Below are 109,984 nucleotides of genomic sequence, written 5' to 3'. Positions count from 1 at the left end.
GCGTATAGCGCGGCAGGCCGGTCACTTCCTTGCCTTCGAAGACGTTGTAGTCGATCGACGATTGCTGGGTCTTGGCAGAGATGGTCTTGGAGCGCTTGGGATCCCAGACCACGAGGTCTGCATCGGCGCCGACGAGCAGGGCGCCCTTCTTCGGGTAGATGTTGAGGATCTTGGCGATGTTGGTCGAGGTGACCGCGACGAATTCGTTCATCGTCAGGCGGCCGGTTGCAACCCCATAGGTCCAGAGCATGGGCATACGGTCTTCAAGGCCGCCGGTGCCGTTCGGGATCTTGGCGAAGTTGCCGACGCCGAAGCGTTTTTGTTCTGAGGTGAAGGCGCAGTGGTCGGTGGCGACGACCGAGAGCGAACCCGACTGCAGGCCGGCCCAGAGTGAGTCCTGGTGCTGCTTGTTGCGGAAGGGGGGCGACATGACGCGGCGGGCGGCGTGGTCCCAGTCCTTGTTGAAATATTCGCTCTCGTCGAGCGTCAGGTGCTGGATCAGCGGCTCGCCATAGACGCGCATGCCTTTCTGGCGGGCGCGGCGGATGGCTTCATGGGCCTGTTCGCAGGAGGTGTGCACGACATAGAGCGGAACGCCGGCCATATCGGCCAGCATGATCGCGCGGTTGGTCGCCTCGCCCTCGACCTCCGGCGGACGGGAATAGGCATGGGCCTCCGGACCGTTATTGCCTTCAGCAAGAAGTTTTGCGGTCATCGAGGCAACAACATCGCCGTTTTCGGCATGCACCATCGGCAGCGCGCCCAGTTCGGCGCAGCGCTGGAAGGAGGCGAACATCTCGTCGTCGTTCACCATCAGCGCGCCCTTGTAGGCCATGAAGTGCTTGAAGGTGTTGATGCCGCGATCCTGGACGACCGTTTTCATCTCGTCGAAGACGCGTTCGTTCCAGCCGGTGATCGCCATGTGGAAGGAATAGTCCGCCGTGGCGCGCGAGGTCTTGTTGTCCCACATCTGCAAGGCTTCGAGCAGGGACTGGTCGGGACCGGGCAGACAGAAATCGACCACCATGGTCGTGCCGCCGGAGAGGCCAGCGCGGGTGCCGCTTTCGAAGTCGTCGGCCGAGTAGGTGCCCATGAAGGGCATTTCGAGATGCACATGGGGGTCGATGCCACCCGGCATGACATAACAGCCCGCCGCATCCAGCACGATGTCGCCGGACAGGTTCGGTCCGATCTCGACGATCACGCCCCCCTCGATCTTGACGTCGGCCTTGTAGGTCAGATCGGCGGTGACGATCGTGCCGCCCTTGATGACTGTGGTGGTCATGTGGTCTCTCCCCGTGGTTCCATTTTTAGTGTGTGCTCATCCTGCGAAGCCAAGTGCCAGAGCCATGGAGCGCTCGACCCGGCGCATCGTCACGTCATCAAAAGTCCCAATGACTTCCCCGACCCTCTGCCGGCTGGCTGGACTAATTTTGTCGACCATGACTTCAGACTGCAGTTTGAGCCCATTTGTGGGAGTAGGCTCCACTGGCACCCGAAAGATGCTCGGACCGGAGCTGAAGCTGGTTATCGGGCAGACGAGCACGGTTTTGAGCTGCGACTCCGTCATCGAGTCCGTCTGAACGATGACGGCTGGGCGAGGCTTGCCCAGAGCGCTTGGCAGCACCACGGTGACGACATCGCCACGCTTCATTGGCCGCCTTCTCCGTCCTCATGATCCCACATGTCCTTCTGAAGACTATCAATCCACTCCATCACGTTGTCTTCTTCATCAGCAAAGGCCATTCGATTTGCTTCTGCTACAGCCTGCTCCCGGATGGACGGGTCGCGCAGGTCAGGTAGCCATAATTCAAAACGCTGGAACCCCTTCGCTCGCAGTTCGGCCCTTTCTTCTGCAGACAGTTCTCTTGGCAAAGTCATTGGCAGGCCTCCGCATAGGACAGATCTTGAGTTTAGCCCACAATCTCCGCCGTCTCCAGAACCGCCCTGAGCAGCACGTCGCAGCCCGCAGACGCCCATTCCTTGGAAATCTCTTCCGCCTCGTTGTGGCTCAAGCCGCCGACGCAGGGGCACATGATCATGGTCGAGGGCGCCACCTTGGCTGTCCAGCAGGCATCGTGGCCGGCGCCTGAGATGATGTTCATGTGGCTGTAGCCGAGATCTTCCGCCGCCTTGCGGACGGAGGCGACGAGCGTCGGGTCGAAGGTGACCGGATCGAAATGGCCGACGGCCTCGATGGAACAGCCGACACCGAGAGCCGCACAGATTTCGGCGGCTTCCTTTTCGATGCGGGCGCGCATGCCGTCGAGCTTGGCCTGTTCCGGCGAGCGGATGTCGACGGTGAAGATGACCGTGCCAGGCAGGACGTTGCGGGAATTGGGCGAGAACTTCACCTGGCCGACGCCGCCGACGCAGCCCGGCTGGTTGTCCATGGCGACCGTCTGGACCATCTCCATGATGCGGGCCATGGCAAGGCCGGCATTGACGCGGTGGTTCATCGGGGTGGAGCCGGTGTGGGCTTCCTTGCCGGTCAGCGTGAATTCCAGCCACCAGAGACCCTGACAGTGGGTAACTACACCGATCTGCTTCTCTTCGGCCTCGAGGATCGGGCCCTGTTCGATGTGATATTCGAAATAGGCGTGCATCTTGCGGGCGCCGACCTGTTCGTCGCCGACCCAGCCGATGCGCTTCAGTTCGTCGCCGAAGGTCTTGCCCTCCATGTCCTTGCGGGCATAGGCGTAATCCTGGGACAGCACACCGGCAAAGACGCCCGATGCCAGCATGGCGGGCGCAAAGCGGGCGCCTTCCTCATTGGTCCAGTTGGTGACGACGATGGGGTGTCTGGTCTTGATGTTGAGGTCGTTCATCGAGCGCACGACTTCAAGACCCGCGAGCACGCCGAGCACGCCGTCATATTTGCCGCCGGTCGGCTGCGTGTCGAGGTGGCTGCCGATATAGACGGGCAAGGCATCCGGATCAGTGCCGGGGCGGGTCATGAACATGTTGCCCATGGTGTCGACGCCCATGGTCAGTCCTGCATCCTCGCACCAGCGCTGGAAGAGGCGGCGGCCCTCGGCATCTTCATCCGTCAGGGTCTGGCGATTGTTGCCGCCGGCAATGCCGGGGCCAATCTTCGCCATCTCCATGAGCATGTCCCACAGCCGATCGCCGTTCACGCGAAGGTTCGTGCCGGGTTGCGCCGTCATTGCAGATCCTCACCTGTTTTATCGGGGCGCGGATCTTGCGCCCAACTCCCGAGTTCCCGAGGTCAACAGCAGCGGTTTATATTTGTCTTTTCCGCTGTCGTATCGGCAGTTGCCTTTATTTGACATCTGTCCAATAATTTGACCGACTGGTAAAACATTACAACTTCCAACGATGCACTCAAGCTGAATTTGGCAAAAATCTACGACAAAAATCTCGGCAATTGCACAGAATTTATGCGCCGATTATCAGTAACGAGTTCAAGACGTTAGCGGGGAATACGTTCGACATGGCCATACCGAGAGCGGCGCAAACCCAGAGGCGAACGCGGATTCAGGAGGAAAAGGAAGAGCTGATCCTGGAAGCTGCGCTGGAGGTATTCTCGCAGAGGGGATTTCATGGCTCGACGATTGACCAGATTGCCGAGGTCGCGGGCATGTCGAAGCCGAACCTTCTCTACTATTTCCGGACGAAGGAAGCCATGCATCGGGCGCTGATCGACCGGGTGCTGGAGAACTGGCTGGAGCCGCTGGCGGCTTTCGATGCCGAGGGCGATCCGGAGGAAGAGATCCGGTCCTATATCCGACGCAAGCTGGAAATGGCCCGAGAATTTCCGCGCGAAAGCCGGCTCTTTGCCAACGAAATCCTGCAGGGCGCGCCGCATATCATGGGTGTTCTGGAAGGCCCGTTGAAGGATCTTGTGGACGAGAAGGCCGAGGTTATCCGCGCCTGGATTGCGGCCGGCAAAGTGCGGGACTGCGATCCGCACCACATGATCTTCTCGATCTGGTCGACGACCCAGCATTATGCGGATTTCGACGTGCAGGTTAAGGCGGTGCTGGGCGAGGGACGCGATGGGGCCGAGCGCTTCGAAGAGGCCGCTCACTTCCTTGAGGGACTGTTCGTCAGCGGCCTGATCCTGAAGTCAGGCGTTAGTCCCTGAGCAGCCCCATCACCAGCAGGCCGGCGGCGGTCACGAGCGCGCCGAGAAAAACGGCCGGGCTCGCCCAGCCGTGGCCGAGCAGGCCCTCCAGCAGGATGATGAAGGTTGGGGTCAGGTAGCCATATCCGAGCACCTTGGGCGCTGGCAGGCGCATGGATGCGTATTGCAACAGCATGAACGTGATCGCCGTCGTGACGATGGACAGATAGGCGATGGTCGCCCAGACGGTGCCCGGAAGTGCTGCGAAATCCGTCTCGGCCAGCGGCACGGCGCCCGTGGGCAGAAGCCAGGGGATGGTGAAGACCACCACCCAGAAACCGAAGGCGACCGGGTTTTCGCCTTGGCCGAACTTGCGGATCAGCGGCACATAGGCGCCGTGGCAGACGACGCCGACGAAGTAGATCAGCTCGCCGCGCCCGACATCGAAGGACAGGATCGCGCCGATATCGGCCCGGAAGATCACCCAGATTGCGCCAAGCGCGGCGATGACAAGGGCGATCAACACGTCGGGTCTGGTCTTCTGGCCGATGAAGACCAGCGCAAAGCCCGCGCTGATCAGTGGCATCAGGGTGAAGACGGCACCGGTCTGCACGGGGCTGGTGAACTCGAGGGCTGCAAACATCGTCAGCATGTAAATGGCGATCAGGCCGCCAAGCAGGGCATAGCGCCAGACGCGGCGCGGCTTGGTGAACGGCACGCGGAGAATGCCAAAGGTCAGGACGCCCATCACGACCATGGTCATCAGGTAACGCCACAGCGTCAGCGGTCCGGCTTCCAGATGCTGCGCGGCCATACCACCGAAGGAGAAGGAGCCCGCGATCAAGGCCGCAAAGAGCAGCATGGCGGCATGGGCAAGAACTTTTTCGCGGCCCTTGGCATGAACGGTGTGGCGATTGGCGGGAGCGGCGGGCACGTCGACGTTTTCGGTCATGCTTCATCTCGCAGCCACAGGAATCAGTCATCCTCGTCGGTGTGACTTGACCGGGGCGGCATTGTCATTCATCTGCGGCTTGAGGCGCAGCCGCATTGCTTCGCCCATGACAGATCTGTTCCGGACTTAATTGAAAGCGGCTCTGATGACAACGACGATCGGCTTCCACGATACGGACCGAAGCACCAGCGCGGTGCTAGAAGAGGTGATCGCCTCGATGGACGGCGAACACGTCACGCTCCGGGAAATCCTGCAGACCATAGGCGAAAGCGGGCTGTTGCTGTTGTGCGGACTGTTGTCTCTGCCGTTCCTGGTGCCGGTGTCCATTCCCGGTGTCTCGACCGTCTTCGGTGCGGGCATCGTGCTGATCGGGATCGCGGTCACGTTCAACCGCTTTCCGTGGTTGCCGGCGAAAGTGGCGGATCGCAAGCTCGATACCGGCAAGCTCGTGCCGGTGCTGCAGCGCGGGCTGACCATCCTGCGGAAGGTCGACCGTTTCGTGCGGCCGCGGCTGCTTGCTCTGACGACCGGTGCCGTGACCAACCGCATCAACGGGCTGGTGCTGACGGCGGCAGGCGTGCTTTTGATGATGCCGCTTTCCTTCATCCCCTTTTCGAACACACTGCCTGGCGTGGCGATCCTGCTGCTCTCCACCGGTATTTCGCAGCGGGACGGCGTGGTGGTTGCAGCCGGACATCTGATGGTTTTGCTCACGCTCGGCTATTTCGGCGCGTTGGCGTACGCGGCCATGGCGGCCGGTCAGAGCCTCAACCTGTTCGGCGGTTGATTACGGTTCTGCAGACCGCGCCACGTCGTCAGGCGGTGCGGGGCAGGGCAAAACCGTTGTCTGCCGCATACCGGAGAGCGAAATCCACGAAGCCGTCGGCGCTCATGGGTCGGGCGAGGGCATAACCCTGCAGCGTCTGGCAGCCGAGATCGCGCAGGATGGCGGCATGCTCCATCGTCTCGACGCCTTCCGCGACGATGCCCACTCCGAAAGAACGGCCGATATCGACAATGGAGCTGATCAACCGGCGCTGCGTGGCATTCTCTACGACCGGGGCGACGAGCTGGCGATCGATCTTCAGTCGGCTGGGGGAGAGCTTGATCAGCGATAGGATCGACGCATAGCCGGTGCCGAAATCATCAATCTCGATCGCGATCCCATGGGTTCTTATCCGGTCGAGACTTTCGGCGACAGCGTCCGCCTTGTCGTCGAACGAAATCGATTCCAGCAATTCGAAGGAGAGGCTTCCCGGCTTCAATGCCAGCTTCTCAATGCGGTCGATCAGCTTGTCCTCGAAGAGGCGCTGTGCGGATATGTTGACCGAGACGTGTTCAATGCCGAGGTCAAGGGATCTCCAGCGTGTCAGCTGGGCCAGGGCCTGCTCCAAAATGCTAGCGTCGATCTGGGAAACGACATTCAGGCTTTCGGCAATCTCGAGAAACTTGTCGGGCGTCAGTATGCCTTTCTTGGGGTGGTTCCACCGGGCGAGTGCTTCGGCACCGTTGATTTGAAGCGTAGTGGCGTCAAACTGAGGCTGGTACCACGCGACGAAGTCGTCATCCGCGAGCGAGCGCAGGATGGCATCTGCCGTCTGTTTGACGTTGATGGTGCGGGCCCGCAGGCTGTCGTTGAAGTGTTCGACGCGATTGCGCCCACGCCGCTTGGCTTCATAGAGTGCGATATCGGCATTGACGAGCAACTGTTCTGCCGAAATCGAGCCCTGCTGCCGCATGGCGATGCCAATGGAGGCGCCTACGCGGCATTCATGGCCGTTGTAAATGATGGGCTGGTTGATCGCCCTTATCAGGCGCTCTCCGAGGGCCGTCGCCCCCTCAGGATCGAGCGGTTTCAGACATATGACGACGAACTCGTCACCGCCGATCCGGGCGACGAAGTCACCCTGGTCAACCGCTTGCTGCAATTCGGTCGCCACATGACGCAGGATCGCGTCACCGGCTCCGTGGCCGAGAGTGTCGTTGATCTCCTTGAAGCGGTCCAGGTCGAGATGAAGGATCGTCAATTGCCCGGAGGTATCGTCAAGCGCGGTCGCCAGCGTCTGATCGAGGAAACGACGGTTTGGGAGGCCCGTCAGAGCGTCGTGGAGCGAATTGTGCTCCATCCGTTTCCGGGCCGCGTCGAGCGCTGCATTCTGCTGTTCGGTCTGCCGTTGCGCTTCGCGCAGTTCTTCCTGCAACCGCACGTCAGCGCTGACATCCCAGTTGACTCCCAGCACGCTGATCCGGCCCTGCTGGTTTTGATAGGCCGTGCCGACAGCGCGGATATGGCGCACTTCGCCGAAACGGTCGATGCGAAACTGCGTTTCGTAGGTTTTTCCGTCCCTGATCGCTTCTGCGAGACGTTTGTCCGACACTACGAGATCATCCGGGTCAACACAGGATTTCCAGACGTCGTAACAAGGCGTTATGCTGCGATCGATACCATAGAGCTGGTACATCCGCTCGTCCCACTGAATATCACCGGAGGTGGTGTCGAGCTCCCAGATCCCGATACTGGAGGTCTCGAGTGCCAGGTTGAGACGGCTGGACAAGGCGGTCAACTGCTCCTCACGCTGGTGGAGGGCGGCGTAGTTCTTCTGCCTCTCCATCATCAAGAGCGCGACCCAGATCACGATGGCGGAGATCGTGGACGCCACGAGGAATATGCCCAGCCGCACGACGCCGGAGAGGGTGGTGCCGGTGCCCCAACCTTCGTGTGGGATCGCGGCAATCGTCCACTGGTCGTTTCCGAGATCGATCAGCATACGGATCGGATCCTGGTCGAAGACGTTGTGATCGCCGAAAATGATGGATGAACCGGTATGGTCCATTGTCTTCTTGGCCACGACCAGTCGCAAGGGAAGATCATTTGCCAACAGTCCGCTGTCGTCATAGACGCGAGGTAGATCGACTATACCGATCACGCTACCCCAGAAGGCCGGTTGGCCTCGGTCGTTCACCATGCGGACGGGCAGTGCGATAATCAGGCCCTGGGTGCCATTGTTAAGCGGATTGGGGCCAATGATGACCGTCTGGCCGTCTTTCAGGGCGCGCAGCAGTCGAGCATCCTCAGGTGCGCTGAGGATTTGCCTTCCAATGAAGGTGCGGTTTCGTTCATAGGGATAGACGAAGGCCGTCGTCATGTCCGGGGCTGCCGCGACGTTGCGGAGCTGGGAGGGGATGGCAAGGAGGTTCTCAGCCAGCGCCGCGAACCTCTGCTGCGAGACATAGGGTTCCGTGCTGATGACGGCGACAAGCCCCTGGAGCAGGCGAATGTTGGCGTTGATATTGCCTTCGAGCTTGGTTCTGATGGTGCCCAGTTGCTCTTGAACGGCGTCGCGGCTGAATTGTCGGTCGATCTGTCGTTGCTGGCGGTCGGCGTAAGAGGCTGAAACGATAATCGCAAAGAGGACCAGAAGACTGGGCACGACTATCTGCAGGCGCGCAGTCCAGTACTGCCTGGGATCCCGTTTTGTCGTGGTCGCCGCCATATTTACAATGCCCGCAAAGGAAACCCCAGAAGAATTGAGGGGTTAAGTGACCCTTACAGATATTGTCGCCGCCAAGGGCTAAAGATTCCCTGAATCTGCAGTGAAAACGCCGAAATGGAAAACGGTCTGCCCGGTCTCAGATGGCCGGGCAGACCATCTGTTTTACTCTGCCGCCTGGACTGCCATCGGATTGTTCGGATGGGTCGTCCAGTTGGCGTAGTTCGGGTCAACCGGCTTGCCGGTGCGCTGGTCAAGCGTGCCGGGTTCAAGGCCGACCATGGTGATGCAGTTCTCGACCGGACAGACGTTGACGCAGAGATTGCAGCCGACGCACTCGTCTTCCATCACCTCGAACTTCCTGACGCCATCGACGATGCTGGTGATCGCCTGGTGCGAGGTGTCCTCGCAGGCGATGTGGCAGCGGCCGCACTTGATGCAGGCATCCTGATCGATATGGGCCTTGGCCACGTAGTTGAGGTTCAGGTATTTCCAGTCGGTGACATTCGGGACAGCGCGGCCACAGATGTCATCAAGGCTCTGATGGCCCTTGGCATCCATCCAGTTGTTGAGGCCGGTGATCATTTCCTGGACGATCTTGAAGCCATAGGTCATGGCCGCCGTGCAGACCTGCACGTTGCCGGCACCGAGCGCCAGGAATTCGGCCGCATCGCGCCAGGTCGTCACACCGCCGATGCCGGAGATCGGCAGACCATAGGTTTCCGGGTCGCGGGCGATTTCGGAGACCATGTTGAGCGCGATCGGCTTGACTGCCGGGCCGCAATAGCCGCCATGGCTGCCTTTGCCGCCGATGCTGGGGTTCGGCGAGAAGTTGTCGAGATCGACCGAAACGATCGAGTTGATCGTGTTGATCAGCGACACGGCATCGGTGCCGCCGCGCTTGGCGGCGCGGGCCGGGTTGCGGATGTCGGTGATGTTGGGCGTCAGCTTGGTGATGACCGGCATGCGGGTGTATTGCTTGCACCAGCGCACGACCATCTCGATGTATTCCGGCACCTGGCCGACGGCAGACCCCATGCCGCGTTCGGACATGCCGTGCGGACAGCCGAAGTTGAGCTCGATGCCATCAGCGCCGGTTTCTTCCACCAGCGGCAGGATCGCCTTCCACTCTTCCTCGACGCAGGGAACCATGATCGAGGCGACAAGCGCCCGATCCGGCCAGTTCATCTTGACCATCTTCATCTCCTGCAGGTTCACCTGCAGGGGACGATCGGTGATCAGTTCGATGTTATTCAGGCCAAGGAGCCTGCGGTCTGCGCCCCAGATTGCGCCGTAGCGCGGGCCGTTGACGTTGACGACCGGTGGGCCTTCCGAGCCCAAAGTCTTCCAGACGACGCCGCCCCAGCCCGCCTTGAAGGCGCGCTCGACGTTGTAGGCCTTGTCGGTCGGCGGAGCAGAGGCGAGCCAGAAGGGGTTTGGCGACTTGATGCCGACGAAGTTGTTCCTGATATCAGCCATTGTTCAAATCCTCTCGAAGCGGGTGCGTCATGCGACTGCGGTCACGCCCGCCGTGGCAACGGCGAGAGAGCGGTTGATGCTTTCGGCCGCGTCACGGCCCATGGCGACGGCAGAGACCGTCAGGTCCTGGCCTCCGAAGGCGCAGTCGCCGCCGGCCCAGACACCCGGGATCGAGGTGCGACCCTCGGCGTCGATGGCGATCTTGCCGCCTTCGACCTTGAGACCGTCCAGACCCTGACCGTCGAGCTTCTGGCCGATCGCGACCAGGATCTGGTCCGCCTTGATCTCGGTCGTGTGGCCGGTACCCTTCATAAGGCCGTTTTCGAGGTGGGTGTATTCGAAGGTGATCGCCGAACAGTGCCCGCCATGATGGGCGACCTCCTTCGGCTGCAGCCAGTGGCGGATGTGAACACCCTTCGAGGTCGCGAGATCCTGCTCGAACTCGGAGGCGTTCATGTGCTCCTTGCCACGGCGGTAGCAGATGGTGACGTTTTCCGCGCCGAGAAGCTTGGCCTGGACTGCCGCATCGATCGCGGTCATGCCGCCGCCGATGACGACAACGTCACGGCCGACAGGCACATCGGCCTTGCTGTCCGCCTGGCGCAGATGCGCGATGAATTCGACCGCATCGAGCACACCGTTGATCTTGGCGCCGGGGATGTTTAGCCCGTTCACATTGCCGAGGCCGGTGCCGATGAATACGGCGTCGTGCTTGGCCTGGAGATCGGCGAGGGTGAAATCGCGGCCCATCATCTGGCCGTCGAGCACATCGATGTTGCCGAGAGACAGGATGTAGTCGACTTCCTTCTGCGCGAAATCGTTCGGCGTCTTGTAGGCGGCGATGCCGTATTCGTTGAGGCCGCCCGCCTTTTCGCGGGCTTCGTAGATGGTGACCTGGTGGCCGTGCATGGCCAGCCGATGGGCGGCAGCAAGCCCTGCAGGGCCGGCACCAACGATCCCCACCGTGCGACCGGTCGAGGCGGCCGGACGGTAGAACTGGCGGCCTTCGTCGATCGCGATGTCGGTGGCGTAACGTTGCAGGCGGCCGATCTCCACGGGGCGCTCTTCCGCCGTGTTGCGAACGCAGGCCTCTTCGCAGAGGGTTTCGGTCGGACAGACGCGGGCGCACATGCCGCCGAGGATGTTCTGATCGAAGATGGTCTTGGCGGCGCCGAGCGGATTGCCAGTCGATATCTGCCGGATGAACATCGGGATATCGATGGCGGTGGGACAGGCCGTCATGCAGGGCGCGTCGTGACAGAAGTAACATCTGTCGGAGGCGACGAGCGCCTCGTGCTCGCCGAGGCGGGGATGAAGGTCTGAGAAATTCTTTGCATAATCGGCAGCGTCAAGCCGCCCGGCCTTGAGGCCCGGTTCCAGTCTTCGCATCGCAGTTCCCTCTTTTATATTCGAAGCGATGCAGGGAAGCGTAGCGCAGCTTCAAACTTTTATCAAACGGTAAAAATTTGCATTTATCGGTGTGGAAAGCCCGCAAATGCTGGGTTTTTGACGGTCGTCAAACCCCTCGCTCAATGCCTGGATAGCGTTGCCGCAATCGGCTTCAATCGTGCACAAACATGACAAGTTTGCTCAACTTAATACTTTACTCCTTTTATCATGTTTTGTATGGCTGACGGATCGACGGAAGTGACCGAGTCCAGTCCCGGGCCGTTCAGGGAGAAACCATCATGGCGAAGAAGAAAAAGCGCGTGGAGCCGAAGACCTCCGAAGCAGTTACCGGCGCTGAACAGGGCGCGCGGCAGCAGCCCGATGTCCGGAGTTTCCTCTATGTCGGCGGACGTGATTGCCAGGTTGCGCATCTTCGTCAGATCGCCAGCAATTTTGGTGCGGAACTAATTCACCATGATGGGGGTTTACGTGAAGCGGTATCGCGTATCGACACAGTGCTTCCTTCTGTCGACTGCGTCTTCTGCCCGATCGACTGTATCAGTCACGATGCGTGTCTGCGCGTGAAGAGCGGTTGCAAGAAGTTCGGCAAGACTTTCATTCCGCTGCGGAACGGCTCGAAGTCCAGTCTCGAGCGCGCCTTGCAGACACTGAATGAAAGGAACTCGAACGGATGAGCAGGGACGGTGTCGACAAAGGGGGCTTTGGCTCTTTCCACGAGCTTGCACGTCAGCGCGGCGAGGGGCTTCTGCCCGAACTTGCCGAGGCAATGTTGCAACGCTCGCAGGAAAGTGAAGTGATGAATTGCGAAATCATCACTTTGCCTGGCTTGCATCAACGAAAATGCGATACCATGTACGCAGAACCCAACCGGGCCCCCGCCCTTGTTATCGACTTTCCTGCGCCGAGATGGCAGCGGAACGCCAACGCGAGATCGTAGTCGTTTCGTTTTCACTCTCATGCGGGAAGCAGAGGAACTATCCGCATGAACGCTCAGCACCCTGTTGCGAAGACGATCCTCAACGCCGTGCCCATTCTTCCGTCTCTCGACTTCTCGGAAACCCGCAGTTTTTACGTGGGTACCCTGGGCTTCGAGGATGTCGGCATGGATGGGCTGGATTATCTCGTTGTGCGCAGAGGCGGCATGGAACTGCATTTCTGGCTGAGCGACGATCCAGTTCAATGCCAGAACAGCTCCGTCTTTTTCCGCGCAGATGCTCCCGGAGAAATCTACCAGGACTTCCGCGACAGAGGGATCGACGCGATCCGTCCGTCCGATACCTGCGGCGGCGAGATGCGGTTCCATATCCGCGATCCGCATGGCAATCTGTTGATGTTCGGCGGTTCGGCACTGGCCGCCGTCACCCACTAATTATTTTCGAGATCTGGTCGACCCGGATGCCGCGCACCTGCAGGCTTAGCGGTGTCGCATCACGGTGCTTGCGACGAGAAGCAGCCAGGATGCGATGAGCGTCAGGCCGCCGCTTGGTGCTGCCATCGGAAACAGGCCCTGGCCGAAAAACTGCCGTGCGGCGAGGTCTCCGGCAAACAGAAGCGTGCCGATCGTCATGCCGAGTGCCGCAATGCCGGCCCACCTGATCTTGTCGCCCGCCAGCGCAAGGGTGAGCAGGGCCGGCGCATGGGCCAGGCAGATCGTCGATGCCGGCCGCAACAGGTGTTCGCCGCCAGCATGGCTCGCTGCCGCAGCCAGGGCCACGCCGGCAGCGCCGATCAAACCGGCTGCCGCTGTTGCCCAACGCGTGTCTCGCCAGATCGGCATCGGGCTCATTCCTTGTTCTGCATGTGAAAGGCGAGTTTTTCGACCGGCGGCCAGATGATGTCGCGCAGCTTCGGGTTCTCGATCGTTTCATCCATGGCTCGACGGAAGCAGAGAAGCCACTCGTCGCGCTCCACAGGGCCGATCTCGGCGACGAAATGGCGCCGCCTCAGCATGGGGTGCCCCCGCTTTTCCATGTAGATCGGGGGGCCGCCGAGATAGCCGGTCAGATATTCGTAAAACTTCTCGGCGCTGCCGGCGAGATCCGGCGGGTGCACGGCCCGGCAATGGGCAGCTTCTGGAAGCGTATCCATCAATTCGTAGAAACGGTCGGTCAGCGCCTTGACGGTCGCATCGCCGCCGATGGCTTCGTAGAGGGTGATGGTCTCGGTGGCTGTCTGTTCTGCTGTGTCGGTCATGAAGCGTTCATAACGGAAAGCCATGGCGAGGAAAATGGTCGGCGCCGCGGCAAAATGCGCGGCGCCTGGGAATGCCGGCCGGTGTGGCTGACAGGCCGGGTGGAGTGGCGATGGTCAGTCCAGGCACAAAGCGTCGCGGACGTGGTTCTTGAGCGTCACCGTGTCCTCTGTGAAAAGTGGACCGTTCAACTGGTTTGGCCGGGTCTTGAGACGATGTGAGTTTAAGCTTACGACTTGGTTTTTGTGTTCACCACCGCCGGCCTCGAACGCCGTGAACCATGCTCCTCCGCTGCTTCCTTTGGTGAGCGAATTGTCGCTCATAGTGACGATCCCACCAACGTTCCTCGTCCACGAACCGTCGATCTTGTACATGAAAAGGCCACCATCCAGGTCTCGCGGGTAACCGATTGCAGTTAGCGGCGCGGATGCCGGGGTGCCCGTCGCCATTTCCAGCGGACGCTGCTTGTCATCGGCGCTCGCGAGGATGAAGGCATAGTCATAGGCGTAGTTGACGCCGTCGCTGTGGTAAGCGTCGTAGATCGAGACGCAGCGCCAGCCGACAATCTGCGGCGATTTATTGCCGGCGAGCGCGCGCTGGAAACTGAAATCGGTGTACCAACGACCGGTCTTGTGGCTCAGGACACAATGCGCGGCCGTCAGAATCACATTGAGATTTTCGATGTACTGCGCCGTGCATCGTCCGAGTTTCCCTTCGTCCGTGCGGAAAACCAGGCGACCGGCGCTCCAGTAGGGAGGAGCGAGACGCGGCTCGGCAATTTTTTCCAGTTCGCCGGGCGCGGTGAGGGAGGGGGATGTGGCCTCCGATGGGGTCTGGTCGGGAATGTCCGGGTTCAATTCCCGGAAGCGCCGTTGCATGTCCCTCAACTCTTCCTCGGTAATGACAGGCAGTGGCAGGGGCTCGGCTTCGTTCATCTGATCTTCGGTAAGAACGTCAGACCCCGTGTTATCCAGGTTCTGGATTGCCAGCTGTGCGGCTGAGCCCGTTGTTGTCGTCGTGAGGAGGCAGGCCAGTATGATGCAGATAAGTCTGAGATGGGTGCGCATGAATGTTCTCCTTGTCTGACTGGCAAGCCAGGCCGACGTCGACCTCTGCCGGCGAGACATGTGTTGCTGTTGTTTCACGGAGCAGGGATGCGGCGGGGGCTGCCGCATCCCCGACGGAGATCACACGATCAGCGGCGTGCGCAGTTCGATGAGACCCATCTTCAGGAGATCGTGGGACTTCTGGTCCGGGACGAAGACGCCGCGGGTCGGGTCGTATTTCAGCGTGATGTCGCTGACGCCGCCGCCGAACTTGGCGATCGCCGTGTTGCCGGTGATCTTGGTGATGATCGTCTCGCTGGCGAACTGGCTCTGCAGCCAGACATAGACGGTGGTGAAGGGCGTCATCTGGATGCGGTTCTGCGAGGGGACCAGCTGCGCCGAGATCGGCTTGCGTTCCGCCGGCTTCTTGTTGACCATGGCCGACTGCGACAGACCGAAGGTCAGAGCGGGATACTGGTTGTAGGGCATGTTGTTGACGGCGGCGAACGTGCCGGAATTGACGCTCGGATCGTTCTGGAACACACCGAAGGTGGCTGCCGGCGTGAAGGGGTAATACCCCGCATCGAGCGCCGGCCCGGGCGTCACTTCCGACAGCTTGTTGATCGCCGCCCCCTGCGACACTTCCGTGGTCGAGGCGTAGATCCAGTAATCCTCCTTCCACTCGACAGAGGTCGACTGGAAGGGATCGATCGAGAGCCAGACGACATTGGGATCGCCGGAGCCGACCGGCTTGGCCAGAGTGATGCGCTGGCCGGCGGCCTTGATCACGTTCAGATCGGTCGGGTCGATGGTCAGAGTGAGCGAATAGTTGGGCATGCTGAAAGTCCTCCTGTTCGGTTGATCCTGTTTCGGCCGGACGCCCCCGCGGCGTCTCGAAACCGTTCCCATTTGCACAACCCAATTCCTCGCTCTGGTCGCGCTTAAATTGGTCCGTGGTTGTGATGCGGTTGGTCTGCGCATGCTGGTCGGAAGTATGGCATGCCCGGTTTAAAGAGGGCAATGAGAATTGCATCTAATGCGTGTATTTCTCGTTGACCAAGTCAACCTGCTGTGCTTAAAAGGGAACCATTGTGATACTGTGCCGCTGTCGTTCCGGTGCGCCGGAGATCCGGTCAAATCATTGGCGGGAAAGGATTTCGGAGAGCTTATGCGGATCGGATACGCGCGGGTGTCGACGCTTGATCAAAATGTCGACATGCAACTCCAGGCTTTGGGGGCTGCCGGGTGCGAGAAGATCTTCTCCGATCTGGGACATTCCGGCGCGCAACGGCAGCGTCCTGGACTGGCTGAAGCCATGGCCGTGCTGCGGTCCGGCGATACGCTGGTCATCTGGCGTCTCGATCGCCTCGGCCGGTCGCTGTCGCATCTGATCGAACTGGTCAACGACTTCGGCCGCCGGGGCATTGCGCTCTATTCCGTCACGGAAGCGATCGACACGGGCTCGGCCGGGGGGCTCCTCATCTTTCATATCATGGGGGCCCTGGCCGAATTCGAGCGCGGACTGATCTCAGAACGCACCCGGGCGGGCATGGCTGCCGCGCGCCTGCGCGGACGAAACATCGGCCGGCCCAGCAAACTCCGGCCCGACGATCTGAATGCCGCCGTCGACCGCATGGCTCGGGGCGGGCTCTCGCTTGCCGATGCCGCCCGGCAACAGGGTATCAGCCGTGCCACGCTCTGCCGCGCGCTCCGGCGCCGCCGCGAGCTCGCTGCGGGCGATGTCGCGCTGCCAAGTGCCGTCAGCGGGCTGGCGCCCGGGCGATAGGCGACCGTCCCGCAGCGCAAAAAAATCAGGGACAGACGTGTGGCTGCATGCCATAAGGGCGCCGAATTCCAGCAGGCGCCGCGACCATGATCCGTATCGAAAACATCTCCAAGCAGCTCAGCCACCGCATCCTCTTCATCGAGGCTTCGGCCGCCCTCAACCGTGGCGAAAAGATCGGCCTCGTCGGCCCGAACGGTGCGGGCAAGACCTCGCTCTTCCGGATGATCATCGGCCACGAGCAGCCGGACGAGGGGCAGGTCTCCGTCGATAAGGGTGTGACGATCGGCTATTTCAGCCAGGATGTCGGCGAAATGTCCGGCCGCTCGGCCGTCGCAGAGGTGATGGACGGGGCAGGGCCGGTGAGCGAGGTCGCCGCCGAGCTGCGCGAGCTGGAGGCCGCCATGGTCGATCCAGATCGCATGGACGAGATGGACGCGATCATCGAGCGCTATGGCGAGGTGCAGGCGCGCTACGAAGAGCTCGACGGCTACGGCCTGGAGGGCAGGGCGCGCGAAGTTCTGGCCGGTCTCTCCTTCTCGGATGCCATGATGGATGGCGATGTCGGCGCTCTCTCGGGTGGCTGGAAGATGCGCGTGGCGCTCGCCCGCATCCTGCTGATGCGCCCTGATGTGATGCTGCTCGACGAACCCTCGAACCACCTCGACCTTGAAAGCCTGATCTGGCTTGAGCAGTTCTTGAAAGGTTATGACGGCGCGCTGCTGATGACCTCGCATGACCGCGAGTTCATGAACCGCATCGTCAACAAAATCATCGAGATCGATGCCGGCCAGCTGAACAGCTATTCCGGCGACTACGAGTTCTACGAGGGCCAGCGGGCGCAAAACGAGAAGCAGCAGCAGGCGCAGTTCGAGCGCCAGCAGGCGATGCTCGCCAAGGAAATCAAGTTCATCGAGCGCTTCAAGGCGCGGGCATCCCACGCCTCGCAGGTGCAGAGCCGGGTGAAGAAGCTCGAAAAGATCGACCGCGTCGAGCCGCCGAAGCGCCGACAGGTCGTGGCCTTCGAATTCCAGCCGGCGCCGCGCTCCGGTGAAGATGTGGTCAGCGTCAAGGGTGTCTCCAAGCGCTATGGCGACAAGGTGATCTATGACGGCTTCGACTTCATGGTCCGCCGCAAGGAACGCTGGTGCATCATGGGCATCAATGGTGCCGGCAAGTCGACGCTCCTGAAGCTGGTCGCTGGCGATTCGAAGCCGGACGAAGGCACGGTGTCGATCGGTGCGAGCGTCAAGATGGGATACTTCGCCCAGCATGCCATGGACGTGCTCGATGGCGAGATGACGATCTTCGAAATGCTGGAAACGACTTTTCCGCGCGCCGGTCAGGCGCCGCTCAGGGCGCTTGCCGGCTGCTTCGGCTTTTCCGGCGATGATATCGACAAACGCATCCGGGTGCTCTCCGGTGGCGAGAAGGCGCGCCTCGTGATGGCGATCATGCTGTTCGATCCGCCGAACCTGCTCGTGCTCGACGAGCCGACCAACCACCTCGACCTCGACACCAAGGAAATGCTGATCCAGGCGCTGTCACAGTTCGAAGGCACCATGCTCTTCGTCAGCCACGACCGCCATTTCCTCGCGGCATTGTCCAACCGGGTGCTGGAACTGACGCCCGAAGGCGTGTTCCAGTATGGGGGCGGCTATACGGAATATGTTGAGCGCACCGGGCATGAGGCGCCGGGCTTGCGAGGGTAAGGGTAGCAAAGGCGGAGGTCGCCAGGCGTGGTGCGCTTACTTCGTAACGTTGTTCACAATCGTTATCGTGTTGGACGCGCCAAATGCCATTTGTCCACCGATGCCATAGCCCTTGCCGATCAGCCAGTTCTGGTGCCACCCATTGTAGACGAGCATCATGATGAGGTGCCCAAGCAATGTCGGCAAAACGATAATCCACACAATAGCCCCGAGGATGTGGCCGCGAAAGAGCGGGACGAAAGGGCCGAAGAAGAGGCCGGTCCAACTGATGCCGCGATAGGCATTGCGGACCTCGCCTGTCGCATTGCGCGTCATGGGTATGCGGGTTGCCATGGTCACCTCTCCTTGCTTCTGACTACCGCCTGATCGAAGGTTGTATCAACGCCTTTATACCAGTCAAGATCGTTGAGGGGCCTGCTGCCGGATGTAAGTCGTGTGCCGTGGCGAGACATGAAGTCCTTCTACTGTCGCCGGTTAGATGCGGGCGTATCCTTGGCGGGAGCTGCCGAGATTTGTCAGGACCGCCTGCAGGTTTCACCTACAGACGGTGCCAATCCAGAACGATCCAGTCACAGCGTCTAAGTCCGTGCCAATCCCATCTCTCGCACGACAGGAAAGGGCTTGTATTGTTTGGATTTCAACAAGAGGTGGGAGAAATCAGCATAAACAATGGAAAATGGCGCACCCGACAGGATTCGAACCTGTGACCTTTGGAATCGGAATCCAACACTCTATCCAGCTGAGCTACGGGTGCTTCCGACGGCAGAGTTTGACTCGACCGTTCCGACTGCGGTCATAGCGCAGTCGGCGGTTGCCTTCAATCGCAAAAAGCGCGCATCTGCGCTTTCTCCACGGCGAGGGACGTCAAAGAGAAATGGCTGTTCATCGCTCAGTTTCCGAGAGATGGACCCGTAATTTTTCAGGGTCTTGCGGATAAAATGGTCGAATTATGATCAAAAACGCCGATTTCCGGCGTGTCACTTGGTGTTCCTGTCTTGTGGTGTTGCTTTTTGCCGCTAAGATCGCTGCCATAAGGGTAGCTGCCGGGGAGCGGCGGTACCAGGGGCAACGAACAATGGCGAACAAATGCCGGATTTGATGAATGGCGAACTCACGGGAAACCATAGCAAGCTCGACTTCTCCGCGATGGAGGACGCTGTCGGCTATCGGTTGAGGCGGGCTCAACTGGCGGTTTTTCAACATTTTAACGAAGCTTTTTCTTCCAAGGGATTGCGACCTACCGATTTTGCAGTTCTTTTGCTGCTCACCCGTAACGAAGGGGCGAAGCAGAGCGAAGTCGCAGAGGCGCTGGGCATCCAGCGGGCGAATTTTGTCGCAATCGTCGACGGGCTGGAGAACAAGGGCTTCATCGAACGGCGCAAGTCAGAGACGGACCGCCGCGTGCAGTCACTGTTCATGACAGCGGCGGGCGTTGATTATCTGCAGGAGTTGATGCCGATCTGGAACGATCACGAGCAATGGGTGCTCGAGCAACTCGGTGGGGTTGCCGAACGCGACAGCGTCAACCGTTTGCTCCGTCGCTTCTACGACTGAGCCCCGCCAGCCGGTTTACCGCCGACAGCGCGAGAGCGCCTCGTCGATCAGGAGATTGGCGATCTTCATGCGGGTTGTCGCTTGATTGCGAAAATCCGGGTGAATGCGGTCGGGATGGTTGAGCCGCGCGAATGCGCGGCGCTTTTCCTGCAGGCTGTCGCGATCGTCTTCGGCGGCAATCGCAAGATCGGTGGCGATGTCCTCGATTGAGAGCCGGTCCAGCCAGGCCGGCTTTTCGGGCTCCGGCGGCTCGGGGGCGGCCTGCGGGTCGTGCTCCTCACCCATCAGGAACAGATAGGCCTCGCGACGCCGGTCGACGTCTTCCGGCGTCGATGACACTCGTTCCGGCGCATAGCTCGCAGTAAGTCCATCGATGCGAAAACGCGGCTCGGGTAACGGTTCCTCCTGCGCCTGCTCTTCGGCGAGGCGGTCCACGACCGATTGAAACAGCGATTTGCCAAACAGCATCGGCGGCCTTTTCACACCCCTTCTGTGCGGAGGGGCCATCTGGATTGGCCGTCGACCAGACCATGCCGCCATGGCGCGAACCTTGCGGGGGCGTTGAGATGTCCTCGGCATCCGTGGCTGGTTGCCGTTTCGGTTCAGCCCTGCGACTGGCTCTGGCTCTGGCCGCTTTCCTCAACGACCACCTTCACGCCCAGCTGTTCGCTGGCACGGCCCAGTCGCAGCCCGGAGACCGGAGCGGCATCGGCATAGCAGAGGCCGGTCGCGATACGGACATAACGAGTGTCTGGGCAATGGTTGTTGGCAGCGTCGAAGCCGACCCAGCCGAGACCCGGCAGATGCACGTCCGCCCAGGCATGCGTGGCCGTCTGCTCGGCCCTGTCGTCCAACAGCAGATAGCCGGAGACATAACGGGCCGGCAGGTTCATCAGCCGGGCAACGGCGATGAAGACATGGGCGTGATCCTGACAGACGCCGCGGCCGGCCTCGAGCGCCTGTTCGGCCGTCGTCTCGGTGTCCGTCGTGCCGGTCTCATAGGCCACGGCTGCGTGCAGTTTGCCCATCAGGTCGTGCATTTTTGCGAGCTCGTTGTCCCCGGTCAGGCCGCGCATCAACTCGCGCGTCAACTTGCCGGGCTTTGTGCGCGGCGTGTCACGCAGATAGAGCCAGAGGGGCACGTAGCCGAGGTGAGGGCCGAAGACCCCGGCGCGGTCTTCCGTGTCGACTTCGCCACTTGCGACAATATGGATGCTGTGGCTCGGTCCGTCGGTCGAGACGAGATGGGTATGGTTGCCAAACTGGTCGTTGAAGCCGGCTTCGACCTTGGCGCCGTCGACGGCGATGTTCCAGGAATGCACGGTCTGGCCGGGCAGGCTGCAAGGGGTCAGCCGCAGGCGCTGCAACGAATACGGCACCGGGTCGTCGTAACGATACTCGGTGGTGTGGGTGATGCGCAAACGCATGGGATCATTCCTGCTCAGCTGTAGAACCGGTAGCCTTCGGTGATTTCGTTGCCCAGCTGATTGTTGCTGGCGATGAAGCCATCGAGGAATTCGTGCAGACCCTGGTCCATGATTGCGCCGATCGTGGTCGACTTCAGCGTCTTGACGACGCTGTCCGCCGTCTCGTGTGCCGGCAGCCGGTGATCATAGTCCTTGGCGAGATAGCCGAGGTTGGAGGTGATCTTCTCGTAGCAATAGGCGAGCGAGCGGGGCATCTGGCCGTTGAGGATCAGGAAGTCGGCGATGTTGGCGGCCTTGTATTCGCCGTCATAGACCCAGCGATAGGAGCGGTGGGCCGAGACCGAGCGCAGGATCGATTCCCACTGCATGTTGTCGAGCGAGGATCCGACATGGGTGATCGCCGGCAGGAGCACGTAGTATTTCACATCAAGGATGCGGCTCGTGTTATCGGCACGTTCGATGAAGGTGCCGATGCGGGCGAAGTTGTAGATCTCGTTGCGCAGCATCGACCCGTGGAAGGCGCCGCGGATCAGGCCGGCGCGGCGCTTCACCGTATCGATGACCTCGGGCAGGTCAGCCGATTTCAGCTTGCGGGCGAGCATCTGCTTCAATTCGATCCAGCACTCATTGGTGGCTTCCCAGGTTTCGCGGGTGAGGGCCGTGCGGACCATGCGGGCATTGTTGCGACCGGCGTCGATGCAGGACATGACACTCGATGGATTGGTCGTGTCGCGCAGAAGGAAGTCGATGGCATCCGAGGCGGTCACCTTGCCGTGGCGCTCGGCAAACAGCGGGCGCACGTCGGCGCTCTTCAACACCGCATCCCAGTCCTCGTCCGAGGCGCCGGTGCGGGTGAGCGACATTCTCAGGCCCGCATCGACGAGGCGGGCTATGTTTTCGGCTCTCTCGATGTAGCGGAACATCCAAAAGAGGCCGTTGGCAGTTCTTCCGAGCATGACCATGTCAGTCCTCCAGTACCCAGGTGTCCTTGGTGCCGCCGCCCTGGCTGGAATTGACCACGAGCGAACCCTGCTTGAGGGCCACGCGGGTCAGACCGCCGGGGATGATCTGCACCTTGTCGGAGACGAGGACATAAGGACGAAGGTCGACGTGACGGGGCGCAATGCCCTTGTTGACGAGGATCGGAACCGTCGACAGCGACAGCGTCGGCTGGGCGATGTAGTTGCTGGGCCGCGCCTTCAGCTTGTCGGCGAAATCGGCGCGCTCCTTCTTCGAAGCGGTCGGGCCGACCAGCATGCCGTAGCCGCCGGAGCCATGGACTTCCTTGACCACGAGCTCTTCCAGATGTTCGAGCACGTATTTCAAGCTGTCTGCCTCCGAACAGCGCCAGGTCGGCACGTTCTCGAGCAGCGCCTTGCGGCCGGTGTAGAATTCGACGATTTCCGGCATGTAGCTGTAGATCGCCTTGTCATCCGAGATGCCGGTGCCGGGCGCGTTGGCGATGGTGATGTTGCCGGCGCGGTAGACATCCATGATGCCGGGCACGCCGAGGCAGCTGTCCGGGCGGAAGGTCAAGGGATCGAGGAAGTCGTCGTCGACGCGGCGGTAGAGCACATCGATGGCCTCATAGCCGCGCGTCGTGCGCATCTTCACCTTGCCATCGATGACGCGCAGGTCCGAACCTTCGACCAGTTCCACGCCCATCATGTCGGCGAGGAAGGAGTGCTCATAGTAAGCGGAGTTATAGATGCCGGGGGTCAAGACCGCCACGCGCGGCTTGCCCTTGCAGCCGGGAGGCGCGAGCGAGGCGAGCGACTGGCGCAAGAGATAGGGATAATCCTCGACGCGCTGCACCTTGTTGAGCTGGAAGAGCTCCGGGAACATCTGCATCATGGTTTCCCGGTTCTCCAGCATGTAGGAGACGCCGGAGGGCGTGCGGGCATTGTCTTCCAGCACGTAGAACTGGTCTTCGCCGGTTCGCACGATGTCGGTGCCGACGATGTGGGTGTAGACACCGCCCGGCGGACGGAAGCCGATCATCTCGGGCAGGAAAGCGACGTTCTTTTCGATCAGCTCGCGGGGAATGCGGCCGGCCTTGATGATTTCCTGCTTGTGGTAGATGTCATCGAGGAAAGCATTCAGCGCCAGCACCCGCTGTTCGATGCCCTGGGCAAGCTTGCGCCATTCCCGTCCGGAGATGATGCGCGGGATGATGTCGAAGGGGATGAGTTTTTCCGAAGAGTCCTCGTGACCGTAGACGGCGAAGGTGATGCCTGTTTTGCGGAAGATGTTTTCCGCGTCCCTGGACTTCGCCAAAAGCCTTGCCGGATCCTGGCTGGAGTACCAGTCGTGGTAGTTCTGGTAAGGTCCGCGCGGAGCATTGTCCGCAGTCATCATTTCATCAAATGCCAATGGCGCCGTCCCCTTTTTTTGTCATTTGAATACAACCATTTTTGCAATGCAAGCGGCCTCGCAGACATCCGATGAATATTCTGAGGCGGAAGTTTCCGCCTTCGTTTTCAGCAAAAGCATAAGATTTGAGCGATTTTGAAGTTCGCAATCTTGCGAAGCAAAGGCGATCCGCGGTGGAACTGACAAACTGTGCGTTCTGATCTGGCGCCCCTCATCTTTGTTGCTCAAAATTTAATCGACACTTGTCGGATATTTTTTTGCCCTCGACGGGGCTCAAGGAAATTGATCGTCGTCTGCAGCAGAACTGCTTTGACCTCGCCCCCTTGCAGCATTAACGAGCGGGCTGGGCAAACGGTCCGTTTGCCGATCCTGATTTCGCGGTGACCGCCGATGACCCTGACCCGCCTCGCTCCCGTTCTCTTCGTTCTGTTGTGGTCAACAGGCTGGATCTCCGCGAAGTTCGGTGCGCATGTTGCCGATCCCCTGACGTTCCTCGTCGTGCGCTACGGGGTGGCGGCGGTGCTGTTCTTCATCGTCTGTCGGATCAGCGGTGTCGCCTGGCCGAAACACCGCAGCGGCTGGCTGCACGCGATCGTCTCTGGCGTTTTCCTGCACGGCCTTTATCTCGGCATGGTGTGGTGGGCGATCGGGCAGGGGGTGCCGGCTGCCCTTTCGGGCATCATCGCCGGGCTGCAGCCGCTCATGACCGGGTTCGCCGCTGCCGTTCTGATCGGCGAGGATCTGAGCGTGACCCAGCGCGTCGGGCTCGTGGTCGGTTTCGTCGGGATCGGTATCGCGGTGCTGCCGAATATCGTCGTGATCGACGCGGAAACGGTCCCTGTCTACGCCGTCGCGATCAACGTGCTCGCTATGGCCTGCGTGACCGCAGGCACGATCTATCAGAAGCGCTATCTCAAGGAAGGCGATCTGCGTGCGGTCGCGACGCTGCAATATGTCGGTGCGCTTCTCGTCACTGTGCCTGCCGCCTTCCTGCTCGAAGACATGCGTGTCGACTGGAGCCTGGGCTTCTTCGCCACGCTCGCCTGGTCGGTGCTGGGTATTTCCATGGGGGCGATTGCGCTGCTGCTCTACCTGATCCGCAAGGGAGACGTGTCGAAGGCGGCGTCGCTGATCTACCTCATCCCGCCACTGGCCGCGGTGGAGGCGGCGATTGCCTTTGGCGAACATCTGACGCTGCCGATGATCATCGGGACCTGCGTGGTGGTGCTCGGGGTCTATCTCACCAACCGCAAGCCGGCGGTCCCGCCGGTCTGAGCGGCGTGTTGTCTTTCTCCGGGCGATAAACAAAAATGGCGCGACCGAAGCCGCGCCATCTTCAATGCGTTAAGCGAAAAACCTCAGGCTTCGCGACGGCGTCCGCCGGCCGTGCCGGAGCGGGCCGGGCGGGCCTGGCCGTTGCCGCCACGGTTCTGGCCGTTGCCGTTGGCCGAGCGGTTACCGCCATTGCCGTTGCCACCGCCATTGCCACCCTTGCGGTGACCGGACTTGGCCGGACGGCCGTCAGCCTTGGCGCCGCCTTCGGACTTGCCGCGGCCCTGGCCCTGATGGTTGCGGTTGTTGCCACCGCCACCACCGCCGCCACGACGCTGTGGACGGGCCGGGCGAGCAAGGTTTGCCGGCGGTTCGCCGGAGGCAACCGGGATCTCGATGCCCATCAGCTTTTCCACGTCGCGCAGCAGACGGCCTTCGTCGGGACCGCAGAACGCGATCGCGATGCCGTCACGACCGGCACGGGCGGTGCGGCCGATGCGGTGGACGTAAGCGTCCGGCACTTCCGGCAGGTCGTAGTTGAAGACGTGGGAGACGGCCGGGATGTCGATGCCGCGGGCGGCAACATCGGTGGCGATCAGCGTCTTGATCTCGCCGTCACGGAAACCCTTCAGAGCGCGTTCGCGCTGGCCCTGGCTCTTGTTGCCGTGGATCGAGGCGACCGAGTAGCCGGTGGCATCGAGGTGCTTCATCAGCTTTTCCGCGCCATGCTTGGTGCGCAGGAAGACGATGGAGCGGCCATCCGGATTGTCGTTGAGGATCTTCTTGAGCATTTCCGTCTTGGCGTTCTGACCGGCGACGAAATGTACATATTGCTCGACCTTGTCGGCAGCCTTGCCCGGAGGCGAGACGGCGACCTTGAGCGGGTCTGTCAGGAAGCTTGCAGCGAGATCGGCGATGGACGGCGGCATGGTGGCCGAGAACAGAAGCGTCTGGCGCTTCGGCGGGACCATCTTCGAAATCTTGCGCAGGTCATGAATGAAGCCGAGGTCCAGCATCTGGTCGGCTTCGTCGAGGACGAGGTAGCGGACGGCGCGCAGCGAGATCGCGTTGCGGGCGATCAGGTCGAGCAGGCGGCCAGGCGTTGCGACGAGGATGTCGGTGCCCTTTTCGAGCTGCAGCTGCTGCTTGCCGATCGAGGCGCCACCGACGACCTGGTTGATCTTCAGTGGCAAGCGGCGCAGGTAGCTGCGCAGGTTGTCGCCAATCTGGTTGACCAGTTCGCGGGTCGGGGCGAGGATGAGGGCACGGGTGGTGCGGTTGTCGGGGCGCTTCTCGTCCTTGAGAAGCATCTCGATCATCGGCAGGCCGAAAGCGGCCGTCTTGCCGGTGCCGGTCTGGGCGAGACCGATCAGGTCGCGGCCGGAAAGAACGACGGGGATGCCCTTCTCCTGGATCGGAGTGGGGGTCGTGAAGCCGAGCGTCGTCAGCGTCGCGACGATATTCTTGGAGAGGCCAAGATCATCGAAAGTTGTCAAAGTCATACCTTTCGGGGCGCCAAATACACGACCCCGGAACGCGGTCGTCGCGATCCGGTTGGCATTGGCGTCAAGAACCCCGCGTGATTTGGGAACTTGTAAGTTGGAAAAAGCTTCCAGCGCAGCGGCGGAATGTCCGCCTTTCATGTCATGCGCTTGTCCTTCGTCGCGTCTCAGATGTCGCTGGGCTCGCTCACGCGGCGGCCGGAAGGGGAAAGCTGGCTTGCAAATGGGCCTGTTTGCCGCAGAAGTCAAGCTTTCTTTTGCAGTGCGAAAGAACCCAGTTCGTGTGAAAGGCGGGCGCAGGCAGTAAAAATGCGTCTTTTACGCCTATCCCGGCTGGGCGTCAGGAGCGGTCACAAACCTGAGCGTGACAAGCAGGCCGCCAGTCTCGCCATTGGCGATATCGACGGCGATGCCATAGACTTCGGCAATGTCGCTGACGATGGATAGCCCGATTCCGGTGCCGGCGATCTTGGTGTCGAGGCGGACGCCGCGCTCTGTCATCCGCTTGAGATCGGTCTGGCCGACACCCGGGCCGTCATCGGTGACGGTGAGCGTTGTGCCGCCGGCATCGGCCGTCGCCGCAATCTCGACTGTCGATCGCGCCCATTTTACCGCGTTTTCAACGAGATTGCCGATCAATTCCTGCAGGTCGCTCGGATCGACGCCGAGTGTGAGACCCTCGGGAACCGTTACCCGCCACGTGAGGCGCTCCCCGTCCGGCGTCCGCTTCAGCGTGCGGACGATCATGGCGACCGATTGTTCGAGGTCGGCATCGGCGCTGCGCAGGCTGGCGGTCGCCGCGATGCGGGCGCGAGCGAGCTCCCTGTCGACGTGGTTGCGCATGACGCCGGCAAGATGAGCGAGTTCGTCGCCTATCTCGACCTCGCCGCGTTCCTTGAGCGTATCGGCGTCGTTGGCCAGTACGGTGAGCGGTGTCTTCAGGCCATGGGCGAGATCCGCCGCACGGGCGCGGGCACGGGCAATCAGGGCGTCCTGATCGTCAAGCAGCCGGTTCATCGCTTCCACCACCGGGTGAAGTTCGGCAGGCATGGGGCCAGTGAGGCGCGTGGCCTGCCGGGCGCGGATGCGTTCGAGCCCTTCCCCGATTGCAGACAGCGGTTTGAGGCCGAAGGTCAGTTGCGCCAGCGAAGCGGCGACCAGAAAGATCGCGAGGGCGAGCAGATAAGGGATGATGTCGACGAAAAAAGCCTGCCGCGCTTCGCTCGCTGCTGCGCTGTCGATCGCCACCGCAAGGCGCAATGGCCGTTCGCCATCGGGCGCTTTCGGGATGATCTTGCGCTCCTGCACCAGGAGAGCCTGACCATCGGGACCGGGTAGGCGATAGCGGTGAACGGTGCCAGTCTCCTGCGGATCGTCGGGGAGGGCAAGCGTGTAGTCCCAGAGCGAGGCGGAGCGCAGTTGGGTGCCGCGTCGGTCGTCCGTCATCTGCCAGTAAAGACCGCCATAGGGGGTGGAAAAGCGAATGTCGGTCGGGCGGTCGGGGATGCGGACGGTGCCGTCCGCGGCAAAGTCGATCTGGCCGGCGATGTTGTTGAGATGGTCGGTCAGTTCCTGGTCGAGCCGGTGTTCGATGCTGCGGGTGAAAAGTTCGACCAGGACGAAGGCCGCCAGCGACAGGGCGGCGGCAACGCTCAAGAGCGAGACAATGACGAAGCGGAGGCGGATCGAGCGGCTCACGTTTCCGGCCCGCCCATCCGGTAGCCGAAGCCGCGTCGCGTTGTGATGGAATCACGTCCCAGCTTGCGGCGCAGGCGGCCGATCAGCACCTCGACGGAATTGCTGTCGCGCTCGAAATCCTGGGCATAGAGTTGTTCGGTGAGTTCCGCCTGCGACACGTGACGGTCAGCGTGGAGCGCGAGATGGGTGAGGCAGCGGTATTCGAGCGGGGTCAAATCAACCGGCAGGCCGGCGAGGCTGACCGTCTTGTTTCGGGTGTCGATTGCGATGTCGCCGAATTCGAGCACGGGGCTTGCCTGGCCGGCCGTGCGGCGGATGATGGCGCGCAACCGTGCGAGGAGTTCCGCCATCTGGAAGGGTTTTGGCAAATAGTCGTCGGCACCGGCGTCAATGCCCTCGACGCGTTCCTGCCAGTTGCCGCGGGCTGTCAGCACAAGGACGGGCATGCGCCTGTTAGCATTGCGCCAGCGCTTGAGCACGGCAAGACCGTCCATGCCGGGCAGGCCGAGATCGAGCACCACGGCGGCAAAGTCCTCCTCGTCGCCGGTGAACCAGCCGGCTTCACCGTCGCCTTCGTGGACGACGACATAGCCCTCCCGCTCCAGATGGGTGGTCACATCGCGCGCGATGCGCGGGTCGTCCTCGATCAGAAGAATCCGCATCAGTCGTTCTCGATCTCCCGGATCTCGCCCGTGCGCGCGTCGACTTCGACCTCGACGAGACGTCCGTCGTTCCTCAGCACCCGGAATTCGTAAAGTTCCAGGCCGTGTTCCTGCTCGATGCGGGCCGAGACGATATCGCCGTCGACGCGCGCCAGAACCGTGCGCCGCAGGTCGGCCAGGGACTTGATCCGGCCGCTCGCCACGCCGTCGCGCAACTGGTCATGGGCGCTTTCATGGTGCTCGTCATCGGCTTGTGCGGGGACGGCGGCCGGGAGTGCGGCCAGCAGACCCACAAGGAGCAAGGCCGGAACAGAGGGCGCAAGACGCAAGACGGAGAGGCGCGAGTTGACGATCATCTCTTACTCTTACCATCGACAAGCTGAAATTTCGCTGACATTTGACGTCAGGTAACGCTCAGCCCCCATGCACTAGGTTCTGTTCAACGACGCAAGGCAATCCCGCCCCGTCGTCTTTACGAGGACCTTTCTCATGAACAAGCTCATCGCAATCTCGCTCATCACGTTCGCTTCTTTCGCCGGCTTTGCCCAGGCCGAAGACGAAGGCACCAAGTGCGACGCGCCGAAGGACAAGTGGATGACCGAAGACGCCATGAAGGCCAAGGCGACCGAAATGGGCTATGACGTGCGCCAGGTGAAGGTCGAAGACGGCTGCTACGAAGTCTACGGCATCAAGGATGGCAAGAAGGTCGAAGCCATCTTCAACCCGGCCACCGGCGAACAGGTCGGAGCCGAGTGATGGCCGCCGCCGAGCACAGCGTGCCCGGCACCCTCCAGGCCGGCCGCACCCCGCGGCCGGCACTGGTCAAGGTCTGGGACCCCTTCGTGCGCCTGTTTCACTGGGCGCTGGTCGGCTTCTTCGCCTTCTCCTTCCTGACCGGCGACGAGTGGAAGGACGCGCATATCGTGTCCGGCTACGTGATCGGAGCGCTGATCACCTTCCGGGTGCTCTGGGGCTTGATCGGCACCGAACATGCGCGCTTTTCCAGCTTCATCTACAGCCCGGTCACGGTGCTGCGCTTTCTCGCTGATACAGCAGCGATGCGGGCCAAACGTTATCTCGGCCACAATCCGGCCGGCGGCGCCATGGTGATCGCGCTGTTGATTATGATCTCTGGCATCGTGACGACCGGCTACATGATGACCACGGATGCCTATTGGGGCATCGAGTGGGTCGAGGACACGCACAAGGTGCTGGTCTATGCGACGCTCGGCCTGATCGGCCTGCATATCGCGGGTGTCGTGCTGGCCAGTCTGGAGCACAAGGAAAACCTTGTCAGGGCCATGGTGACTGGCAGGAAGCGGGCGGAGTGAGGCCGAAAACCGGCAGCACGCTGCCGCTTACGGATCGACAAGGAGGGTGACCGAGATGCGGTCACCCTCCTTGATGTTTTCGCTTCGGCGCAGGGCGGCTTTCAAGGGCAGGAGATACGTGTCTCGTGCCTTGTCGGGGAACAGGGAGGTCCTTGCCTGCGTCCTTCCGATCCGGCCACGCACCGCGATTGCCCCGAGGGGATTGGCGTGACCGAAGAAGCGGGCCTCAGCGGCCGCCCCCTCCGGCAGATAGACCCCATGCCAGCCGCCGGGACCATCGAAGCGGATCACATCTGCCGCGAAGGCGATCTCGTGCGAGCCCTCGCTCATCCGGCGTCTCCGTCGGGCATCTCCAGTTCAAAGTCGCGTCTTGCCGCAGATTGCCCATTCAGCAGGATCTCCAGCCGGTGGAGGCCCCGGTGGTAAACCCGCGTTGTGATCGGGCGGAAGGCATGACGTCTCTGGATGGTCACGCGCTCGCCGGGCGCCAGCTGCAGGCTCTTGCCCTTGAACACCTTGGGCGAGAGCGAGCCATCCTTCTTCTGGTGGTGGATCGCGTAGTCCAGAAGCACCGTTCGGGCGGCTGTTCCCGAATTTTCGAGGCGGATGCGGAAGTCGAGTTCGCCGGGAAAGGCGATCCGGTCGCTCGACAGTTCCAGCGTGGCGCTCACATCCGTCAAGCGTTCATAGCCGAAGTTCGCCAGTGCCTTGCCGTGACCCTTCTTCACGAGTGTGCGCGAGGCGTGCTTGAGGAGCCAGAGCCGCTCCTTCGACGCACCCTTGGCATGTCGCTCGACGAAATCGGCGACCAGATCCGGATGGTCTTTCGCGATGTCGTTCAGGCTGTTGGCAACGGAGCGGCGAACGTAGTCTTCTTCGTCATCCAGCAGCGCTTCGAGAAGCGGCAGGATCGGGGAGGGATCGCGCACAAGAGCAGGCAGGCGCATGGCCCAGGGCAGCCGGGGGCGCGTGCCTTCGCTGGCCAGTCGACGCACATGATGGTCTGGGTCGGTGACCCAGCCTGCAATGATTGCCAATGCCTTGTCCTGTTCATCGGCCAGGAAGGGGCGGATGCCAAATTCTGCCGTGAAATGCGGGCTGAGCGCTTTCAGGAAATTAAGTGCGGTTTCGAGATGGCCTCGCCCCTGGGCCGCAACGTACTGGTTGAAGGACAGAAGCGCCCAGCCGCTCAGTCCCTGCCGCCCCGCTGCCGGAAGGCAGGCGTTCAGGATCACCGCGGCCTGTTCGAAGTCATCCGGCAGGTGGCGGCAAAGGGCGGCGGCGATGCATTGACCGCGCTGCATCAGTTCCAGCCCGTCCAGGAGAGGCAGGATGTCTGCGAGGAAGGCGGCGTGATCGAACGGGTTCCAGGCACGCCTGATGGCGTCGGCCGTGTCGTGGGCGGTTTGCGGCCCGATCAGGTGTTTCAGCGGCTCGGCCATCGGGATCAGATCGTGTCCTGCGTTTTGAAGTGCTGCATCAAGGTAACACCCGCGATCGACGCCATGTAGGGGGCAAAGGCGGGGTCGGTCCTCACTTTCACGGCCGCCGCATCGGCGCTTTGCCTGTCTTTCCATTCGACAAGATCGGCGATCATGTCGCCCTGTTCGAGGGACGCCAGCGCCCGCCAGCTGACGAAGCCGGGATAGGTTGCAATCGCAGCCATTGCGGCCCGGCGGGCCTCTTCGGCAGCCGCTTTGTCGGAGACGGTGCAGACGGCGAGTTCGAGGACTGTGTTCATGGTCGTTCAGGTCTCCCGTGATGGATGATGCTTGACCTAACACAGTGCAACTGACAACCTTCTGGCCATAATCATCGATGGAGACATGCATGCGTCCCGCCGACCGTCTGTTCCGGATCATCCAGCTGATGCGCTCCACCGGGCGGGCCATGACGGCAGCCGAGATCGCCGAGAAGATGGAGGTTGCACCACGCACCATCTATCGCGACATGGATCACCTGATTGCCTCGGGTGCGCCGATCGAGGGGGAGCGCGGTGTCGGTTACATGCTGCGCGAGGCCTTCGATGCGCCGCCGCTCACCTTTACCTTCGAACAACTGGAGGCGCTGGCCTTCGGTCTCAGGGCTGTCGAGATGCTGGGGGATCCGCGGCTGGGTCAGGCGGCGCGGGAGGCGAAGGACAAGATGCTCGGCATGTTGCCGAAAGACCATGCCGAGCGACTGGTCTCGGCGCCCATTCATGCGTTCCGGTCTTCGGCACAACCCGAGGTGCCGTCCTGTCTGGGAGATGTCCGTGGGGCGCTGTCGTCAAGACGCAAGGTGTGGATCGCTTACCACTCTCTGCCCGGCGAACGCAGCCAGCGGATCGTGTGGCCGCTGGGGCTCTCCGTCTTCGGGGCGATTTGGGTGATGACCGCCTGGTGCGAGATGCGCAACGGCTTTCGCGACTTCCGTCTCGACCGGGTCGAGGATTGGAAGGTCTTGGGTGATCGTTTCGAACCTGAGCCGCATCAGACCTATCAGGCGTATCTCAGGCAACTCTCTTAACGCGCATTTCCTGGTCACTGCAATTTCTTACATTCGAATTTTCTTAAAAATTAACCGATCGAGCGGAGGGTTGGGCTTATCCACTATTTTCTGAAGGCCCATCATGAAGAATCTCCGTGTATCGAAAAAGCTGTCACTTGCCTTTGGTGCCGTCCTGCTCGTGGTCGCGGCATTCTGTTCTGTCGTCTATGGTTCGATGCAGCGTATTCACCAAGCGACGGTGGATAACGACCAGACACAGCTGGTCCTCAAGCTCTCCGGCCAGATCCTGTCTACGCTCGTCGAGCATCAAAATGCCATGCGCGGCTTTGTTGCCAGCCTGAACCCTGAATTCCAGGATCGGATGGCCAAGTATCGAGATGCGATACCGCCGCTGATGGCACAGCTGGAGCAAAATCTCGACACATCGCAGGTGGAGACCTATCTGCCGTCACTCAAGCAGGCGATCGGCGAGTTCTATGGCCAGCTCGACACGACGGTGGGCAGTGCCCAAGACCCCACCAAACTGGAGGACACGCGCGTCAATATCGCATCGACCGCCCGTCTGAGTGACATCCGCAAAGTCCTCGGCGGACTGGACAAAGCCATTTCCGAACTTGCCGCAGAGCGGTCAGCATCCCTGCAGGCAGCCTTCCAGATGGGCGTCAACACCATGATGGTGGGCGGTGCGCTGGCTTGTCTCGTGGCGGTTGTGATGGGCGTCTTGCTGACGCGAGGTCTCGCTGTACCGATCCGGGGGCTCACCGCGGCCATGCGCCGTCTTGCGGACGGGGATACGGCGATCGACGTCCCGGCGAAAGAGAGAGGCGACGAACTCGGCTCCATGGCCGCCGCCGTCGAAGTGTTCCGGACGAATGCTCTTGCTGCACGGGCCATGGAAGCCGAGGCGAAACAACAGCGGTCGATCGCCGAGACCGAACGCGCCGAGCGGGCGCGGCTGGATCAGGAACGGGCGCAGGCCATGGCGCAGGCGACGCAGACGCTGGCCGGTGGCCTGTCCGAACTCGCGAAGGGGAACCTCACGGTGCGCCTGAATTCCGCCTTTGCCTCTGAATTCGAACAACTGCGGGCGGACTTCAACGACGCCCTCAGCCAGCTTGCCGAGACCCTATCGGCCGTGGCGCAGGCCACCAACTCCATCGATGACGGCAGCCGGGAGATCAGTCTCAGCACCAATGATCTGTCGGTGCGGACCGAACGACAGGCCGCTTCCCTGGAGGAGACTGCGGCGGCGCTCGATGAGATTACCGTCAATGTCCGCAATGCCTCGAACAGGGTGGAAGAAGCACGCGCTGCTGCGGTCGATGCCGCAAAGAGCGCGGAGGCCTCCGGAACAGTCGTTGCCAAGGCGGTCGAGGCGATGGGCCGCATCGAGCAGTCTTCACAGTCCATTTCCAACATCATTGGCGTGATCGACGAAATTGCCTTCCAGACGAACCTGCTCGCCCTTAACGCGGGTGTCGAGGCCGCCCGTGCCGGCGAAGCCGGCAAGGGCTTCGCCGTCGTCGCACAGGAAGTGCGCGAACTTGCACAACGTTCGGCAGTGGCGGCGCGGGAAATAAAGGATCTGATCCGGGTGTCGACCGAGGAAGTCGCAACCGGCGTACAGTTGGTGAGCGACACCGGTTCTGCGCTGAAAACGATCGAAGGCTTTATCACGACCGTGAATCAGCAGATGAATGCGATCGCGACGGCAGCGAAAGAGCAGTCCAGCGGGCTTGCCGAGGTGAACTCGGCGGTCAACCAGATGGATCAACTGACGCAACAGAATGCCGCGATGGTGGAAGAGACCAGTGCCGCCAGCGCCGGTCTCGCCGACCAGAGCGTCAATCTTCGTCAACTCGTGCAGCGTTTCGAGGTTGGGGGCGTTCGGGGAGCTTACCGGGTCGAAAGCAACGGAGCAGGGGAGCTTAGACGTTCGGCCTGACGCGCGATCAGCGCGTGCCGATTTCGCACAGCTTCACGCCCCGGCTCGTTCCGGGGCGTTTTTTCGAAATGCGGGTTGGAACCGACTTCTATCGTCCACCGGCTCAAAAATCCGTCGCGACGCCACCTTCGGCCTTGCGTTTCGCGACGAAGGCGTCGAGCTCGTCCTCGACAGCCGGATCGATCGGCGGGCGCTCGTAGGAGCTAAGCTTCTCCTTGAAGATCCGATTGGCGTGATCGTAGGTGGTCGGGCGGCCGGCTTCCGTCCAGGTCTCGAAATTGCGCCAGTCGGAGAGGATCGGCGAGTAGAAGGCACTCTCGTAGCGGGCCAGCGTGTGCGCCGTACCGAAGAAATGGCCGCCGGGGCCGACTTCGCGCACCGCGTCGAGGGCGAGCGCATCCTGACTAACGTCGAGGGGGGTGAGGAATTCCGCCACCATCTGCAACAGGTCGACGTCGAGGATGAATTTTTCGAAGGACGCCGTCAGGCCGCCTTCGGTCCAGCCCGCCGAATGCATGATGAAGTTGCCGCCGCCCTGTGTCAGGGCCCAGAGCGAGAAGACGCTCTCATAGGCCGCCTGGGCGTCGAGCGTGTTCGCGGCATTGGTGTTCGACGTGCGGTAGGGAATGCCGTAGCGACGGGCGAGCTGGCCACCGACGATCACCGCCTTCATGTATTCCGGCGTGCCGAAGGCCGGCGCGCCACTCTTCATGTCGACATTGGAGGTGAAGCCGCCATAGACGACCGGTGCGCCGCGCTTCACCATCTGGGTGAAGGCGATGCCGCAGAGGGCTTCGGCATTCTGCTGGACGACGGCACCGGCGATGGTGACGGGCGCCATGGCGCCGGCCAGCGTGAAGGGCGTCATCACGACGACCTGGCCGCGCGAGGACATTTCGATGATGCCCTGCAGCATCGGGCCATCGAGGCGGAGCGGCGAGGAGGAATTGATGATGGTGAAGAGCGAGGGCTCGCTCTCCATCTGCTCCATGGAGATGCCGCGGCCGATGCGCGCAATCTCGATGGCATCGAGATTGCGCTGTTTGCCGAGCGAGTAGCAGTGAAAGACCTTGTCGGTCAGCTTCACCATGTCGGAAAGGCAGTCGAGGTGGCGCACCGAGGCGTGGATGTCGATCGGCTCGACCGGATAGCCGCCGGTCGTGTGGATCACGTCGTAGCACTGGGCGAGCTTCACGAGCTTGCGGAAGTCTTCCTGGTTGCCGGCGCGGCGGCCGCCTTCGCGGTCGGCGACAAAGGGGGCAGAGGCGATCTGGGCGAAGACGAGGTTGTTGCCGCCCATCTTCACATTGCGCTCGGGATTGCGGGCAAACATCTGAAATTCGCGCGGAGCCGACGCGATCATGTCCATGATTAGGTTCCGGTCAAAGCGGACGCGATCCGAGCCTTCCGTCACCTCGGCGCCATGCGCCTTCATGATCGCGCGCGCCTCGGGCAGCATGATGTCCATGCCGATTTCCTCGAGGATGGTCAGCGAGGCCTCGTGCATCTCATCGAGAGCGGCAGGGTCGAGCAACTCGGTCTTGGTGAGCCGGTTGACGAGATTGCGGTATTTCCCGGTGGCACCTGTGCGGCTGCGCTCTGCACCCCGGCCGCCCGTGCGCCTGCGGCGCTCGCCGCCACCGGATTGCGGTTCAGTCTCGGACAAGGCGGAGGAGGTAATGTCGCTCATGGTCGATCCATTGTGTCAATCTCGACATCAAGTCTGGCAGGTTCACGGACCAAAAGGCATTGCCGTTTGCGACGGAAAACCGGCTCATCTGGAACATCGCCCGTCTTGACAGCGACATGGACCGGCAGATCCAATATTTGTTGTGTCTTTTAAAGCGAGATGTGATCCGGGGTTACCCGCTGTTTACCATTCCCAGTCATTTATTTGGGGGATAAATTATAGTGGTTCGGGGAAGCGCCTTGCTCAACTTGGTCTGCGAGAAAATCGCCGCGCTGGAGCTGCCTTCCTACGTCAAGGACAGCCAACTCCGCTATGTTGCCGTCAACGCCGCTTTCGCGCGCCTTGTCGGCCTACCGCAAGCGAGTTTTGCGGGGCGGAGCGACCTGGATCTGTTCGGCGGCGGTGCCGACGCCTTCCGTGACGACCACGAGCGGCGCGTTCTGGTGTTCGGCGACGAAGCCTGCCTGCCGTTCAGTCCCGGTGCCGGACCCCATCACCTGTTGAGGATCGAGCGATTTTTCGACGATGACGAGCGGCTCTATCTGTTCGGATTCGTTGAGCCAGAGGTGGTGTCGTCGCCATCCCCATCGACCGCCAGGCCCGATCCGGCCGCGGTCTCCTCAACGACGGACCCGTCGCAACTCGACATATTCAAAGCCGTTCTGGAGCAGTATCCTCTTGCGAGCTACGTGCGTGACAGCCAGCACCGACTTGTTTTCGCCAATCCCGCCTATGTGGCGATGGTGGGGCGGCCTTTGGAGGATCTGCTCGGCCAGGACGAATACGACAATTTCCCGAAGATGGGTGAAAGCTACCGGCAGGGCAACAGCCGCGTTCTGGCCACGGGCGTGACCGAGGAGGTGCATGACCTCTTCGTCTCGGCTGATGGCCGCGAAATCCCGATCCTGTCGCGCACTGGTATCGTCGAGGGACCGGATGGCGCGCGCTACATCGTCGGTTCGATTACCGATCTCTCACAGTTGCGTACAGGCGAGGAAAAACTGATCACGGCCACCCGCGAGGCGGAGGAGCTGAAGAACAAGTTCGAGTCCTTGATGACCTCGCTGCCGGTCGGCATCATGGTCCTCGACCCCTCTCTGAACGTCGAATATTTTAATGCCGCAATGGCCGAAATGTTTGAATTCGGCGACGGGGTTTCTCTGATGGGCGCCCAGTATGCGGATCTGTTGCGGCTGATCCATGCTCGTGCCAAATCGGGAGCAACGACGGAGGACATCGAGGAGCGTATCGCCTTCCGCCTCGAACAATTGCAATGTCTCGACAACGGTCCCTTGATCGACGTGAAGACGCCCTCAGGGAGGGCGCTGGCAGGCGGAAGCCGCAGGCTCGCCAATGGTCGGGTTCTGATCACCTTCTCCGATGTCAGCGATCTTGCACAGCGCGAGGAGGAGACGCTTCTCTACCGCACAGCGCTCGAACAGATGCCGGTGCCGGTCTTCATTCGCGACACGGATCGCAGGCTCATCTATATCAACGCGGCCTATGAACGACTGCACGAATGCAAGCGCGAAGATGTCTACGGCATGACGGTCGAAGAGATGTTCCCCTGGCACGAGACGCGGCTGGATGAACATCGGCGTGTGCTTGAGAAGGGTGAGGTGTTCGAGAACACCAATGATGTCGTGCGTCTGCCCGGGCGGGAGATCCCGGTCATGACCCGGCTGAGCCGCATCACGACCTCGACCAACACACATCATCTGGTTGGTTCCGTCACCGATATCTCGGTCATTCGCGAGGGGCAGGCGGCGTTGATGGCGGCCCAGGAACAGGCGGAGGCCCTTTACCAGGATCTTCTGGCGATGCTCCACATCATGCCGGTGGGCGTGGTGATCCTGGGACCCGACTACATGGTCGAGTTCGCAAACCGCAAATGCCGGGACATCTGGAACTGGCCGGACGACGTGCCCCTTGAGGGCAGAAGCTTCCGTTTCTATTGCGAGATCAATCACCGCGATGGTCGCGCCTGGCCAGGCGTCGACTTCGAAGAGGGCTATCGCCGCCGGATCGAGCAGTTCGATGCGCTGGAAGGATCCCAGACGATCGAGCTCGCCTACGATGACGGCAAACACGTCATGGCGACAGTCACCCGGCTTCGCGACCGCAAGATCCTGTTGACCTATTCGGATCTGACGGAGATCCGCCAGCGGGAACGGGAAATCAGCCAAGCCCAGCAACAGCTCGAACGGCTGGGCGGCTTCGTCCAAGAATCCATGCGGATGATGTCCCAGGGCCTGCTCATGATCGAGCATGGCCGCATTGCCGAGGTAAACCCATCCTTCGGTCGGATCCTCGATCTCCCAGAAGGGCTGCTGCGTCCCGGCGAAAGCTGGCGACCGGTTTTCCAGTATTGCGCCGAGCGCGGTGACTTCGGGGATGATGCCTTCGCCGTTCTGGCACAGTGGCAGGGCGCGCTCCATCAGTCGGTTCCGATATCGACGAGCTTCTTCGTCGGTGGAAAAACCTGGGTCAAGCTGGAGGCGACCTTCGGAGGCGACCGCAGCTGCGTCGTTGTTCTGACCGATTTCACCGAGCTCAAGTCGCGCGAGGCCGAGCTTGAGGTTCTCTTGGCCCGTGCCGAGGCGGCTGATAGGGCGAAGTCGGACTTCCTCGCCAATATGAGTCATGAAATCCGCACTCCGATGAACGGCGTGCTCGGCATGGCCGAGCTGTTGTCGAAATCCGAACTCGACAGCCGACAGAAGACGTTCGTCGACATCGTGGTCAAATCGGGCAATGCGCTGCTCACCATCATCAACGACATTCTCGATTTTTCGAAAATCGACGCCGGGCAGATGAAGCTGCGCAAGTCGCCATTCGATCCCGTCGAGGCGGTCGAGGACGTGGCGACCCTGCTGTCGGCGGCTGCCGCGGAAAAGGACATCGAACTCGTCGTTTCCGGCGAGCAGACCGTGCGTCACACCTTCATGGGCGACCCGGGACGCTTCCGCCAGATCGTTACCAATCTGCTGGGGAATGCCATCAAGTTCACCGAGCGCGGCCATGTGCATGTCGAGGTTTCCAGCAAACCTCTCTCCGACGGCATGGCGACGCTCAGTCTGCGGATCGAGGATACCGGGATTGGCATTCCGGAGGAGATGCAGGCGAAGATCTTCGAAAAATTCTCCCAGGCCGACACCTCTTCGACACGCCGTCACGAGGGGACGGGTCTCGGTCTTGCCATTACCGGCGGCCTGGTAAAGCTGTTCGGCGGGCAGATGCGGGTGGAATCGGAGGTCGGGCGCGGCTCCAGCTTCATTGTCGATCTGCCGTTGGCTGTGGTCGCCGAGCGCAGTCGCCAGAAGGAACTGCCCGCAAACGTCAAGGACGCCCGCGTTCTGGTCATCGACGACAATGCCGTCAACCGTCGGATCATCAGCGAGCAGCTTGCCATGTGGGGCTTTGACGGTCTCGCCGTCGCCGATGGTCCGGCCGGGCTCGCCATTCTGGATGAGGCTCATCGGGAAGGTCTGTCGATCGATCTCGTCGTGATCGACTACCAGATGCCTGAAATGAACGGCATGGATGTCGCCCGCGCGATCCGCAACGATCCGCGTTTCGACGAGACAGCCCTGATCTTCCTGACCTCGATGGACATGGCCGGCGACGACAGGCTGTTCGAGAGCCTGCGCATCCAGGCCCATCTGATGAAGCCGGCGCGCGCCAACGTGCTGCGTGGCGCAATCATCGACGTGATCCGCAGCGCCCGGGTGACCGGTGCGGTGGCCGCAAGATCGCGGGCTGCGACCCAGATGCCGGCACCGATTGACCGCCTAGCGTCAGCCGATGTTGCTGCTCCAGCCTCTCGCCAGAGCAACGTGCTCAAGGTGCTGATCGCCGAAGACAATCCGGTCAACCAGATCGTCTTCCGTCAGATCCTTGCTGACAGCGATATCGCCTACCGCATCGTCGACAATGGCGAAGAAGCTCTTGCCGCCTGGCAGAGCGAGCGCCCCGACCTGATCCTGATGGATGTCTCGATGCCGGTAATGAACGGTCACCGTGCGACCGAGATCATTCGCAGCGAGGAGAAGGCCGCAGGGGCGGGCGAACATGTGCCGATCATCGGGGTGACGGCACATGCGTTGGCGAGCGACCGGGAGGCCTGTCTCGCCTGCGGCATGGACGACTACCTGTCGAAGCCGATTTCGCCGGAACTCCTGATGCGCAAGATCGAGCAGTGGGCGCATCCGGGGGGCTTGGCGATCCGCGCGGACGCCTATTAGGCCGCGCGTTTCACGCCGCAGAGCATTTCCCGCTTTCCAGCAAATCCCGGGCGACGTTCCACCGTGTAGCCCGCCGCAATCAGATTGCGGCGAACAAAACCGGCCGCCGCATAGGTGGCGAAGCTTCCGCCGGGCTGCGTCCGCTCGAACACCAGTTGCATGAGTTCGGCCGACCACATGGCGCTGTTGCGCGCGGGGGCAAAGCCATCGAGGAACCAGGCGTCGAACGTGAAATCGCTTGCCTCAAGGCTTTCGCGGGCATCGCCACACACCACGGTCAGACGCGTCTGGTCGTCGAGGTCGATCGTAACATGACCCTTCGGTTCGTTCGGCCAGAGTGCCACCAGAGCCTTGCGCTCGGCATCGATTTCCGGCCAGCGGGACAGTGCGCGGTCGATGTCTGAGGCCTGCATCGGATGCAGTTCGAAAGAGACGAAGTGAAGATGACTGCCGGGTCGGCGATGTATTTTCCACTGCCGCCAGGTTTCTGCCGCATTGAGCCCCGTACCGAAACCGAGTTCGCCGATGCGAAATTCGGTTGCGTTCTGCCAGCGCTCCGGCAGGCCATTTCCGGCGAGGAAGACATGGCCGCATTCGAGGCGGCCATCCGTCTGGCAATAAAAATGATCGCCAAAGGCGGTCGAATAAGGCATATCGCCGTCGTGCCAGGTCAGGGGGGCTGTCGTTTCGCCCGATTGAGTCTGGTGCGACGACGTCTCGTTCGTTTGGGTCATGTCATGTCCGATAAATCGCCTGCCGCGGCGGGTCAATCGTCCACGGACGTCCTGATCGCTGGCGGCGGCATCATGGGGCTGTGGGCGGCCCTGGAAGCGGATCGCGCCGGCCTTTCCACGCTTCTCATCGATGCAGGAGCGCTCGCGAGCGGGGCAAGCGGCGGGTTGCTCGGCGCCTTGATGCCGCATATGCCCGACAGGTGGAACGACAAGAAACAGCTGCAGTTCGATGCGCTTCTGTCGCTCGAAGGCGAGATCGCCGCGCTGGAAGCCGAGACGGAACTTTCTGCCGGCTATCGCCGGGCCGGGCGCCTGATCCCGCTGCCGAAGCCGCATCTGCGCAAGATTGCCGAACGTCACCAGGCAGAGGCAGCCAGCAACTGGAACCAGCAGGGCGTCCGCTTTTCCTGGAATGTCCTTGATGCCTCGCCCCATCCGGACTGGCCCAATTCCGACATGGCGGAGGCTGGGCTCGTGTCGGACACGTTTGCCGCCCGCGTCTCCCCCCGCGGGCTGACGGCTCTGTTGATCGCAAGATTACGCCGGTCGCCGCGCGTGACTTTTCGCGAAGGCGTTGCGCTGGCCGCAATTCACACCGAGAGGGGCCGTGTCACCCTGTCCGACGGAAGTCATGTTGGTTTCGGCCATCTGATCCTCGCTGCAGGACACGCGTCGTTTCCGCTTCTGTCGTCGCTCGGGCCGACCCTTGCCCGACCGCTCGGACAGGCGGTGAAGGGCCAGGCGGCATTGCTTGCGGCGCCGTCCGTGTCCTCCGAACTGCCGCTGCTTTATCTGGACGGTCTTTATATCGTGCCGCATGAGGGCGGACTGGTCGCCATCGGCAGCACCAGCGAAGACCGGTTCGATGCGCCCCATTCGACCGACGGGCAGCTGGAGAGCCTGATAAGTCGGGCGATGGAGCTTGCTCCGAGGCTTGCCGGCGCTGCGGTCGTCGAGCGTTGGGCAGGCCTGAGGCCGAAGGCGATCGACCGTGATCCGATGGTCGGGCCACATCCTTCAGCAGAGCGTGTGATTGCGCTGACCGGCGGCTTCAAGGTGAGCTTCGGGCTGGCGCATGTGCTGGCCCGGGCTGCCGTTGGAACGATCGTGGGGCGCGAGGCCGGATTGCCCGAGAGCTTTTCGACCGCCCATCATCTCGCCGTTGCCGCGAAGCTCGGCTGATCGGGTAAGGCGCCCGCAACTGCTGTGAGGGCACACGCGGTCGTGACAGCCGGCGGGCTCATCGGTCAGATTTCACCCCTCTCGTTTCGTCATACTGTCATGCAAATCACCTAACCACTGGGTTGCAACGGCACTTGCTAAAGTGCCCGAACCGAGCCAGCACGAGGTGCTCGACATGCGTTACGCCATCTGCTTCACGCCGTCGCCCGGCGATCCGCTGACGCTTGCCGCTGCCGGCTGGCTTGGGCGGAATGTTTATTCCGGCCATGCCGTCGACCATCCCGGGCTGAAGGGGATCGGCGTGCACGAGATCGCCTTTCATACGGCGCTTCCGCGTCGTTTCGGCTTTCACGCCACCTTCAAGGCACCGTTCCGGCTGAGCGAAGGGGCTAACGAAGCGACGCTCCTGCGCGAGCTGATGCATTTTGCCGGTAGCCTGGAACCGGTCACGCTTTCCGGGCTCTCCGTCGGGCGAATCGGTGAAGTCTACGGCCTTATTCTCGACCGCCCCTGTGCCGCCGTCGATCATCTTGCCGCTTCCGTCGTTCAGGCCTTCGACGGTTATCGGGCACCCCTCAGCGAAGCGGAAATTGAAAGGCGCAATCCCGAACGCCTGTCGGCACCGCAGTTCTCCAATCTGCACCGCTGGGGGCATCCTTACGTGATGGACGAGTTCCGCTTTCACATGACGCTGACCGGTCCGCTTTTGGCGCGCGATTTCGCCCGCATTGAGCAGGCACTGAAGGCGCATTTCGACCCTGTTCTGGCCGAGCCCGTGACGGTCAGCAATCTCGCGCTTTTCGTCGAGACGGAGCAGGGCGCGCCGTTTACGGTGCATTCGCTGCATCCCCTGGGCCGTGTCTCCAGCCGCAAGATCGCGTGAAGCTGTTGCGGCGCAGCATCCCGCGTCATTTTCATCTCGACAGCTGACGCCGTCGCCAATAGCCTCGCGTCAAAACACGAGAGGTGAACCGATGACGACTGCTCCTTATCCCCGCGACCTGATCGGCTATGGCCGTGACATTCCCGATCCGAAATGGCCGGGGGATGCGCGGATCGCGGTGCAGTTCGTGGTGAATTACGAGGAGGGCGGGGAAAGCTGCATTCTCGATGGCGACCCGGCGTCCGAATGCCTGTTGTCGGAAATCGTCGGAGCCCAGCCCTGGGCGGGCCAGCGTAACCTCAATATGGAATCCATCTACGAATACGGCTCGCGCGCCGGCTTTTGGCGGCTGTGGCGCATGTTCACCGAGCGCAAGGTCCCGGTGACGGTCTATGGCGTGACGCTCGCCATGGCGCGCAACCCGGAGGCCGTTGCTGCGATGAAGGAAGCCGACTGGGAGATCGCCAGCCACGGCTATCGCTGGCTCGAATACAAGGATTTTCCCGAAGAGGTCGAGCGTCAGCACATTCAGGAGGCGGTTCGCCTGCACAAGGAACTGACCGGTTCTCATCCGCTCGGCATGTATCAGGGCAAACCGTCCATGAACACGCTGCGCCTCGTCATGGAGGAGGGCGGTTTCCTCTATTCCTCCGACAATTATTCCGACGATCTGCCGTTCTGGGTGCCGGATCTTGAGGGCAAACCCTTCCTGATCATTCCCTATACGCTTGAGACCAACGACATGCGGTTTGCAACGCCGCAGGGCTTCAATTCCGGCGACCAGTTCTTCACCTATCTCAAGGACGCCTTCGATGTGCTCTACGAGGAGGGAAAGAACGGTAGCCCGAAGATGATGTCCGTCGGCCTCCACTGCCGCCTCGTTGGACGTCCCGGACGGGCGGCGGCGCTGGCGCGTTTCATCGATTATGTGACCAGCCACGAAAAGGTCTGGGTGCCGAAGCGCATCGAGATCGCCGAGCACTGGCACAAGCATCACAAACCGGCGTGGTGAGGGCGAGATGAAGGCACTCGGCGACCTCAAGTCCAAGCTCATGAAATCCCCGGCATTCCGTGCCGAGTATGAAAGAGCCTGCGTCGAGTATCAGGCGCTGGAAGCGGAGCTCGTGGCCTCTTCCAGCAACCAAACCCGCAAGATCGCTGCAGGCTCGGACAGGTTCGTGCCTGACAACAGCCAATAGGCCTTGTTCTCGTCGGCGGCTTCCTCGAACAGCACGGTCAGCGTGCCCGCTGCCAGATGGTCTGATATCAGGGCTGTCGGGCAGAGGCCGATTCCGAGGCCCGAGAGGACAGAGCTGACCAGCAGGTTGAAATCGGCGTATAGCGGTCCTGCTGCGGGTGTCCCGCCTTCGATCCCGCGTGCCGCCAGCCAGGATTGCCAGGCAGCCTCGGTCGCGTCGTGCAGCAGGTCCTGTTTCAGGAGGTCGACGGGCGTTTTGATCGGCCCGTGCTGCTCCAGATAGGCGGGCGCACAGGTGGGCCGGGTGGCGGCATCCAGGATGCGGTCGGCCCGCCCCGGCGGGCGGGTCCCATGACAGATCAAGAGGTCCGCGCTGGCCTCATCCGGCGTCACGGCGCCGAACGGATAGACGATCGACACCTGGATCTCGGGATGGGCTGCACGGAAACGGGGCAGGCGGGGGCCGAGCCAGTGGGTAACGACGGAAGGCATGCAGGCCAGACTCGCCCGGACGACCGTCTTTCTTGTAGAAAGTCGCTCGACGGCGCGGGCGATATGGCCGAGGCCTTCCGAGCAGGCGGCGCCGAGTTCGCGCCCATCGATGGTGAGGCGCACGCCACGCGGGCGGCGTTCGAAGAGAGCAAGACCCAGCCAGTCTTCCAACGTCTTCACATGCTGGCTGACGGCCGCTGCCGTCATGCCGAGCTCGGTCGCGGCCTGCAGGAAGCTTTCGCAGCGGGCGGCGGCCTCAAAGGCGCGGAGTGTCGGGAGCGGTGGCAATTTCATCCCTTCATGACTAAGCCAGACTTGCTCATGGGGCAAGAAGGGAGGCTGTTGTCATAAGACTGGCCGTGGGGCAACTTGTGGCCTTCATCCTGATGCCGTTCTGGAGCCTCCCATGTCCCCCTTCAACGCCAACATCCCCGTTCCCCCCGATGCGGCTGCCCGCCGGGCTGTAAAACCCGTCGTCTGCTATCCGGTCGAGTCGTTGAAGGTGCCCGACATGCGCATTCTTGAGCGGGCGCGGGCGACGATGGAGACGGTCGGCGAGGTGATCGTGCCGCCGCGCGAGGGCAACACGTTCGAGGTGCCGAAGGGCCATTTCTTCCGCATCGTCAGCGTGGAGGGGCCGCAGGTCGGCGACCTCAACCTGTGGAATGCTCATGATCTCTCCGAGCGCTTCTTTTCCGGCAAGACGCGGGCGCTGCATGCCACCCATGTGACCACAGGCAACCGCCTCTGGAGCAATCTGCCGTCGCTGCGCCCGATGGCGACGATCAGCCATGATACGCTTGGCTGGTACGGCTTCGACGAGTTCGGCGGCGGGGTGCATGACGTGATCGGCACGCGTTGCGATCCCTATACTAACCGGCTGCTCTCCGGCGGCGACTATCATCATTGCTGCCATTCGAACCTCTGCCGGGCGCTGTCACAGCACCAGGGCATCGACATCAAGGCCGCCGAGCCGCATGTGCATGACGTCTTGAACGTCTTCATGTGCACCGGCTTCACCCGCGATACGCAGCAGTATTTCATGAAGGCGAGCCCGGTGCGTCCCGGCGATTTTCTGGAGATGTTCGCGGAGATCGATCTCTTGGGCGCACTCTCGGCCTGCCCGGGCGGCGATTGCAGCACCAGCCATTCGAGCGATGTGGCCCAGTGTTATCCGCTGAAGGTGGAGATTTACAGGCCCGATATGGCGCTGCTCGCGGACTGGCCGTTTCCGGAGCGGAATGGGTATCAACTGCAGGTTTGAGGCTCAACGAGCCTCTCGTTGCTGCTTCGGGTCGTTGTCGCCCCGTCGAGGCCTGACGAGATCGGCGACCAGAGCGATGAGGGGCAGGGCCGTGGCCGTGAGGAACGTGGCCGTAAAGGCGTGTGCGATAAACGTCGGTTCCGCTGCGGCGCGTTCCGCTGGGCCGAGGTTGTAGGCAAACAGCGCCGACATCGCCGATGCGCCGGTGACGAAACCCAAATTGCGCGACAGGCCGAGCAGTCCAGAGAGGACGCCACGCTCATCCTCGGCCACGGTTTGCATGGTGACGGTATTATTGGCGGCGAGGAAGATCTGGAAACCCGGCGTGAGCAAAACCAGAGCGAGGCCGTAACCCCAGAGCCCGAGCAGGCGTGGCAAAATGGCGAGCGCAGCGAGGCCAAGGATGATCTGCAGAAGGCCAAGCGGCAGCATGCGTGCCGCGCCGTAGCGGTCGGTCAGACGGCCGGACGGAACCCCAGACACTGCGGAGGTCAGCGGTCCGACGGCCATCACTAGTCCGATCGAGGCCTCACCGAGCCCGAGACCGAACGACAGCATGTAGGGCCCGACGACCAGCGTCGACATCATCACGGTGGTGACGAGGAGATTCATGCCCAGGGAGAGCACAATGCGCCGGTTGACGACAAGGGCGACAGGCACGAGCGGGCTTGCCGCGGCCTTCTGGCGCCAGGCAAAAAGGGCAAACAGCACCGCCGTGATCGGAAGAAGTTCCCTGACGCCCAGAGGGCCATTCCCCGACGTCATCGACAGCGCATAAGTCGACAGGGCGAGCGCCAGCAATATGCTCCCCAGCCAATCGATCGATCCGGGAGTCCTCTTCTCGGTGCTGGAGCGCCCGGCGAAGGTGGCGATGGCCATCGTGAGAAGCATGCATGCTAAAAGACCAACTGCCAGGAAGCCGGCACTCCAGCCGTATCGTTCGATTGTCAGACCTCCGAGTGACGGACCCAGCGCCGTGCCCACGGCCGACATCGTGCCGAGCAGGCCCATGGCCGAGCCCGTCTTTTCCTTTGCGACGACCGTGCGGATCATCGAGACCGGCAGAGCCATCAGTACCGCGCCGCCGATGCCCTGGAAAACGCGGGCCATAACCAGGCTTGAGAGCGACGGGGCAAGCGCGCAGGCCAATGATGACATCGCAAAGAGCGCCAGACCGAGGATCAGGACCCGGGTCTGACCGATGATGTCGGCCAGTCTGCCAAGCGCGACAATGCTGGCGGTGACGGCGACGAGGTAGGCAATGATGACCCACTGCACCGACGGGATGGGGGCCGAAAATGCCCTTGCCAAAGCAGGCAGCGCGACCGTCGCCAGGCTGATGCCGAGCGATCCGACCAGCATGCTGCCAGAAAGAACGACCAGTTCAGGATTTCTGAAGGCCAAAGAAGGGAGTTTCATGACGTTTCTCGTTGTCTGAGGGACGGGAGAAGAATAGCCTGCCACTTCAAGTCAACTTGAGGTCAAGGATGAAATTGCTCGATATCGGCGAACTGGCGCGCCGAGCAGGGGTCTCGGCTGCAACGCTGCGATACTACGAGGAGGTGGGCCTGATCCGATCGGTCGCCCGGCACGGGCTTCGCCGCCAGTTCGAGCCGCGTGCACTCATGCAGCTTTCGCTGATTGCACTCGGCAAGACGGCGGGCTTTTCGCTGGAGGAGATGCGGGGCATGTTCGGTCCCGACGGTCTGCCGGAACTCTCGCGTCTGACCTTGCATGGCAAGGCCGATCAATTGGACGCGCAGATCCGCAAGCTGACGACGCTGCGAAACGCATTGCGGCATGTAGCCGATTGCAAGGCTGAGCAGCACATGGATTGCCCGAAGTTTCAGCGCCTGCTGCGTGTGTCCTCAAGCGCCCGTCGGAACACGTCGAAAACGGTTGCGGTGCCGGAAGGAGCCGGCACCGCCATGGTCTGCCATCCCGTCACGTCCCTTTCAGGAGGCCGGAGCTGAAGGCGCTCAAGCCTTGTCGAGGCTCGCGATATCGATGACGAAGCGGTAGCGGACGTCGCTCTTGATGACGCGCTCATAGGCCTCGTTCACCTGCTGGATGTCGATGATCTCGATCTCCGGCGTGATGTTGTGCTTGCCGCAGAAGTCGAGCATCTCCTGGGTCTCCTTGATCGAGCCGATCGAGGAGCCGGCGAGCGAGCGGCGGCCCATGACCAGCGAGAAGGCATGGACAGGAACCGGGTTTTCCGGCAGGCCGACCAGAACCAGCGCGCCGTCGATCTTCAGGAGGTTCAGATAGGCGTTCCAGTCGAGTTCGGTGCCGACAGTGCAGATGATCAGGTCGAAGGTGCCGGCAAGCTTCTTGAAGGTCTCCTTGTCGGCGGTGGCGTAGTAATCCTTGGCGCCGAAGGCGATGCCGTCGTCCTTCTTCGACAGGCTCTGGCTGAGCACGGTGATGTCGGCGCCGAGGGCCGCGCCGATCTTCACGCCCATATGGCCGAGGCCGCCCATGCCGACGATCGCGACTTTCTTGCCGGGGCCGGCCTTCCAGTGCACGAGCGGCGAATAGAGCGTGATGCCGGCGCAGAGCAGAGGGGCTGCCTTGTCGAGCGGCAGGTTGTCCGGAATGGAGAGCACATAGCCTTCCTTCACGGTGATGGTGTTCGAATAGCCGCCATAGGTCGGCGTCACGCCATCGGCCTCGAAGCCGTTATAGGTCGGCACGACGCCCGGCATATACTGTTCGAGATCGACATTGCGGCTTTCGCAATGGACGCAGCTGTCGACGAAGCAGCCGACGCCGACGCGGTCGCCGACCTTGAACTGCGTGACCTTCGCGCCGACTGCGGTGACCACGCCGGCAATCTCGTGGCCCGGCACCATGGGATAGGTGGAGTTGCCCCATTCGTTGCGCGCCTGGTGGATATCGGAATGGCAGATGCCGGAGAACTTGATGTCGATCACCACGTCGTCGTCATTCGGCTCGCGACGTTCAAAGGTGAACGGAACCAATGGCTTGGAGGCGTCCGTTGCGGCATAGCCCTTGGCTATCGGCATGAAATATCCTTTCGAGATATGATGAGAAGCGCTTTCTAGATAGGTCTAAACGCCGCTTGGACAAGCGGGCCCCTCCCATCGTCCGCGTTGAAAGTGCCTCTCTGTTCGAGCAACTCGACAAGGTTGGGAGGCTCGGCTAATCGTAGTCGCCAACTGCTTCGCCGAATGGGCGGCAGACCCTCCCTGCTGCGGCTTACTCTGCTGCGGCCTTACATGAAACTGGATCGACGGCATGGACAGAGCGGACTTCGTTCAACGTTTCGGCGGGGTGTTCGAGCATTCGCCCTTTATCGCGGAACGCGCTTTCGATGCCGGGATGATTGCGGAGCCGCTGACGGCGCTCGACGTGCATGATGCGATGGCGATGATGTTTCGAACCTCCAGCCAGGAGGAGCGCCTCGGGGTGTTGCGGGCACATCCGGATCTCGCCGGCAAGCTCGCCATCGCCGGCGAACTCACGGAAGACAGCAAGCGCGAACAGGCTGGCGCCGGTCTCGATCGCCTGAGCGCTGACGAGCATGCCCGCTTCACCGAGCTCAACACCGATTATGTCGAGACATTCGGCTTTCCCTTCATCATCGCGGTCAAGGGCTTGAGCAAGGACGACATTCTCGCCGCATTTGAGACGCGGATCTCCAACAGCCGCGAACAAGAATTCGATACCGCCTGCCAGCAGGTGGAAAAAATCGCCAGGCTTCGCCTCGAAAGCCTGCTTCCGGAGACCCACTGACATGCTTGAGACCTCGACCGTCGTTCTGCCGGATTTCGCTGCCGGCGCCGTCAACCTTGCCTCGGCGCGCCTCGGAGCCGTCGGCGTCTTCTCGACTGACGAGTTCTTCGCGCCTCTGTCGCGCATGCTGAACGACGATCCGGCGAGCTTCGATCCGGACCTCTACGACGACAACGGCAAATACATGGATGGCTGGGAAAGCCGTCGCAAGCGCGTGCCGGGCCATGACCATGCGATCATTCGACTGGCCATGCCGGGCCGCATCTTCGGCTTCGATGTCGATACGCGCTTCTTCACCGGCAATTATCCCCCGCATTGCGCGATCGAAGCCGCTTTCGTCGAAAGCGGCGACCCGACCGATGCGACGGTCTGGACGGAGCTCTTGGTCAAATCGCCCCTCGGCCCGTCCGCGCAGCACTTCTTCGCCAACGCCGATACATCAAAGGTTTGGACCCATCTGCGTCTGCACATCTATCCCGACGGCGGGATCGCGCGTCTGCGTGTCTATGGCGCGGCGCATTTCGACTGGTCGAAGGTTGGCGCTTCGGAAGAGATCGACCTCGCCTATATCTTCCATGGCGCCAAGGCGCTGGCCTGGTCGGACGCCCATTACGGCCATCCCGACAAGATCCTGTCGCCGGGCCGTGGGACGAATATGGGCGACGGCTGGGAAACCAAGCGTCGTCGGGGGCCGGGCCATGACTGGGCGATCATCCGCCTTGGTCATGCCGGCGTGATCAATCGGATCCTGATCGACACGCATTTCTACAAGGGCAATTATCCCGATACCTGCGAGTTGCTCGGCGCCTATCTGCCTGACGCTGGTGACACGTTCAGCGACGCGGAGATCGCCGCCTCGGAACAGTGGCAGCCGATCCTGACGCGGCAGAAGATGCAGATGGATGCTGAGCATTTCTACGAGGGGGATCAGGTGCAGAAGATCGGGCCTGTGACGCATGTGCGGATCGGTGTGCATCCTGATGGCGGCGTCATGCGGTTGCGCCTCTTCGGTACCAAAGCCTAGCCAGCGGATACGAAAAGAGCGGGCTTTGGCCCGCTCGTCGCATGCTTGAAGCCGTCCGCATTGCGGGCGGTTTTTTGTTGCCTTGACGGCACTTACTGCTTTGGCGCCCGCTCGGCTTCGCGGATGGCTTCCTCGTGATACCAGCTCGCCGCACCGCTCTCATAGATCACGGGCTTGGGGGCCTGGCGTTCACGCAAAGCCTTAATCCGGGCTGCGTCGCGCACCGGGAATTCGTAGATCTTCGCCGATTCCCGAACCATGTTCGTTGTCATGCTACTACCTCTCGTTTCACCGAGTGTTGTCTCGATGCTCCATCCCTAACACAGTTCAAAATGAAATGCACACGAAAAGTGCAATATGCCTAAAATATGGGCACTTATTGTGCAATCAGTGTGATGAATTTAAAATCATCACTGCGCTTTCTTGTGCCGTTCTGCCCGGTTAACACGGTGAGACGGTCTGTTGTTCCCTGATCCTGAACGTCGGTATTTAAGAAATCCCTGCTGTTCCGCGGGTTTGTGCGGCGCATACGCAAATTTTTCGCGCGTTGGGTCGGGTCGGCGGTAAACTGGCACGCTTCCTGCATTTTCATCTGCGACTCCCGGGAACGCCGGAGAATCACCCCTCTGTTGCGCCGATGAGTGGCGCGAGACTGAAGAGAGAGCACTATGACCAAGTTTAAGCTCGAGTATATCTGGCTCGATGGCTACAAGCCGGTAGCGAACCTGCGTGGCAAGACGCAGATCAAGGAATTCGACAGCTTCCCGACCCTGGAACAGCTGCCGCTCTGGGGCTTTGACGGCTCCTCGACGATGCAGGCCGAAGGCCATTCGTCTGATTGCGTGCTGAAGCCGGTCGCCATCTATCCCGACCCGGCTCGCACCAACGGCGCTCTCGTCATGTGCGAAGTCATGATGCCGGATGGCGTCACCCCGCATCCGTCGAACAGCCGCGCCACGATCCTCGACGACGAAGGCGCATGGTTCGGCTTCGAACAGGAATACTTCTTCTACGAGAACGGTCGTCCGCTCGGCTTCCCGGAGCAGGGCTACCCGGCTCCGCAGGGCCCGTATTACACCGGCGTTGGCTACAAGAACGTCGGCTCGATCGCCCGCGAGATCGTCGAAGAGCATCTCGACCTCTGCCTCGAGGCTGGCATCAACCACGAAGGCATCAATGCCGAAGTGGCCAAGGGCCAGTGGGAATTCCAGGTGTTCGGCAAGGGCTCCAAGAGCGCTGCCGACCAGATCTGGGTTGCCCGCTACCTGCTGCTGCGCCTTTGCGAAAAGTACGGCATCGACGTCGAATTCCACTGCAAGCCGCTCGGCGACACCGACTGGAACGGTTCGGGCATGCATTGCAACTTCTCCACCAAGTTCATGCGTGAAGTTGGCGGCAAGGAGTACTTCGAAGCGCTCATGGCAGCGTTTGCGAAGAACTGGAAAGAGCACATCGACGTTTACGGTCCGGACAACCACCTGCGCCTGACCGGCAAGCACGAAACGGCTCCGTGGAACAAGTTCTCCTACGGCGTTGCCGACCGTGGCGCCTCGATCCGCGTTCCGCACTCCTTCGTCAACAACGGCTACAAGGGTTACCTGGAAGATCGCCGCCCGAACTCCCAGGGCTGCCCCTACCAGATCGCCTCGATCGTTCTGAAGACGATCGCCGAAGTCCCGACGGCCGACTACGCCAAGTCTGCCGCCTGATTTCAGGCAAGGGCCCAAAGATTGCAGCGCCGGCGGAAACGCCGGCGCTGTTTTCGTTTTTGGGGTCTTGCTGCGGAGCTTTCTCGCGCTTCGCGTTTGTTCTATGATCGCGGATAGGGAGATCGGCCATGCGACCGTCCGAAGTGCTGGAGAAGAACAGGCAAGCGATCCGCGATGTGACAGCACGTCACAAGGCGACAAACCCCCGTGTCTTCGGTTCTGTAGCCCGGGGTGAGGATGGACCGGACAGCGACCTGGACATCCTGGTGGATGGACTTCCAGGCATGACGCTCTTCGATCTCGGCGGGCTGCAAGCGGAGATGGAAGATCTGTTGCCCTGTCGGGTGGATATCGTCCCCTCGGGCGGCTTGAAAGAGCGGATGCGAGAGCGGATTCTTGCCGAGGCGCGGGCTATATGACCCCCGAAGAGCGGCTGCTTGATAATCTCCTAGACATTGAGGAGGCTGCAACCGAAGCTATAGGCTTTCTCGATGGGGTGAGTTTCGAGGCGTTCGAGGTCGATCTGCTGCGCCAGCGCGCGGTGGCCATGACCTTCGTCTTGATTGCGGCGGCGGCCGCCCGTATTCAGGCAAGGTTTCCCGATATTGCGTCTGAGCAACCGGAGATCGCGTGGGCACAAATGCGCGAGCTAAGTAATCTTGTGGTGCATGAATACGACCGGGTGGATTGGCGTCAGGTCTGGGATACGGTGGAGCGTGACCTTCCGAAGCTGGTTCGTCAGATCGACCAGCTCCGCCACCCGCATATCCAGGGAGAATGACCCCATTGCCCATTGACCTTCCCATCCGTCCCCTGACGGCCCAAGCCTTTGCGCCGTTCGGCGAGGTGATCGAGGCCGATCCCTCGACCGTGCGGCTGATCAACGGCGGCACGACCGAGCGGTTTCACGCGCTGTTTTCGCCTGAGGTCACGGGCGAGGGTGCTCGGGTCATCGTCAACATTTTTCGCGGCCAGCCGCGCGCCTTTCCTTATGAGATCGGCATGATGGAGCGGCATCCCTTCGGCAGCCAGAGCTTTTCGCCGCTGTCAGGCCGCCCATTCCTCGTTGCCGTCTCCCCGGATGAAGGTGGCAAGCCCGGCGAGCCACAGGTGTTTCTCGCTGCCCCGCATCAAGGGGTGAACTATCGGCGCAACACCTGGCACCATCCGCTGATGGCGATCGGGGAGGTCAGCGATTTCCTGGTTGTCGATCGCGACGGACCCGGCAACAATCTCGAAGAGTTCTTTTTCGAGACCCCCTTCACGATTCGGGAGCCCCAGATATGACCGGCCTCACCACCCATGTGCTTGACACCGCTCTCGGAAAGCCCGCCCAGGGTTTGCGCATCCAGTTGATGCGGATGAATGGCGAGGAGGCGGAACTGATCAAGACCGTCTTCACCAATGACGACGGCCGCGTCGATGGCGGGCCGATGCTTGCAGGTGACACGTTTCAGGTCGGGCAATACCAGTTGTTGTTCCATGCCGGCGATTATCTCAAGGATACGGGGGCGCCTCTGACCGAGCCCGCCTTTCTCGACGTGATTCCGATCCGTTTCGGCATTTCCGACACCACGGCGCATTACCACGTGCCTCTGCTGCTCTCGCCTTACGGCTATTCGACCTATCGGGGCAGCTGAGCATGCGTTTTGCCGCCATTGCCGATATTCACGGCAACGCGCTCGCGCTGGAAGCCGTGCTCGCCGACATCGCAGAGCAGGGGATCGCGACCGCTGACGTTGTCAATCTCGGCGATTGCCTGTCGGGGCCACTCGAAGCCGGGCGAACCGCCGATATCCTCGTGCCGCTTCAGCTGGTCACCGTGCGCGGCAATCACGATCGTTATCTGGTCGAGCATGCCGCCGGGGACATGCATGAATGGGAGGCGGACGCCTATGCGGAGCTTTCGCCCGCGCATCTCGACTGGCTGAAGTCGCTGCCCTTCGATGCGGTGTTTCGTGATGTCGCCTATCTCTGCCATGCGACGCCGCAGGAGGACAACACCTACTGGCTGGAGCAGGTTTCGGTGGAGGGTCATGTGCATCTGCGCGATCCGGCGACGATCGAGGCCTGGGCGGACGGGATATCCCAGCCCCTGATCCTCTGCGGCCACACCCATATCCCGCGAGCCGTGCAGCTTTCCGATGGACGGTTGATCGTCAATCCGGGGAGCGTCGGCGGTCCGGGCTATACGGACGACGCGCCCCATCCGCACAAGGTCGAGGCGGGGCTGCCGCATGCGAGCTATGCCATCCTGGACGACGCGTCGGGCGCATGGGCTGTCACCTTCCGGCTGGTGCCCTATGACCACATGGCGATGAGTAAGCTTGCTGCGGAACGGGACCGGCCGAGTTGGGCGAGTGCGCTCGCGACGGGTTTTGTCGAGGCGTAGGATCGGATCGGTCAGGCGCCTTGCAGACTGCGGGGCGCTCTCGACGCCCCGCATCGTCATTTTGCTCAGAACGGGCTCTCTGCAATAATGCCGCGATCCACGTCCGCCAGCTGGCGTTTGCCGCAGAGCGCCATCGTCACGTCCATCTCCTTGGCGATGATCTCCAGCGCCTTGGTCACGCCTGCCTGGCCCATGGCGCCAAGGCCATAGAGGAAGGGGCGGCCGATATAGGTGCCTTTGGCGCCCAGCGCGATCGCCTTCAGCACGTCCTGGCCGGAGCGGATGCCGCCGTCGAGATGCACTTCGATCTTGTCGCCGACGGCGTCGACGATTTTCGGCAGCATGGCAATCGAGGAATGGGCGCCGTCGAGCTGGCGGCCACCGTGATTGGACACGATGATGGCGTCAGCGCCGGTTTCTGCGGCCATGCGGGCGTCCTCGACGTCGAGAATGCCCTTGATGATCAGCTTGCCGCCCCACTGCTTCTTGATCCATTCGACATCGGTCCAGGAGAGCTTGGGGTCAAACTGCTCGGCCGTCCAGGAATGCAGCGAGGAGAGGTCGGTGACGTTCTTCGCGTGGCCATGGATATTGCGGAAGGTGCGGCGGTTGGTCTTGAGCATATTCCAGCACCAGCGCGGCCGGATCGCCATCTGGTAGAGGTGCTTCGGCGTCAGCTTCGGCGGGGCTGCGAGGCTGTTGCGGATATCCTTGTGGCGCTGGCCAAGCAGCTGCAGGTCGGCGGTCAGCACCAGCGCCGAGCATCCGGCAGCGCGGGCGCGCTCGATCAGGTTGATGACGAAATCGCGGTCGCGCATCACATAGAGCTGAAACCAGAAGGGACGGGTGGTGACAGAAGCCACGTCCTCGATCGAGCAGATGCTCATGGTCGAAAGCGTGAAGGGCACGCCGAACTCTTCCGCCGCCTTCGCCGCCAGCATCTCGCCATCGGCATGCTGCATGCCGGTGAGGCCGGTCGGCGAGAGCGCCACCGGCATCTTCACCTTTTCGCCGATCATCGTCGTTTCCAGCGTGCGACCGCTCATATCGACGAGCACGCGCTGGCGCAGCTTGATCTTCGAAAAATCGCTCTCGTTGGCGCGGTAGGTGCTCTCGGTATAGGAGCCGCTGTCGGCGTAGTCGAAGAACAGCTTGGGCACCCGCTTGCGGGCAAGGTTTTTCAGGTCTGAAATTTCGAGGATCGGTGCCATGGTGTGGTTCTCCGGAAAAGTCCTGCTTCCTGCCATATCACGGCGCCGCCGCGACTGTGAACAGAGCAAGGGCACAAGAGGTAAAATAATTTTACCTCTTGTGCCGCTCAGAAATGCTCACCCGATCTGAAGGGGCCGACGCGCATGCCGGCGGCGATGAGATAGGCCGTGGACCAGCCGATCAGCAGGAAGCCGTTGACGCCCTCGAGCGCCGCGAGCATCCGCCATTCCGGGTGGGGAACGACATCGCCATAACCGACGGTCGAGAAGGTAATGGTGGAGAAATAGAGGGCTGTTTCGAAGTCGTCGACCACGCCAATCAGCGTGAACCCTGCGGCCCAAAGCCAGACTTCCGCAGTCAGCACGGCAAAAACTCCGATCACGACGGTGTTCATGGCCAGCATCCGACTGCGATGGCCGTGCAAGCGAATCCGGTCGGTGACCCAGCTCATGGCATGGGTGACGCCAATCAGGCCAAACGTGTGGATCGCCACCGTCAGCGAGATCATCAAGGTGCCCAGCGCAAGGTTGGTGATCAGCACGACGCATCCTCCTCCGGATGACTGTGGTTCAGCGAAGGTCCTTGCGGATCATGAATTTCAGTCCCGACCAGATCTCGGTGACGGCGCAGACTTTGACATCCACGAGGCCGGTCGGCAGGAAGATGGTGCGCAGCACGTCCTCGGTGATGGTGGTCGGGACTTTCGACGCCTTCTTGGGCCAGGAGATCCACAGCATGCCCGCCGGTTTCAACATGGCTTTCAGGCGAAGCGCATTGTCTTCGAGGCGGGCGCGCTCCGTTTCGAAGACATGGAGGTAGTCGAGGTCTACGCCCTGTGCGACGTCGATGCTCGGCGCCTGCAATGCCGTGGGCAGATCGGCGGTCAGATGAGAAAGTTCTGACGGGAGCGCGACGAAGAGAGCGGCAAATTCCGGCTTCAATCCGAGCTTTTTCAGAAGAGGGGTGCCGGAATAGCCGCTTTCGCTCATGACCGTCTCATGCCTTCGCGCCTGGCTTCGATGCCTTGCCCGCCACATAGGTTTCGACCACCGACCGATCGTCGCCGAGCGTCTGCAGCAGGAAGAGTTCCTCCGAGAGCGATGTCACCGTTTCCATGCGAAGCCGCATGGCCGGGGTCGCGGCCGCATCGAGCACGACGATGTCGGCATCGGTACCTTCGTCCAGCGTGCCGATTCTGTCGGCGAGGTCGAGTGCGACCGCATTGCCGAGCGTCATGTGGTAGAAGCTTTCGAGCGGGTTCAGACGTTCGCCGAGCAGCTGCTGGATCTTGTAGGCCTCGTCCATGGTCTTGAACATGGAATAGCTGGAGCCACCGCCGATATCGGTGGCGACCGCGACGGTCACCGGCTTCTCGCGCCGCTGGATCGCCTTCAGCGGGAAGAGGCCGGAACCGAGGAAGAGGTTCGAAGTGGGGCAGTGGACGGCGACCGCGCCGCTTTCCGCCATGGCATCCGCCTCGCGGTCCGAGAGATGGATCGCATGGCCGAACAGCGCCTTCTTCCGGAGCAGGCCGTAGCGGGCATAGATGTCGGTATAGTCGGTGGCGTCCGGATAAAGTTCGCAGGTGTAGCGGATCTCGTCGTGATTTTCCGAGAGATGCGTCTGGATGTGCAGGTCGGGGAATTCTTCCGCCAGCGTCTGCGTCATCGCCATCTGTTCGGGCGTCGAGGTGATGGCAAAGCGGGGGGTGATGGCGACGTGGTTGCGGCCCTTGCCATGCCATTGTTCAATGACTGCGCGGGTCTCGTCGTAGCCGAGCTGCGGGGTGTCGAGCAGACCCTGCGGCGCATTGCGGTCCATCATCACCTTGCCGCCGATCATCAGCGTGCCGCGACGGAGGCTCTCGGCAAAGAAGGCATCAGCGGAGGCCTTGTGTACCGAGCAATAGGCAACCGCCGTCGTCGTGCCCTGGCGCAGGAATTCGTCGAAAAACTGCGTGGCAATCCGCTGGGCATGGGCGCTTTCGACGAAGCGGCATTCCTCCGGGAAGGTATAGGTGTTCAGCCACTCCAGCAGGTTGGCGGCGTAAGAGGCGATCACCTGCATCTGCGGAAAATGCACATGGCAGTCGATCAGGCCGGGCAGGATGAGATGCGGGCGGTGGTCGATCTCTGATGTCTCCGCGCCGGCCTTGGTCTTCACCTCGCCATAGGCTCCGATGGCTGAAATCTTGCCGTCCCGCACGAGCAGCGCGCCGTCTTCCTCATAGAGATAGCTCTCGCGGTCGCCGGCATGCTCGGGGGCACGACGGAAGGAGAGCAGGCGGCCGCGGATCAGGGTCTCTGTTGTCATCACTTGCCTTCGACCGTCGTCTCATACCAGGCGACGAGCAGCTTGCGCTCTTCGGGTGAGATTTCGGTGATGTTTCCGGGCGGCATGGCATGGCTGCGGCCGGCCTGGATGTAGATTTCATGGGCATGGGCGGCAATTTCGCCGTCCGTCTCAAGCTTCACGTTCTTCGGTGCGCGCGCGATGCCTTCCCAAACGGGTTCGGCTGCGTGGCACATCGAACAGCGCCCCTGTACGACATCGCGCACGGCTTCGAAATGGCCGTTGTCGACAAAGGTCTGTTGCCGCGGCGAGAGGCTCGCCTGTTCTTCGCCGGTCAGCACCTTGGGCACGGTGGAGAGCCACATGATGACGATGAAGATCAGCACCGTGACCAGCCAGGTCCAGGTCGGTTGCCCCTTGCGGGCATGCGTCGTGTTGAACCAGTGGCGGATGGTGACGCCCATCAGGAAGACGAGAGCTGCGATGATCCAGTTGAACTGCGTGGCAAAGGCCAGCGGATAGTGGTTCGACAGCATGAAGAAGATGACGGGCAGCGTCAGATAATTGTTGTGCAGCGAGCGCTGCTTGGCGATCACGCCGTATTTCGGGTCTGGCGTGCGCCCCGCGATCAGGTCGGCAACGACGATCTTCTGGTTTGGGATGATGATGAAGAAGACATTGGCCGACATGATGGTGGCGGTAAACGCGCCAAGATGCAGGAAAGCGGCGCGGCCGGTGAAGATCTGCGTATAGCCCCAGGCCATGGCGATCAGCACGATGTAGAGGAGCGCCATCAGGCCCCAGGTGTTCTTGCCAAGCGGCGACTTGCACAGGAGATCATAGAGGATCCAGCCGACGGCGAGCGACGCCAGCGACAGACAGATGGCCTGCCATGGCTCGATGTCCAGGACCGACCGATCGATCAAGAAGAGATCGGCGCCGCCATAATAGACCACGCAGAGGAGCGCAAAGCCCGAGAGCCAGGTGGCATAGCTTTCCCATTTGAACCAGGTCAGATGCTCCGGCATCGAGGCGGGGGCCACCAGATACTTCTGGATATGGTAGAAGCCGCCGCCATGCACCTGCCATTCCTCGCCATAGGCGCCGACGGGCAGGCCCGGCCGCTTCACCAGGCCGAGATCCAGCGCGATGAAATAGAAGGACGAGCCGATCCAGGCGATGGCCGTGATCACATGCAGCCAGCGGACAGCGAAGGACAGCCATTCCCAGGCAATCGCGTATTCATACATCTGATAAGTCTTTCATGTTCCCCTGTTCGATCGACATTGCGAAAAATTCCGCGGGAAGGAAAGCGGAAAGGACGCACTGCAGCAAAAGCTGCACGGGAAGTTTTTGGCGTTCGGCCTCGACACGGATTTGGGCGGCGCTTCAGCCGCGCCGGGCGGATGGGCCTCAGCTCTTTGCGCCCGCCGGCATCGCCTCGAAGCTCGGCAGAGTGCTGCGCAGGAATTCGCGGAACGCCCGGATCTTGCCGGCATTGCGCCGAGCTTCGGGATATACCAGCCAATAGTGCGATCCGTCCTCGCAGGTGAGGTCGAACGGTTGGATCAATGCGCCTGAGGCGATCTCTTCCGGATAGAATTCAGGTCGCAGGATGGCGATGCCATGGCCTGCAACAGCGGCGGCCGCTTCAAAGGACTGAGCGCCGAGCCGGGTGCGTTGGTGCGTGTCGAGTTCGACATCCGGGTAGCCGGCCGCCGTGAACCAGATCCGCCACCAGGGGTCGGACGGATCGATGATGCGCAGCTTCAGAAGGTCGAGCGGTTCGCGAACGCCGCCGATGCTGTCGGCGAGCTTCGGGCTCAGCATCGGCGTGAAATGGTTGTGCATGACGAAGTGCGCGCGCAGCCCCGGCCAGCTGCCCTTGCCGCTGCGGATGGCGAGATCGGCCTCCGTCCTGCTGAAATCGATCACCTCCTGCGAGGTCTCGAGCCGGACGGCAATGCCAGGATTATTCAGCTGGAAAAGGCCGAGGTGGCGGGCCAGCCATTGCGAGGCGAAGGTGGCGGTGGCGTGGATGATCAGCGTGCCGTCAGCCGTGTTGCGCAGATCGGCCAGCGCCTCGCGCAGCAGTTCGAACCCTTCGGTGACCTTCGGCAAGAGGCGTTCTCCGGCTTCGCTCAGCGAAATGCGTCGCGGCTTGCGCAGGAAAAGCGCCTCGCCGACATGCGCCTCCAAGAGCTTGATCTGATAGCTCACCGCCGTCTGGCTCATGCCCAGTTCTTCGCCGGCGCGGGTGAAACTCTCAAGCCGCGCAACGGCTTCGAAGACGCGCAAGGCGTTGAGGGGAAGCTGTTTCGACAGTTTCATGGATAAGGCCTCTTTATGCATGGGCAGCGTAATTGAATTGGATTGCCGCCGCAACTGCAGGCACAAGAAGAGCATCAGAAACCTGATGGTTGAAACCGCGTGGAGGCAGACATGGTGTCCGCGATCCGTAGAATCTTTCCATTCGACAGGCTGGTGTCGATCCTGTGGTCCGGAGTGACCCGGTCGCCTCCGCGCCAGCAACTGCCCCATATCGATGACATTCCCGAGGATCTCCTGAAGGATATCGGCATCGAGAAACGGACGTCATCATCCGATCCGCGCAGCGATCTCTGGCGGCATCGCCGTGGTTTGACGGACTATCTCCGTCCCGGTCCGCTCTGAAAAACGAGTTTGGGATCAGTCGTTTGTCGACATGTGCTGGCAATGTGATTCCAGCGCTTGAGAGACTGATTCAGCTCCGGGAGCCGAGCAGCACCCTCAGCAATTCGGCCGCAACCATGGCCGCGATCACGGCCGGGCGCTTGTCCTTCACCGCATTGCCGCCGATCGGCAGCGTCAGGCGCTCCATCGCCGAGCGCTGGGCGCCCTCGCGATCGAGGAAGGAGGCGAAGGTGGCGCGCTTCGTCTTCGAGCCGATCATGCCGACATAGGCGAGGTCGGTTCGGGCAAGGGCTTCCCTCCCGATCAGGAAATCCAATGCATGGTCGTGGGTCAGGATGACGACGGCACCGCCGGGCCTGACCTTCGCCACCTCGGCCTCCGGCATCGCGACGCGGCGGAAGGTGATGCCGGCGGGCACGTCGCCGTCGATCTCCGTGCGGGTGTCGATCAGGCTGACATTCAAGGGAAGGGGTGCCAGCGCGTGGGCGAGCGCCAGGCCGACATGGCCGGCGCCGAAGACCATGACGTCGGGGAATGCCGCGCGTTCGCTTGCCAGACGTTGCGTGAGTTCGGCAACGAGGGCCTGATCGACGACGCGGAACGACAGGATCGTGCGACCACCGCAGCACTGGCCGATCTCGGGCCCGAGCGGCACGTCGAGCGTCTCCGACACCGTTTCGCCGGCCAGCTGTTTGCGGGCGTGTTCGATCGCCATGAATTCCAGATGGCCGCCACCCACCGTGCCCCAGATCGATTCAGCGGAAACCAGCATCAACGTCCCGGGTTCGCGCGGGGTCGATCCCCTGGTCTCGGCGACTTCGACGAGAACGGCGTTGGGGTGGGCATTGAGGAAGGCGGGGAGGGTGGTCAGGCTCATGGTGCGGCAATCCTAGCATTCTCAAGGGGGAACTGGACAGCGCGGCTTTCAGTTTATCCGACAAAGGTTTCACAGCGCCTGTAACATGCCCGACGTGTTATGGTTTCGCCTCGAAGACACGGGGGTTTACAATGACCAGAACACAGGGCTTGATCATCTGGTTGCTCGTCGCCTGCTTTGCCGTGGCGCTATTTCTTGTCAATCCGCTCGCCGATATCGCCGCCCGCTTTAGCCGGGACGTGATGGTCGGCAGTGGCGCACTTTATGGAACGCTGCGGGTGGCCAATTCGGTGATGAGTGTCGCCCGCGACGCCGATATCTCAGGGGGCGTCGGTGTCGCCTCGGTGACAGCAAGCCCCGGACAATTGCTCCAGCCCGTCATCAACACCATTGAGCGGCTCGTCGATCTCCTCTTCGGCCTCGCCATCGTCTCGGGCATTCTGTCGCTCGTGCTGGTGCCCGTCGCCAAGGTAGCTTCCGTAGCCCTCGGCGCCTGCGCGCTGTTCTCAGCCGGACTGATCCTGACCGCACGTCAGGTGCCGCCCTTGCTGTCTCGCCTGACGAAGGCGGTCTTCGTTCTCGGTCTGCTCGGTGCCGTTCTGCTGCCGGCCTCGTACACGATTGCCTTTTACGCCGGTGACGCGATCACCGACCGCGCCTGGACCAATGCAACAGAGGTTTTCGACCGCATGCGCGGGCAGCAGGATCTGGCCGGTGCCGACGTGGACGTGGTGCCGCCTGCGGAAACCCTGTCTCCCACCGACCGCATCCCGCCGGCGGAGGATGGCATGTTCGATCGCCTCGGCTCCGCCTTTACCGGCACCCTGCAAGCAGCTTCGGATATGGCGGAAACTGCAGCCGCGAATGCACAGGTGATCCAGGATGGCGTGGCGATCTCGGCCGATCTCTTCACCGCCTCGATCGGCATCGCGACTGCCTATCTCGTCAAGCTGCTGGTCCTGCCGGTGCTGATCCTCGCAGCCTTCCTCTATCTGCTGCGGGCCGCGACACGCTGATCCATCACGCCCGTTTCAGCCGCTCCACCGCCATCAGCACCCGCTCCGGCGTTGCCGGTGCATCGAGCCGCGGGCAGATCCGGTAACCTCCCACCGATGCCACCGCCATGGAGAGCGCCTCCAGAACCGAGATCGCCAGCATGAAGGGCGGCTCGCCGACGGCCTTGGAGCGGCCAATGGTGGGTTCGGTGTTTTCAGACCAGGGCACGAGCTTGGTGTTGAAGATCTTCGGGCGATCCGAGGCGAGCGGGATCTTGTAGGTCGAGGGCGCATGGGTGCGCAGCCGTCCCTTGCCGTCCCACCAGAGTTCTTCCGTCGTCAGCCAGCCCATGCCCTGGACGAAGCCACCCTCGATCTGGCCGATGTCGATGACCGGGTTCAGAGACTTGCCGACATCATGCAGGATGTCGGTGCGCTCCATCAGATATTCGCCCGTCAGCGTGTCGATCGAGACTTCCGAGCAGGCAGCACCATAGGCGTAGTAGTAGAAGGGCGTGCCGCGACCGGCGGCGCGGTCCCAGTGGATCTTCGGCGTCTTGTAGAAGCCGGCAGCCGAGAGCTGGACGCGGCCGAAATAGGCCTGTTTGACGAAGTCGCCGAAGGTGAAGATCTGCTCTCCGACGCGCACCCGGTTCGGCAGGAACTCGACCTCCGAGGCGGGAACGCCGTATTTCTCGGCGGCAAAAGCGACCAGTCGTTCCTTGATCTGGCGAGCGGCGTCGAAGGCGGCCATGCCGTTGAGATCCGAGCCGGACGAGGCGGCGGTCGCAGACGTGTTCGGCACCTTGGCGGTCGTTGTCGCGGTGATCTTCACCGTATCGACATCGACCTGGAAACAATCGGCGACGACCTGGGCGACCTTGGTGTAAAGGCCCTGGCCCATCTCGGTGCCACCATGGTTCAGGTGGATCGAGCCGTCCTGATAGATATGGACGAGCGCGCCCGCCTGGTTGAAGGCGGTCATGGTGAAGGAGATGCCGAATTTCACCGGCGTGAGGGCGATGCCCTTCCTGATGACCGGGCTCGTCCTGTTGAAGTCGATGATCGCTTGGCGGCGCGCCTGGTAGTCGCAGGAGGTTTCGAGCTCCTCGACGACCTTCAGGATGATGTTGTCTTCCACCTGCTGGTGGTAGGGCGTGACATCGCGGCCGGAGCCCTTCTCGCCGTAGAAATTGGCCTTTCGGATCTCCAGCGGATCCTTTCCCAGCGCATAGGCGATCTCCTCGATCACCCGCTCGCCGCCCAGCATGCCCTGCGGTCCGCCGAAGCCGCGATAGGCGGTGTTGGAGACGGTGTGGGTCTTCAAGGGCTGCGAGGTCAGCTTCACATGCGGATAGAAATAGCTCGAATCGGCATGGAAGAGGGCGCGGTCGGTGACTGGACCGGAGAGGTCGGAAGAGTAGCCGCAGCGGGCGGCGAAATTGGCCTCGATGGCGTGGATCTTTCCGTCGTCATCAAAGGCGACATCGAAATCCATCTTGAAGTCGTGGCGCTTGCCGGTGACGCCCATGTCCTCGTCGCGGTCGGGGCGGAATTTGACGGCGCGTTTGAGCTTCTTGGCGGCCAGCGCCGCAAGGGCTGCGAACTGGTTGCCTTGCGTCTCCTTGCCGCCGAAGCCGCCGCCCATGCGGCGTGTGTTGACGGTGATCGCGTTGGAGGGAATGTCGAGCACATGGCCGACGATGTGCTGGATCTCGGACGGGTGCTGGGTGGACGACCAGACCGTGACATCGTCGTCTTCGCCGGGAATGGCGAGTGCGATATGGCTTTCGAGGTAGAAATGCTCCTGACCGCCGATGCGCATTGAGCTCTTGATGCGATGCTTGGCCTTGTCGAGCTCGGTTTCCGGCGTGCCGCGCTTCAGCGTCATGCCCGGCGTGACGAGTGGGCTGCCATTCTCCAGCGCGCCGTCGATGTCGGTCCAGAAGGGCAGGTCGCGGTATTCGACCTTGGCGAGGCGGGCGGCTTTCCGGGCAGCGTCGCGGGTTTCGGCGATGACGGCGAAGATGGTCTGGCCGTGGAATTCTATTCTGTCCGTTGCAATCAAAGGCTCGTCGTGGCGACCGCCGGAGGAGACATCGTTAACGCCGGTGATGTCGTTTGCGGTCAGCACATCGATCACGCCGGGATAGGCCTTCACCGCCGAGAGATCGATCGACAGGATCTCCGCATGGGCGCGATCCGCCATGCCGAGCGCGCCATGCAATAGGCCTGCGGGTTCGGGAATATCGTCGATATATTCGGCACTTCCGGCGACATGCTTGTGCGCTGAATCATGCCGCAGCGACTCGTGCATCGGCCCCTTGATGTATTTCGTCGTTTCGTAGGTCGCCTTATCCATGAAGGCCTCCGTCTTTCAGTCTCGCAAGTGAAGAGACAATTCCCCTCCCAAACCCTCCCCACAAGGGGGAGGGCTTAACCCAGCCGCCCCCTCTGGAGATTGGGCTGAGCGGGTTCCGCGAAGTCTCTCCCCCCTTGTGGGGGAGATGGCCGGCAGGCCAGAGGGGGTCTTTTCTCGTCTGTGGCCATGTCGGCGGAGCCGACAGAGGGGGGTAACTCTCGGCATGACCTAACAATGCAATCCCCATCATGCCTCCTCCACCGCAAAGCGCTGAAGTTCCTGCGGCGTGCCCGACACCTCCAGGAAGAACCGCGTCAGCAGGTTCTTCGCCGTCAGCTGGCGATACTCCGCCGTGGCGCGCCAGTCGGTGAGCGGCTTGTAATCGAGGTCGAAGGCGTCGCGGGCGGCTTCCACCGTGGCCTGCGTGAAGGGCTTGCCGTAGAGCGCTGCCTCCACGGATCGGGCGCGTTTGGGCGTGGCCGCCATGCCGCCGAAGGCGATGCGGATATGGGTGACGATGCCGGCCGCATCCTTCTCCAGATGGAAGGCGCCGCAGAGCGCCGAGATATCCTCGTCGCGGCGCTTGGAGATCTTGTAGATCGCCACGTGGCTTTCCGCCTTCGGGCGGGGCACGAACAGGCTTTCGACGAATTCGCCCGGCTGGCGGTCCTGCTTGCCGTAGTCGATGAAGAAGTCCTCGAGCGGCAGGGTGCGGGTGCCGGAGGCAGAGCGCAGGGTGACGGTCGCACCCAGGGCGATGAGGGCCGGTGGGCTGTCGCCGATTGGTGAGCCGTTGGCGACATTGCCGCCGATCGTGCCCATGTTGCGCACCTGCTGGCCGCCGATGCGCTCGATCAGACGCCCGAAGGCGGGGATTTCGCTGCGGAGTGCGGCGAAGGCGCCGGTGTAGCTGACGCCGGCGCCGAGCGAAATGCCGTCAGGCGAGACGGTGATCTTCTGCAGGTCTTCGAGGTGATTGATGAAGACCACCGGATCCAGCACGCGCATCTGCTTGGTGACCCAGAGCCCGACATCGGTGGCACCGGCAACCACGGTGGCCTTTGGGTGGGCGGCCAGGGTTTCGGCCAGGGCCTCGACATTACCGGGGATGACCAGCCTGCGGCCATCGGAACCTGTGATCGCGATCGTCTCGCGGGTGGCAACCTCTTCCAGCCGCGCAACGATATTGGCGCGCTCGCGCTCCAGCGGGTCGAAAAGGGTAGAGGGGCGGATGCGGGCCACCTGTTCGGCCGCCTTGACGATCGGCTCGTATCCCGTGCAGCGACAGAGATTGCCCTGCAGCGCCCGTTCGATTTCGGCCCGGCCAGGGTTTTCCGAGGTCAGCCACAACCCGTAAAGCGACATGACGAAGCCGGGCGTGCAGAAGCCGCATTGCGAGCCGTGACAGTCGACCATGGCCTGCTGGACCGGATGCAGCGTGCCGTCCTTCGCCGCCAGATGCTCGACCGTCACCACATGCGTGGCGTTGAGCGAGCCGACGAAGCGGATGCAGGCATTGACCGTTTCATAGACCAAGCGTCCCGAGACGAGGCGGCCGACCAGCACCGTGCAGGCGCCGCAGTCGCCTTCCGCGCAGCCTTCCTTCGAGCCGGTCAGCCGGCGCTTCAGGCGCAGGAAGTCGAGCAGCGTCTCGGTCGGATCGAGGCTTGCAAGGGCGATATCCTCGCCGTTCAGAATGAAACGAATGCTGTCTGCCATGAACTGGTCTTGTCCCCTCGATGTCCGGCTGCCGGACGCGGCTGCGTCGCCCGATTTGTCGATGGTGGGCGGCGCAGCGTCATCTTTCAAGTTTATTGTGCTGTCCAGCCGCCATCAATGGAGATCGACGTGCCGGTGATCTGGCGGGCTGCGTCGCTCGCGAGGAAGATCGCGGTCTGGGCGACTTCGTCGATCGAGACGAATTCCTTGGTCGCCTGCAGGCGCAGCATCACCTCGGTCTTCACCTGTTCCTCCGAAATGCCCCGGGCCTTGGCCGTGTCCGGGATCTGCTTCTCGACCAGCGGTGTCAGCACATAACCCGGGCAGATGGCGTTGATCGTGATGCCGAATTCGGCGACTTCGAGGGCCACGGATTTGGTGAGGCCGAGGATGCCGTGTTTGGCGGTCACATAGGCGGATTTGAAGGGCGAGGCGACGAGGCCGTGGGCCGAGGCGATGTTGATGATGCGGCCCATCTTCTTCGCCTTCATGCCGGGCACAACGGCGCGAATCGTGTGAAACGCGCTCGACATGTTGATCGCGATGATCATGTCCCATTTGTCGATCGGAAAATCCTCGACCGGCGCGACATGCTGGATGCCGGCATTGTTCACGAGCACGTCGACGCCGCCGAATTCACGCTCGGCCGTGGCGATCAAGTCGGCGATCTCCGCCGGCTTCGTCATGTCGGCGGCGTGGTAGAGCGCCTTGCCGCCCTTGTCCTCGAGCGACTTGCGAATGGCTTCGATTTCGGCCTTGTCGCCAAAGCCATTGATCACGACATTGGCGCCTTCGGCCGCAAAGGCGCGGGCGATACCCAGACCGATGCCGCTGGTGGAACCGGTGACGACGACTGTTCTTTTCATCTGAATTTTCCTTCTCGACGGATGCCGATGGATGACGGGTGTTTTGTTGCACCCGCGAAATCAAAGGTTAGTCTCAAATGAAGTTCCGAAGCAACGGCGATTTGCCGCAGCCCAGCCTTGGTGCGCGGTCAGAGGCGTGCGAGACGTAACACAGTGTTCGATGCCAGGCTCTTTTGCCTGCAGCCGGAAATCTCTATGTCAGGGACAACACACGCGATCAGGAGTCATGCCATGGAACTCGGGCTTTATACCTTTGCCGATGTCGATCCGAATGCGACCAACAAGGGCGCCGAAGCCAAGCGGCGGGTCGACGAGTTGTTGGCCGAGATCAAGCTCGCAGACGAAGTGGGGCTCGATGTCTTCGGCCTCGGCGAACATCACCGCCCTGACTACATGGCGTCCTCGCCCGCGACGATCCTCGCGGCCGCTGCCGTGCAGACCAAGAACATCCGGCTGACGAGTGCAGTGTCGGTCCTCTCCTCGGATGATCCCGTGCGAGTTTTTCAGCAATATGCCACCGTCGATCTGCTCTCCAACGGCCGTACCGAGATGATGGTTGGTCGTGGCTCCTTCATCGAGAGTTTTCCGCTCTTCGGCTATGACCTCGAAGACTATGACCTGCTGTTTGCCGAGAAGCTGCAGTTGCTCATGGAGATCCGCGAGAACGAGGTGGTCACCTGGGAAGGTCAGACCCGCAAGCCCATCCAGGGCAGGGGCGTCTATCCCCGTCCGCTGCAGGATCTGCTGCCGCTCTGGATCGCGATTGGCGGCACGCCGCAGTCGGCGGCGCGTGCCGGTTATCTCGGCCTGCCGCTGGCGCTTGCCATCATCGGCGGCGAACCGCATCGGTTTGCCCCCTTCTTCGATCTCTATCGCCAGAGCGCTGCCAAGGCCGGTGTCGACCCGAAGACGCTGAAGACCTCCATCAACGTCCACGGCTTTATCCACGACACGACGGAATCGGCGGCCGATATCTTCTACGAGCCGCAGGCGGAGGTGATGAACCGCATCGGTCGTGAGCGTGGATGGGGTCCGACCAACCGCGCCCAGTTCGATGCCTCGCGCGGTCCTCGCGGCGCGCTCTTCGTCGGCGATCCGGAAGCCGTGGCCGAGAAGATCGTCGCCATGCACGGCATCTTCAAGAATGACCGCTTCCTGATGCAAATGGCGATCGGCCCGATGCCGCACAAGGAACTGATGCGCGGGATCGAACTCTTCGGAACAAAAGTCGCGCCGCTGGTTCGGAAGGCGTTGACGGAGAAGGCGTCGGCTGCGTAAGCAGCGGCCTTGCCCCGAGGGCGAATGCCCTGAAGACTGCGAGGACCCCTGATGATCGTAGAAACCGAAGAGGACCTCGTCCGTCTGAAAGATATCGGCCGCATCTGTGCGACCGCCGTCAAGGTGATGGCGGCAGCGCTCGAGCCCGGCATCACGACACGCGAACTCGATCTGATCGGCCGCAAGCTGCTGGAAGACAATGGCGCTCAGTCGGCCCCTGAGCTCTGTTACCAGTTTCCGGGCGCTACCTGCATCTCGGTCAACGAGGAAATCGCGCATGGCATTCCGGGCGATCGGGTGATCAAGGCGGGCGATCTCGTCAATATCGACGTGTCGGCGGAAAAGCTCGGCTATTTCGGCGATACCGGCTCTTCCTTCATCGTGCCGCCGGGCACGGCCAAGCAGGAACGATTGCTGCGCGACGGCAAACGGGCGCTCTGGGTGGGCCTGAACCAGGTGAAGACCGGCCGGCCGATGGCCGATATCGGCAATTCAATCGGTGCGTTCGCCAAGAAGAACCGCTATACGCTGATCACCAATCTCGCCAGCCACGGCGTCGGCCGCTCGCTGCATGAAGAGCCGAAGGAATTGTCGACCTGGCCGGATCCGGACGAAACCCGGATCATGGAGGAGGGGATGGTCTTTACCGTCGAACCCTTTCTGTCGCTCGGCGGTCACTGGGCCGAGGATGGCGACAAGGATGCCTGGACGCTCTACAGCGATCCGCCGGCGCCGACCGTCCAGTTCGAACACACCATCGTGGTGACGAAGAACGGGCCGCTGGTGCTGACGCTCGCCGACTAAGGCGAGCGTTTTTGCGTCTCGTCAGAAGCCTTATTCGGACTTCGAAAAGGCGACGGCAACGCCCTTCTTCTTGAAATAGGACTGCATGATCTTGCGGCCTTGGCGGTTCGACTGGGCGAGCTTGCCCGGCTCGAACACGGCTTCCTTCACACCCTCACGCGCCATCGCCGCCTTTAGCGCCGCGATGTGTGCGTCGATCTCCTCGTTGTCGTTGTTCAGCGAGGTGTAGATGTTGTCGATGGCCTGCTGCAGGCTGAGATCGCTCATGGGGCACTCCTGAAAAAAAGCTTTGCGCTTTCCCTAGCGATTTTTGGGTGGGAGGCAAGCGGACTGTAGGGCAGCGCCTCCCGGACGGCATTTCCTTGACAAAATTTGATGTGTTGGCAATCATGCCAACATGCGAGCGGCAAAGCTGATGCATGAAAAACTTGTTCTTTAGGACGGTTCGATCATCGAGATGGTGATCTGGAGCGTTCCCAGGCCAGTTGTCGGTAGCAAACACGCATACAAATACAGGCTTTATTTCGGCCGAGACCGTTCGAGGATCGTCTGCTTCGACAACGAGCGCGGCAAGGGCGATCACCGGCGTATCGAAGGCCTGGAGATGCCTTACGAATTCAGGGATGTTGATCGGCTGGCCGCCGACTTCATCGACGAAGTGAGAATGAGGCTGAGACAATGAAAAAAGCAGTCATTCAGATCCGACGTGCCGCAGATGTGATGGCCCAGGTCGATGCCATGGCTTCCCGCTTTGTGGGCGTGTGGAAGACTGGCGAAGCAGCGCCCCAGTCCACGGTCCTGACATTTTCCTCACCGGCTCAACTGTTCTCGATCCTGTCTCCCAAACGTTGGGAGCTCATCGAACGCCTGCAGACGCTCGGACCGTCCACCATCCGGGGCCTTGCCCGGGCACTCGAGCGTGATGTGAAGCGTGTGCATGAGGATGTGAGTGTTTTGGTCGAGTGGGGTCTGGTCGAGAAGGACGCCGCCTCCAAGGTGCTTGTGCCTTTTGACGAGATCGAAGCTGATTTCGTTTTGCGCGGTGCGGCCGCCTGACGCGCTCACTCGCGAACGGTCATCCTGTCTATTCTTGCGAACCTGTAATTATTGCGGGGGTAATTCCGCCACAATTTGGCAGTGGCATTGCTGCTGCGGAGCTTGTGCCCTAGGTTCCGTCTCGAATTACAGGACTTCTCCCACACGAAGGTTTTCCGCGTGTTTCATTCCTTCTTCCCCCGGCCCAAGCTGTTCTTCACCTCAGCCGTTGTTTTCACCTTCGTCTGCGTTCTTGCCTGGTACTTCGGGGTCCAGGGCCTCGGCAACAGCCTGGGCTATGTGCATCCGGAAACCGAGCCGTTCGACCTCAGCTTCTTCGTCCTTCCGTCGAACCTTTTCTTCTACGCCTATTTCCTCTCATGCATGGTCGCCTTCGGCGGTGTCTGGACGGTCCTTGCAAAAGATCATCCGTGGAAGATCTGGTCGATCTGGGGATCGCTCTTCATCATCGCGGCGGTCTATTTCGGCGTGCAGGTCTCGGTCGTCATCAACAATTTCCGCCGCCCCTTCGGTGACTTGCTGCAGAACGCGCTGTCTAAGCAGCCGGGCATCACCGTGTGGGACTTCTATAGCCTGCAGATCGTGTTCGCGAAGATCGTCTTCGTCAGCATGGCGATCTCGATCGTGACCGACTTCTTCACCAGCCACTACATCTTCCGCTGGCGCACCGCGATGAACGACTTCTATATGTCGAAGTGGGAGAAGGTCCGTCACATCGAAGGCGCGTCGCAGCGCGTGCAGGAAGACACGATGCGGTTCTCCTCGACGCTCGAGGGGCTCGGGATCTCGCTGATCAATGCCGTCATGACGCTGATTGTCTTCCTGCCGATCCTGTTTTCGCTGTCGGGTTACGTCAGCGAGCTGCCGATCATCGGCGAGGTGCCGCATGCGCTGTTCTGGCTGGCGATCTTCTGGTCGGCCTTCGGTACAGTTCTGCTTGCCGTTGCCGGCATCCGGCTGCCGGGGCTCAACTTCCGCAACCAGCGTGTGGAAGCCGCCTATCGCAAGGAACTCGTATACGGCGAAGACCATGCGGATCGCGCTCAGCCGGCGACGGTCAGGCAGCTCTATCAGAACGTCCGGACCAACTATTTCACGCTGTACTTCCACTACCTCTATTTCAATGTTGCTCGCTATTTCTACATGCAGGCCGACGCGATCTTCCTGCTGATCGTGCTGGTGCCGACCATCGTCGCGGGCAAGATCACCTACGGCATCTATCAGCAGATCGCGACTGCGTTCGGGCAGGTGTCGAATTCGTTCCAGTATCTGGTCAATTCCTGGACGACGATCATCGAGCTTCTGTCGATCCACAAGCGCCTCAAGGCCTTCGAGGCGGCGATCGACGACGAACCGCTGCCGGAGATCGACCAGCGCTACCTGGAGCGGGAAGCTGCCGAGGGCGAGATTGCCGCTGATCGGCCAACCTGAGCCGATCACCGGTGCTGAAATGAGAAAGGCCGCGTCCGGGGAACCCTGCGCGGCCTTCTGCCATTCGGCGAACTACAGTTCGCTTACATCTCGCCCGTCCCCGGTGCCGCCTCACCATTCTTGCCTAGCATCTCCAGCGCCTCCGAATACGTCACGCAAGCGACATCCGGTTTAGGGCAGACTTCCGCCACCAACCGCTCCATCGCCGCCCAATAGGCGCCGCCGTTCATGGTGACGAAATGCAGGCCGATCTGCAGGGGGTGGCGGTCGCCGTTGTATTGGGTCTCGAAGGCGTTCTTGAACGCGGCATAGCTACGCTCGGCGAATTCGTCGCCTTTCGACGGATGATCGATGCCGCCGGAATGGCGGATGAAGAGATTGTAGTCCATGGCGATGATGCGGCGGTTGCTCGGGCCTTCCGGGATCAAGGGCAGGCCAAAGCGGATCAATCCATCCTCTTTGCGCGGCGGGGCCGGGTCGTGGGTGACGAGGCTCGCATCATAGCGATAGCCGTGTTCCCGCTCGGCCTCGTAAAGGCTGTCGGGGGCCGAGAGGTAAGGGGCACGGAAGCCGGTAATGCCTTTCGTCACGAAATCCGCCCAGCCTTCCGGCTCGCGATCGCCCAGGCCGTTGTCCTTCCAGGCGCCGGCGAGCACGCGGTCAAAGCTTTGAAATTCCGTCAGCCACTGATCCTTCGTCCAGTCTTTGCCGTCGAAATGGCCGCAGGTGTGGCTGGCAATCTCGTGGCCTTCCTTATGCGCGGCCCAGATGTTGTCGAGCCGGGTCGCGACTTCCTCCACCGTCTGGGCAAAGCCGATGTTGGAGCGGCCGGCCTTGATGCCCGGCGCCTTGTAGTCGCTCGCGCGCTCACGCGGGATCAGCGTGGCGCAGGAGAGGAAATAGGTGAAGTGGGCATTTGCGCGCTTGGCGATGTCGCGGCTGCGTTTCCAGAGCTTGTTGTCGTGTGCGCCGTCGAAGGAGATCATCAGGATCTGTTTCGGCCTTGCGTCGGCCGCGCCTTTTGCCGCAGGGGCCGGCTCTCCGGCAGATGCCGTCGAGGCGGCCAAGGCAAGCGAAACGGCGATCAGGGAACGAAACATCGGCAAACACCCGGAAATCAACAAGGCGGTTTGCCTCCCATCCAAATGCGGCGAAGCTTTGAACAGGCTGGATATTCGTGGACGAGACCAGTAAGGCTTTCGACAACGCGACCTGAAAGGTTTTCTCCATGACGCTCCTCATTCTTGGCATCATCCTGTTCCTCGCCACCCACCTGATCCGCGTCGTCGCGCCCGGCTTCCGCTTGTCGATGACCGATCGTTTCGGGCTCATGGGCTGGCGCGTCATCAATTCAGCCCTCAGCCTCCTCTCGCTGATCGTGCTGATCTGGGGCTATGCCACCGCACCGGTGATCAATGTCTGGTTCCCGCCCATGGGCATGAATCACCTCACGATCACGCTGATGCTGATCGCCATGATCTGTCTGGTCGCCGGTTTCCTGCCAGCCGGACATATCGCGACGAAGACCAAGCACCCGATCGTGCTCTCCATCAAGATCTGGGCGGCGGCCCATCTCTTTGCCAATGGCGATCTTGCCTCCATTCTGCTGTTTGGGTCGCTGCTCGCCTGGGGCGTGGTGCTCCGGATCAACTACAAGCGCCGCCAGCGCGCCGGCGATCTTGAGCTGAAGCCCTTCGTTTCGGCCCGCTTCGATGCCATCGCCGTCGTGCTCGGCCTCGCCTTGTGGGCGCTCATCACCTTCAAGCTGCACGAGTTGTTGATCGGCGTGGCGCCTCTGCCGATGTAAGGCCGCGGGCATTTCGCGGTTTTCCCCTTACAAGCGCGCAAAAATCGGCTAGAAGGCCGCTCACGCATGACATTGCATGGAAAGGCCGGCATTGCCGGGGGTATGTATGGTTGACCAGAACGACAGCTTTATCCGCGAAGTCAACGAAGAGCTTCGCTCCGATCAGGTGCGCAATGCCTGGAAGCGCTACAGCCGCATCATCATCGGCGTTGCGGTCCTGATCGTCGTCGGTACGGCCGGCCACCGGCTGTGGGACCATTGGGACACGACCCAGGCCTCCGGAGCGGGCGACCAGTTTCTGGCCGCGCTGAAGCTCGCCGACGAAGGCAAGCGGGACGAGGCCGAAGCCGCCCTTCAGGCGCTCGAAAAGGATGGCTACGGCGCCTATGGTCTGTTGGCGCGCTTCCGCGGTGCCTCGGTCTTCGCCGAGAAAGGCGATCCGGCAGCCGCGATCGCAGCTTTCAAGGCGATCGGCGACGATCAGAGCGTGCCGGAAGCGGTGCGCAACGCGGCGCGCGTCCGCGCTGCCTGGCTGATGGTCGACAACGGCACCTATGAACAGGTCTCTGCCGAAGTTGAAGCCATGGCCACGCCGGCGAATGCCATGCGCCATGCCGCCCGCGAAGCGCTGGGCCTCGCCGCCTACAAGGCCGGCGACATGGTGCGGGCCCGCGAATGGTTCGAGCAGATCACCGAAGACGCGGAGACCCCGCGCAACACCTCCGCCCGTGCGCAGATGCTTCTCGACAACATCAAGGCGTCCGGCAAGGCGCCGTAACAACGACAAGGCCAGAAGGCCGGAAAGCTAGCGTTCCATGAGTTTCACCGTTGCCATCGTCGGTCGTCCGAATGTCGGCAAGTCCACGCTTTTCAACCGTCTGGTCGGAAAGAAGCTGGCGCTCGTCGACGACACCCCGGGTGTGACCCGCGACCGCCGTCCAGGTGACGCGAAACTCGTGGACCTGCGTTTCACGATCATCGATACCGCCGGCCTCGAAGAGGCGGGACCCGAGACGCTCGAAGGCCGCATGCGCGCCCAGACTGAAGCCGCGATCGAAGAGGCGGATCTGTCGCTCTTCGTCGTCGACGCCAAATACGGGCTGACCCCCGTCGACCAATCTCTTGCGGAGATGCTGCGCCGGCGCGGCAAGCCTGTCGTCCTCGTTGCCAACAAGTCGGAAGCCCGTGGGTCGGATGCGGGCTTCTACGATGCCTATACGCTCGGTCTCGGGGAACCCGTGCCGATTTCGGCCGAACATGGCCAGGGCATGATCGATCTGCGCGACGCCATCGTTGAGGCGATCGGCGAAGATCGTGCGTTTCCGGAACCCGACGACGAAGCCGAGACCGATGTCCTTTTGCCGCAGGATGGCGATCTCGATGGCGAGGATGATGAGGCCGAGCCCGAATACGACGACAGCAAGCCGCTGCGGGTTGCGATCGTCGGCCGCCCGAATGCCGGCAAGTCGACGTTGATCAACCGCTTTCTCGGCGAAGACCGCCTGCTGACCGGACCCGAAGCCGGCATCACCCGCGATTCCATCTCGGTCGAGTGGGACTGGCGCGGCCGGACCATCAAGATGTTTGACACCGCCGGCATGCGCCGCAAGGCACGCGTGCAGGAAAAGCTCGAAAAGCTCTCTGTCGCCGATACGCTGCGCGCGGTTCGTTTTGCCGAAACGGTTGTCATCGTCTTCGACGCTACGATCCCCTTTGAGAAGCAGGACCTGCAGATCGTCGACTTCGTCCTGCGCGAGGGGCGCGCTGCCGTGCTCGCCTTCAACAAGTGGGACCTGGTGGAGGATCCCCAGGCGGTTCTGGCCGATCTGCGCGAAAAGACCGAACGTCTGCTTCCCCAGGCACGCGGCATCCGCGCCGTGCCGATTTCCGGCCAGACCGGCTATGGGCTGGACAAGCTCATGCAGAACATTGTCGACACCGACATGGTCTGGAACAAACGCATCTCGACGGCCAAGCTCAACCGTTGGCTGGATGCCGTGACGACGCAACATCCTCCACCGGCGGTGTCGGGTCGCCGCCTGAAACTGAAATACATGACGCAGGTCAAGGCCCGCCCGCCGGCCTTCATGATCTCCTGCACACGACCCGATGCGTTGCCGGAAAGCTATGTGCGCTATCTGACCAATGGTCTGCGCACCGACTTCCAGATGCCGGGCGTGCCGATCCGCATTCATTTCAAGGCGGGGGAAAACCCGTTCGAAGGACGCAAGAAGCGCCGCTGAGGCCTTGGGTCAGCCCGTCAAATCAGCCGGTCGTGTGCTGAAGCGGCTGCGCAATCCGCGTTTGCGACGCTGTTCCTTGGCTTCCACGACATTGTCGAAGAACTGTTCGGTTGCCGCTTTCCAGGAATAGGTTTCGGCCAGCCGGCGCGCGCTTTCGGGCGACGCCTGCAATGCCGCGATGCAGGCGATCTGCAGATCGTGGTCGAGCGCCCCGGCATTCGAGCCTGCCGGGATGATGTCGATCGGGCCGGTCACCGGATAGGCGGCGACAGGAACGCCCGAGGCCAGCGCCTCCAGGATCGTGTTGCCGAAGGTGTCGGTCTTCGAGGGGAAGACGAAGACGTCGGCCTCAGCATAGGCTTTTGCCAGTTCCTCGCCATGCAACATGCCGGTGAAATGCACGTCGGGATACCGTGCCTGCAATTCGGCGCGCGCGGGGCCATCGCCCACCACAACCTTGGTGCCGGGCAAATCGAGGTCGAGGAAGGCGGGCAGGTTCTTTTCCACCGCGACGCGGCCGACCGTCATGAAGATCGGGCGTGCCAGACCGAAGGGCTTGTCGGTCTTCTCGCGCGGGCGAAACAGGGTGGTGTCGATGCCGCGGCTCCAGAGGTTCAGGTTCTTGATGCCGCGCGCGGTCAACTCCCGGCGCAGGCTTTCCGTCGCCACCATGCAGGCACCACCGCGGTTGTGGAACCAGCGCACATAGGCATAGAGCCACGATGCTTTCACCGGCAGGCGGGCGGCGACATATTCGGGAAAGCGGGTGTGATAGCTGGTCGAGAAGGGCTGGCCGTTGCGCAGGCACCAGCGGCGCGCCATCAGGCCGAGTGGGCCTTCGGTGGCGATATGGACATAATCCGGGCGCTGGTCCGCGATCATCCGGCCGACCTCTCCCGGCCAGGCCAGCGACAGGCGGATCTCCGGATAGGTCGGCATCGGAAAGCTGGCGAAACGCTCAGGCGTCACCATGGACACCTCGACGCCCATCTTCTTGAGCTCGCGATTGGTCGTCTCGATCGAACGCACGACGCCATTCACCTGCGGATGCCACGCATCGGTAACGATGGTCAGTCGGGGCAGTGGCGTGCTTTGCAGGGCAGGGCTGGAGATGGGCGCGATTGGCATGGGCGGTCGCTCGATTCCGGAATCACCGCATGGACTTGGCGGTCATCCTGCAAGTTTCGTGACAAGGCCTTATGCGACCGGAACATTACAGGCAGATGTCAGTCTAGGACTTGGCCGAGTTTGACATTCGGCCCGCAACCGGATTGCCTGAACCTCCATCCCTGATTCCAGCCAGAGGACGTGCCCATGACGAAAGCCGCCGCCAAACCCGCTCGCCAGACCGCTTCCGACTGGTGGCGGGGTGCCGTGATCTATCAGGTCTATCCGCGGTCCTTCCAGGATACTGATGGCGACGGGATCGGCGACATCAGGGGTATCATCGAGCGTCTGCCCTATATCGCTTCGCTGGGCGTCGACGCGATCTGGCTCTCGCCCTTCTTCACTTCGCCGCAGGCGGACATGGGCTATGATGTTTCCGATTACTGCAATGTCGATCCGATGTTCGGCACGCTTGCCGATTTCGATGCGATGATGAAGGAGGCCAAGCGGCTTGGCCTCAAGGTGATCATCGACCAGGTGATCTCGCACACTTCCGATCAGCATCCCTGGTTCAAGGAGAGCCGGGCGAGCCGCGACAATCCCAAGGCCGACTGGTATGTTTGGGCGGCGGCCAAGCCGGATGGCACGGCGCCGACCAACTGGCTTTCGGTGTTTGGCGGTCCGGCCTGGGAATGGGACGGGGTGCGCAAGCAATACTACATGCACAACTTCCTCGCCTCGCAGCCGGACCTTAACTTTCACAATCGCGAGGTTCAGGACGCGGTGCTCGATGCCGTCAAGTTCTGGCTCGATCGTGGCGTCGACGGCTTCCGGCTCGACACGGTGAACTACTATTTCCACGACAAAGAGTTGCGCGATAACCCGCCCCACCAGCCCGACAGCGAGGAGGCGGGGCTCGATGCGCCCGACGTCAACCCTTACGGCATGCAGAGCCATCTCTACGACAAGACGCAGCCTGAAAACATCGAGTTCCTGAAGCGCTTCCGTGCGCTGCTCGATCAGTATCCGGATCGGACGACAGTGGGCGAAGTGGGGGACGGTGCGCGCTCGCTGAAGACGGTTGCGGCCTATACCTCTGATGGCGACAAGCTGCATATGTGCTACACCTTCGACCTCCTGGGGCCGGACTTCACCCCGAGCCACATCCGCCATTGCGTCGAGAGCTTTCACAAGCAGGTCCGGGATGGCTGGGTCTGCTGGGCTTTCTCCAATCACGACGTCACCCGGCATGTCAGCCGCTTCGCGCAGACCGCAGAGGAGCGGGCCGTCGTCGCCAAGCTTGCGATCTCGGTTCTTGCCACGCTGCGCGGCTCGATCTGCCTCTATCAGGGTGAGGAGCTCGGTCTGCCCGAGGCGGAGCTTGCCTTCGAGGACCTGCGTGACCCCTATGGCATCCGCTTCTGGCCGGCCTTCAAGGGCCGCGACGGATGCCGCACGCCGATGGTCTGGGAAAAGGGCAAGACGCAGGCGGGCTTTTCTACCGTGAAGCCCTGGCTGCCGGTGCCGGCAGAGCATCAGACGCTCGCCGTCGATGCGCAGGAGACGGATGAAGCCTCGGTCCTTGCGCACTACCGGGCCACACTGGCCTTTCGCAAGCAGCATGCAGCGCTTGTCGACGGCGACATGGAGTTCCTGGCGACCAACGAAGATGTGCTCGCCTTTACCCGGTCCAAGGGCGAGGAGCGGTTGCTCTTTGTGTTCAATCTGCGGCGTGGTCCGCAAGAGATCGCGCTGCCGAAGGGACATAAGGCAAGCGCGGTTCTGGCCATGCCCGGACTGTCGGGCACGCTCGCCGACGGTGAAATTCGTCTCGGTCCGCTCGACGGAATCTGCGTGACGCTGTCATGACGCCGTTTGTCGTTCGCGTGGCCGGTGAAGAGGATATCGAGGCCTGGGCGGCACTGCGCCACCAGCTCTGGCCGGAACTCGACGTCAAGGGACACCGCGTCGAGATTCGGGAGGCTTTGACGGAGCTTGACAGGCTTAATGCGTTCCTCTGCCTCGATGCGGCGGGGCGGGCCGTTGCGCTGGCGGAGGCCAGTATCCGCTCCGATTATGTCAATGGCTGCGAGACCTCGCCGGTCGCCTTCCTGGAAGGGATCATTGTCGATCCGGCCGCCCGGCGACAAGGCGCTGCCGCACTTCTGGTTGTTGCCGTCGGCGACTGGGCGCGCGGGCAGGGCCTGTCCGAACTCGCCTCCGATGCCGAGCTTCACAATACAGTCTCGCATGCCATGCATGCGGCGCTCGGCTTTGAGGAGACCGAGCGCGTCGTCTATTATCGCCGGGTGCTCTGACGTTCAGACCGCGCCGTCGTCGGGAATGTTCAGCACATGGCCGCAGGCCTTGCAGTGCACGGCATCCGCATCATGTCGCTGCAGGCCGCATTCGGGGCAGGGGAAAGTCACCTTGTAGGGCCGGACGATCGCCTGAGCCAATCGCACGAAAAGCGAGATGCCGATGATCATGGTGACGATGGACGTCAGCTTGCCCGCAGTGCCAGGCAGCGTGATGTCGCCAAAGCCTGTGGTGGTAACAGTGGCGACCGTGAAATACAGGGCATCGATGAAGCCCGTGCCGGCATCCTCCCGGTAAAAGAAGAAGGTGTAGACGAAACCAGTCACCAGGAAGAGGAAGACAAAGAGATTGATGAAGGCGGTAACGACGTCGCTCTGCTCCTTCAACCCCAGCCGATTGAGCATCAGTTTGAAGACCGGACGTTGCGCGACGGCCCAGATGCGCGCGACACGCAGAAAAGCGAAGTTGAACAGCCATTGCGGAAAGAGCAGGGTCCCCAGCACGAAGAAATCGACCCAGGTCATCGGTCGCAGCAGAAAGCCGCGTGTTGTGCGCGAGGCAGCCCATTGCGCCGAGATTTCTACGGCAATCCAGGCGGCGATGGCGAAATCAAGGATGAGGTAACTCGGCCGGTCACGCAGGTAGGGGCCGGCGAGGAAGAAGGCGATGATCGTGAGATCGATCACCATCAGGGCGAACTGGAAGCGGATGGCGGCGGTGTCGCGGCCGTAATAGAGGCGGGCGAGACGCTGGCGGAGAGGGGTGGGGATCTCAGTCTCGGATGCCATGGACCCTCGTCAGTAATGATAGCGGCATTGCAGGATTACCAGCGTCTGTTCTTCACCTGAGCCGACAACGGCGTAGACCATCCGGTGTTCCTGGGTGATGCGGCGAGACCACATTCCCTTCAGCGTCCCTTTCAAAGGCTCCGGTTTGCCGATGCCCTCGAACGGGTGCCTCACCATCTCGCGGATTAGTTCGTTGATGCGGGCCAGTATCTTTCGATCGGTCTCTTGCCAGTGAATGTAGTCAGCCCACCCATCCGGCGAGAAGGCGATCCGCATGGTTCAGCGGTCCAGATCCGCCACCCGAGATCGTTCCGTGAAGCGACCCGCAACAAGGTCGTCCTTTGCCTTGAGCAGCCGTGCCGCATTGGCCGGCGAGGAGAGCAGGTAGACCGTTTCCACGAGGCTATCGTATTCATCCTTGCCCATCAGCACAGCCGAGGACTTGTCCCGCCTGATGATCTCGACCGCCCCCTCAATGAGCGTGTCTAGACGGCCTTCCGCCGAGTCCGCTTCGATCTCCCGATCCCAGCGCTCGGCGCGCAATTCCTCGACTGATGCCGTGAAGGTGTCAAACTCCTCCGGCGAAAGTTCGCGGACCATTTCTACAAGGCGTTCAAGACGGGTCATTGGCTTCATCCTTGCGCCGAATATAAGTCTTCTCCGGCTCGCTGCCAATCCTCACCCAATCAGCCTGAACTGATCGACATCTACCATGCCCTTGTCGGAAATCTTCAGATGCGGAATGACCGGCAGCGGCAGGAAGGCGACCTGAAGGAAGGGCTCTTGGAGAGTCGTTCCAAGGGCATAGGCGGCTTTTCTCAAGTGATGCAGCGTGTCGCGCACGCTCTCATAGGGCTCAAGGCTCATCAGGCCGGCGACGGGGAGCGGGATCTCGCCGGTGACCTTGCCGTCTTCGACCACCACGAAACCGCCCTTGATTTCGCCCAGCCGGTTGGCGGCGAGCGCCATGTCTTCCTCGGAGACGCCGACGACGCAGATGTTGTGGCTGTCATGGCCGACGGTCGAGGCGATCGCGCCCTTCTTCAGGCCGAACCCCTGGACGAAGCCGTTGGCATGGTTGCCGTTCTTGCCGTGGCGCTCGATGACGGCGACCTTGATCACGTCGTTGGCGAGATCGACTGCGGTCTGGTTGCCGGAGGTCGGCAGGCGGTAGCGGCGATGCTCGGTGATGATCTTGCCGGGCATCACGCCGATCACGGGCGTTTCGCCCTCGGCCACCGGTACGCCGAAATCGGCGGCCTTCACTTCCCGTGCCTTAACGCTGTCGAGGCCGACGGGGGCGACATGCTTGCGGCTGGCAAAAAGTTCGTTCGTCACGCGGCGACCGGCGGCAAAGACTATCTCAGCCTTGCAGTTTTCCAGACTGTCGACGACCACCAGATCGGCGCGCCAGCCCGGCGCCACCAGGCCACGATCCCGCAGGCCAAAGGCGCGGGCCGCCGATATTGACGCGGCGCGGTAGACGGCGATCGGTTCGACGCCGTTTTTGATCGCCTCGCGGATCAGGTAGTCGAGATGGCCCTGCTCGGCGATGTCGAGGGGGTTGCGGTCATCGGTGCAGAGCGCGAGGAAGGGCGAGAGCCGCTCGGTCAGGATCGGCATCAGCGCGTGCAAGTCTTTAGACACCGAGCCTTCGCGCACCAGGATATGCATGCCCTTGCGGATCTTCTCCAGGGCTTCGGCCGCACTGGTGCATTCATGATCGGTCCGGATGCGGGCGGAGAGATAGCCATTCAGGTCCCGGCCCGAGAGCAGTGGCGAATGGCCGTCGATATGGCCGTCCTGAAAGGCTTCGAGCTTCGCCATGCATATCGGATCCTTGTGGATCACGCCGGGGAAATTCATGAATTCGGCCAGCCCGATGACCTTCGGATGATTGCGGAAGGGCAGGAGTCGCTCGATGGGCAGATCGGCACCCGACGTTTCCAGATGCGTTGCCGGCACACAGGAGGAGAGCTGGACGCGGATATCCATGATCGTCTGTTCGGCCGAATCGAGGAAGAATTGGATGCCTTCGGTGCCCAACACATTGGCGATCTCGTGCGGATCGCAGATCACGGTCGTCACGCCATAAGGCAAAACGCAGCGGTCGAATTCATGCGGAGTGACCAGCGAACTTTCGATATGCAGATGCGTGTCGATGAAGCCGGGCACGACGATCTTGCCGGAGATATCGATCACCTCGCGGCCTTCATAGTTCTCGACTGTGCCGATGATCGTCTCACCAGAGATCGCAATGTCGGATGCGACCAGCTCGCCAGTGACCAGATCGAAGAAGCGCCCGCCCTTCAACACGATATCCGCCGGCTCGCGGCCGGTGCCCTGGTCGATGCGGCGTGCGAGGTCGGTCATGCGGGCTCTCCGATTCTGTTGTTCCAGGCTCCACTCTACCGATCGGGCGGTGCATAGGGGAAGGTGGCGCCATCGGAAACAGAACCGGCATCTGTGAATGTCGGTTCTGGTGAATTTGCGAGAGTTATCTCAGACCAGCGCTAAAACGCGGGCCGGGCCGCCGGTGCCGCCCTTGTGCTTCGGGGCGCCGACGACAATGGTCGCGCCTTTGACCGGCAGTTCCTCCAGATTGTTCAGGCATTCGATGCCATAGCGCCCACCTGGCAGCCAGCTGGTGTGCACGGCAAAATCGGCCGAATTGCCCGGATCGAGCGACAGCGTGTCGACGCCGATTGCGGCGACATCAAGCGTTGCGAGCAGGTCGGTTGCCGATTTGCCGAACCCCGGAAAGGCGAATTTGCCTTCGCCGTCATTGCGGAAGGATGGATCGGTGACCTTCTTTGCCCAGCCGGACCTGAGTGCCACGACCGCGCCCTTCGGTATTTCGCCATTGGCGCTGATCCAGGCCTCGACATCAGCGGCCTCCACCGTTGCGTTGGCGTCATCCTTGGCGCGATCGGTGATGTCGATGATGGCGAGTGGCGCAACCAGTTGTTCTGGCTCGATTTCATCAACGCTCTTACCATCGGCGCTGAAATGCAGGGGAGCGTCAATATGCGTGCCCGTATGTTCGAAGATCGTCAGCTTGTGCAACTGATAGCCGCTTTTGGCGAACTCCACGGCCCATTCGTATTCGATGCCTGGCTTGCCGTCGAATGTCGGAAAAGAGCCGTCATAGGCATGGGTCAGGTCAATCACTTTGCTCGGGCTTTGTTGCGCCAGAACCGGCCTGGCAATTCCGCCGGTTGCGACTGCCGCTCCAGCGATCGCCATACCCTTGAACAGGGAGCGCCGCGATAGCATGCTCTGCTTCACATTCTCCATCACACAATGATTGCACATAGATTGCCGTCCCTCTCACGTTGATATCCACGCCACAGAGTAGCTGATGCTCTCGCTTCGGCAAGAGTGGTTACATCGCGGACGACCCGTTGGGGAATTGACGTACCGACGTAAAGACGCCTCGTCGCGTGCCTGGACCGCCCGCTGCAGGCGGGGCTTGTATCAGCCCTTCACTTCCACCGTAAATCCGAAGCGCATCTCATCCCCCGCTGCGAGCGCCACCGTATAGGGCCGCTCGACCAGTTCCGCTGTGCCGCCGGCATGGGCCGCCATGCCGTGCCAGGGCTCCACGCAGAGGAAAGGCGCACCCGGTTTTTGCCACAGCGCAATGTTGGGCAGGTTTTCGAAGGTGAAGTGCATGGCGGGCCCGCCGTCGGCTGCATAGGTCAGGCCGGTGCCGGCACCTTCGGGGAAGATCAGGGCATCGTTGTCGAAGAGGTCGTGGGACAGCTCGAGCCGACCGGCCTTGAAGGGCGATGTCGGCAGGGTTCGGCCAACCAAGCCACCTTCGAGCTGGATCACACCGGGTTCGGCGCCGTTGTCGAGGATCACGGCATGCGGCCTGCCCTCGGCGCCCGGCAGCGGCCAGAGGAAGGCGGGGTGGAAGCCGATGCAGAAGGGAAGGGGTGTCTCGCCGGTATTCTCGACGGTGGCGGTGACCGTGAGGCTGCGGCCGTCGAGACGATGTTCCAGCGTCAGGCGGAAGTCGAAGGGGTAGAGGTCGCGGGTCTCGGAAGACGAGGCGAGTTCGTATCGGCAGGCGTCTGCCGACTGCTCGACAATGACAAATTCCCGCCGCCGCGCAATGCCGTGCTGGGCCATGGGAAACGCGCGACCATCGATCGTCAGAATGTCACCCGGTGCCTTGCCGACGATCGGAAAGAGGATCGGCGAGCGCCCGCCCCACCATGCCGCATCGCCGTTCCAGAGCCAGTCGCGGCCGTCCGATGTCTTCATCGACTGCATCTCTGCGCCGAGCGAGGAAACCTCGACGGCAAGCTCTGCATTGGCGATGCGAATCGTCTCGGGCATGGCGGGCTCCTTGTCTGTTGCCTCGCATCCTAGGGGGATTGACGGCAAAGTGCGACGGGGATTTGTCGGGAGGGACCAAGCTGTCGACGCCGTTCCGACGTATCAGGCGGAGGGGTCGCCGTCGTCTGGATGCAGGCAAGCGTGCAGGCTGGGATTCGTCAGACGATCACGACGCGGTCGCCGAAGGGCGTGTCCTCGTCAAAATTCTGGGTGCCGATGCGTTCGCTTTCGCCGGACAGGCGCGGTTCTTCAGTGGGGTCTTCGGGGGTGGCTTCCGGCTCTGAAGGGTCGACCCACTGGCGGGACGCAAATTTGTGGTCGAGCGAGGCCTCGTCCTCCTCGGGCATGCCGTTTTCGGCGCGCTCCTCGACGGCGATCCGGTGCCGCTCTTCGATGTCATGATTGATCTTCGACTGGCGGGCGGCGACCCAGGCGTTCTGGGCATCGGAGCCGAGGTTCAGCGTGTGGCCGGCCTCCGTCTGTGTGGAGGCTTCACTGCTGGAGATGCGGCTGATCCGGTCGACCATGGGTGTCTCCTCAAGAGACCGGCCCGTCACCTGATGTCCATGACGTCATGTCGTGGGTCAAGCGGATCGGGGCTGCTGTGCTCAATCGACCTGACCCGGATGCTGTCCATTGCACCGAGCCTGACCGTGCGGCTTTCACCCTTCAGGTGGGGTGGTCGGCACTGTCCGTCAAGCGCTGGATCCGAAAGCTGCGGAATTTGCCTATGTGAACGCCCGCGCGGGCCATCCCGCTCACGCCTTTGTTTTCGGCACGACCTCTTCCACCGGCAGCCCTGCATCCCGCCAGGCGGTGAAACCGCCGGCGAGATGGCAGACGTTTTCCAGTCCCATCTCCAGCGCTGTCTTGGTCGCGAGCGTCGAGCGCCAGCCGCTGGCACAGAAGAAGAGGAAGAGCCTGTCTTCGGCGAAGATCGGCTTGTGATAGGGGCTTTCCGGATCGATCCAGAATTCCAGCATGCCGCGCGGGCAGGGGAAGGCATTGGAGATCGTGCCCTCGCGCTCCCGTTCGCGCGGATCGCGCAGGTCGACGAAGACGACGGTGTCGCTGGCCTGCAGCCGGGCCGCCTCGGACACGGCGACGGCTTCGACAAGCGCCTCGGCTTCTGCCAGCAAATCCTTGTAGCCCTTCCGCATGTCGCCCTCCCGAGGATTGCGTGCAAAGCCTTTGCCCGCTGGGCTCTGCATCCCACCGGGGATCATAGACGTCGCGGGCGATGACGCAACGGCCTTAGCCGAAGAGATCCGTCACCAGGTAGAAGGCTGCGGAAATCATCGCTGCGGCGGGCAGCGTCACGATCCAGGCGATGACGATGTTGCCAGCGAGGCCCCAGCGCACGGCCGTGGCGCGGCGGGCAGCGCCCACGCCGACAATGGCGCCCGTGATCGTGTGGGTGGTCGATACGGGGATGCCGAGCCAGGTGGCGGCAAAGAGCGTGATCGCTCCGCCCGTCTCCGCGCAGAAGCCCTGCATCGGATTGAGCCGCGTGATCTTCGAACCCATCGTATGGACGATGCGCCAGCCACCGAAGAGGGTGCCGATCGCCATGGCCGACTGGCAGGAAATCACCACCCAGAAAGGCACGTGGAACTCCGGACCGAGATAACCCTGGCTGAAGAGCAGGACTGCGATGATGCCCATGGTTTTCTGCGCGTCATTACCGCCATGACCCAGGGAATAAAGCGAGGCGGAGATGAATTGCAGGATGCGGAAGGTGCTGTCGACGGCAAAGGGTGTCTGGCGGACGAAGACCCAGGAGACGATCAGCACCAGCAGGAGGGCCAGAAGGAAGCCGATCATGGGCGACAGGAATATTGCGAGAACCGTCTTCGACAGGCCTGAAAAGACGATCGCGCTGAAGCCGACCTTGGCCAGACCCGCTCCGACCAGGCCGCCGACAAGGGCATGCGAGGACGACGAGGGGATGCCGAAGATCCAGGTGATGATGTTCCAGATGATCGCGCCCATCAAGGCCGCGAAGATCACGGCGGGAGAGACGATGGCCGGATCGATGATGCCTTTGCCGAGCGTTTCCGCGACATGCAGGCCGAAGAAGAGGAAGGCGATGAAATTGAAAAAGGCCGCCCAGGCGACGGCGAATTGCGGCTTGAGCACACGCGTCGAAACGATCGTCGCGATCGAATTGGCGGCATCATGCAGGCCGTTCAGAAAGTCGAAGAACAGCGCAACGCCGATCAGGGCGACCAGCAGCGGGAAGGCCAGCGTCGCTTCCATCAGACGTTCTCGATCACGATGCCGCTGATCTCGTTGGCGACGTCCTCGAAGCGGTCGAGAACCTTCTCCAGTTCGCCATAGATTTCGGTCCCGATCAGATAGGCCATGGCATTGCCGCTGTCGCGATGGGTGCGGTACAGCGCCTTCAGGCCCTGATCGTGCAGTTCGTCGGAGCGACCTTCGACGCGGGTCACTTCTTCGGCGATCTGGGTCAGGCGCTGGTGGTTCTGGCCGATCTTGTCGAGCAGCGGTATGGCTTCTGCGATGAGGTGCGCGGCTTCGACGATGGCACGACCCATTTCTTGCATACGCGGGTCGAATTCGGTCTGTTCATACAGGCGAACCGTCTTCACCGTCTTATGCATCATGTCGATCGCATCATCCATCGACTGGATGAGATCCTTGATGTCGCCCCGGTCGAAGGGCGTGATGAAGCTGCGGCGCACGGCCTGCAGGACATCGCGGGTGATGTTGTCCGCCTGATCTTCAAGCGTGACGATGCGGGCGCAATTGCCCTCCACGTCCTTGCCCTCGAGCAGGGCGCCGAGCGCTTCTGCCGCACCGACCACCGTCTTGGCGTGGGCGGCAAACATGTCGAAGAAGCGATCTTCGCGCGGGAGCATTTTACGAAACAGGCTGAGCATGGGGTTCCGGACCTTTTCACGGAAATGTCATGCGGCTGTCATAAAAGGGCCAACCGACAAAGGAAACCCGTCGGGCGGGCCGGATTTGTCGGTTTTTGTGCATTCCTTGGGGATGGCGCACAAAAAAAGGCGACCGTTGCCGGCCGCCTTTATCATTTGGGTCGTCGATGCCTTATTCGGCAGCGACCGTCTTGCCGCCTTGCCACTTGTAGACGGCGAAGCTCTGCGAGGTGAGGTCACCGGTTTCGCCATAGGTCAGCTTGCCGATGGCGGTCGGAATTTCCGAGCCGTCCTTAAGAGCTGCGGCGACCGCTTCGGCGTCGTCCACGCTTCCGGCCTTGGTGATGCCGGCGGCGATGACTTCAACAGCCGCATAAGCGTTGAGGGTGAAGGCTTCGGCGGGAATGTTCTTCGCCTGCAGGGCAGCCACGGCGGCCTTGCTGTCTTCGTTCTTCAGCGCGTCGGCGGCGTTGGTGAAGATGGTGCCTTCGGCAGCGTCGCCACCGATCGTCACATATTCGTTGTTGGACAGGCCGTCACCAGCGATCAGCTGGGCCTTCAGACCGGCATCCTGCATCTGGCGCACCAGAAGACCGGCTTCCGGGTGGTAGCCGCCGAAATAGATGACTTCGACGCCTTCGGACTTCAGACGGGTGACGAGCGCGCCGAAATCCTTGTCCCCTGCGGTCAGCGAATCCTTGAAGACCTCCGTCACGCCACCGGCATTGAGGGCTGCCTTGAAGGCATCGGCGAGACCCTTGCCATACTGGCCCTTGTCGTCAACGATCGCGATCTTCTTGTCCTTGTAGCCGGCGAGCACGAACTTGGCGGCGACATCCGCCTGCTGGTCGTCACGGCCGCAGGTGCGCAGGACGGTCGTCAGGCCACGGGCCGTCAGGTCCGGTGCGGTGGCGGTCGGAGTGACCATCAGTACGCCGTTTTCGGCGAGAACGCTGGAGGCGGGGACGGCCACGCCCGAGGTGACCGGGCCGACCACGAAATGCACGCCTTCACCAACGAGCTGGTTGGCGGCGGAAACGCCCTGCTTCGGCTCGGCCGCATCGTCCGCGATCTTCAGCGTCAGCTGTTCGCCGTTCACTCCACCCTTCTTGTTGATCTCCTCGACGGCGGTTTCAGCGCCGTTCTTGATCTGGGCGCCGACAGCGGCGAGCGGACCAGTGAGCGGTGCCATCAGGCCGAGCACGATCTCGGCGCGGGCCGCAGGCGCGGTGGCGATCAGAGCGGCAAGGGCCGCGCTGGCAAGATATTGAAATTTCATGTCCGTCTCCTTGGGTCTGCGCGACCGATCTCTGCCGGTTTTCGCGCCATCAGGGTTCTTTTGTTGCTCCCCGTGATTGCTTTAGACAAAAACGGGTGGCGACAAAAGACCCGATGAGATGGTGTGCGGACACGTCACAGCTTTGTCGGATCGGGCAGAGATCCGTTTGCCCTGCGTCAGACAGTCAGAATGCGACCGCCGCCCTCTTCGGACTCAAAGCCCGCCTTGGCCGCGGCGGCATCCTGTTCCTTGCGCAAGGCGAGTTCTGCCATGGCAATTTGTTGCAGTTCGAAAAGGTCGTTGCTGATCTGGGCACGGCGCGCGGCGAGGCGTGCCTCGTCGGCGCGGGCAGCCGACAATGAGGCGGCTTCCACGGTGGGTTGGGGTATGATGTCAGGAGACGCGTCTTTACCGAACAAACGCTTGAAAAGGTCGACCACGGAAATCCTCCCGGGACCTGGGCCCGGTCAGGTCGTCGACGACGTGATGTCGCGGCCGAGACTTCCGGGTGTGCTGGCGATCGTCGATCGTCCCATTCGCATTCATTCGCGCGGGATTGAGCGGGCGATTCCCTTGAGATTACGGGAGGACAGAGTGTGCGGCAAGCTGGGCTCTGGCTGCGTGGTCAGCCTCGCGCAAGCCACGAAAAAGGCGGCCGCAGGGCCGCCTTTCCAGATGGTCGGTGGCTCTGCCTCAGATGTTGTTCATCAAGACCTTGCGCAGCTTATCGAAGAGTTCGTCGATCTCTGCGTGTGTGATGATCAGCGGCGGCGAGAGTGCGATGATATCGCCGGTCGTGCGGATCAGAAGCCCGTCATTATAGGCGTTGAGGAAGGCGTTGAACGCGCGCTTGGTCGGTTCGCCGTCGATCGGCTTCAGCTCGATTGCGCCGATCAGGCCGAGATTGCGGATGTCGACGACATTCGGGCAATCCCGGAGCGAATGCAGCTTTTCTTCCCAGTAGGGCGCGATCTCGGCGGCGCGGGTGAGCAGGCCTTCTTCCTTGTAGGTGTCGAGCGTGCCGAGGGCTGCGGCCGAGGCGATCGGGTTGCCGGAATAGGTGTAACCGTGGAAGAACTCGATCATGTGTTCCGGGCCGGTCATGAAGGCGTCGTGGATCTCGGCCGTCACGAAGACCGCGCCCATCGGGATGACACCATTGGTCAGGCCCTTGGCGGTGGTGATGATGTCGGGCTTCACGTCGAAATACTGGGCCGCGAAGGGTGCGCCGAGGCGGCCGAAGCCGGTGATGACTTCATCGAAGATCAGCAGGATGCCGTGTTTGGTGCAGAGTTCGCGCAGGCGCTGCAGATAACCCTTCGGCGGGATCAGGACGCCGGTGGAACCAGCCACCGGCTCGACGATGACGGCGGCGATGGTCGAGGCGTCATGCAGGGTGACGATGCGTTCCAGCTCGTCGGCGAGATCGCCGCCATGTTCGGGCATGCCCTTGGAGAAGGCGTTCTTGCCCGGCTGGTGGGTATGCGGCATGTGGTCGACGCCGGTGAGGAGCGTGCCGAACATCTTGCGGTTGGAGACGATGCCGCCGACCGAAATGCCGCCGAAATTGACGCCGTGATAGCCGCGCTCGCGGCCGATCAGGCGGGTGCGGGACCCCTGTCCCTTCACGCGCTGATAGGCGAGCGCCACCTTCAGCGCCGTCTCGACCGATTCCGAGCCGGAATTGGTGTAGAGCACGTGGGCCATGTTATCAGGGGCGAGGTCGATCAGGCGGTTGGCCAGTTCGAACGCCTTGGGGTGGCCGAGCTGGAAGGCCGGGGCATAATCGAGCTCGCCGGCCTGCTCGCGGATCGCTTCGGTGATCTTCGGGCGGCAGTGGCCGGCGTTGACACACCAGAGGCCTGCGGTGCCATCGAGCACCTGGCGGCCGTCATGGGTGGTGTAGTGCATGTCCTTGGCGCCGACGAAAAGGCGCGGCTCCTTCTTGTACTGGCGGTTCGCGGTGAACGGCATCCAGAAGGCGCGCAGGTCGTTCGGCGTGGAATTGAGGCGGTTCGACATCGTGTTCTCCATGGCCCTTTTCGGTCGCGGGCGGCCATTCTCCCGGCCAGCGGCGCATCTGCCGCGGCTGTCGTTGCGTCGTCACGTTAGCAGGGCGCGAAGCGCGGTCAAGCCACCGCTGGGGTGGCATCAACAAAGGTCATGGATCTGCCAATTCGCGTGATGAACGCGGCGGAGCCGTTGCCAACAAATCCTGGAGAGAGATCGCGCTGGCTGCCTCGGAGGAGGGGCGTCGTCTCTCCGCTGCCGCTGGCGGGTCCCATGATGCGAAAAGCCCCGGAGCGGTGCTGCCGGGGCTTCTCAGGTCTTCGTCTGTTACTGCCAATGCAGGTTCCGTCAGCACACTCCCGGCTTTTCGGGCAAGCCGAGCGCAATCCTCCCAATGCCGACAGGCTTTGGCAGCGCTGTCATCAAGCGGCGGTTTTGCTCGCTGCCACAGGGGCGCAGTAGATGCTCTCCAGCGTCGACAGGATCTTGATGACCGATTCCGACGTCGAAGAATAATAGATGGTCTGGGCGTCGCGGCGGGTCTTCACCAGCTTCTGCGCGCGCAGCTTGGAGAGGTGCTGGGACAGAGCCGACTGGCTCAGACCCACCTGGGCCGCCAGAACGCCGACCGGAACCTCACCCTCGACGAGACTGCAGAGGATCATGAGACGCTTGGGGTTTGCCATGGCGGACAGCAAGCCTGCAGCAACGGTCGATTGTTCGGACAAAGCTCTTGTTTTCATCGGTTCAACTTTCCTTGGTCGAGCGCCTTGGGGGAGGGGCAATCGGTAAAAATCGGTGCCTTAGATATGACATTAAGTCTATCAACGAGAATAAAATTGTATATGCCTAAATTTAAGGTACCGCTTATTCTGATTTAGGTAACACTAATTCTAATTCGTCTCTGTCTGTGACGGATATCACAAATTCGTGCCGGATTAGCATGTCTTTGAAAATCAAGTCAATTCCCTGGGAATCGACGCCGCAAACCGTCCAGTTTCCGTCCGGCGCGTGGTAAATTTCGGTGGCGATCCGCGACGCCAAGCCGGGCTCCAGCCCCCCTAAATCTCGCAAAAGGGCCGCCTGATCCTCCCAAAAATTATCGATGGGAATCGGTATGAAGAAATCCTCCCTGCCCAAATGATAGGCGCGACCGAAGCCGCCGTTGAGGCTCGCCCGTTCGGGGAGTAGGCGGAAAAACCGGAAGTCGGGAAAGTCGATATAGAGCTGCGATTTCGGGTGGCGGGCGAGGAAACGACCGCGCAGGCGGGCATGGGTGGCGCTGTCGCGCTCGACGCTTTCGGCAAGGCATTGCACCGTCAGACGCGGATGGGCGAGCGGATCGCCCTTGGCGGGTTCCCCGGTCAACAGCGAGGCGCGCGGATCGGCGAGCAGGGCGCTGGTATGCGCCGACAGGTTGGAAACGAGGATGACGGCGGCACCGTCGATGTCGGTTCCGAGCAACACACGGCTGACGAAGGGGAAGCCGGTTTCGGGATCGATCACGCCGATGGCCGCGAACCGCGCGCCGCGCAGCAAAATGCGCGCCTGGCGGCGCGCATCGTCGTCGGTGTCGCGAATCACCTTTGGTTTGTCTGTCATGTCGTGGTCTCCGGCATCCGCCCCTTGAAGTTCACGGATGTCCGGCCGGCTCATGCCTTGCGTCGGTGCCTGGTCAGGCCGCTCACGACATCCTGGGCGTCGATGGTGCCGATGACGACGCCGTTGTCAACGACCCCGATCGTGCCGGGTTGCCGTGCCAAGGCGTCCAGCACGTCGACCAGCGGCGTGCGCGGGGCGGTTGTACCTGTGACTTGACCCTGCTCGCCCGTCACCCCGTCGCGCATCACGTCGGCGGCGGTCAACATGTTGATCGGGTTCATGTTCTGCACAAAGTCAGCGACATACTGGTTGGTCGGGTTCTGGACGATTTCCTGCGGCGTACCGCACTGGATAATGCGCCCGCCTTCCATGATGGCGATGCGGTTGCCGATGCGGAAGGCCTCGTCGAGATCGTGGCTGACGAAGAGGATGGTCTTCTTCAGGCGTGCCTGGAATTCGAGAAGTTCGTCCTGCAGGCGGGTGCGGATCAGCGGGTCGAGCGCCGAGAAGGGTTCGTCCATGAGGAGGATCGGTGCGCCGGTGGCAAAGGCGCGGGCAAGGCCCACACGCTGCTGCATGCCGCCGGACAGTTCCTGGACCTTGCGATCCGCCCATTTCGACAGATTGACCAGTTCGAGCTGGGTCGCCACCGTCTTCTCGCGCTCGGCATCGGGCACGCCGGCGAGTTCGAGGCCGAAACCGACATTTTCCGCGACGGTGCGCCAGGGCAGGAGGCCGAACTGCTGGAAGACCATGGAGACCGTGTGCATGCGCAGGTCGCGCAGCACGTTTGCCGATGCCTTGTAGGGATCGACGAAGCCGGCATCCGTCTTGACCCCGACATTGCCGCGAACGACAGGGGCGAGCCCGTTGACCGCGCGCAGGAGGGTCGATTTGCCGGAGCCGGAGAGACCCATCAGGACAAGGATTTCGCCTTCCTTCACCGAAAGCGAAGCGCCGGCAACGCCGAGCACCAGGCCGGTTTCAGCGCCGATCTCGTCGCGGGTCTTGCCTTTGTCGACGAGGTCGAGGGCGCGCTGGGGATTGTCGCCGAAGACGATGTCGACATTGCCGAAGATTACTGCGTCGCTCATGCGTCGTCTCCCATGCCGGGGATGCGGAAGATCCGGTCAAGAATGATGGCGAGGATGACGATGCAGAGGCCTGCCTCGAAACCGCGGGCGATGTTGACGGTGTTCAGCGCGCGCACGACCGGCACGCCGAGGCCGCTGGCGCCGACGAGCGCGGCAATGACCACCATGGACAGCGAGAGCATGATGGTCTGGGTGAGGCCGGCCATGATCTGCGGCGTGGCAAACGGCAGTTCCACCTTGCGCAGCACCTGGGACGGGGTCGCGCCGAAGGCGATCGCCGCTTCGACCAGCGAAGGCGGGGTCGAGATGATGCCGAGCCGGGTCAGACGGATCGGAGCGGGAATGGCAAAGATGACCGTGGCGATCAGGCCCGGCACCATGCCGAGGCCAAACAGGATGAGGGCCGGGATCAGGTAGACGAAGGTCGGGATGGTCTGCATCAGGTCGAGCACGGGGCGGACTGCCGTGTAGAGCCAGGGACGGCGGGCGCAGGCGATGCCGATCGGCACGCCGATCACCATCGAAACGCCGGCTGCGGCGAGCACGAGCGCCAGCGTTTCCATCGTCTCCTTCCAGTAGCCCTGGTTATAGATCAAGAGAAGGCCGAGAAAGGTGAAGACGACGACACCCATCGACCGGCGCATGACCCAGGCGAACAGCGAGAAGAGGAGGATCATCAGCAGCGGATAGAAGGGTTCGAGCGCCGTGCCCTTCAGGAATGGGCCCTGCAGGACGAACAGCATCGCGTTGATAGAGGCGCTCAGGATCGTCGCGATCAGGTTGAACAGTACGTCGAGATTGGTCGTCAACCAGTCGACGAAACTCTTCGAGAATGCCCCGATGGGCAATTTGTAGTCAGTCAGAAAATTCATGGATGTCCCCGAACCGGCTCAGATGCATTGCCTGGAGACCGCGCGGCCGGCTCCCCCTTCCGTCCGCGCGGTGTCCGTGTCGATGGACTGATCTCAGAGGCCGAGGGCCGTCTTCACCGCCGGCAAGCCTTCACCGCCGTCCTTCGTGGTCACGCCGGCAAGCCAGGGTTCGATCACGGCCGGGTTGGCCTTCAGCCAGTCGGTCGCTGCGGCTTCGGCGTCGGCGCCGTCGTTCAGGATCTTGCCCATGATCTCGTTCTCCATCTGGAGCGAGAACTTGAGGTTTGTGACGAACTTGCCGACATTCGGGCACTCTGTGGTGTAGCCGGCGCGGGTGTTGGTATAGATGGTCGCGCCGCCGAAGTTCGGTCCGAAGACGTCGTCGCCGCCCGAAAGATAGGTCAGCTTGAAGTTGGCGTTCATCGGATGCGGTTCCCAGCCGAGGAAGACCACCGGCTCGCCATCCTTTTCGGCACGTGCCACCTGGGCCAGCATGCCCTGTTCGGAGGATTCGACCACTTCGAACTTGCCGAGATCGAACTTGTTGCCGTCGATCATGTCGAGGATCAGGCGGTTGCCGTCATTGCCCGGCTCGATGCCGTAGATCTTGCCGCCGAGTGCATCGGCGTTCTTGGCGATGTCGGCAAAATCCTTGATGCCGAGTTCCGCACCCTTGGCATTGGTGGCGAGCGTGTATTTCGCGCCTTCGAGGTTGGGGCCGAAGATTTCGACGGACTTGTCGTCGCGATACGGCGCGATGTCGCCTTCCATGGTCGGCATCCAGTTGCCGAGGAAGACGTCGATGTCCTTGTTCTTCAGCGAGGAATAGGTGACCGGGACCGAGAGAACCGTGGTGGTCGGTTCGTAGCCAAGCGCCTTCAGGATGACCGAGGCGGTCGCGGTGGTGGCGGTGATGTCGGTCCAGCCGACATCGGAGAAGCGGACGGTCGAGCAGCTCTCGGCTTCTGCCGCCGCGAGCGGCATGGCGGAGATCGCCAGCAGCGAGACGGTGGCGACGAGGGTGCGGCGACAAGCGAGGATGGTGGTCATTTCAGGCTCCCGTTTTTTTATTGAAGTTCCCAAGTCAACATTCAATACGGGATAATTGCAAGGATGAGCGCGCGTTTGCGTCGCGGCAGGACCTCTGTTTGCGACCTGAAATCCCTTTGTCTGTCGCATTCCGGCGTCGATGTCGCGAATGCCAAAAATTAGTGGGAATTGATGCGCGTCAATGCGCGTACTTGCCGTCTCGTGCGAACGGGTATCAGGATGGCGCAGCGCTTGCCGGCGCTGTCCCAAGGATCAAGAGGAGATTCGATGAAAACGTCTTCCATGCTCGTGCTGTTGTCTGCGCTCGCCCTGCCGTTGCCAGCCCTTGCCGATGGCGATCCCGTCGCCGGTGCCAAGGCCTTCAAGGTCTGTTCGGCCTGTCATATCGCCACCGAGGCCAAGAATAAGGTCGGTCCGACGCTGCAGGGCGTTGTCGGGCGCCCGGTGGCCTCGATCGCCGACTACAAGTACTCTCCCGCCATGACGGAATTCGGTGCAGGCAAAGTCTGGGACGAAGCGCTGCTCACGGAATATCTCAAGGCGCCGAAAGCGGTGGTCAAGGGCACAAAGATGGCCTTTGCCGGCGTCAAGAAGGACGAGGATCTCGTCAACATCATCGCCTATCTGAAGGATCCGGCCGCCGGCGGACAATAAGCGGCTGCAACTCCAGACTGCGACAGCCCGTTTCGCGGCTGTCGCATTTCTCTGATAGCGCCTCTTGTGCAGGGCACGGAGCCATCCATATCGAACGGTGGTGCTCCGCTTTGTGAGATGCGGTGCTTTTCCACACGGCGAAACCCGCTATGGTGGCAACGAGGCCGGCGTGTCGCCGGTATGAGGACAGGGAGAGAACATGGCGAGTTTGCAATCCTTCGACAGCGAAATCGAGAAGACACGCAAGGTCGTCTCCGAGATGCGCGGCAAGATCGAGCAGTCCGGCGTGGTGCTCGACACGCTGGCCAGGAGCGACAGCAAGCTCACCGGCCAGGATTTCGATATCGAGAATGCCAGGATCTCCGATGTCCTCAACCAGCAGAAGGTGATGGAGGCGAATATCGCCGACCTGATCATCGGGCTCGAAGACGCAACCAATGTGTTCGGCGCCGAGTTCGAAAGCATGAAGAGCTTTTCCGGCATGGAAAAGTTCATCGGCATCTTCTCGAAGCAAAAGGCGCAGCGCATGCGCACCGAGCGCGTGCGCAACATGTCGCTTGCCGGCAATCTGCAGGAACTGCTCGCGAAGTCCGACAGCATCGTCGGCATCCTGAAGGAGCAGAAGACGGTTCTCGAAGAGCGCTACAAGACCTCTGAGGCAAGCCTCGTGCAGGTGATCGAGCGGCGCAAGCAGACGATTGCCAATCTCGAAGAGACCCAGAAGACGATCGAGACGCTGAACCCGGCGCTGCTCGACATCGAAAACAAGATCGCAGCCTCGACCGACTCGTCCGAGCGCACGGCGCTGGAAGCCGAGCGTTCGAAGCTTGCGACCGACTATAACCAGGCCCAGGCGCGCGAACAGGAGCTGCTGGCCGAGAGCCAGACGCTGGAACGCTACACCTCGATGTTCCAGACCTTCGTGGACAGCCTGAACAACCAGATCGCCGCGCAGAACACGCTGATCAACAAGCTGACGATCGACACCGAACAGCGCATCGTTCTTTACAAGGCGCTCGAGGACTCGTTGAAGACAGCCGCCCAGCAGGATGTGGCGCATCGGATCAACACGCTCGGCAGCCAGGTTGATACGGCAGCGGAGGAAACCATGGCCGGCATCGGTGCGGCCGCCCAGCGGCATATCGGAGACCTGCTGGAGCTGCACGAGAAGAACATGCTCTCCACGCAGGACATCCAGCGCCGCAAGAAGCTCGCCGACGAGGCTTTCGCCCGGCGCTTCCAGGCGGTTCTCGACAAGCATGATGCTGCCAACTACGTGAAGCCCTGATCATGCGGGAAATGTGGGCGCGGCGATTTAGCCGCGTTCCGCTTCCCGGATGGACAGACTGTTTGAGCGGGGGAGGGGCATGAACGTCGTCGATCGCAACAGTGCCGTGTCGCACTACTTTGCTACCATGGCTGCGGCACTGGCCGGTCTCGAACAGTTCTTCGGGCAGACCGATCGCCGCTTTGGCGAGAAGGGCCCGCCGACGCTGCATATGCTGCCCTATCTGGACCGGCTGCGGAATTCCTTCACCTCCTGGCAGAACCGGATCGGCTTCACTGGCCAGTTCAAGATCGCCCAGGCGGAAAGCGGTTTTCCGATCTTCCAGAACGTGCTGGAACTCGAAAATGACCGGGCGGGGGCGGCGACGCGGCTCTCGACCATTCCTGACGTCGACAAGCTGCGCGAGGAGATGGTCGATTTCATCCTGCGGCAGAAGGATTTCCCCTCGGCCCTGCAGCAACAGATCGCCGAACGGCTCTATCTCGAACAGGTCGGCGCTGGCGAGATCTTCTCGCCCTTCGTCCTGCCAACCACCGTTGCCGTGACGGTCAACCCGCAGTCGCGCCGTCCGTCCTATCTCGTGAACTGGGCCGCCTTCGACGGCGTGACTACGCTGCCGATGATCTATCTGGCGACGGTCGAGGATTCCTCTGAAAACGTCACGAAGATCCTCGTGACAGAGGACGGCAGGCTGAACGAGGCGGTCGAGATCCCTTTGCCGGTCGGCGGTCTGCTCAATCCGGAGCTTGCCCGCAGCTTCGATGATTTCTGCGCCAAGAACTCGGCCTATTCGCTAACACCGGCCACGATCGCGACCAATATGGACCGCGATTTCCCGAACCTTCATCCGAAGTCGGTGCGGCGCGTCGTGCTCGGGCCGCTCTACTCGACTGGGCTCACCGAGAATTCCGATCGGGTGACCGAGATCCTCGATCGGGTGCGTAAGCCGGAAAATGCCTGGGTGATGACCTGGACGGTGCAGGAGGTCTTCTCCAAGCGCGAGCAGCCGGCGGTGAAGGGCTTCTTCTCCTCGACCCCGGCCTCTCAGGAATTCCATATCGAGACGCATGATCTCGAAGCCGCGCGCATGGGTGTCTCGACCTATGAGAAACACGCGCTGGTGCCGCATGACGCCTATCAGGCCCTCTACGCGGCCAATGAAGTCAAGGCGATCTTCGGCAATTTCAAGGTGCATGTGATTTCAGGAAACCAGATTGTGAGCGAGGTCTGAGCATGAGCGAGCTGACGGCAGGGCTGACGACGCTCCGCGAAGAGGATATCGCCAAACATCTGGCTGTTGCCCAGGGACTGGTAACTCGAGTGATCGTTCTCGATCAGGGCGACGGCGCCTCTGGCGCCCCGATCGCCGGCACCGGGCGGCGGTTCGTCTCCACCGTTTCGACGGGCTCGGTGCGCCGCACGCGGGAGATCGAGCTTGCCAAGACCATCCAGTCGACCGGTACGGCCGATCCGCTTCTGACGCCGGCCCAGCACACCGTGCTCTATCGCGTTCGGCGCGGCGCCCAGGTGGCGCTCGCGATCGCCGATGTCTTTGCCCGGCAGAGCGAGCTTGAACCCCTGCAGGCCCGCAATATCTCGGCACCCCTGCAGGGCGAGGAAGCGGCCCGCTTCAAGGCCTTGCTTGCGTCCCAGGCCTATGCCGCGGCCTTTGCCTTTGCTGCCTACCTCAAGTCCACCGTGGCGGGAGAGGGCGAGCAGCTCGACGGTATCCGGGAGCCCGACTTCCTCTTCGATACGGCCCAGGATGCCTTGAAGAGTATGGTCGCCGGAATCGACACGGCCGTGCAGGGGGCCGGCGACGATGCGACGCTGGTCGGGCGCGTGCGCGGTCTGGCTGACCTCGCGCTTGACGGGCTTCTCTCCCGCAAGGCGCGCTTCGAACATCTGGGCGTCTTCGAAAACGCCCATATCCGCGTCGATCAGGACGATTTCACGCTCGATGGTTTCGATGGCGCGCCGGGCGCGAAGTCGAAGCCGCTCACGATGAGTTTCAAGAAACCGGAAGAGATCATCGGCAATCACATCGCCAAGTACCAGGCGCTGAAGCTCGCCAAGATGCTGATGGCCTATGATTTCGACCGGCAGATGAACCCCTTCGTCGAGCTCGGCGGCTTCCTCTTCACCTTCATCGGCGACGGTATGCCGGGCACGGGCAAGACGATCCTGATCCAGATGCTGGCAGGGCTGCTCAACGACTATTGCAAGATGGCGGGCTACGCGTTCCATTACGAGAATTTCGGCGTCGACCAGATCTCGTCCTATCAGGGCAAGTCGGGCCAGAATTGCAAGGCCTTCGTCAACAACGTGCTCAACCCGCGCGTCATCGGCTTCGGCACGATCGACGACATCGACCAGGTCACCGCCAAACGCTCCGACGACCGGGCCTCGGCCGGTCAGCACGAGGTGACAGCCGTCTTGATGGAAAGTTTCGCCGGCGCCTCGACCGTGGTTCGGGGCAATGCCACCTTCGGCATGTTCTCCAATTACCCTGAGAATGTCGACGATGCGCTGCGCCAGCGCGCCGGTGCCCGTTGGCTGGTCGATGGGCCGCAGACGCGCGAGGACTATATCGACATCTTCTCGCTGCTCGTCGGCAAGAACCATCAGATCCCGCTCGGCGAACACCAGCTGTTTGCCGGTCAGGAAATCCAGAAGGCCGTCACTCGCTCCTATGGCGAGCATGACCGGCCCAAGGAGGACGGGCTCGTGGCCGTCTGGGAACGCTTCGAGAAGAGCGAGGGCAAGATCGAGACGCTCGCCGATGTCGGCGCCTATCTGCATGCGATCAAGCTCGCCGAACCGCGCTTCACCGGCCGCGCCATCAAGAACATCACCGATGCGATCAAGATGCGGGCGATGGATGTCGAGCTGCCCGACGCCTGGTTCGAAAGCCCCGAGGCTTTCGTCCACAAGAGCTACGACGAGAAGAAGGCGATGATATCCGAGCTGCGCGGTCCGGTGACCATGGAGATGATCCTTCAGGAGATCAACCGCTACGCCGATAGCGAATTCCGCTATGCCGACAAGTCGGATGATGCGGCGGTCAGCGAGATCATTCGAAGGGAGCGGCAGCGCGAGCGCGCGATCGGGGAGATCGAGAAGATGAAGGGGGAGGGGAGATGGTAAGTGAGCGCCTCGCTTGCCCCTCATCCGCCCTTCGGGCACCTTCTCCCCGCAGGCTGGGAGAAGGCCGGGCGGTCAGCGTAGCGCTCCTCCCTCTCGCCCCTTGCGGGGAGAGGGTAGGGTGAGGGGCAATTGCAGAGCGCCGACGGATAAGGGCGAGGGCAAGGCATGCGAGGGGCGAACAAGGGGAAAACGGCGCGTGCGAGGAGCCTTCGCAAGGTCGAGAACGATGCAGAGGCCGCCTTGTGGAGCGAATCGCGGGCAAGGCGTTTGGCGGGGCACAAATTCGTCCGGCAGCTTCCGATCGGACCCTACTTCGCGGACTTTGCCTGCCGCGAGGCCCTCTTGGTCGTGGAGGTCGATGGCAGTCAGCATGCGGACAGTGAATATGATGCGAAACGGAATGTATTTATGAATGCCAATGGGTGGTCAGTCGTTAGGTTCTGGAACGCAGATGTGTTGCGAGAACGCGAAGCCGTGCTCGAAACTCTGATCGCCATCCTTGATGGTCGGATCAACGAAGCCGTTCTCAGTCGCGACCTGACCTACCTTCCGGGGGAGTGGTCGGCATGAACCGCCTCCTCCAAGCCGAGCTCATCTATGGTCGCCTCCTGCCCATCCGTGAGCCGCATCTGATTGCCCGCTACAACAAGGCGCTGGTCGCCTTCGGCCTGCCGGAAACGAAGCTTGCCGAATTTGACATCGACATCACCGGATTTTCGCCGCAGGTGGCGGAGGAACTGGGGGACCCGGATTATCTCGACCCGCTGAAGGTCAACAGGCGCTTCATCATCCTGACGCCGGAGCAGGACAGCCTGCCGGTGGTGCATACGAGCTTCTCCAACACCGCCGGCCTGATGCACGAGTTCTTCGCCGCCAATGCGCGGGCGATCCACGCGATCACGCTGAAGGACACGCTCTATGGTGAGATCGAGGATAGCGTTTCCGAGGTCAAGACGCTCGAGGATCTGCTGTCCATCAACGAGGTGAAGTTCAAGGTCTTGTCGGCCGAGGACCTGCTCGGCAAGGCAGGGCAGTTGCGCCAGCTCTGCGACGCGCTGGTGACGAGCCCGAATGCCTGGCGCGACAATGCCATGCTGGAGCAGATGGTGGCGCTTGCCAAGGAGACAGGCGACATCCGCCAGAACACCCTGGTGCCGGACAAGCTTGTCTTCCGCCATGATGCCTTCTGGGCCGATCACTTCGGCGGCGTCTTCGTCTTCGTCGACGAGAAAATCACCACCGTGATCTGCGATCCCGAGGCCCCCGGCTTCCGGCGGTCGCGGCCCTGGCAGGTCAGCTATATCTCGATCGAGGACACGGCACAGGTCGGCGATTTCCTCGCGCGCACCGGCCGGCTGGAATTGCCGCGGGCGAGCTGGGTGGAAAGCTCAGGCCTTTTCGCCCATCGGCTGGAAATGGCGCTGCTCTCGGTTGCCGCGACGCTTGATCCGGTGCCCGATCTCACCCGCATCGACGCCGTGTGGATGCAGACCTTCCTGCATCGGCACGCCAAGGCGATCAACGAGCGGGGTGTCTATCCACTGCTGCAGGAGGCGCTGCGGACGCTGTCGCGCACGGGCAATCTGCGCATGGCCGATATCGATCCGAAGCTCAGGCTCTGGTTGGTGCGCGCCGAGCCTCGCCATCCCGACCAGTGGCTGACGAACCGGCTCATTGCGCATCTGACGCCCGAGGATTTCGTTTCGCGCTTCGTCTTCGACAAGCAGGGCTTCTACCGCGCCTATGACCGCTACCCGGAAGCCTATCGTGATTATGTTGTATCCCGCCTGTCCGACACTTATCTGAAAGACAAGGCTGCCTTCCGCAAACGCCTCTACGGACTAGGAGATGACCATGCTTGACCCGATCATCGCGTTTTTCCAGCGCGTCTTTGCCGCGATCGGTCGCGGCATCGGCATGGTGGTCGCCTGGCTGCTCTGGCCGTTTCTTGCGGCTCATGGCTGGTATCGGGATCGCAGCTGGATCATCAAGGGACCGATTCTGGCCGTGCTCGTGCTGCTCGTCATCTTCTACGGCCAGTTCATCTACCGGACGCAGGTCTGGTACGGTTTCGATCCGGCATTTGCCCAGTCCTACAAGTTCCAGGAGCGCACGGTGCCGGCCGGGGCGCCGCTGCCGAACCAGGTGAATCGCTGCCAGGATTCGGCGGTCGTCATGATGTCGGCTGCACTGACCGACCAGAACGTCAATCAAAACGCCTGGATCTCCTCGACACTGCTCTACAAGCTCGGTCTGTTCGGGCTCGACTGGGACAATACACCCTTCATGGACAACAAGGCCTCGTTCCAGCGTGGGGTGAACCAGGTCGTGCGCCGCACGGCGATCCAGCTCGCGGACAATCTCGGTCGTGTGCGCGGAACGTCCGGCATCAACAATGATCTCCAGGATGCCCGCGGCAATATCCAGTTCGACGAGGGCACATGGTATTTTGGCACCGACCCCTTCGGCTTCAAAACGCCGACGCCGAGCTATTATCGTGCGGCCGTTGAAAGCTGGAACCGCTTCAACACCTCGCTCGCAAACTGCGAATCCGTGTTCGACACCCGATCGGACAATCTGTTGCAGTTGCTCGACGGCATGGCGAGCGATCTCGGTAACACCACCGACATCCTTCGCCGTCGCTCGGAAGAGTTCAATGCCGGCTGGTTCGACACGCGTGCGGATGACCGCTTCTGGTTCGCCTATGGCCAGCTTTATGCGCAGTATGCGCTGCTGCAGGCAACCCGTGCCGATTTCGGCGAGGTCATTCGCGAGCGCAACCTGACCGCCGTCTGGACCGAAATGGAGCGGCAGCTTCAGGGCGCGTTGCGCATCCAGCCGGCCATCATCTCGAACGGCAGCGAAGACGGCTGGATCATGCCGACGCATCTCGCGACCATGGGTTTCTATATCCTGCGCGTCCGATCCAACATGGTTGAAATCCGCGCGATCCTGGATCGCTAACGGTCCCGGCCGCCTCAACAGAGAAAGGCCCGGTGGCGAAACCGGGCCTTTCTTATGTCGTCATCGCCTCGTCGGCTTCAGCTGATGATCTTCATCCGAATGGCCTTGGCGACCAGCTGGGTGCGGTTGACGCAGTCGAGCTTGCGGATGGCATTCGTCATGTAAGCGTTCACGGTGTGATCGGAGAGCGAGAGGATCTGACCGATTTCCAGCGAGGTCTTGCCCTGGGCCGTCCAGCGCACGACTTCCAGTTCCCGGGCCGAAAGCACATTCGTGTTGCTGGCCGTGCGGCGCAGCCGATCGAATACGTCGAAGGCCTGGGTCGTCAGCATGGACAATTCGTTGATCTCGGACTGGGCGAGCGGGGTGCGCTTCCCATCGTAGCGCACGACATAGCGTGTGCCGTCGATCGCCGTGAGCGAAAAGAGGATACCCATCAGGAGGTCGTATTGGCGCATCAGCTCCATGAGCGCCGGCGGGCATTCGAAATCCGGCGTGCGACCGTCGGCCCCAAGCCACCAGGTCCCGTGCATGATCGTGCGGGAAATGTGCGGCACCGTCGGGCAATAGCGCAGGAAGGCTTGGCGATCGAACTCACGGCAATAGTCGGCCGGAAGCGTGGTTTCACGCACCAGCGGTCCGATGATCTTGTCCTGCGCCGTGGGAGCAACCGCGAGCGTCACGTGGTCGAGGTCGTATTCCCGGGCGGCCTGCTTCCAGCTTTCCAACAGTTCCGCACGGTTTTGGCAGCTCCCGATTTCCTCACTCAAGAGCGTCTGTCGTTGTGGCAGCATTTTTCTAGTTTCGAAAGTTGAGAACTAATTGTAAGTTTGAACAAATATATGGTTCCGGGTGAAATGCTAGGGGTTTTCGGCCCCTGGGTGCATTAATATGACTAATTTCTGACCGATGCCGTTCAAAATGGCAACTGCTGATTACCTCAAAATTCATACGGGCAGGGCGGAACCGGCCTTCACTTCCTCCATCACCGCATAGGTGTGGGTCTCGCGCACGCCCGGCAGAGGCAGGATGACCTCCGACAGAAACTGCCTGTACGCTTCCATGCCGGCCACGCGGGCCTTGACCAGATAATCGAAGCCGCCCGCCACCATATGGCATTCCATCACGTCGTCGGAGCGTTTGACGGCCGCCGCGAAGGTGTCGAAAACATCGGCCGTCGTGCGGTCCAGCTTTACCTCGATGAAAACCAACAGATTGCGGCCGAGCTTCTGCGGCGACAGGATGGCGGCATAGCCGGTAATGTAGCCCTCCCGCGTGAGGCGTCGCACGCGTTCGGCGGTGGCTGTCGGTGACAGGTTCACGCGTTCGGCAAGCTCGATGTTGGTCAGGCGGCCCTCTGCCTGCAGCGCGCGGAGGATCTTGCGGTCGAGGCGATCAAGTTCCTTGCTCATTCGCTATAAAGCTCCATTTTGGTAGAGAGTATGCCAGAAAAGTGACTGAAGAATAGTGGGAAATCCGGCAAATCCGAAGATATGTTGCCGATAACACGGAGGTGACAATGATCAAGGCATCCACGACAGATTTTCCGCGCTTCGAAGCCCCTTACGCCGGCGACGACGACCAGCTCATCCGCCATTTCGCCTCGCGCCTTTCGCTGTCGGAAAGCCAGAACGGCGCCATCGACCGGCGCGCCACGACCTATATCGAAGCGATCCGCAGCAATTCCGGTTCGGTCGGCGGCGTCGAGGACTTCTTGCGCGAATATGGTCTGTCGACCCGCGAAGGTTTGGCGCTGATGGTGCTCGCCGAAGCGCTCTTGCGCGTGCCGGATGCACTTACCCAGGACCGCCTGATCGAGGACAAGCTGAAAGAGGGCGGCTGGAGCGAACACGAGGCGCATGGCGACAGCTGGTTCGTCTCCGCCTCTGCCTGGGCGCTGGGGCTTTCCGCCCGTGTCATCCGCCCGGGCGAAACGCCTGAAGGCGTGATGCGCGGCCTCGTCAAGCGGCTGGGCCTGCCCACCGTGCGCTCGGCCACCAAACAGGCCATGCGTTTCCTCGGCCATCATTTCGTGCTCGGCGAAACGATCAAGGACGCACTGTCGCGCGCGGCCAAGAGCGAGGAGCGCGGCTATCGCCATTCCTTCGATATGCTGGGCGAGGGCGCCCGCACGGCCGAAGACGCAAAACGCTATTTCCAGTCCTACGCCATGGCGATTGAGGCAATCGGCGCGCATATGGCCAAACACGGCAAGAGCCAGCAGCTGCCGAACCGCATGGGCATTTCGGTCAAGCTCTCGGCGCTGCATCCGCGTTATCTCGCAACCCATCGTGACCGGGTGATGCGCGAACTGGTGCCTGATCTCCTGAAGCTCGCGCAGATGGCCAAGGCGCATCAGCTCAACTTCACTGTCGATGCCGAAGAGGCGGATCGTCTCGAGCTCTCGCTCGACGTGATCGCTGCTGTCTTCGCCGATCCGTCGCTGGCCGGCTGGGACGGTTTTGGTCTGGCCATCCAAGCCTATCAGAAGCGCGCGCCGCAGGTGATCGACTATATCGACAGCCTCTGCCAGCAATACGGCCGCCGGATGATGGTGCGCCTCGTCAAGGGCGCCTATTGGGATACGGAAGTGAAGCGAGCCCAGGAGCGCGGCCTTGACGATTACCCCGTTTGGACCCGCAAGCCGGCGACCGATCTGTCCTATCTGCACTGCGCGGCCAAACTAATGGAAAAGCGGGCCCGTATCTTCCCGCAATTTGCCACCCACAATGCGCTCACCGTCTCGACGATCATCGAGCTTGCCGGTGCCGATCGCTCCGGCTTCGAATTCCAGCGCCTGCATGGCATGGGCGAAGCCCTCTACGACACGCTGCTGTCGGGCAATGATCGCATCGCTTGCCGCATCTATGCGCCCGTCGGCGGCTACCGCGATTTGCTCGCCTATCTCGTTCGCCGTCTGCTCGAAAACGGCGCGAACTCCTCCTTCGTGGCTGTTGCCGGCGACAAGAATATTCCAGTCAAGGTACTGCTCGACCGTCCGACGGAGAAGCTGGGCCTCGGCAATGGCCAGAGTGCCCGCCACAGCCAGATCCCGATGCCGCTTGGCCTTTATGGCGACCGCAAAAACAGCGCTGGCTTCGAATTCGGCCATCGCGACAATCTGGAACGGCTGATAGCGCGCATATCTGTTTCTCTCTCAGAGATCGCGGCCCGTCCGCTGGTGCCGGGTGCAACCGGTGCCACGAGCGACGAGGCGGTTCTGTCGCCCGCCGATCGCAGCAAGAAGGTCGGAACCGTGCGCAACGCTACGCCCGCCGATGTCGACCGGGCCTTTGCCGCCGGCCGCAAGGGCTTTGCCCGCTGGTCGCGCCTTTCCGTTGAGGAGCGGGCTGCCACCCTCGACAAGCTCGCTGACCTTCTAGAAGCTGATCGCGACCGTCTCCTGACCCTGCTCGCGCTCGAAGCCGGCAAGACGCTGGATGACGGCGTGGCCGAAATCCGCGAGGCGGTCGATTTCTGCCGTTACTATGCCGTTCAGGCCCGCAGACAGTTCGGCGAAGCCGAGGTCATGCCCGGCCCGACCGGCGAACTGAACCGCCTGTCCTGGCGCGGCCGCGGCGTCTTCGCCTGCATCTCGCCGTGGAATTTTCCGCTGGCGATCTTCCTCGGCCAGGTGTCAGCCGCTCTCGTCGCCGGCAATGCCGTCATAGCCAAGCCTGCGCCGCAGACGCCCTTGATCGCCTATGAGGCCGTGAAACTCTTCCACAAGGCCGGCGTGCCGGAAGATGTGCTGATGCTGCTGCCGGGCGCCGGCGATGTCGGTGCGGCGATCGCCGCCCATCCGCAGCTTGCCGGCATCGCCTTCACCGGCTCGACGGCGACGGCGCAGGCGATCAACCGGACGCTGGCTGCCAAGAACGGACCGATCGTGCCGCTGATTGCCGAAACCGGCGGCATGAACGCGATGATCGTCGATGCCACCGCGCTTGCCGAACAGGTGGCCGACGATGTCGTCATGTCTGCCTTCCGCTCGGCCGGCCAGCGCTGCTCGGCGCTCAGGATCCTCTATCTGCAGGAAGACATTGCCGATGGCATGCTCGAGATGATCGAGGGTGCGGCCCGCGAACTCAATCTCGGCAATCCGCTTGATATCACCACCGATATCGGCCCCGTCATCGACGAGAAGCAGAAGGCGATGCTGGAGGGCCACGTCGCGGAGATGAAGCGTTCCCAGAAGGTGCGTTATGCCGGGAAGGTGCCGGCGACCGGCAATTTCTTTGCCCCGCATATCATCGAGTTGGATCGGCCCGAGGCGCTGACTAAGGAGATTTTTGGCCCGGTTCTGCATGTCGTGCGCTGGAAGGCCAAGGAACTCGACAAGGTGATCGGTTCGATCAACGCGACGGGGTATGGCCTCACACTCGGCATCCACAGCCGCATCGAGGCGACGATCCGCACCGTCACCGAGGCGCTCGACACGGGCAACATCTACGTCAACCGCAACATGATCGGCGCCGTCGTCGGCACCCAGCCCTTTGGCGGCTCCGGCATGTCCGGCACCGGCTTCAAGGCGGGTGGTCCCGCCTATCTCAGCCGCTTTGCCGTCGAGCAGGTGATCTCCGTCAACACGGCCGCGGCCGGCGGCAATGCGAGCCTGATTGCGATCGGGGAAGGGTAAAATACCCACCTCCCCCTTGAGGGGGGAGGTCGCCGCAAAGCGGCGGGTGGGGGTGAACCTTTACGAGTGCGAGGCTTGCGATCCGGGGCTGGCGTCCCAGCCATCACCCCATCCCGGAGCCGCGCTCCGACCCTCCCCCTCAAGGGGAGGGCGGTCCCCTCAAATCTTGTCCGCGTCTCCACCCTTCTTCTTGCCGTTCATCATCACCTCCAGATAACCGAGCATCACCGCCGAGACGACGAAGGCGAGGTGAATGAGGGTGAGCCACATCAGCTTGTCGGAGGTGTACTGGTTGGCGTTGAGGAAGACCTGCAAGAGGTGGATCGAGGAGATCGCGACGATCGAGGAGGCGACCTTGATCTTCAGACTGCCGGCATCGAGCTTGCCGAGGAAGGAGACCTGGTCATCGGCCTCATCGAAACGGCTGACGAAGTTTTCATAACCGGAGATCATCACCATAACGATCAGGCTCGCCACCAGGGCGGCGTCGATGAGACCGAGCATGGCGAGGATCATCTGGAAGTCTTCATAGACGAAAACGTTCTGGGCGACCTTGATGAACTTGTAGCCGAAGGCAACGGCGTAGACGCCGAGGGCTGCGACCAGGCCGAGATAGAAGGCGACGAGGATCCAGCGGCTCGACAGGATGATTTTCTCGATCAGCAGTTCCAGCGATTTCATCGGGGTCCCTCAAGGCTTCGACACTGGCTGGCAGATACTACGAGGGAGGCCGGCGGAACAAGGGGTGTTCCGCCGGGGGAGTCGTGGCTTGTGTGTCGACGCTGGTCATGCGCCCGCCTTGCGCGGCTTCTGTGGTTTTCCGGGCGTTGGTTTGGCCGGCGCGGCCAGTTCTTCCACCTTCAGTCTCACGCTCCCGCGGTTGTTTTCATAAAAGTGCCAGGCATCGTTGGCGAAGCAGAACAGATAGCCGCTGGCGCCCGGCGTTAAAGTGGTGCCGCTTGCGATGACAAAAGTCTCGTGTGGCAGTTCTTCGACTTGTCCATTTTTCGGCGGTTGGGGCGGCGGGGGCGGATAGTCGTTGGCCACCACGCCGATGAGGGCAAACCAGGGTGCGCCCGGCACGCGCCGTGCCAGAGGGATGCTGCGCCGCTCGTTGCCCGCGACCTTGCGGATCAGGCTCTGCAGCCCGCCGGCCAGATTGCCGAAGCCGTAGATCAGTTCGGCCGGTTGAAAACTGCCGTCTGTCGCCCCCGCTGGACTGCATTTGATGGAGGCATCCATCCACTCACCCGTGGCCGTCAGGAGATAGGACTTCCCGGCTTCCAGGAAGATTCCGGTATTGTTCCAGAGTTCCTGGGCGTAGATGTTG

At 61.9% G+C, this 109,984-nt stretch carries 112 protein-coding genes and 1 tRNA gene (2 of these 113 cut by a window edge); 46 read left to right on the top strand and 67 right to left on the bottom strand.

Annotated features, from left to right (window positions below; genetic code table 11):
• The 4 genes in view from hydA to ACT53S_RS10705 are tightly spaced (at most 36 nt apart) and all read right to left on the bottom strand, a layout consistent with a single transcriptional unit that may run on beyond the window.
• Positions 1 to 1,285: the 5' portion of a dihydropyrimidinase gene (gene hydA / locus ACT53S_RS10720; RefSeq protein WP_476066966.1), read on the bottom strand. The gene continues 173 nt to the left of window position 1, outside the view; 1,285 of the gene's 1,458 nt are visible here — the first part of the coding sequence; it begins with the start codon at positions 1,283 to 1,285; the stop codon falls past the left edge of the window.
• A 36-nt stretch (positions 1,286 to 1,321) separates the two neighbouring features.
• The gene (locus ACT53S_RS10715; RefSeq protein ID WP_476066965.1) at positions 1,322 to 1,654 is read right to left on the bottom strand and encodes a type II toxin-antitoxin system PemK/MazF family toxin; all 333 of its coding nucleotides are present in this window, start codon (positions 1,652 to 1,654) and stop codon (positions 1,322 to 1,324) included.
• On the bottom strand, positions 1,651 to 1,881 hold the full coding sequence (locus ACT53S_RS10710; RefSeq protein ID WP_162750435.1) for an antitoxin MazE-like protein: 231 nt from the start codon (positions 1,879 to 1,881) through the stop codon (positions 1,651 to 1,653). Before ACT53S_RS10710 ends, ACT53S_RS10715 begins: the two co-directional genes overlap by 4 nt.
• Positions 1,882 to 1,913: 32 nt before the next feature.
• A complete protein-coding gene (locus tag ACT53S_RS10705) occupies positions 1,914 to 3,167 on the bottom strand; it encodes a Zn-dependent hydrolase (RefSeq protein WP_476066964.1) in 1,254 nt (417 codons plus the stop codon).
• A gap of 287 nt (positions 3,168 to 3,454) precedes the next feature.
• Between ACT53S_RS10705 and ACT53S_RS10700 the strand changes: the two genes are divergently transcribed.
• On the top strand, positions 3,455 to 4,108 hold the full coding sequence (locus ACT53S_RS10700; protein ID WP_476066963.1) for a TetR family transcriptional regulator C-terminal domain-containing protein: 654 nt from the start codon (positions 3,455 to 3,457) through the stop codon (positions 4,106 to 4,108).
• Here ACT53S_RS10700 and ACT53S_RS10695 read toward each other — a convergent pair.
• Positions 4,098 to 5,039, bottom strand: a complete 942-nt coding sequence (locus ACT53S_RS10695) for a DMT family transporter (protein WP_113375177.1) — start codon at positions 5,037 to 5,039, stop codon at positions 4,098 to 4,100. The two genes, ACT53S_RS10700 and ACT53S_RS10695, sit on opposite strands and share 11 nt — an antisense overlap.
• Before the next feature lie 145 nt (positions 5,040 to 5,184).
• Here ACT53S_RS10695 and ACT53S_RS10690 point away from each other — a divergent pair, with 145 nt between their 5' ends.
• Positions 5,185 to 5,826, top strand: a complete 642-nt coding sequence (locus ACT53S_RS10690; RefSeq protein WP_476066962.1) for an exopolysaccharide biosynthesis protein — start codon at positions 5,185 to 5,187, stop codon at positions 5,824 to 5,826.
• A 28-nt stretch (positions 5,827 to 5,854) separates the two neighbouring features.
• On the opposite strand, the gene ACT53S_RS10685 is transcribed toward ACT53S_RS10690, so the two are convergent.
• The 3 genes from ACT53S_RS10685 to ACT53S_RS10675 all read right to left on the bottom strand — a co-directional run bounded on the left by ACT53S_RS10685 (position 5,855) and on the right by ACT53S_RS10675 (position 11,398).
• Positions 5,855 to 8,470, bottom strand: coding sequence for a bifunctional diguanylate cyclase/phosphodiesterase (locus ACT53S_RS10685; protein WP_476066961.1), 2,616 nt, complete (start codon positions 8,468 to 8,470; stop codon positions 5,855 to 5,857).
• Positions 8,471 to 8,695: 225 nt separating this feature from the next.
• Positions 8,696 to 10,009 (bottom strand): NAD-dependent dihydropyrimidine dehydrogenase subunit PreA, encoded by a 1,314-nt coding sequence (preA, locus tag ACT53S_RS10680; protein WP_476066960.1) that lies wholly within the window; start codon positions 10,007 to 10,009, stop codon positions 8,696 to 8,698.
• A gap of 27 nt (positions 10,010 to 10,036) precedes the next feature.
• Positions 10,037 to 11,398, bottom strand: coding sequence for an NAD(P)-dependent oxidoreductase (locus ACT53S_RS10675; RefSeq protein ID WP_476066959.1), 1,362 nt, complete (start codon positions 11,396 to 11,398; stop codon positions 10,037 to 10,039).
• Between the two features lie 299 nt (positions 11,399 to 11,697).
• On the opposite strand from ACT53S_RS10675, the gene ACT53S_RS10670 reads away from it, so the two are divergent.
• Both ACT53S_RS10670 and ACT53S_RS10665 read left to right on the top strand, forming a co-directional pair.
• The gene (locus tag ACT53S_RS10670; protein WP_476066958.1) at positions 11,698 to 12,093 is read left to right on the top strand and encodes a DUF2325 domain-containing protein; all 396 of its coding nucleotides are present in this window, start codon (positions 11,698 to 11,700) and stop codon (positions 12,091 to 12,093) included.
• A 308-nt stretch (positions 12,094 to 12,401) separates the two neighbouring features.
• Positions 12,402 to 12,788 (top strand): VOC family protein, encoded by a 387-nt coding sequence (locus ACT53S_RS10665; protein ID WP_113375183.1) that lies wholly within the window; start codon positions 12,402 to 12,404, stop codon positions 12,786 to 12,788.
• Positions 12,789 to 12,833: 45 nt separating this feature from the next.
• On the opposite strand, the gene ACT53S_RS10660 is transcribed toward ACT53S_RS10665, so the two are convergent.
• The 4 genes from ACT53S_RS10660 to ACT53S_RS10645 all read right to left on the bottom strand — a co-directional run bounded on the left by ACT53S_RS10660 (position 12,834) and on the right by ACT53S_RS10645 (position 15,493).
• The gene (locus ACT53S_RS10660; RefSeq protein WP_476066957.1) at positions 12,834 to 13,196 is read right to left on the bottom strand and encodes a DUF423 domain-containing protein; all 363 of its coding nucleotides are present in this window, start codon (positions 13,194 to 13,196) and stop codon (positions 12,834 to 12,836) included.
• Between the two features lie 5 nt (positions 13,197 to 13,201).
• Entirely contained in the window at positions 13,202 to 13,612 is a 411-nt protein-coding gene (locus ACT53S_RS10655) for a globin domain-containing protein (RefSeq protein ID WP_113375559.1), read from the bottom strand.
• A 114-nt stretch (positions 13,613 to 13,726) separates the two neighbouring features.
• Positions 13,727 to 14,677, bottom strand: coding sequence for a trypsin-like serine peptidase (locus ACT53S_RS10650; RefSeq protein WP_476066956.1), 951 nt, complete (start codon positions 14,675 to 14,677; stop codon positions 13,727 to 13,729).
• Between the two features lie 120 nt (positions 14,678 to 14,797).
• On the bottom strand, positions 14,798 to 15,493 hold the full coding sequence (locus tag ACT53S_RS10645; protein WP_476066955.1) for a hypothetical protein: 696 nt from the start codon (positions 15,491 to 15,493) through the stop codon (positions 14,798 to 14,800).
• Between the two features lie 331 nt (positions 15,494 to 15,824).
• Here ACT53S_RS10645 and ACT53S_RS10640 point away from each other — a divergent pair, with 331 nt between their 5' ends.
• Together ACT53S_RS10640 and ACT53S_RS10635 are read left to right on the top strand one after the other, a co-directional pair.
• Positions 15,825 to 16,442, top strand: coding sequence for a recombinase family protein (locus tag ACT53S_RS10640; protein WP_476066954.1), 618 nt, complete (start codon positions 15,825 to 15,827; stop codon positions 16,440 to 16,442).
• Positions 16,443 to 16,528: 86 nt separating this feature from the next.
• A complete protein-coding gene (locus ACT53S_RS10635) occupies positions 16,529 to 18,151 on the top strand; it encodes an ABC-F family ATP-binding cassette domain-containing protein (RefSeq protein ID WP_476066953.1) in 1,623 nt (540 codons plus the stop codon).
• 36 nt (positions 18,152 to 18,187) lie between these two features.
• On the opposite strand, the gene ACT53S_RS10630 is transcribed toward ACT53S_RS10635, so the two are convergent.
• Both ACT53S_RS10630 and ACT53S_RS10625 read right to left on the bottom strand, forming a co-directional pair.
• Positions 18,188 to 18,484 carry a hypothetical protein gene (locus ACT53S_RS10630; protein WP_476066952.1) on the bottom strand — a complete coding sequence of 99 codons (297 nt, stop codon included), beginning with the start codon at positions 18,482 to 18,484 and terminating at the stop codon, positions 18,188 to 18,190.
• Between the two features lie 344 nt (positions 18,485 to 18,828).
• Positions 18,829 to 18,905: transfer RNA gene (locus tag ACT53S_RS10625), tRNA-Arg, on the bottom strand.
• Between the two features lie 332 nt (positions 18,906 to 19,237).
• Here ACT53S_RS10625 and ACT53S_RS10620 point away from each other — a divergent pair.
• A complete protein-coding gene (locus tag ACT53S_RS10620; protein ID WP_476066951.1) occupies positions 19,238 to 19,705 on the top strand; it encodes a MarR family winged helix-turn-helix transcriptional regulator in 468 nt (155 codons plus the stop codon).
• 15 nt (positions 19,706 to 19,720) lie between these two features.
• Here ACT53S_RS10620 and ACT53S_RS10615 read toward each other — a convergent pair whose 3' ends face one another.
• From ACT53S_RS10615 to ACT53S_RS10600, 4 genes are all read right to left on the bottom strand, one after another.
• Positions 19,721 to 20,173 (bottom strand): hypothetical protein, encoded by a 453-nt coding sequence (locus ACT53S_RS10615; protein ID WP_476066950.1) that lies wholly within the window; start codon positions 20,171 to 20,173, stop codon positions 19,721 to 19,723.
• Positions 20,174 to 20,307: 134 nt separating this feature from the next.
• Positions 20,308 to 21,132: a transglutaminase family protein gene (locus ACT53S_RS10610; RefSeq protein ID WP_476066949.1), complete on the bottom strand. Its 825-nt coding sequence runs from the start codon at positions 21,130 to 21,132 to the stop codon at positions 20,308 to 20,310.
• A gap of 14 nt (positions 21,133 to 21,146) precedes the next feature.
• Complete coding sequence (locus ACT53S_RS10605; RefSeq protein WP_476067467.1) at positions 21,147 to 22,088, bottom strand: alpha-E domain-containing protein; 942 nt, start codon at positions 22,086 to 22,088, stop codon at positions 21,147 to 21,149.
• A 7-nt stretch (positions 22,089 to 22,095) separates the two neighbouring features.
• Positions 22,096 to 23,505, bottom strand: a complete 1,410-nt coding sequence (locus ACT53S_RS10600; RefSeq protein WP_113375190.1) for a circularly permuted type 2 ATP-grasp protein — start codon at positions 23,503 to 23,505, stop codon at positions 22,096 to 22,098.
• A 390-nt stretch (positions 23,506 to 23,895) separates the two neighbouring features.
• Between ACT53S_RS10600 and ACT53S_RS10595 the strand changes: the two genes are divergently transcribed.
• Complete coding sequence (locus ACT53S_RS10595) at positions 23,896 to 24,780, top strand: DMT family transporter (RefSeq protein WP_476066948.1); 885 nt, start codon at positions 23,896 to 23,898, stop codon at positions 24,778 to 24,780.
• 83 nt (positions 24,781 to 24,863) lie between these two features.
• Here the strand turns inward: ACT53S_RS10595 and ACT53S_RS10590 are convergent, their stop codons facing one another.
• From ACT53S_RS10590 to ACT53S_RS10575, 4 genes are all read right to left on the bottom strand, one after another.
• Positions 24,864 to 26,279: a DEAD/DEAH box helicase gene (locus ACT53S_RS10590; protein WP_113375562.1), complete on the bottom strand. Its 1,416-nt coding sequence runs from the start codon at positions 26,277 to 26,279 to the stop codon at positions 24,864 to 24,866.
• Between the two features lie 324 nt (positions 26,280 to 26,603).
• Positions 26,604 to 27,977 (bottom strand): sensor histidine kinase, encoded by a 1,374-nt coding sequence (locus ACT53S_RS10585; RefSeq protein ID WP_476066947.1) that lies wholly within the window; start codon positions 27,975 to 27,977, stop codon positions 26,604 to 26,606.
• Positions 27,974 to 28,639 carry a response regulator transcription factor gene (locus ACT53S_RS10580; RefSeq protein WP_476066946.1) on the bottom strand — a complete coding sequence of 222 codons (666 nt, stop codon included), beginning with the start codon at positions 28,637 to 28,639 and terminating at the stop codon, positions 27,974 to 27,976. Before ACT53S_RS10580 ends, ACT53S_RS10585 begins: the two co-directional genes overlap by 4 nt.
• Complete coding sequence (locus ACT53S_RS10575; RefSeq protein WP_476066945.1) at positions 28,639 to 28,995, bottom strand: PepSY domain-containing protein; 357 nt, start codon at positions 28,993 to 28,995, stop codon at positions 28,639 to 28,641. The genes ACT53S_RS10580 and ACT53S_RS10575 overlap by 1 nt, the downstream gene beginning before the upstream one ends.
• A 133-nt stretch (positions 28,996 to 29,128) precedes the next feature.
• Here ACT53S_RS10575 and ACT53S_RS10570 point away from each other — a divergent pair, with 133 nt between their 5' ends.
• Together ACT53S_RS10570 and ACT53S_RS10565 are read left to right on the top strand one after the other, a co-directional pair.
• The gene (locus tag ACT53S_RS10570; RefSeq protein ID WP_113375195.1) at positions 29,129 to 29,395 is read left to right on the top strand and encodes a PepSY domain-containing protein; all 267 of its coding nucleotides are present in this window, start codon (positions 29,129 to 29,131) and stop codon (positions 29,393 to 29,395) included.
• Positions 29,395 to 29,970, top strand: a complete 576-nt coding sequence (locus tag ACT53S_RS10565; RefSeq protein WP_476066944.1) for a cytochrome b/b6 domain-containing protein — start codon at positions 29,395 to 29,397, stop codon at positions 29,968 to 29,970. The genes ACT53S_RS10570 and ACT53S_RS10565 overlap by 1 nt, the downstream gene beginning before the upstream one ends.
• 27 nt (positions 29,971 to 29,997) lie before the next feature.
• Here the strand turns inward: ACT53S_RS10565 and ACT53S_RS10560 are convergent, their stop codons facing one another.
• Genes ACT53S_RS10560 through ACT53S_RS10550 form a run of 3 tightly spaced genes read right to left on the bottom strand, consistent with a single transcriptional unit; the run spans position 29,998 to position 31,711 of the window.
• Positions 29,998 to 30,300 carry a DUF1905 domain-containing protein gene (locus ACT53S_RS10560; protein WP_476066943.1) on the bottom strand — a complete coding sequence of 101 codons (303 nt, stop codon included), beginning with the start codon at positions 30,298 to 30,300 and terminating at the stop codon, positions 29,998 to 30,000.
• Positions 30,297 to 31,412 carry a DNA alkylation repair protein gene (locus ACT53S_RS10555; RefSeq protein WP_476066942.1) on the bottom strand — a complete coding sequence of 372 codons (1,116 nt, stop codon included), beginning with the start codon at positions 31,410 to 31,412 and terminating at the stop codon, positions 30,297 to 30,299. Before ACT53S_RS10555 ends, ACT53S_RS10560 begins: the two co-directional genes overlap by 4 nt.
• Positions 31,413 to 31,417: 5 nt before the next feature.
• Positions 31,418 to 31,711, bottom strand: a complete 294-nt coding sequence (locus ACT53S_RS10550; RefSeq protein WP_476066941.1) for a hypothetical protein — start codon at positions 31,709 to 31,711, stop codon at positions 31,418 to 31,420.
• A gap of 89 nt (positions 31,712 to 31,800) precedes the next feature.
• On the opposite strand from ACT53S_RS10550, the gene ACT53S_RS10545 reads away from it, so the two are divergent.
• Entirely contained in the window at positions 31,801 to 32,478 is a 678-nt protein-coding gene (locus ACT53S_RS10545; RefSeq protein WP_476066940.1) for a helix-turn-helix transcriptional regulator, read from the top strand.
• A gap of 103 nt (positions 32,479 to 32,581) precedes the next feature.
• Positions 32,582 to 34,405 (top strand): HAMP domain-containing methyl-accepting chemotaxis protein, encoded by a 1,824-nt coding sequence (locus ACT53S_RS10540; protein ID WP_476066939.1) that lies wholly within the window; start codon positions 32,582 to 32,584, stop codon positions 34,403 to 34,405.
• 103 nt (positions 34,406 to 34,508) lie between these two features.
• Here ACT53S_RS10540 and ACT53S_RS10535 read toward each other — a convergent pair whose 3' ends face one another.
• Positions 34,509 to 36,095, bottom strand: coding sequence for a trimethylamine methyltransferase family protein (locus ACT53S_RS10535; protein ID WP_476066938.1), 1,587 nt, complete (start codon positions 36,093 to 36,095; stop codon positions 34,509 to 34,511).
• A 239-nt stretch (positions 36,096 to 36,334) separates the two neighbouring features.
• Here ACT53S_RS10535 and ACT53S_RS10530 point away from each other — a divergent pair, with 239 nt between their 5' ends.
• On the top strand, positions 36,335 to 40,339 hold the full coding sequence (locus ACT53S_RS10530; RefSeq protein WP_476066937.1) for a response regulator: 4,005 nt from the start codon (positions 36,335 to 36,337) through the stop codon (positions 40,337 to 40,339).
• Here the strand turns inward: ACT53S_RS10530 and mnmC2 are convergent.
• Positions 40,336 to 41,073, bottom strand: a complete 738-nt coding sequence (mnmC2, locus tag ACT53S_RS10525; protein WP_476066936.1) for a tRNA (5-methylaminomethyl-2-thiouridine)(34)-methyltransferase MnmC2 — start codon at positions 41,071 to 41,073, stop codon at positions 40,336 to 40,338. The genes ACT53S_RS10530 and mnmC2 overlap by 4 nt on opposite strands.
• 3 nt (positions 41,074 to 41,076) lie before the next feature.
• On the opposite strand from mnmC2, the gene ACT53S_RS10520 reads away from it, so the two are divergent.
• The 3 genes from ACT53S_RS10520 (at position 41,077) to puuE (ending at position 44,150) form a co-directional block, all read left to right on the top strand.
• Entirely contained in the window at positions 41,077 to 42,255 is a 1,179-nt protein-coding gene (locus ACT53S_RS10520; protein ID WP_476066935.1) for an NAD(P)/FAD-dependent oxidoreductase, read from the top strand.
• A gap of 175 nt (positions 42,256 to 42,430) precedes the next feature.
• Positions 42,431 to 43,138: a DUF1045 domain-containing protein gene (locus ACT53S_RS10515; protein ID WP_113375206.1), complete on the top strand. Its 708-nt coding sequence runs from the start codon at positions 42,431 to 42,433 to the stop codon at positions 43,136 to 43,138.
• A 91-nt stretch (positions 43,139 to 43,229) separates the two neighbouring features.
• Positions 43,230 to 44,150: an allantoinase PuuE gene (gene puuE, locus ACT53S_RS10510; RefSeq protein WP_476066934.1), complete on the top strand. Its 921-nt coding sequence runs from the start codon at positions 43,230 to 43,232 to the stop codon at positions 44,148 to 44,150.
• Between the two features lie 90 nt (positions 44,151 to 44,240).
• Here the strand turns inward: puuE and ACT53S_RS10505 are convergent, their stop codons facing one another.
• Positions 44,241 to 45,122 carry a LysR substrate-binding domain-containing protein gene (locus tag ACT53S_RS10505; protein WP_476066933.1) on the bottom strand — a complete coding sequence of 294 codons (882 nt, stop codon included), beginning with the start codon at positions 45,120 to 45,122 and terminating at the stop codon, positions 44,241 to 44,243.
• A 112-nt stretch (positions 45,123 to 45,234) separates the two neighbouring features.
• Here ACT53S_RS10505 and ACT53S_RS10500 point away from each other — a divergent pair, with 112 nt between their 5' ends.
• Positions 45,235 to 46,092 (top strand): urea carboxylase-associated family protein, encoded by an 858-nt coding sequence (locus ACT53S_RS10500; protein ID WP_476066932.1) that lies wholly within the window; start codon positions 45,235 to 45,237, stop codon positions 46,090 to 46,092.
• 3 nt (positions 46,093 to 46,095) lie between these two features.
• On the opposite strand, the gene ACT53S_RS10495 is transcribed toward ACT53S_RS10500, so the two are convergent.
• On the bottom strand, positions 46,096 to 47,511 hold the full coding sequence (locus ACT53S_RS10495) for an MFS transporter (protein ID WP_476066931.1): 1,416 nt from the start codon (positions 47,509 to 47,511) through the stop codon (positions 46,096 to 46,098).
• 68 nt (positions 47,512 to 47,579) lie between these two features.
• On the opposite strand from ACT53S_RS10495, the gene ACT53S_RS10490 reads away from it, so the two are divergent.
• On the top strand, positions 47,580 to 48,065 hold the full coding sequence (locus tag ACT53S_RS10490) for a helix-turn-helix domain-containing protein (RefSeq protein ID WP_476066930.1): 486 nt from the start codon (positions 47,580 to 47,582) through the stop codon (positions 48,063 to 48,065).
• 6 nt (positions 48,066 to 48,071) lie between these two features.
• On the opposite strand, the gene ACT53S_RS10485 is transcribed toward ACT53S_RS10490, so the two are convergent.
• Positions 48,072 to 49,121, bottom strand: coding sequence for an NAD(P)-dependent alcohol dehydrogenase (locus ACT53S_RS10485; RefSeq protein ID WP_113375212.1), 1,050 nt, complete (start codon positions 49,119 to 49,121; stop codon positions 48,072 to 48,074).
• A gap of 232 nt (positions 49,122 to 49,353) precedes the next feature.
• Between ACT53S_RS10485 and uraD the strand changes: the two genes are divergently transcribed.
• Together uraD and alc are read left to right on the top strand one after the other, a co-directional pair.
• On the top strand, positions 49,354 to 49,851 hold the full coding sequence (gene uraD, locus ACT53S_RS10480; protein WP_476066929.1) for a 2-oxo-4-hydroxy-4-carboxy-5-ureidoimidazoline decarboxylase: 498 nt from the start codon (positions 49,354 to 49,356) through the stop codon (positions 49,849 to 49,851).
• 1 nt (position 49,852) lies between these two features.
• Positions 49,853 to 50,875 carry an allantoicase gene (gene alc / locus ACT53S_RS10475; protein WP_142067770.1) on the top strand — a complete coding sequence of 341 codons (1,023 nt, stop codon included), beginning with the start codon at positions 49,853 to 49,855 and terminating at the stop codon, positions 50,873 to 50,875.
• Between the two features lie 92 nt (positions 50,876 to 50,967).
• On the opposite strand, the gene ACT53S_RS10470 is transcribed toward alc, so the two are convergent.
• Both ACT53S_RS10470 and ACT53S_RS10465 read right to left on the bottom strand, forming a co-directional pair.
• The gene (locus ACT53S_RS10470; RefSeq protein ID WP_113375215.1) at positions 50,968 to 51,147 is read right to left on the bottom strand and encodes a DUF2735 domain-containing protein; all 180 of its coding nucleotides are present in this window, start codon (positions 51,145 to 51,147) and stop codon (positions 50,968 to 50,970) included.
• Between the two features lie 104 nt (positions 51,148 to 51,251).
• Positions 51,252 to 51,467 (bottom strand): hypothetical protein, encoded by a 216-nt coding sequence (locus tag ACT53S_RS10465; protein ID WP_142067771.1) that lies wholly within the window; start codon positions 51,465 to 51,467, stop codon positions 51,252 to 51,254.
• 76 nt (positions 51,468 to 51,543) lie between these two features.
• Here ACT53S_RS10465 and ACT53S_RS10460 point away from each other — a divergent pair, with 76 nt between their 5' ends.
• The 6 genes from ACT53S_RS10460 to ACT53S_RS10435 all read left to right on the top strand — a co-directional run bounded on the left by ACT53S_RS10460 (position 51,544) and on the right by ACT53S_RS10435 (position 54,976).
• Positions 51,544 to 52,584, top strand: a complete 1,041-nt coding sequence (locus tag ACT53S_RS10460; protein WP_113375217.1) for a glutamine synthetase beta-grasp domain-containing protein — start codon at positions 51,544 to 51,546, stop codon at positions 52,582 to 52,584.
• Between the two features lie 128 nt (positions 52,585 to 52,712).
• Positions 52,713 to 53,003 (top strand): nucleotidyltransferase family protein, encoded by a 291-nt coding sequence (locus ACT53S_RS10455; RefSeq protein WP_476066928.1) that lies wholly within the window; start codon positions 52,713 to 52,715, stop codon positions 53,001 to 53,003.
• A complete protein-coding gene (locus tag ACT53S_RS10450; RefSeq protein WP_476066927.1) occupies positions 53,000 to 53,365 on the top strand; it encodes a HepT-like ribonuclease domain-containing protein in 366 nt (121 codons plus the stop codon). Before ACT53S_RS10455 ends, ACT53S_RS10450 begins: the two co-directional genes overlap by 4 nt.
• 5 nt (positions 53,366 to 53,370) lie before the next feature.
• Positions 53,371 to 53,871 carry an ureidoglycolate lyase gene (locus tag ACT53S_RS10445; protein ID WP_476066926.1) on the top strand — a complete coding sequence of 167 codons (501 nt, stop codon included), beginning with the start codon at positions 53,371 to 53,373 and terminating at the stop codon, positions 53,869 to 53,871.
• A complete protein-coding gene (gene uraH / locus ACT53S_RS10440) occupies positions 53,868 to 54,224 on the top strand; it encodes a hydroxyisourate hydrolase (protein WP_476066925.1) in 357 nt (118 codons plus the stop codon). Before ACT53S_RS10445 ends, uraH begins: the two co-directional genes overlap by 4 nt.
• Before the next feature lie 2 nt (positions 54,225 to 54,226).
• On the top strand, positions 54,227 to 54,976 hold the full coding sequence (locus ACT53S_RS10435) for a metallophosphoesterase family protein (RefSeq protein WP_476066924.1): 750 nt from the start codon (positions 54,227 to 54,229) through the stop codon (positions 54,974 to 54,976).
• 65 nt (positions 54,977 to 55,041) lie between these two features.
• Here ACT53S_RS10435 and ACT53S_RS10430 read toward each other — a convergent pair whose 3' ends face one another.
• From ACT53S_RS10430 to ACT53S_RS10405, 6 genes are all read right to left on the bottom strand, one after another.
• Complete coding sequence (locus ACT53S_RS10430) at positions 55,042 to 56,187, bottom strand: alpha-hydroxy acid oxidase (RefSeq protein ID WP_476066923.1); 1,146 nt, start codon at positions 56,185 to 56,187, stop codon at positions 55,042 to 55,044.
• 107 nt (positions 56,188 to 56,294) lie between these two features.
• Positions 56,295 to 56,729, bottom strand: coding sequence for a potassium channel family protein (locus tag ACT53S_RS10425; protein WP_113375223.1), 435 nt, complete (start codon positions 56,727 to 56,729; stop codon positions 56,295 to 56,297).
• 28 nt (positions 56,730 to 56,757) lie between these two features.
• Positions 56,758 to 57,177 carry a hypothetical protein gene (locus ACT53S_RS10420; protein ID WP_476066922.1) on the bottom strand — a complete coding sequence of 140 codons (420 nt, stop codon included), beginning with the start codon at positions 57,175 to 57,177 and terminating at the stop codon, positions 56,758 to 56,760.
• Between the two features lie 7 nt (positions 57,178 to 57,184).
• Positions 57,185 to 58,501: a guanine deaminase gene (guaD, locus tag ACT53S_RS10415; RefSeq protein WP_476066921.1), complete on the bottom strand. Its 1,317-nt coding sequence runs from the start codon at positions 58,499 to 58,501 to the stop codon at positions 57,185 to 57,187.
• Complete coding sequence (puuD, locus tag ACT53S_RS10410; protein WP_476066920.1) at positions 58,501 to 59,730, bottom strand: urate hydroxylase PuuD; 1,230 nt, start codon at positions 59,728 to 59,730, stop codon at positions 58,501 to 58,503. Before puuD ends, guaD begins: the two co-directional genes overlap by 1 nt.
• Before the next feature lie 163 nt (positions 59,731 to 59,893).
• Positions 59,894 to 60,832: a LysR substrate-binding domain-containing protein gene (locus tag ACT53S_RS10405; protein ID WP_476066919.1), complete on the bottom strand. Its 939-nt coding sequence runs from the start codon at positions 60,830 to 60,832 to the stop codon at positions 59,894 to 59,896.
• 90 nt (positions 60,833 to 60,922) lie between these two features.
• On the opposite strand from ACT53S_RS10405, the gene ACT53S_RS10400 reads away from it, so the two are divergent.
• Positions 60,923 to 61,153, top strand: a complete 231-nt coding sequence (locus ACT53S_RS10400) for a hypothetical protein (protein ID WP_476066918.1) — start codon at positions 60,923 to 60,925, stop codon at positions 61,151 to 61,153.
• A 70-nt stretch (positions 61,154 to 61,223) separates the two neighbouring features.
• Here the strand turns inward: ACT53S_RS10400 and xdhC are convergent, their stop codons facing one another.
• Positions 61,224 to 62,024: a xanthine dehydrogenase accessory protein XdhC gene (gene xdhC, locus ACT53S_RS10395; protein ID WP_476067466.1), complete on the bottom strand. Its 801-nt coding sequence runs from the start codon at positions 62,022 to 62,024 to the stop codon at positions 61,224 to 61,226.
• A gap of 137 nt (positions 62,025 to 62,161) precedes the next feature.
• On the opposite strand from xdhC, the gene ACT53S_RS10390 reads away from it, so the two are divergent.
• On the top strand, positions 62,162 to 63,046 hold the full coding sequence (locus tag ACT53S_RS10390) for a hypothetical protein (RefSeq protein WP_476066917.1): 885 nt from the start codon (positions 62,162 to 62,164) through the stop codon (positions 63,044 to 63,046).
• Positions 63,047 to 63,050: 4 nt separating this feature from the next.
• Here the strand turns inward: ACT53S_RS10390 and xdhB are convergent, their stop codons facing one another.
• From xdhB to ACT53S_RS10375, 3 genes are all read right to left on the bottom strand, one after another.
• Positions 63,051 to 65,387 (bottom strand): xanthine dehydrogenase molybdopterin binding subunit, encoded by a 2,337-nt coding sequence (gene xdhB / locus ACT53S_RS10385; RefSeq protein ID WP_476066916.1) that lies wholly within the window; start codon positions 65,385 to 65,387, stop codon positions 63,051 to 63,053.
• A 246-nt stretch (positions 65,388 to 65,633) separates the two neighbouring features.
• Positions 65,634 to 67,106 carry a xanthine dehydrogenase small subunit gene (xdhA, locus tag ACT53S_RS10380; protein WP_476066915.1) on the bottom strand — a complete coding sequence of 491 codons (1,473 nt, stop codon included), beginning with the start codon at positions 67,104 to 67,106 and terminating at the stop codon, positions 65,634 to 65,636.
• Between the two features lie 92 nt (positions 67,107 to 67,198).
• The gene (locus ACT53S_RS10375; protein ID WP_476066914.1) at positions 67,199 to 67,972 is read right to left on the bottom strand and encodes a 3-hydroxybutyrate dehydrogenase; all 774 of its coding nucleotides are present in this window, start codon (positions 67,970 to 67,972) and stop codon (positions 67,199 to 67,201) included.
• 231 nt (positions 67,973 to 68,203) lie between these two features.
• On the opposite strand from ACT53S_RS10375, the gene ACT53S_RS10370 reads away from it, so the two are divergent.
• Positions 68,204 to 69,250, top strand: a complete 1,047-nt coding sequence (locus ACT53S_RS10370; protein WP_476066913.1) for an LLM class flavin-dependent oxidoreductase — start codon at positions 68,204 to 68,206, stop codon at positions 69,248 to 69,250.
• 51 nt (positions 69,251 to 69,301) lie between these two features.
• Positions 69,302 to 70,054 carry a type I methionyl aminopeptidase gene (gene map / locus ACT53S_RS10365; protein ID WP_476066912.1) on the top strand — a complete coding sequence of 251 codons (753 nt, stop codon included), beginning with the start codon at positions 69,302 to 69,304 and terminating at the stop codon, positions 70,052 to 70,054.
• A 30-nt stretch (positions 70,055 to 70,084) separates the two neighbouring features.
• Here the strand turns inward: map and ACT53S_RS10360 are convergent, their stop codons facing one another.
• The gene (locus ACT53S_RS10360) at positions 70,085 to 70,321 is read right to left on the bottom strand and encodes a hypothetical protein (protein ID WP_142067787.1); all 237 of its coding nucleotides are present in this window, start codon (positions 70,319 to 70,321) and stop codon (positions 70,085 to 70,087) included.
• A gap of 190 nt (positions 70,322 to 70,511) precedes the next feature.
• Here ACT53S_RS10360 and ACT53S_RS10355 point away from each other — a divergent pair, with 190 nt between their 5' ends.
• From ACT53S_RS10355 to sbmA, 3 genes are all read left to right on the top strand, one after another.
• Positions 70,512 to 70,736, top strand: a complete 225-nt coding sequence (locus tag ACT53S_RS10355) for a toxin-antitoxin system TumE family protein (protein ID WP_476066911.1) — start codon at positions 70,512 to 70,514, stop codon at positions 70,734 to 70,736.
• Positions 70,733 to 71,110 carry an HVO_A0114 family putative DNA-binding protein gene (locus ACT53S_RS10350; RefSeq protein WP_476066910.1) on the top strand — a complete coding sequence of 126 codons (378 nt, stop codon included), beginning with the start codon at positions 70,733 to 70,735 and terminating at the stop codon, positions 71,108 to 71,110. The genes ACT53S_RS10355 and ACT53S_RS10350 overlap by 4 nt, the downstream gene beginning before the upstream one ends.
• Positions 71,111 to 71,269: 159 nt before the next feature.
• Positions 71,270 to 72,541, top strand: coding sequence for a peptide antibiotic transporter SbmA (gene sbmA / locus ACT53S_RS10345; RefSeq protein WP_476066909.1), 1,272 nt, complete (start codon positions 71,270 to 71,272; stop codon positions 72,539 to 72,541).
• Between the two features lie 83 nt (positions 72,542 to 72,624).
• Here sbmA and ACT53S_RS10340 read toward each other — a convergent pair whose 3' ends face one another.
• Positions 72,625 to 73,641 (bottom strand): polysaccharide deacetylase family protein, encoded by a 1,017-nt coding sequence (locus tag ACT53S_RS10340; RefSeq protein WP_476066908.1) that lies wholly within the window; start codon positions 73,639 to 73,641, stop codon positions 72,625 to 72,627.
• A gap of 128 nt (positions 73,642 to 73,769) precedes the next feature.
• Between ACT53S_RS10340 and ACT53S_RS10335 the strand changes: the two genes are divergently transcribed.
• The 3 genes from ACT53S_RS10335 (at position 73,770) to der (ending at position 76,591) form a co-directional block, all read left to right on the top strand.
• Entirely contained in the window at positions 73,770 to 74,348 is a 579-nt protein-coding gene (locus ACT53S_RS10335; RefSeq protein WP_476066907.1) for an NnrU family protein, read from the top strand.
• Between the two features lie 106 nt (positions 74,349 to 74,454).
• Entirely contained in the window at positions 74,455 to 75,126 is a 672-nt protein-coding gene (locus ACT53S_RS10330) for a tetratricopeptide repeat protein (protein WP_113375239.1), read from the top strand.
• Positions 75,127 to 75,163: 37 nt separating this feature from the next.
• Positions 75,164 to 76,591, top strand: coding sequence for a ribosome biogenesis GTPase Der (gene der / locus ACT53S_RS10325; RefSeq protein ID WP_476066906.1), 1,428 nt, complete (start codon positions 75,164 to 75,166; stop codon positions 76,589 to 76,591).
• Positions 76,592 to 76,600: 9 nt separating this feature from the next.
• On the opposite strand, the gene ACT53S_RS10320 is transcribed toward der, so the two are convergent.
• The gene (locus ACT53S_RS10320) at positions 76,601 to 77,719 is read right to left on the bottom strand and encodes a glycosyltransferase family 4 protein (RefSeq protein ID WP_476066905.1); all 1,119 of its coding nucleotides are present in this window, start codon (positions 77,717 to 77,719) and stop codon (positions 76,601 to 76,603) included.
• Positions 77,720 to 77,905: 186 nt separating this feature from the next.
• Between ACT53S_RS10320 and bglA the strand changes: the two genes are divergently transcribed.
• Both bglA and aac(6') read left to right on the top strand, forming a co-directional pair.
• Positions 77,906 to 79,567, top strand: coding sequence for a beta-galactosidase BglA (bglA, locus tag ACT53S_RS10315; RefSeq protein ID WP_476066904.1), 1,662 nt, complete (start codon positions 77,906 to 77,908; stop codon positions 79,565 to 79,567).
• Complete coding sequence (aac(6'), locus tag ACT53S_RS10310; RefSeq protein WP_476066903.1) at positions 79,564 to 80,016, top strand: aminoglycoside 6'-N-acetyltransferase; 453 nt, start codon at positions 79,564 to 79,566, stop codon at positions 80,014 to 80,016. The genes bglA and aac(6') overlap by 4 nt, the downstream gene beginning before the upstream one ends.
• A 3-nt stretch (positions 80,017 to 80,019) precedes the next feature.
• On the opposite strand, the gene ACT53S_RS10305 is transcribed toward aac(6'), so the two are convergent.
• From ACT53S_RS10305 to ACT53S_RS10220, 18 genes are all read right to left on the bottom strand, one after another.
• Positions 80,020 to 80,805, bottom strand: a complete 786-nt coding sequence (locus tag ACT53S_RS10305) for a potassium channel family protein (RefSeq protein WP_142067796.1) — start codon at positions 80,803 to 80,805, stop codon at positions 80,020 to 80,022.
• A 9-nt stretch (positions 80,806 to 80,814) separates the two neighbouring features.
• Entirely contained in the window at positions 80,815 to 81,081 is a 267-nt protein-coding gene (locus tag ACT53S_RS10300) for a Txe/YoeB family addiction module toxin (protein ID WP_142067797.1), read from the bottom strand.
• Between the two features lie 3 nt (positions 81,082 to 81,084).
• Positions 81,085 to 81,432 carry a type II toxin-antitoxin system Phd/YefM family antitoxin gene (locus ACT53S_RS10295; RefSeq protein ID WP_113375246.1) on the bottom strand — a complete coding sequence of 116 codons (348 nt, stop codon included), beginning with the start codon at positions 81,430 to 81,432 and terminating at the stop codon, positions 81,085 to 81,087.
• A 51-nt stretch (positions 81,433 to 81,483) separates the two neighbouring features.
• Entirely contained in the window at positions 81,484 to 83,178 is a 1,695-nt protein-coding gene (ade, locus tag ACT53S_RS10290; protein WP_476066902.1) for an adenine deaminase, read from the bottom strand.
• A 129-nt stretch (positions 83,179 to 83,307) separates the two neighbouring features.
• Positions 83,308 to 84,120, bottom strand: a complete 813-nt coding sequence (locus ACT53S_RS10285; RefSeq protein ID WP_476066901.1) for a cyclase family protein — start codon at positions 84,118 to 84,120, stop codon at positions 83,308 to 83,310.
• 162 nt (positions 84,121 to 84,282) lie between these two features.
• Positions 84,283 to 85,152 (bottom strand): aldose 1-epimerase family protein, encoded by an 870-nt coding sequence (locus ACT53S_RS10280; RefSeq protein WP_476066900.1) that lies wholly within the window; start codon positions 85,150 to 85,152, stop codon positions 84,283 to 84,285.
• Positions 85,153 to 85,310: 158 nt separating this feature from the next.
• On the bottom strand, positions 85,311 to 85,679 hold the full coding sequence (locus tag ACT53S_RS10275) for a hypothetical protein (RefSeq protein ID WP_476066899.1): 369 nt from the start codon (positions 85,677 to 85,679) through the stop codon (positions 85,311 to 85,313).
• 231 nt (positions 85,680 to 85,910) lie between these two features.
• Entirely contained in the window at positions 85,911 to 86,312 is a 402-nt protein-coding gene (locus ACT53S_RS10270; RefSeq protein WP_476066898.1) for a rhodanese-like domain-containing protein, read from the bottom strand.
• A gap of 94 nt (positions 86,313 to 86,406) precedes the next feature.
• Positions 86,407 to 87,411, bottom strand: coding sequence for an inorganic phosphate transporter (locus tag ACT53S_RS10265; protein ID WP_476066897.1), 1,005 nt, complete (start codon positions 87,409 to 87,411; stop codon positions 86,407 to 86,409).
• Positions 87,411 to 88,055 (bottom strand): DUF47 domain-containing protein, encoded by a 645-nt coding sequence (locus ACT53S_RS10260; RefSeq protein WP_113375256.1) that lies wholly within the window; start codon positions 88,053 to 88,055, stop codon positions 87,411 to 87,413. Before ACT53S_RS10260 ends, ACT53S_RS10265 begins: the two co-directional genes overlap by 1 nt.
• 172 nt (positions 88,056 to 88,227) lie before the next feature.
• On the bottom strand, positions 88,228 to 89,334 hold the full coding sequence (locus tag ACT53S_RS10255; protein ID WP_476066896.1) for a branched-chain amino acid ABC transporter substrate-binding protein: 1,107 nt from the start codon (positions 89,332 to 89,334) through the stop codon (positions 88,228 to 88,230).
• Positions 89,335 to 89,510: 176 nt separating this feature from the next.
• A complete protein-coding gene (locus ACT53S_RS10250) occupies positions 89,511 to 89,774 on the bottom strand; it encodes a hypothetical protein (RefSeq protein ID WP_113375258.1) in 264 nt (87 codons plus the stop codon).
• Positions 89,775 to 90,027: 253 nt separating this feature from the next.
• Entirely contained in the window at positions 90,028 to 91,356 is a 1,329-nt protein-coding gene (gene aptA, locus ACT53S_RS10245; RefSeq protein ID WP_476066895.1) for an omega-aminotransferase AptA, read from the bottom strand.
• Positions 91,357 to 91,766: 410 nt separating this feature from the next.
• Complete coding sequence (locus ACT53S_RS10240) at positions 91,767 to 92,087, bottom strand: metalloregulator ArsR/SmtB family transcription factor (RefSeq protein ID WP_142067806.1); 321 nt, start codon at positions 92,085 to 92,087, stop codon at positions 91,767 to 91,769.
• Positions 92,088 to 92,211: 124 nt separating this feature from the next.
• On the bottom strand, positions 92,212 to 92,946 hold the full coding sequence (locus ACT53S_RS10235) for a HugZ family pyridoxamine 5'-phosphate oxidase (protein ID WP_476066894.1): 735 nt from the start codon (positions 92,944 to 92,946) through the stop codon (positions 92,212 to 92,214).
• Between the two features lie 50 nt (positions 92,947 to 92,996).
• A complete protein-coding gene (choV, locus tag ACT53S_RS10230; protein WP_142067808.1) occupies positions 92,997 to 94,040 on the bottom strand; it encodes a choline ABC transporter ATP-binding protein in 1,044 nt (347 codons plus the stop codon).
• Positions 94,037 to 94,912, bottom strand: coding sequence for a choline ABC transporter permease subunit (gene choW, locus ACT53S_RS10225; RefSeq protein ID WP_113375262.1), 876 nt, complete (start codon positions 94,910 to 94,912; stop codon positions 94,037 to 94,039). Before choW ends, choV begins: the two co-directional genes overlap by 4 nt.
• 93 nt (positions 94,913 to 95,005) lie before the next feature.
• Positions 95,006 to 95,896 (bottom strand): choline ABC transporter substrate-binding protein, encoded by an 891-nt coding sequence (locus tag ACT53S_RS10220; RefSeq protein ID WP_476067465.1) that lies wholly within the window; start codon positions 95,894 to 95,896, stop codon positions 95,006 to 95,008.
• Positions 95,897 to 96,229: 333 nt separating this feature from the next.
• Between ACT53S_RS10220 and ACT53S_RS10215 the strand changes: the two genes are divergently transcribed.
• The 7 genes from ACT53S_RS10215 (at position 96,230) to ACT53S_RS10185 (ending at position 104,015) form a co-directional block, all read left to right on the top strand.
• Positions 96,230 to 96,616 (top strand): c-type cytochrome, encoded by a 387-nt coding sequence (locus ACT53S_RS10215; protein WP_142067810.1) that lies wholly within the window; start codon positions 96,230 to 96,232, stop codon positions 96,614 to 96,616.
• Between the two features lie 199 nt (positions 96,617 to 96,815).
• Positions 96,816 to 97,904 carry a hypothetical protein gene (locus tag ACT53S_RS10210; protein WP_476066893.1) on the top strand — a complete coding sequence of 363 codons (1,089 nt, stop codon included), beginning with the start codon at positions 96,816 to 96,818 and terminating at the stop codon, positions 97,902 to 97,904.
• Positions 97,905 to 97,983: 79 nt separating this feature from the next.
• A complete protein-coding gene (locus ACT53S_RS10205; RefSeq protein WP_476066892.1) occupies positions 97,984 to 99,135 on the top strand; it encodes a hypothetical protein in 1,152 nt (383 codons plus the stop codon).
• A gap of 2 nt (positions 99,136 to 99,137) precedes the next feature.
• The gene (locus tag ACT53S_RS10200) at positions 99,138 to 101,051 is read left to right on the top strand and encodes an AAA family ATPase (protein WP_476066891.1); all 1,914 of its coding nucleotides are present in this window, start codon (positions 99,138 to 99,140) and stop codon (positions 101,049 to 101,051) included.
• A 165-nt stretch (positions 101,052 to 101,216) separates the two neighbouring features.
• Positions 101,217 to 101,621: an endonuclease domain-containing protein gene (locus ACT53S_RS10195; protein ID WP_476066890.1), complete on the top strand. Its 405-nt coding sequence runs from the start codon at positions 101,217 to 101,219 to the stop codon at positions 101,619 to 101,621.
• Positions 101,618 to 102,913: a DUF6638 family protein gene (locus tag ACT53S_RS10190; RefSeq protein WP_476066889.1), complete on the top strand. Its 1,296-nt coding sequence runs from the start codon at positions 101,618 to 101,620 to the stop codon at positions 102,911 to 102,913. Before ACT53S_RS10195 ends, ACT53S_RS10190 begins: the two co-directional genes overlap by 4 nt.
• Positions 102,906 to 104,015 carry a DUF2333 family protein gene (locus ACT53S_RS10185; protein ID WP_476066888.1) on the top strand — a complete coding sequence of 370 codons (1,110 nt, stop codon included), beginning with the start codon at positions 102,906 to 102,908 and terminating at the stop codon, positions 104,013 to 104,015. The genes ACT53S_RS10190 and ACT53S_RS10185 overlap by 8 nt, the downstream gene beginning before the upstream one ends.
• A 77-nt stretch (positions 104,016 to 104,092) precedes the next feature.
• Here the strand turns inward: ACT53S_RS10185 and ACT53S_RS10180 are convergent, their stop codons facing one another.
• Positions 104,093 to 104,809 carry a helix-turn-helix transcriptional regulator gene (locus ACT53S_RS10180; RefSeq protein ID WP_476066887.1) on the bottom strand — a complete coding sequence of 239 codons (717 nt, stop codon included), beginning with the start codon at positions 104,807 to 104,809 and terminating at the stop codon, positions 104,093 to 104,095.
• Between the two features lie 153 nt (positions 104,810 to 104,962).
• The gene (locus tag ACT53S_RS10175) at positions 104,963 to 105,427 is read right to left on the bottom strand and encodes an Lrp/AsnC ligand binding domain-containing protein (protein WP_113375272.1); all 465 of its coding nucleotides are present in this window, start codon (positions 105,425 to 105,427) and stop codon (positions 104,963 to 104,965) included.
• 107 nt (positions 105,428 to 105,534) lie between these two features.
• On the opposite strand from ACT53S_RS10175, the gene putA reads away from it, so the two are divergent.
• Positions 105,535 to 108,654: a bifunctional proline dehydrogenase/L-glutamate gamma-semialdehyde dehydrogenase PutA gene (putA, locus tag ACT53S_RS10170; RefSeq protein WP_476066886.1), complete on the top strand. Its 3,120-nt coding sequence runs from the start codon at positions 105,535 to 105,537 to the stop codon at positions 108,652 to 108,654.
• A 159-nt stretch (positions 108,655 to 108,813) separates the two neighbouring features.
• On the opposite strand, the gene ACT53S_RS10165 is transcribed toward putA, so the two are convergent.
• Both ACT53S_RS10165 and ACT53S_RS10160 read right to left on the bottom strand, forming a co-directional pair.
• Positions 108,814 to 109,335 (bottom strand): TIGR00645 family protein, encoded by a 522-nt coding sequence (locus ACT53S_RS10165; RefSeq protein WP_113375274.1) that lies wholly within the window; start codon positions 109,333 to 109,335, stop codon positions 108,814 to 108,816.
• Between the two features lie 105 nt (positions 109,336 to 109,440).
• Positions 109,441 to 109,984 carry the end of a DUF2235 domain-containing protein gene (locus ACT53S_RS10160; protein ID WP_476066885.1) on the bottom strand. It continues 1,061 nt past the right edge of the window, so only the last 544 of its 1,605 coding nucleotides appear in the window; its start codon lies off the right edge, out of view — the gene reads right to left on this strand; it ends in the stop codon at positions 109,441 to 109,443.

The organism is Allorhizobium sp. DMC15, assembly GCF_056314065.1.
This window is presented reverse-complemented; position numbering and strand designations above follow the sequence as displayed.

Excerpts from the sequence above, each read along its gene's own strand:
- ACT53S_RS10485 (WP_113375212.1), bottom strand. The coding sequence starts at position 49,121 with ATGCCGATAGCCAAGGGCTATGCCGCAACGGACGCCTCCAAGCCATTG.
- alc (WP_142067770.1), top strand. The coding sequence starts at position 49,853 with ATGCTTGAGACCTCGACCGTCGTTCTGCCGGATTTCGCTGCCGGCGCC.
- ACT53S_RS10545 (WP_476066940.1), top strand. The coding sequence starts at position 31,801 with ATGCGTCCCGCCGACCGTCTGTTCCGGATCATCCAGCTGATGCGCTCC.
- puuD (WP_476066920.1), bottom strand. The coding sequence starts at position 59,730 with ATGTATGAATACGCGATTGCCTGGGAATGGCTGTCCTTCGCTGTCCGC.
- ACT53S_RS10615 (WP_476066950.1), bottom strand. The coding sequence starts at position 20,173 with ATGCTGTTTGGCAAATCGCTGTTTCAATCGGTCGTGGACCGCCTCGCC.
- ACT53S_RS10300 (WP_142067797.1), bottom strand. The coding sequence starts at position 81,081 with ATGCGGATCGCCTTCTCGCCGGATGGGTGGGCTGACTACATTCACTGG.
- ACT53S_RS10185 (WP_476066888.1), top strand. The coding sequence starts at position 102,906 with ATGCTTGACCCGATCATCGCGTTTTTCCAGCGCGTCTTTGCCGCGATC.
- ACT53S_RS10260 (WP_113375256.1), bottom strand. The coding sequence starts at position 88,055 with ATGCTCAGCCTGTTTCGTAAAATGCTCCCGCGCGAAGATCGCTTCTTC.
- choV (WP_142067808.1), bottom strand. The coding sequence starts at position 94,040 with ATGAGCGACGCAGTAATCTTCGGCAATGTCGACATCGTCTTCGGCGAC.
- ACT53S_RS10405 (WP_476066919.1), bottom strand. The coding sequence starts at position 60,832 with ATGCATAAAGAGGCCTTATCCATGAAACTGTCGAAACAGCTTCCCCTC.
- xdhB (WP_476066916.1), bottom strand. The coding sequence starts at position 65,387 with ATGGATAAGGCGACCTACGAAACGACGAAATACATCAAGGGGCCGATG.
- ACT53S_RS10305 (WP_142067796.1), bottom strand. The coding sequence starts at position 80,805 with ATGGCATCCGAGACTGAGATCCCCACCCCTCTCCGCCAGCGTCTCGCC.
- ACT53S_RS10690 (WP_476066962.1), top strand. The coding sequence starts at position 5,185 with ATGACAACGACGATCGGCTTCCACGATACGGACCGAAGCACCAGCGCG.
- ACT53S_RS10715 (WP_476066965.1), bottom strand. The coding sequence starts at position 1,654 with ATGAAGCGTGGCGATGTCGTCACCGTGGTGCTGCCAAGCGCTCTGGGC.
- ACT53S_RS10540 (WP_476066939.1), top strand. The coding sequence starts at position 32,582 with ATGAAGAATCTCCGTGTATCGAAAAAGCTGTCACTTGCCTTTGGTGCC.
- ACT53S_RS10590 (WP_113375562.1), bottom strand. The coding sequence starts at position 26,279 with ATGACTTTGACAACTTTCGATGATCTTGGCCTCTCCAAGAATATCGTC.
- mnmC2 (WP_476066936.1), bottom strand. The coding sequence starts at position 41,073 with ATGACCCAAACGAACGAGACGTCGTCGCACCAGACTCAATCGGGCGAA.
- ACT53S_RS10705 (WP_476066964.1), bottom strand. The coding sequence starts at position 3,167 with ATGACGGCGCAACCCGGCACGAACCTTCGCGTGAACGGCGATCGGCTG.
- ACT53S_RS10655 (WP_113375559.1), bottom strand. The coding sequence starts at position 13,612 with ATGACCGACACAGCAGAACAGACAGCCACCGAGACCATCACCCTCTAC.
- bglA (WP_476066904.1), top strand. The coding sequence starts at position 77,906 with ATGACGAAAGCCGCCGCCAAACCCGCTCGCCAGACCGCTTCCGACTGG.
- guaD (WP_476066921.1), bottom strand. The coding sequence starts at position 58,501 with ATGACAACAGAGACCCTGATCCGCGGCCGCCTGCTCTCCTTCCGTCGT.
- ACT53S_RS10635 (WP_476066953.1), top strand. The coding sequence starts at position 16,529 with ATGATCCGTATCGAAAACATCTCCAAGCAGCTCAGCCACCGCATCCTC.
- ACT53S_RS10280 (WP_476066900.1), bottom strand. The coding sequence starts at position 85,152 with ATGCCCGAGACGATTCGCATCGCCAATGCAGAGCTTGCCGTCGAGGTT.
- ACT53S_RS10555 (WP_476066942.1), bottom strand. The coding sequence starts at position 31,412 with ATGGCCGAGCCGCTGAAACACCTGATCGGGCCGCAAACCGCCCACGAC.
- ACT53S_RS10570 (WP_113375195.1), top strand. The coding sequence starts at position 29,129 with ATGAACAAGCTCATCGCAATCTCGCTCATCACGTTCGCTTCTTTCGCC.
- ACT53S_RS10340 (WP_476066908.1), bottom strand. The coding sequence starts at position 73,641 with ATGTTTCGTTCCCTGATCGCCGTTTCGCTTGCCTTGGCCGCCTCGACG.
- ACT53S_RS10420 (WP_476066922.1), bottom strand. The coding sequence starts at position 57,177 with ATGAGCGAAAGCGGCTATTCCGGCACCCCTCTTCTGAAAAAGCTCGGA.
- ACT53S_RS10390 (WP_476066917.1), top strand. The coding sequence starts at position 62,162 with ATGACCAGAACACAGGGCTTGATCATCTGGTTGCTCGTCGCCTGCTTT.
- ACT53S_RS10355 (WP_476066911.1), top strand. The coding sequence starts at position 70,512 with ATGGTGATCTGGAGCGTTCCCAGGCCAGTTGTCGGTAGCAAACACGCA.
- choW (WP_113375262.1), bottom strand. The coding sequence starts at position 94,912 with ATGAATTTTCTGACTGACTACAAATTGCCCATCGGGGCATTCTCGAAG.
- ACT53S_RS10255 (WP_476066896.1), bottom strand. The coding sequence starts at position 89,334 with ATGAAATTTCAATATCTTGCCAGCGCGGCCCTTGCCGCTCTGATCGCC.
- ACT53S_RS10595 (WP_476066948.1), top strand. The coding sequence starts at position 23,896 with ATGACCCTGACCCGCCTCGCTCCCGTTCTCTTCGTTCTGTTGTGGTCA.
- ACT53S_RS10190 (WP_476066889.1), top strand. The coding sequence starts at position 101,618 with ATGAACCGCCTCCTCCAAGCCGAGCTCATCTATGGTCGCCTCCTGCCC.
- ACT53S_RS10165 (WP_113375274.1), bottom strand. The coding sequence starts at position 109,335 with ATGAAATCGCTGGAACTGCTGATCGAGAAAATCATCCTGTCGAGCCGC.
- aptA (WP_476066895.1), bottom strand. The coding sequence starts at position 91,356 with ATGTCGAACCGCCTCAATTCCACGCCGAACGACCTGCGCGCCTTCTGG.
- ACT53S_RS10220 (WP_476067465.1), bottom strand. The coding sequence starts at position 95,896 with ATGCCGCTCGCGGCGGCAGAAGCCGAGAGCTGCTCGACCGTCCGCTTC.
- ACT53S_RS10335 (WP_476066907.1), top strand. The coding sequence starts at position 73,770 with ATGACGCTCCTCATTCTTGGCATCATCCTGTTCCTCGCCACCCACCTG.
- ACT53S_RS10695 (WP_113375177.1), bottom strand. The coding sequence starts at position 5,039 with ATGACCGAAAACGTCGACGTGCCCGCCGCTCCCGCCAATCGCCACACC.
- ACT53S_RS10645 (WP_476066955.1), bottom strand. The coding sequence starts at position 15,493 with ATGCCCAACTATTCGCTCACTCTGACCATCGACCCGACCGATCTGAAC.
- ACT53S_RS10550 (WP_476066941.1), bottom strand. The coding sequence starts at position 31,711 with ATGAACACAGTCCTCGAACTCGCCGTCTGCACCGTCTCCGACAAAGCG.
- ACT53S_RS10320 (WP_476066905.1), bottom strand. The coding sequence starts at position 77,719 with ATGCCAATCGCGCCCATCTCCAGCCCTGCCCTGCAAAGCACGCCACTG.
- ACT53S_RS10495 (WP_476066931.1), bottom strand. The coding sequence starts at position 47,511 with ATGAAACTCCCTTCTTTGGCCTTCAGAAATCCTGAACTGGTCGTTCTT.
- ACT53S_RS10195 (WP_476066890.1), top strand. The coding sequence starts at position 101,217 with ATGCGAGGGGCGAACAAGGGGAAAACGGCGCGTGCGAGGAGCCTTCGC.
- ACT53S_RS10210 (WP_476066893.1), top strand. The coding sequence starts at position 96,816 with ATGGCGAGTTTGCAATCCTTCGACAGCGAAATCGAGAAGACACGCAAG.
- putA (WP_476066886.1), top strand. The coding sequence starts at position 105,535 with ATGATCAAGGCATCCACGACAGATTTTCCGCGCTTCGAAGCCCCTTAC.
- puuE (WP_476066934.1), top strand. The coding sequence starts at position 43,230 with ATGACGACTGCTCCTTATCCCCGCGACCTGATCGGCTATGGCCGTGAC.
- ade (WP_476066902.1), bottom strand. The coding sequence starts at position 83,178 with ATGACCGACCTCGCACGCCGCATCGACCAGGGCACCGGCCGCGAGCCG.
- ACT53S_RS10215 (WP_142067810.1), top strand. The coding sequence starts at position 96,230 with ATGAAAACGTCTTCCATGCTCGTGCTGTTGTCTGCGCTCGCCCTGCCG.
- uraH (WP_476066925.1), top strand. The coding sequence starts at position 53,868 with ATGACCGGCCTCACCACCCATGTGCTTGACACCGCTCTCGGAAAGCCC.
- ACT53S_RS10275 (WP_476066899.1), bottom strand. The coding sequence starts at position 85,679 with ATGGTCGACCGGATCAGCCGCATCTCCAGCAGTGAAGCCTCCACACAG.
- xdhA (WP_476066915.1), bottom strand. The coding sequence starts at position 67,106 with ATGGCAGACAGCATTCGTTTCATTCTGAACGGCGAGGATATCGCCCTT.
- ACT53S_RS10650 (WP_476066956.1), bottom strand. The coding sequence starts at position 14,677 with ATGCGCACCCATCTCAGACTTATCTGCATCATACTGGCCTGCCTCCTC.
- ACT53S_RS10490 (WP_476066930.1), top strand. The coding sequence starts at position 47,580 with ATGAAATTGCTCGATATCGGCGAACTGGCGCGCCGAGCAGGGGTCTCG.
- ACT53S_RS10620 (WP_476066951.1), top strand. The coding sequence starts at position 19,238 with ATGCCGGATTTGATGAATGGCGAACTCACGGGAAACCATAGCAAGCTC.
- ACT53S_RS10295 (WP_113375246.1), bottom strand. The coding sequence starts at position 81,432 with ATGACCCGTCTTGAACGCCTTGTAGAAATGGTCCGCGAACTTTCGCCG.
- der (WP_476066906.1), top strand. The coding sequence starts at position 75,164 with ATGAGTTTCACCGTTGCCATCGTCGGTCGTCCGAATGTCGGCAAGTCC.
- ACT53S_RS10350 (WP_476066910.1), top strand. The coding sequence starts at position 70,733 with ATGAAAAAAGCAGTCATTCAGATCCGACGTGCCGCAGATGTGATGGCC.
- ACT53S_RS10450 (WP_476066927.1), top strand. The coding sequence starts at position 53,000 with ATGACCCCCGAAGAGCGGCTGCTTGATAATCTCCTAGACATTGAGGAG.
- ACT53S_RS10240 (WP_142067806.1), bottom strand. The coding sequence starts at position 92,087 with ATGAAAACAAGAGCTTTGTCCGAACAATCGACCGTTGCTGCAGGCTTG.
- ACT53S_RS10205 (WP_476066892.1), top strand. The coding sequence starts at position 97,984 with ATGAACGTCGTCGATCGCAACAGTGCCGTGTCGCACTACTTTGCTACC.
- ACT53S_RS10470 (WP_113375215.1), bottom strand. The coding sequence starts at position 51,147 with ATGACAACGAACATGGTTCGGGAATCGGCGAAGATCTACGAATTCCCG.
- ACT53S_RS10370 (WP_476066913.1), top strand. The coding sequence starts at position 68,204 with ATGGAACTCGGGCTTTATACCTTTGCCGATGTCGATCCGAATGCGACC.
- ACT53S_RS10710 (WP_162750435.1), bottom strand. The coding sequence starts at position 1,881 with ATGACTTTGCCAAGAGAACTGTCTGCAGAAGAAAGGGCCGAACTGCGA.
- ACT53S_RS10465 (WP_142067771.1), bottom strand. The coding sequence starts at position 51,467 with ATGAAAATGCAGGAAGCGTGCCAGTTTACCGCCGACCCGACCCAACGC.
- ACT53S_RS10665 (WP_113375183.1), top strand. The coding sequence starts at position 12,402 with ATGAACGCTCAGCACCCTGTTGCGAAGACGATCCTCAACGCCGTGCCC.
- ACT53S_RS10675 (WP_476066959.1), bottom strand. The coding sequence starts at position 11,398 with ATGCGAAGACTGGAACCGGGCCTCAAGGCCGGGCGGCTTGACGCTGCC.
- ACT53S_RS10610 (WP_476066949.1), bottom strand. The coding sequence starts at position 21,132 with ATGCGTTTGCGCATCACCCACACCACCGAGTATCGTTACGACGACCCG.
- ACT53S_RS10330 (WP_113375239.1), top strand. The coding sequence starts at position 74,455 with ATGGTTGACCAGAACGACAGCTTTATCCGCGAAGTCAACGAAGAGCTT.
- ACT53S_RS10270 (WP_476066898.1), bottom strand. The coding sequence starts at position 86,312 with ATGCGGAAGGGCTACAAGGATTTGCTGGCAGAAGCCGAGGCGCTTGTC.
- ACT53S_RS10285 (WP_476066901.1), bottom strand. The coding sequence starts at position 84,120 with ATGTGCAATCATTGTGTGATGGAGAATGTGAAGCAGAGCATGCTATCG.
- ACT53S_RS10700 (WP_476066963.1), top strand. The coding sequence starts at position 3,455 with ATGGCCATACCGAGAGCGGCGCAAACCCAGAGGCGAACGCGGATTCAG.
- ACT53S_RS10500 (WP_476066932.1), top strand. The coding sequence starts at position 45,235 with ATGTCCCCCTTCAACGCCAACATCCCCGTTCCCCCCGATGCGGCTGCC.
- ACT53S_RS10605 (WP_476067467.1), bottom strand. The coding sequence starts at position 22,088 with ATGCTCGGAAGAACTGCCAACGGCCTCTTTTGGATGTTCCGCTACATC.
- ACT53S_RS10460 (WP_113375217.1), top strand. The coding sequence starts at position 51,544 with ATGACCAAGTTTAAGCTCGAGTATATCTGGCTCGATGGCTACAAGCCG.
- ACT53S_RS10630 (WP_476066952.1), bottom strand. The coding sequence starts at position 18,484 with ATGGCAACCCGCATACCCATGACGCGCAATGCGACAGGCGAGGTCCGC.
- ACT53S_RS10560 (WP_476066943.1), bottom strand. The coding sequence starts at position 30,300 with ATGAGCGAGGGCTCGCACGAGATCGCCTTCGCGGCAGATGTGATCCGC.
- ACT53S_RS10400 (WP_476066918.1), top strand. The coding sequence starts at position 60,923 with ATGGTGTCCGCGATCCGTAGAATCTTTCCATTCGACAGGCTGGTGTCG.
- ACT53S_RS10180 (WP_476066887.1), bottom strand. The coding sequence starts at position 104,809 with ATGCTGCCACAACGACAGACGCTCTTGAGTGAGGAAATCGGGAGCTGC.
- ACT53S_RS10515 (WP_113375206.1), top strand. The coding sequence starts at position 42,431 with ATGCGTTACGCCATCTGCTTCACGCCGTCGCCCGGCGATCCGCTGACG.
- ACT53S_RS10360 (WP_142067787.1), bottom strand. The coding sequence starts at position 70,321 with ATGAGCGATCTCAGCCTGCAGCAGGCCATCGACAACATCTACACCTCG.
- ACT53S_RS10660 (WP_476066957.1), bottom strand. The coding sequence starts at position 13,196 with ATGCCGATCTGGCGAGACACGCGTTGGGCAACAGCGGCAGCCGGTTTG.
- ACT53S_RS10455 (WP_476066928.1), top strand. The coding sequence starts at position 52,713 with ATGCGACCGTCCGAAGTGCTGGAGAAGAACAGGCAAGCGATCCGCGAT.
- ACT53S_RS10175 (WP_113375272.1), bottom strand. The coding sequence starts at position 105,427 with ATGAGCAAGGAACTTGATCGCCTCGACCGCAAGATCCTCCGCGCGCTG.
- ACT53S_RS10565 (WP_476066944.1), top strand. The coding sequence starts at position 29,395 with ATGGCCGCCGCCGAGCACAGCGTGCCCGGCACCCTCCAGGCCGGCCGC.
- ACT53S_RS10235 (WP_476066894.1), bottom strand. The coding sequence starts at position 92,946 with ATGACAGACAAACCAAAGGTGATTCGCGACACCGACGACGATGCGCGC.
- ACT53S_RS10520 (WP_476066935.1), top strand. The coding sequence starts at position 41,077 with ATGTCCGATAAATCGCCTGCCGCGGCGGGTCAATCGTCCACGGACGTC.
- ACT53S_RS10435 (WP_476066924.1), top strand. The coding sequence starts at position 54,227 with ATGCGTTTTGCCGCCATTGCCGATATTCACGGCAACGCGCTCGCGCTG.
- ACT53S_RS10575 (WP_476066945.1), bottom strand. The coding sequence starts at position 28,995 with ATGATCGTCAACTCGCGCCTCTCCGTCTTGCGTCTTGCGCCCTCTGTT.
- ACT53S_RS10535 (WP_476066938.1), bottom strand. The coding sequence starts at position 36,095 with ATGAGCGACATTACCTCCTCCGCCTTGTCCGAGACTGAACCGCAATCC.
- ACT53S_RS10505 (WP_476066933.1), bottom strand. The coding sequence starts at position 45,122 with ATGAAATTGCCACCGCTCCCGACACTCCGCGCCTTTGAGGCCGCCGCC.
- ACT53S_RS10580 (WP_476066946.1), bottom strand. The coding sequence starts at position 28,639 with ATGCGGATTCTTCTGATCGAGGACGACCCGCGCATCGCGCGCGATGTG.
- ACT53S_RS10265 (WP_476066897.1), bottom strand. The coding sequence starts at position 87,411 with ATGGAAGCGACGCTGGCCTTCCCGCTGCTGGTCGCCCTGATCGGCGTT.
- ACT53S_RS10640 (WP_476066954.1), top strand. The coding sequence starts at position 15,825 with ATGCGGATCGGATACGCGCGGGTGTCGACGCTTGATCAAAATGTCGAC.
- ACT53S_RS10430 (WP_476066923.1), bottom strand. The coding sequence starts at position 56,187 with ATGGCACCGATCCTCGAAATTTCAGACCTGAAAAACCTTGCCCGCAAG.
- map (WP_476066912.1), top strand. The coding sequence starts at position 69,302 with ATGATCGTAGAAACCGAAGAGGACCTCGTCCGTCTGAAAGATATCGGC.
- preA (WP_476066960.1), bottom strand. The coding sequence starts at position 10,009 with ATGGCTGATATCAGGAACAACTTCGTCGGCATCAAGTCGCCAAACCCC.
- ACT53S_RS10670 (WP_476066958.1), top strand. The coding sequence starts at position 11,698 with ATGGCGAAGAAGAAAAAGCGCGTGGAGCCGAAGACCTCCGAAGCAGTT.
- uraD (WP_476066929.1), top strand. The coding sequence starts at position 49,354 with ATGGACAGAGCGGACTTCGTTCAACGTTTCGGCGGGGTGTTCGAGCAT.
- ACT53S_RS10200 (WP_476066891.1), top strand. The coding sequence starts at position 99,138 with ATGAGCGAGCTGACGGCAGGGCTGACGACGCTCCGCGAAGAGGATATC.
- ACT53S_RS10375 (WP_476066914.1), bottom strand. The coding sequence starts at position 67,972 with ATGAAAAGAACAGTCGTCGTCACCGGTTCCACCAGCGGCATCGGTCTG.